103 protein-coding genes, 1 pseudogene and 1 riboswitch (2 of these 105 cut by a window edge) are annotated in these 113,433 nt (G+C 71.4%); of the genes and pseudogenes, 43 read left to right on the top strand and 61 right to left on the bottom strand.

Annotated features, from left to right (window positions below; all coding sequences use genetic code 11):
* On the top strand, window positions 1-183 hold the 3' portion of the coding sequence (locus J3P44_RS21395; protein WP_255892503.1) for a DUF4328 domain-containing protein. Its footprint begins 582 nt before the window's first position; the window shows 183 of its 765 coding nt (coding positions 583-765); the start codon falls outside the window, past its left edge; the stop codon is at window positions 181-183.
* 10 nt (window positions 184-193) lie between these two features.
* Here the strand turns inward: J3P44_RS21395 and J3P44_RS21390 are convergent, their stop codons facing one another.
* Genes J3P44_RS21390 through sdhC form a run of 4 tightly spaced genes read right to left on the bottom strand, consistent with a single transcriptional unit; the run spans window position 194 to window position 4,414 of the window.
* The gene (locus J3P44_RS21390; protein WP_255892502.1) at window positions 194-949 is read right to left on the bottom strand and encodes a glycoside hydrolase family 16 protein; all 756 of its coding nucleotides are present in this window, start codon (window positions 947-949) and stop codon (window positions 194-196) included.
* A 3-nt stretch (window positions 950-952) separates the two neighbouring features.
* Window positions 953-1,729, bottom strand: a complete 777-nt coding sequence (locus J3P44_RS21385; RefSeq protein WP_255892501.1) for a succinate dehydrogenase/fumarate reductase iron-sulfur subunit — start codon at window positions 1,727-1,729, stop codon at window positions 953-955.
* A gap of 1 nt (window position 1,730) precedes the next feature.
* Window positions 1,731-3,575 carry a fumarate reductase/succinate dehydrogenase flavoprotein subunit gene (locus tag J3P44_RS21380; RefSeq protein ID WP_255892499.1) on the bottom strand — a complete coding sequence of 615 codons (1,845 nt, stop codon included), beginning with the start codon at window positions 3,573-3,575 and terminating at the stop codon, window positions 1,731-1,733.
* A 17-nt stretch (window positions 3,576-3,592) separates the two neighbouring features.
* Window positions 3,593-4,414 (bottom strand): succinate dehydrogenase subunit SdhC, encoded by an 822-nt coding sequence (sdhC, locus tag J3P44_RS21375; protein ID WP_255892497.1) that lies wholly within the window; start codon window positions 4,412-4,414, stop codon window positions 3,593-3,595.
* 145 nt (window positions 4,415-4,559) lie between these two features.
* Between sdhC and J3P44_RS21370 the strand changes: the two genes are divergently transcribed.
* From J3P44_RS21370 to J3P44_RS21360, 3 genes are all read left to right on the top strand, one after another.
* Complete coding sequence (locus tag J3P44_RS21370) at window positions 4,560-5,273, top strand: succinate dehydrogenase cytochrome b subunit (protein WP_255892496.1); 714 nt, start codon at window positions 4,560-4,562, stop codon at window positions 5,271-5,273.
* A 31-nt stretch (window positions 5,274-5,304) separates the two neighbouring features.
* On the top strand, window positions 5,305-7,326 hold the full coding sequence (locus J3P44_RS21365; RefSeq protein WP_255892589.1) for a fumarate reductase/succinate dehydrogenase flavoprotein subunit: 2,022 nt from the start codon (window positions 5,305-5,307) through the stop codon (window positions 7,324-7,326).
* An 88-nt stretch (window positions 7,327-7,414) separates the two neighbouring features.
* Window positions 7,415-8,158, top strand: a complete 744-nt coding sequence (locus J3P44_RS21360) for a succinate dehydrogenase/fumarate reductase iron-sulfur subunit (RefSeq protein WP_255892495.1) — start codon at window positions 7,415-7,417, stop codon at window positions 8,156-8,158.
* 172 nt (window positions 8,159-8,330) lie between these two features.
* On the opposite strand, the gene J3P44_RS21355 is transcribed toward J3P44_RS21360, so the two are convergent.
* The 3 genes from J3P44_RS21355 to J3P44_RS21345 form a co-directional block, all read right to left on the bottom strand.
* The gene (locus J3P44_RS21355; RefSeq protein WP_255892494.1) at window positions 8,331-9,263 is read right to left on the bottom strand and encodes a hypothetical protein; all 933 of its coding nucleotides are present in this window, start codon (window positions 9,261-9,263) and stop codon (window positions 8,331-8,333) included.
* A gap of 307 nt (window positions 9,264-9,570) precedes the next feature.
* Complete coding sequence (locus J3P44_RS21350) at window positions 9,571-10,629, bottom strand: YihY/virulence factor BrkB family protein (RefSeq protein ID WP_255892493.1); 1,059 nt, start codon at window positions 10,627-10,629, stop codon at window positions 9,571-9,573.
* The gene (locus J3P44_RS21345; RefSeq protein ID WP_255892492.1) at window positions 10,629-11,138 is read right to left on the bottom strand and encodes a 2'-5' RNA ligase family protein; all 510 of its coding nucleotides are present in this window, start codon (window positions 11,136-11,138) and stop codon (window positions 10,629-10,631) included. The genes J3P44_RS21350 and J3P44_RS21345 overlap by 1 nt, the downstream gene beginning before the upstream one ends.
* 60 nt (window positions 11,139-11,198) lie before the next feature.
* On the opposite strand from J3P44_RS21345, the gene trpS reads away from it, so the two are divergent.
* The 4 genes from trpS to J3P44_RS21325 all read left to right on the top strand — a co-directional run bounded on the left by trpS (window position 11,199) and on the right by J3P44_RS21325 (window position 15,616).
* A complete protein-coding gene (gene trpS / locus J3P44_RS21340) occupies window positions 11,199-12,248 on the top strand; it encodes a tryptophan--tRNA ligase (protein WP_255892490.1) in 1,050 nt (349 codons plus the stop codon).
* A gap of 79 nt (window positions 12,249-12,327) precedes the next feature.
* Window positions 12,328-13,023 (top strand): DUF4328 domain-containing protein, encoded by a 696-nt coding sequence (locus J3P44_RS21335; protein ID WP_255892489.1) that lies wholly within the window; start codon window positions 12,328-12,330, stop codon window positions 13,021-13,023.
* A gap of 60 nt (window positions 13,024-13,083) precedes the next feature.
* Window positions 13,084-14,364 carry a lipase family protein gene (locus J3P44_RS21330; protein WP_255892488.1) on the top strand — a complete coding sequence of 427 codons (1,281 nt, stop codon included), beginning with the start codon at window positions 13,084-13,086 and terminating at the stop codon, window positions 14,362-14,364.
* A gap of 79 nt (window positions 14,365-14,443) precedes the next feature.
* Window positions 14,444-15,616 (top strand): beta propeller repeat protein, encoded by a 1,173-nt coding sequence (locus tag J3P44_RS21325; RefSeq protein WP_255892487.1) that lies wholly within the window; start codon window positions 14,444-14,446, stop codon window positions 15,614-15,616.
* 25 nt (window positions 15,617-15,641) lie between these two features.
* Here the strand turns inward: J3P44_RS21325 and J3P44_RS21320 are convergent, their stop codons facing one another.
* From J3P44_RS21320 to J3P44_RS21310, 3 genes are all read right to left on the bottom strand, one after another.
* A complete protein-coding gene (locus J3P44_RS21320) occupies window positions 15,642-15,800 on the bottom strand; it encodes a hypothetical protein (protein WP_255892486.1) in 159 nt (52 codons plus the stop codon).
* 139 nt (window positions 15,801-15,939) lie between these two features.
* Window positions 15,940-17,175: an MFS transporter gene (locus tag J3P44_RS21315; protein ID WP_255892485.1), complete on the bottom strand. Its 1,236-nt coding sequence runs from the start codon at window positions 17,173-17,175 to the stop codon at window positions 15,940-15,942.
* Between the two features lie 65 nt (window positions 17,176-17,240).
* Window positions 17,241-19,454 carry an NADP-dependent isocitrate dehydrogenase gene (locus J3P44_RS21310; protein WP_255892484.1) on the bottom strand — a complete coding sequence of 738 codons (2,214 nt, stop codon included), beginning with the start codon at window positions 19,452-19,454 and terminating at the stop codon, window positions 17,241-17,243.
* A 176-nt stretch (window positions 19,455-19,630) separates the two neighbouring features.
* Here J3P44_RS21310 and J3P44_RS21305 point away from each other — a divergent pair, with 176 nt between their 5' ends.
* Window positions 19,631-20,737: an aquaporin gene (locus tag J3P44_RS21305; RefSeq protein WP_255892483.1), complete on the top strand. Its 1,107-nt coding sequence runs from the start codon at window positions 19,631-19,633 to the stop codon at window positions 20,735-20,737.
* Here J3P44_RS21305 and J3P44_RS21300 read toward each other — a convergent pair.
* Window positions 20,734-21,420: a hypothetical protein gene (locus tag J3P44_RS21300; RefSeq protein ID WP_255892482.1), complete on the bottom strand. Its 687-nt coding sequence runs from the start codon at window positions 21,418-21,420 to the stop codon at window positions 20,734-20,736. The two genes, J3P44_RS21305 and J3P44_RS21300, sit on opposite strands and share 4 nt — an antisense overlap.
* 76 nt (window positions 21,421-21,496) lie before the next feature.
* Between J3P44_RS21300 and J3P44_RS21295 the strand changes: the two genes are divergently transcribed.
* Window positions 21,497-22,486 (top strand): malate dehydrogenase, encoded by a 990-nt coding sequence (locus J3P44_RS21295; protein ID WP_255892481.1) that lies wholly within the window; start codon window positions 21,497-21,499, stop codon window positions 22,484-22,486.
* Window positions 22,487-22,546: 60 nt separating this feature from the next.
* Here J3P44_RS21295 and J3P44_RS21290 read toward each other — a convergent pair whose 3' ends face one another.
* The 7 genes from J3P44_RS21290 to J3P44_RS21260 form a co-directional block, all read right to left on the bottom strand.
* Window positions 22,547-22,936: a DUF3017 domain-containing protein gene (locus tag J3P44_RS21290; RefSeq protein WP_255892480.1), complete on the bottom strand. Its 390-nt coding sequence runs from the start codon at window positions 22,934-22,936 to the stop codon at window positions 22,547-22,549.
* Between the two features lies 1 nt (window position 22,937).
* Window positions 22,938-23,786 (bottom strand): bifunctional methylenetetrahydrofolate dehydrogenase/methenyltetrahydrofolate cyclohydrolase, encoded by an 849-nt coding sequence (locus J3P44_RS21285; protein WP_255892479.1) that lies wholly within the window; start codon window positions 23,784-23,786, stop codon window positions 22,938-22,940.
* Between the two features lie 24 nt (window positions 23,787-23,810).
* Window positions 23,811-25,055: an MFS transporter gene (locus J3P44_RS21280; protein ID WP_255892478.1), complete on the bottom strand. Its 1,245-nt coding sequence runs from the start codon at window positions 25,053-25,055 to the stop codon at window positions 23,811-23,813.
* Window positions 25,056-25,110: 55 nt separating this feature from the next.
* Complete coding sequence (gene purH / locus J3P44_RS21275; RefSeq protein ID WP_255892477.1) at window positions 25,111-26,718, bottom strand: bifunctional phosphoribosylaminoimidazolecarboxamide formyltransferase/IMP cyclohydrolase; 1,608 nt, start codon at window positions 26,716-26,718, stop codon at window positions 25,111-25,113.
* Window positions 26,719-26,740: 22 nt separating this feature from the next.
* A riboswitch (ZMP/ZTP riboswitch) is annotated at window positions 26,741-26,817 on the bottom strand.
* A gap of 2 nt (window positions 26,818-26,819) precedes the next feature.
* Complete coding sequence (purN, locus tag J3P44_RS21270; RefSeq protein ID WP_255892476.1) at window positions 26,820-27,443, bottom strand: phosphoribosylglycinamide formyltransferase; 624 nt, start codon at window positions 27,441-27,443, stop codon at window positions 26,820-26,822.
* A 170-nt stretch (window positions 27,444-27,613) separates the two neighbouring features.
* The gene (locus J3P44_RS25640; protein WP_255892475.1) at window positions 27,614-28,819 is read right to left on the bottom strand and encodes a YibE/F family protein; all 1,206 of its coding nucleotides are present in this window, start codon (window positions 28,817-28,819) and stop codon (window positions 27,614-27,616) included.
* Window positions 28,820-28,821: 2 nt separating this feature from the next.
* Window positions 28,822-30,087, bottom strand: a complete 1,266-nt coding sequence (locus J3P44_RS21260; RefSeq protein ID WP_255892474.1) for a cell division protein PerM — start codon at window positions 30,085-30,087, stop codon at window positions 28,822-28,824.
* A 112-nt stretch (window positions 30,088-30,199) separates the two neighbouring features.
* Between J3P44_RS21260 and J3P44_RS21255 the strand changes: the two genes are divergently transcribed.
* From J3P44_RS21255 to J3P44_RS21245, 3 genes are read left to right on the top strand one after another with little or no spacing between them, the layout of a single operon-like run.
* Window positions 30,200-32,095 (top strand): SigE family RNA polymerase sigma factor, encoded by a 1,896-nt coding sequence (locus tag J3P44_RS21255; RefSeq protein ID WP_255892473.1) that lies wholly within the window; start codon window positions 30,200-30,202, stop codon window positions 32,093-32,095.
* 36 nt (window positions 32,096-32,131) lie between these two features.
* On the top strand, window positions 32,132-33,457 hold the full coding sequence (locus J3P44_RS21250; RefSeq protein ID WP_255892472.1) for a hypothetical protein: 1,326 nt from the start codon (window positions 32,132-32,134) through the stop codon (window positions 33,455-33,457).
* Window positions 33,458-33,461: 4 nt separating this feature from the next.
* Window positions 33,462-33,650: a hypothetical protein gene (locus J3P44_RS21245; RefSeq protein WP_255892471.1), complete on the top strand. Its 189-nt coding sequence runs from the start codon at window positions 33,462-33,464 to the stop codon at window positions 33,648-33,650.
* A gap of 35 nt (window positions 33,651-33,685) precedes the next feature.
* Here the strand turns inward: J3P44_RS21245 and sucD are convergent, their stop codons facing one another.
* Complete coding sequence (gene sucD / locus J3P44_RS21240; RefSeq protein WP_255892470.1) at window positions 33,686-34,567, bottom strand: succinate--CoA ligase subunit alpha; 882 nt, start codon at window positions 34,565-34,567, stop codon at window positions 33,686-33,688.
* 13 nt (window positions 34,568-34,580) lie between these two features.
* Entirely contained in the window at window positions 34,581-35,750 is a 1,170-nt protein-coding gene (sucC, locus tag J3P44_RS21235; protein WP_255892469.1) for an ADP-forming succinate--CoA ligase subunit beta, read from the bottom strand.
* 164 nt (window positions 35,751-35,914) lie between these two features.
* On the opposite strand from sucC, the gene J3P44_RS21230 reads away from it, so the two are divergent.
* Both J3P44_RS21230 and J3P44_RS21225 read left to right on the top strand, forming a co-directional pair.
* Window positions 35,915-37,246: a cryptochrome/photolyase family protein gene (locus tag J3P44_RS21230; protein ID WP_255892468.1), complete on the top strand. Its 1,332-nt coding sequence runs from the start codon at window positions 35,915-35,917 to the stop codon at window positions 37,244-37,246.
* Between the two features lie 250 nt (window positions 37,247-37,496).
* On the top strand, window positions 37,497-38,213 hold the full coding sequence (locus J3P44_RS21225) for a M23 family metallopeptidase (RefSeq protein ID WP_255892467.1): 717 nt from the start codon (window positions 37,497-37,499) through the stop codon (window positions 38,211-38,213).
* Between the two features lie 15 nt (window positions 38,214-38,228).
* Here the strand turns inward: J3P44_RS21225 and pcrA are convergent, their stop codons facing one another.
* The 4 genes from pcrA to J3P44_RS21205 are packed head-to-tail and all read right to left on the bottom strand — an operon-like array spanning window position 38,229 to window position 43,040.
* Window positions 38,229-40,610 (bottom strand): DNA helicase PcrA, encoded by a 2,382-nt coding sequence (gene pcrA / locus J3P44_RS21220; RefSeq protein ID WP_255892466.1) that lies wholly within the window; start codon window positions 40,608-40,610, stop codon window positions 38,229-38,231.
* A gap of 52 nt (window positions 40,611-40,662) precedes the next feature.
* Entirely contained in the window at window positions 40,663-41,016 is a 354-nt protein-coding gene (locus J3P44_RS21215; protein WP_255892464.1) for a hypothetical protein, read from the bottom strand.
* Between the two features lie 45 nt (window positions 41,017-41,061).
* Complete coding sequence (locus J3P44_RS21210; protein WP_255892463.1) at window positions 41,062-41,730, bottom strand: LuxR C-terminal-related transcriptional regulator; 669 nt, start codon at window positions 41,728-41,730, stop codon at window positions 41,062-41,064.
* Window positions 41,727-43,040: an ATP-binding protein gene (locus tag J3P44_RS21205; RefSeq protein WP_255892462.1), complete on the bottom strand. Its 1,314-nt coding sequence runs from the start codon at window positions 43,038-43,040 to the stop codon at window positions 41,727-41,729. The genes J3P44_RS21210 and J3P44_RS21205 overlap by 4 nt, the downstream gene beginning before the upstream one ends.
* Window positions 43,041-43,183: 143 nt before the next feature.
* Here J3P44_RS21205 and J3P44_RS21200 point away from each other — a divergent pair, with 143 nt between their 5' ends.
* Together J3P44_RS21200 and J3P44_RS21195 are read left to right on the top strand one after the other, a co-directional pair.
* A complete protein-coding gene (locus J3P44_RS21200; protein ID WP_255892461.1) occupies window positions 43,184-44,407 on the top strand; it encodes a PspC domain-containing protein in 1,224 nt (407 codons plus the stop codon).
* A gap of 10 nt (window positions 44,408-44,417) precedes the next feature.
* Window positions 44,418-44,717: a hypothetical protein gene (locus tag J3P44_RS21195; protein ID WP_255892460.1), complete on the top strand. Its 300-nt coding sequence runs from the start codon at window positions 44,418-44,420 to the stop codon at window positions 44,715-44,717.
* On the opposite strand, the gene J3P44_RS21190 is transcribed toward J3P44_RS21195, so the two are convergent.
* From J3P44_RS21190 to J3P44_RS21180, 3 genes are all read right to left on the bottom strand, one after another.
* Entirely contained in the window at window positions 44,714-46,411 is a 1,698-nt protein-coding gene (locus J3P44_RS21190) for an aminotransferase class V-fold PLP-dependent enzyme (protein ID WP_255892459.1), read from the bottom strand. The genes J3P44_RS21195 and J3P44_RS21190 overlap by 4 nt on opposite strands.
* A gap of 26 nt (window positions 46,412-46,437) precedes the next feature.
* Window positions 46,438-47,547, bottom strand: a complete 1,110-nt coding sequence (locus tag J3P44_RS21185) for a glycerophosphodiester phosphodiesterase (protein ID WP_255892458.1) — start codon at window positions 47,545-47,547, stop codon at window positions 46,438-46,440.
* 63 nt (window positions 47,548-47,610) lie between these two features.
* Entirely contained in the window at window positions 47,611-48,672 is a 1,062-nt protein-coding gene (locus J3P44_RS21180) for a glycerophosphodiester phosphodiesterase family protein (protein WP_255892457.1), read from the bottom strand.
* A gap of 66 nt (window positions 48,673-48,738) precedes the next feature.
* Here J3P44_RS21180 and J3P44_RS21175 point away from each other — a divergent pair, with 66 nt between their 5' ends.
* From J3P44_RS21175 to J3P44_RS21160, 4 genes are all read left to right on the top strand, one after another.
* Window positions 48,739-49,281 carry a YbaK/EbsC family protein gene (locus J3P44_RS21175; RefSeq protein WP_255892456.1) on the top strand — a complete coding sequence of 181 codons (543 nt, stop codon included), beginning with the start codon at window positions 48,739-48,741 and terminating at the stop codon, window positions 49,279-49,281.
* Window positions 49,282-49,346: 65 nt separating this feature from the next.
* Window positions 49,347-49,904: a hypothetical protein gene (locus tag J3P44_RS21170; RefSeq protein ID WP_255892455.1), complete on the top strand. Its 558-nt coding sequence runs from the start codon at window positions 49,347-49,349 to the stop codon at window positions 49,902-49,904.
* 72 nt (window positions 49,905-49,976) lie between these two features.
* Window positions 49,977-51,689: an ABC transporter ATP-binding protein gene (locus J3P44_RS21165; RefSeq protein ID WP_255892454.1), complete on the top strand. Its 1,713-nt coding sequence runs from the start codon at window positions 49,977-49,979 to the stop codon at window positions 51,687-51,689.
* On the top strand, window positions 51,686-53,434 hold the full coding sequence (locus J3P44_RS21160; protein ID WP_255892453.1) for an ABC transporter ATP-binding protein: 1,749 nt from the start codon (window positions 51,686-51,688) through the stop codon (window positions 53,432-53,434). Before J3P44_RS21165 ends, J3P44_RS21160 begins: the two co-directional genes overlap by 4 nt.
* 17 nt (window positions 53,435-53,451) lie before the next feature.
* On the opposite strand, the gene J3P44_RS21155 is transcribed toward J3P44_RS21160, so the two are convergent.
* Window positions 53,452-53,715: a hypothetical protein gene (locus J3P44_RS21155; RefSeq protein ID WP_255892452.1), complete on the bottom strand. Its 264-nt coding sequence runs from the start codon at window positions 53,713-53,715 to the stop codon at window positions 53,452-53,454.
* A gap of 157 nt (window positions 53,716-53,872) precedes the next feature.
* On the opposite strand from J3P44_RS21155, the gene J3P44_RS21150 reads away from it, so the two are divergent.
* The gene (locus tag J3P44_RS21150) at window positions 53,873-58,108 is read left to right on the top strand and encodes an nSTAND1 domain-containing NTPase (RefSeq protein ID WP_255892450.1); all 4,236 of its coding nucleotides are present in this window, start codon (window positions 53,873-53,875) and stop codon (window positions 58,106-58,108) included.
* 15 nt (window positions 58,109-58,123) lie between these two features.
* Here J3P44_RS21150 and J3P44_RS21145 read toward each other — a convergent pair whose 3' ends face one another.
* The gene (locus J3P44_RS21145) at window positions 58,124-58,315 is read right to left on the bottom strand and encodes a hypothetical protein (protein WP_255892449.1); all 192 of its coding nucleotides are present in this window, start codon (window positions 58,313-58,315) and stop codon (window positions 58,124-58,126) included.
* Window positions 58,316-58,516: 201 nt separating this feature from the next.
* On the opposite strand from J3P44_RS21145, the gene J3P44_RS21140 reads away from it, so the two are divergent.
* Window positions 58,517-62,740, top strand: coding sequence for an nSTAND1 domain-containing NTPase (locus J3P44_RS21140; protein WP_255892448.1), 4,224 nt, complete (start codon window positions 58,517-58,519; stop codon window positions 62,738-62,740).
* 3 nt (window positions 62,741-62,743) lie between these two features.
* Here the strand turns inward: J3P44_RS21140 and J3P44_RS21135 are convergent, their stop codons facing one another.
* Both J3P44_RS21135 and J3P44_RS21130 read right to left on the bottom strand, forming a co-directional pair.
* Window positions 62,744-63,067 carry a hypothetical protein gene (locus J3P44_RS21135; protein WP_255892447.1) on the bottom strand — a complete coding sequence of 108 codons (324 nt, stop codon included), beginning with the start codon at window positions 63,065-63,067 and terminating at the stop codon, window positions 62,744-62,746.
* 24 nt (window positions 63,068-63,091) lie between these two features.
* Window positions 63,092-63,364 carry a hypothetical protein gene (locus tag J3P44_RS21130; RefSeq protein ID WP_255892446.1) on the bottom strand — a complete coding sequence of 91 codons (273 nt, stop codon included), beginning with the start codon at window positions 63,362-63,364 and terminating at the stop codon, window positions 63,092-63,094.
* Between the two features lie 238 nt (window positions 63,365-63,602).
* On the opposite strand from J3P44_RS21130, the gene J3P44_RS21125 reads away from it, so the two are divergent.
* The 7 genes from J3P44_RS21125 (at window position 63,603) to J3P44_RS21095 (ending at window position 69,192) form a co-directional block, all read left to right on the top strand.
* Window positions 63,603-64,643, top strand: coding sequence for an LLM class F420-dependent oxidoreductase (locus tag J3P44_RS21125; RefSeq protein ID WP_255892445.1), 1,041 nt, complete (start codon window positions 63,603-63,605; stop codon window positions 64,641-64,643).
* Window positions 64,631-65,530: an oxygenase MpaB family protein gene (locus J3P44_RS21120; protein ID WP_255892444.1), complete on the top strand. Its 900-nt coding sequence runs from the start codon at window positions 64,631-64,633 to the stop codon at window positions 65,528-65,530. Before J3P44_RS21125 ends, J3P44_RS21120 begins: the two co-directional genes overlap by 13 nt.
* Window positions 65,531-65,538: 8 nt before the next feature.
* Window positions 65,539-66,282, top strand: coding sequence for a hypothetical protein (locus tag J3P44_RS21115; protein WP_255892443.1), 744 nt, complete (start codon window positions 65,539-65,541; stop codon window positions 66,280-66,282).
* Window positions 66,275-67,423 carry an acyl-CoA dehydrogenase family protein gene (locus J3P44_RS21110; protein WP_255892442.1) on the top strand — a complete coding sequence of 383 codons (1,149 nt, stop codon included), beginning with the start codon at window positions 66,275-66,277 and terminating at the stop codon, window positions 67,421-67,423. The genes J3P44_RS21115 and J3P44_RS21110 overlap by 8 nt, the downstream gene beginning before the upstream one ends.
* Window positions 67,424-67,443: 20 nt before the next feature.
* Window positions 67,444-67,659, top strand: a complete 216-nt coding sequence (locus tag J3P44_RS21105; protein WP_255892441.1) for an amphi-Trp domain-containing protein — start codon at window positions 67,444-67,446, stop codon at window positions 67,657-67,659.
* A gap of 149 nt (window positions 67,660-67,808) precedes the next feature.
* Window positions 67,809-68,345, top strand: coding sequence for a VOC family protein (locus J3P44_RS21100; protein WP_255892588.1), 537 nt, complete (start codon window positions 67,809-67,811; stop codon window positions 68,343-68,345).
* Between the two features lie 55 nt (window positions 68,346-68,400).
* Entirely contained in the window at window positions 68,401-69,192 is a 792-nt protein-coding gene (locus J3P44_RS21095; protein ID WP_255892440.1) for a DinB family protein, read from the top strand.
* A 10-nt stretch (window positions 69,193-69,202) separates the two neighbouring features.
* On the opposite strand, the gene J3P44_RS21090 is transcribed toward J3P44_RS21095, so the two are convergent.
* The 3 genes and pseudogenes from J3P44_RS21090 to J3P44_RS25845 form a co-directional block, all read right to left on the bottom strand.
* The gene (locus J3P44_RS21090; RefSeq protein WP_255892439.1) at window positions 69,203-69,403 is read right to left on the bottom strand and encodes a hypothetical protein; all 201 of its coding nucleotides are present in this window, start codon (window positions 69,401-69,403) and stop codon (window positions 69,203-69,205) included.
* Complete coding sequence (locus tag J3P44_RS21085) at window positions 69,400-70,011, bottom strand: hypothetical protein (RefSeq protein WP_255892438.1); 612 nt, start codon at window positions 70,009-70,011, stop codon at window positions 69,400-69,402. Before J3P44_RS21085 ends, J3P44_RS21090 begins: the two co-directional genes overlap by 4 nt.
* 40 nt (window positions 70,012-70,051) lie before the next feature.
* Window positions 70,052-70,597 (bottom strand): annotated as a pseudogene (locus J3P44_RS25845) (DUF222 domain-containing protein); the annotation flags it as partial.
* A gap of 83 nt (window positions 70,598-70,680) precedes the next feature.
* Here J3P44_RS25845 and J3P44_RS21080 point away from each other — a divergent pair.
* From J3P44_RS21080 to J3P44_RS21070, 3 genes are all read left to right on the top strand, one after another.
* A complete protein-coding gene (locus J3P44_RS21080; protein ID WP_255892437.1) occupies window positions 70,681-70,866 on the top strand; it encodes a PspC domain-containing protein in 186 nt (61 codons plus the stop codon).
* Window positions 70,867-70,968: 102 nt separating this feature from the next.
* Window positions 70,969-71,442 carry a hypothetical protein gene (locus J3P44_RS21075; protein ID WP_255892436.1) on the top strand — a complete coding sequence of 158 codons (474 nt, stop codon included), beginning with the start codon at window positions 70,969-70,971 and terminating at the stop codon, window positions 71,440-71,442.
* Between the two features lie 66 nt (window positions 71,443-71,508).
* Window positions 71,509-71,985, top strand: a complete 477-nt coding sequence (locus J3P44_RS21070; RefSeq protein WP_255892587.1) for an NUDIX hydrolase — start codon at window positions 71,509-71,511, stop codon at window positions 71,983-71,985.
* A 47-nt stretch (window positions 71,986-72,032) separates the two neighbouring features.
* Here the strand turns inward: J3P44_RS21070 and J3P44_RS21065 are convergent, their stop codons facing one another.
* Window positions 72,033-73,079: a saccharopine dehydrogenase family protein gene (locus J3P44_RS21065; RefSeq protein WP_255892435.1), complete on the bottom strand. Its 1,047-nt coding sequence runs from the start codon at window positions 73,077-73,079 to the stop codon at window positions 72,033-72,035.
* Window positions 73,080-73,149: 70 nt separating this feature from the next.
* Here J3P44_RS21065 and J3P44_RS21060 point away from each other — a divergent pair, with 70 nt between their 5' ends.
* Window positions 73,150-74,094, top strand: coding sequence for a GlxA family transcriptional regulator (locus J3P44_RS21060; protein ID WP_255892434.1), 945 nt, complete (start codon window positions 73,150-73,152; stop codon window positions 74,092-74,094).
* Between the two features lie 11 nt (window positions 74,095-74,105).
* Here the strand turns inward: J3P44_RS21060 and J3P44_RS21055 are convergent, their stop codons facing one another.
* Window positions 74,106-74,408 carry a hypothetical protein gene (locus J3P44_RS21055; protein WP_255892433.1) on the bottom strand — a complete coding sequence of 101 codons (303 nt, stop codon included), beginning with the start codon at window positions 74,406-74,408 and terminating at the stop codon, window positions 74,106-74,108.
* 16 nt (window positions 74,409-74,424) lie between these two features.
* Window positions 74,425-74,715, bottom strand: a complete 291-nt coding sequence (locus J3P44_RS21050) for a hypothetical protein (protein ID WP_255892432.1) — start codon at window positions 74,713-74,715, stop codon at window positions 74,425-74,427.
* 38 nt (window positions 74,716-74,753) lie between these two features.
* Here J3P44_RS21050 and J3P44_RS21045 point away from each other — a divergent pair, with 38 nt between their 5' ends.
* From J3P44_RS21045 to J3P44_RS21030, 4 genes are all read left to right on the top strand, one after another.
* On the top strand, window positions 74,754-75,287 hold the full coding sequence (locus J3P44_RS21045) for a metallophosphoesterase family protein (RefSeq protein WP_255892431.1): 534 nt from the start codon (window positions 74,754-74,756) through the stop codon (window positions 75,285-75,287).
* A complete protein-coding gene (locus tag J3P44_RS21040; protein WP_255892430.1) occupies window positions 75,284-76,156 on the top strand; it encodes a glycerophosphodiester phosphodiesterase family protein in 873 nt (290 codons plus the stop codon). The genes J3P44_RS21045 and J3P44_RS21040 overlap by 4 nt, the downstream gene beginning before the upstream one ends.
* A gap of 50 nt (window positions 76,157-76,206) precedes the next feature.
* The gene (locus J3P44_RS21035; RefSeq protein WP_255892429.1) at window positions 76,207-77,283 is read left to right on the top strand and encodes a hypothetical protein; all 1,077 of its coding nucleotides are present in this window, start codon (window positions 76,207-76,209) and stop codon (window positions 77,281-77,283) included.
* 76 nt (window positions 77,284-77,359) lie between these two features.
* The gene (locus tag J3P44_RS21030) at window positions 77,360-79,510 is read left to right on the top strand and encodes an MMPL family transporter (RefSeq protein ID WP_255892428.1); all 2,151 of its coding nucleotides are present in this window, start codon (window positions 77,360-77,362) and stop codon (window positions 79,508-79,510) included.
* Here the strand turns inward: J3P44_RS21030 and map are convergent.
* Genes map through J3P44_RS21005 form a run of 5 tightly spaced genes read right to left on the bottom strand, consistent with a single transcriptional unit; the run spans window position 79,507 to window position 84,207 of the window.
* Window positions 79,507-80,301 (bottom strand): type I methionyl aminopeptidase, encoded by a 795-nt coding sequence (map, locus tag J3P44_RS21025; RefSeq protein ID WP_255892427.1) that lies wholly within the window; start codon window positions 80,299-80,301, stop codon window positions 79,507-79,509. The genes J3P44_RS21030 and map overlap by 4 nt on opposite strands.
* Complete coding sequence (locus J3P44_RS21020) at window positions 80,298-80,990, bottom strand: type 1 periplasmic-binding domain-containing protein (RefSeq protein WP_255892426.1); 693 nt, start codon at window positions 80,988-80,990, stop codon at window positions 80,298-80,300. The genes map and J3P44_RS21020 overlap by 4 nt, the downstream gene beginning before the upstream one ends.
* A gap of 22 nt (window positions 80,991-81,012) precedes the next feature.
* Window positions 81,013-82,266: a sugar ABC transporter permease gene (locus tag J3P44_RS21015; protein ID WP_255892425.1), complete on the bottom strand. Its 1,254-nt coding sequence runs from the start codon at window positions 82,264-82,266 to the stop codon at window positions 81,013-81,015.
* A complete protein-coding gene (locus J3P44_RS21010) occupies window positions 82,259-83,101 on the bottom strand; it encodes an ATP-binding cassette domain-containing protein (protein ID WP_255892424.1) in 843 nt (280 codons plus the stop codon). The genes J3P44_RS21015 and J3P44_RS21010 overlap by 8 nt, the downstream gene beginning before the upstream one ends.
* On the bottom strand, window positions 83,101-84,207 hold the full coding sequence (locus J3P44_RS21005) for a substrate-binding domain-containing protein (protein ID WP_255892423.1): 1,107 nt from the start codon (window positions 84,205-84,207) through the stop codon (window positions 83,101-83,103). Before J3P44_RS21005 ends, J3P44_RS21010 begins: the two co-directional genes overlap by 1 nt.
* 171 nt (window positions 84,208-84,378) lie before the next feature.
* Between J3P44_RS21005 and J3P44_RS21000 the strand changes: the two genes are divergently transcribed.
* Window positions 84,379-85,536 carry an ROK family transcriptional regulator gene (locus J3P44_RS21000; RefSeq protein WP_255892422.1) on the top strand — a complete coding sequence of 386 codons (1,158 nt, stop codon included), beginning with the start codon at window positions 84,379-84,381 and terminating at the stop codon, window positions 85,534-85,536.
* A gap of 22 nt (window positions 85,537-85,558) precedes the next feature.
* Window positions 85,559-87,139, top strand: a complete 1,581-nt coding sequence (aceB, locus tag J3P44_RS20995) for a malate synthase A (RefSeq protein WP_255892421.1) — start codon at window positions 85,559-85,561, stop codon at window positions 87,137-87,139.
* A 186-nt stretch (window positions 87,140-87,325) separates the two neighbouring features.
* On the opposite strand, the gene J3P44_RS20990 is transcribed toward aceB, so the two are convergent.
* The 13 genes from J3P44_RS20990 to J3P44_RS20930 all read right to left on the bottom strand — a co-directional run bounded on the left by J3P44_RS20990 (window position 87,326) and on the right by J3P44_RS20930 (window position 101,526).
* A complete protein-coding gene (locus J3P44_RS20990; protein ID WP_255892420.1) occupies window positions 87,326-88,075 on the bottom strand; it encodes a class I SAM-dependent methyltransferase in 750 nt (249 codons plus the stop codon).
* Between the two features lie 110 nt (window positions 88,076-88,185).
* Window positions 88,186-89,562 (bottom strand): guanine deaminase, encoded by a 1,377-nt coding sequence (locus tag J3P44_RS20985; protein WP_255892419.1) that lies wholly within the window; start codon window positions 89,560-89,562, stop codon window positions 88,186-88,188.
* Window positions 89,559-90,374, bottom strand: coding sequence for a xanthine dehydrogenase accessory protein XdhC (gene xdhC, locus J3P44_RS20980; protein WP_255892418.1), 816 nt, complete (start codon window positions 90,372-90,374; stop codon window positions 89,559-89,561). The genes J3P44_RS20985 and xdhC overlap by 4 nt, the downstream gene beginning before the upstream one ends.
* Window position 90,375: 1 nt before the next feature.
* Entirely contained in the window at window positions 90,376-92,763 is a 2,388-nt protein-coding gene (gene xdhB / locus J3P44_RS20975) for a xanthine dehydrogenase molybdopterin binding subunit (protein WP_255892417.1), read from the bottom strand.
* Window positions 92,760-94,133, bottom strand: coding sequence for a xanthine dehydrogenase small subunit (locus J3P44_RS20970; RefSeq protein ID WP_255892416.1), 1,374 nt, complete (start codon window positions 94,131-94,133; stop codon window positions 92,760-92,762). The genes xdhB and J3P44_RS20970 overlap by 4 nt, the downstream gene beginning before the upstream one ends.
* Before the next feature lie 112 nt (window positions 94,134-94,245).
* Complete coding sequence (locus J3P44_RS20965; RefSeq protein ID WP_255892415.1) at window positions 94,246-95,070, bottom strand: bifunctional allantoicase/(S)-ureidoglycine aminohydrolase; 825 nt, start codon at window positions 95,068-95,070, stop codon at window positions 94,246-94,248.
* A 76-nt stretch (window positions 95,071-95,146) separates the two neighbouring features.
* Window positions 95,147-96,478 carry an allantoinase AllB gene (allB, locus tag J3P44_RS20960; RefSeq protein ID WP_255892414.1) on the bottom strand — a complete coding sequence of 444 codons (1,332 nt, stop codon included), beginning with the start codon at window positions 96,476-96,478 and terminating at the stop codon, window positions 95,147-95,149.
* A 2-nt stretch (window positions 96,479-96,480) separates the two neighbouring features.
* On the bottom strand, window positions 96,481-96,807 hold the full coding sequence (uraH, locus tag J3P44_RS20955) for a hydroxyisourate hydrolase (protein WP_255892413.1): 327 nt from the start codon (window positions 96,805-96,807) through the stop codon (window positions 96,481-96,483).
* A complete protein-coding gene (uraD, locus tag J3P44_RS20950; RefSeq protein ID WP_255892412.1) occupies window positions 96,807-97,316 on the bottom strand; it encodes a 2-oxo-4-hydroxy-4-carboxy-5-ureidoimidazoline decarboxylase in 510 nt (169 codons plus the stop codon). The genes uraH and uraD overlap by 1 nt, the downstream gene beginning before the upstream one ends.
* Window positions 97,313-98,185 carry a factor-independent urate hydroxylase gene (gene pucL, locus J3P44_RS20945; RefSeq protein WP_255892411.1) on the bottom strand — a complete coding sequence of 291 codons (873 nt, stop codon included), beginning with the start codon at window positions 98,183-98,185 and terminating at the stop codon, window positions 97,313-97,315. The genes uraD and pucL overlap by 4 nt, the downstream gene beginning before the upstream one ends.
* A gap of 3 nt (window positions 98,186-98,188) precedes the next feature.
* Window positions 98,189-99,457 (bottom strand): DUF6986 family protein, encoded by a 1,269-nt coding sequence (locus tag J3P44_RS20940; protein ID WP_255892410.1) that lies wholly within the window; start codon window positions 99,455-99,457, stop codon window positions 98,189-98,191.
* A gap of 20 nt (window positions 99,458-99,477) precedes the next feature.
* Window positions 99,478-99,798, bottom strand: a complete 321-nt coding sequence (locus J3P44_RS20935; protein WP_255892409.1) for a hypothetical protein — start codon at window positions 99,796-99,798, stop codon at window positions 99,478-99,480.
* Window positions 99,799-99,810: 12 nt separating this feature from the next.
* A complete protein-coding gene (locus J3P44_RS20930) occupies window positions 99,811-101,526 on the bottom strand; it encodes a sodium:solute symporter family protein (RefSeq protein WP_255892408.1) in 1,716 nt (571 codons plus the stop codon).
* Window positions 101,527-101,682: 156 nt separating this feature from the next.
* On the opposite strand from J3P44_RS20930, the gene J3P44_RS20925 reads away from it, so the two are divergent.
* Entirely contained in the window at window positions 101,683-102,300 is a 618-nt protein-coding gene (locus J3P44_RS20925; protein ID WP_255892407.1) for a pyridoxamine 5'-phosphate oxidase family protein, read from the top strand.
* A gap of 7 nt (window positions 102,301-102,307) precedes the next feature.
* Here J3P44_RS20925 and J3P44_RS20920 read toward each other — a convergent pair whose 3' ends face one another.
* The gene (locus J3P44_RS20920) at window positions 102,308-103,723 is read right to left on the bottom strand and encodes a phosphatase domain-containing protein (protein ID WP_255892406.1); all 1,416 of its coding nucleotides are present in this window, start codon (window positions 103,721-103,723) and stop codon (window positions 102,308-102,310) included.
* A gap of 10 nt (window positions 103,724-103,733) precedes the next feature.
* Window positions 103,734-106,562: an AfsR/SARP family transcriptional regulator gene (locus tag J3P44_RS20915; RefSeq protein ID WP_255892405.1), complete on the bottom strand. Its 2,829-nt coding sequence runs from the start codon at window positions 106,560-106,562 to the stop codon at window positions 103,734-103,736.
* Window positions 106,563-106,668: 106 nt separating this feature from the next.
* Here J3P44_RS20915 and J3P44_RS20910 point away from each other — a divergent pair, with 106 nt between their 5' ends.
* The gene (locus J3P44_RS20910) at window positions 106,669-107,439 is read left to right on the top strand and encodes a hypothetical protein (RefSeq protein WP_255892404.1); all 771 of its coding nucleotides are present in this window, start codon (window positions 106,669-106,671) and stop codon (window positions 107,437-107,439) included.
* A 28-nt stretch (window positions 107,440-107,467) separates the two neighbouring features.
* Here J3P44_RS20910 and guaA read toward each other — a convergent pair whose 3' ends face one another.
* The 3 genes from guaA to J3P44_RS20895 form a co-directional block, all read right to left on the bottom strand.
* Window positions 107,468-109,045 (bottom strand): glutamine-hydrolyzing GMP synthase, encoded by a 1,578-nt coding sequence (gene guaA, locus J3P44_RS20905; protein WP_255892403.1) that lies wholly within the window; start codon window positions 109,043-109,045, stop codon window positions 107,468-107,470.
* Between the two features lie 257 nt (window positions 109,046-109,302).
* The gene (locus J3P44_RS20900) at window positions 109,303-111,009 is read right to left on the bottom strand and encodes a GMC oxidoreductase (RefSeq protein WP_255892586.1); all 1,707 of its coding nucleotides are present in this window, start codon (window positions 111,007-111,009) and stop codon (window positions 109,303-109,305) included.
* 11 nt (window positions 111,010-111,020) lie between these two features.
* Window positions 111,021-112,649: a succinic semialdehyde dehydrogenase gene (locus J3P44_RS20895; protein WP_255892402.1), complete on the bottom strand. Its 1,629-nt coding sequence runs from the start codon at window positions 112,647-112,649 to the stop codon at window positions 111,021-111,023.
* A 124-nt stretch (window positions 112,650-112,773) separates the two neighbouring features.
* On the opposite strand from J3P44_RS20895, the gene J3P44_RS20890 reads away from it, so the two are divergent.
* Window positions 112,774-113,295 carry a hypothetical protein gene (locus J3P44_RS20890; RefSeq protein ID WP_255892400.1) on the top strand — a complete coding sequence of 174 codons (522 nt, stop codon included), beginning with the start codon at window positions 112,774-112,776 and terminating at the stop codon, window positions 113,293-113,295.
* A 13-nt stretch (window positions 113,296-113,308) separates the two neighbouring features.
* On the opposite strand, the gene J3P44_RS20885 is transcribed toward J3P44_RS20890, so the two are convergent.
* Window positions 113,309-113,433: the end of a glycerol-3-phosphate dehydrogenase/oxidase gene (locus tag J3P44_RS20885; protein WP_255892399.1), read on the bottom strand. It continues 1,600 nt past the right edge of the window; only the last 125 of its 1,725 coding nucleotides appear in the window; the start codon falls outside the window, past its right edge; it ends in the stop codon at window positions 113,309-113,311.

The raw sequence follows: 113,433 nt of genomic DNA, 5'->3' as shown, positions 1-113,433 counted from the left end.
AACCTTCTCTACAGCCGCAGCGACGCGGCACCCGACGGCATCGAGTACGCCGAGGCGCTGGGCGCCGCCGCGTCGTGGGAGCGCTACTCGTGTGCGGCCAGCATGCTCGCGGCGGTCCTGGCGATCCTCGTGGTCCGCGAGATCCGCGCGCTGGTGCTCGCCGAGCCTGCCGCCGAGGCCTGACCCGCGCCGGTCAGCCGCCTGCGATGTGGTCGACGACCAGCCTCGGCACCAGGTGGTCGTCGTCGCCGGTGGACCACTGAGGGAAGTCGAAGACCGCGACCATGAGCTGCATCGGGTACGTCGGCGGGGCGGGGCACGTGCGTACCTCGACGTCGTCGACGCTGAAGGTCGCCGCCTCCTCGTCCCAGTCCACGGCATAGGTGTGGAGGTCGGTCACGTCGAGGTCCAGCCGCGGGGCTGCGAAGTCCTGGACCAGGGCCGGGTCGCGGAACGCCTTGATGCCCATGCCGACCTCGGCCGAGCCCTCGGCGAGCGCGTTGCCGAAGACCTCCACGACGCAGAGCTCGCCGCACTGCAGCTGCTCGTCGTCGTCCTCGAACCCGGCCAGCCAGAGCGCAGCCATCGAGCGGTGCGAGATCTCCATCGCACAGCGGATCTCGACCCGACCCGACGACGGCAGCCAGCCGTCGAAGCGGGGCTGCTCCTCGCGGACCTGGTGCCCTTCGCGGAACCGCTGCTGACCGCGCGTGCTGCCGACCGGTCCTGACCAGCTGCCCGATTGGATGCCCGAGACCCTCAGCGGCGGGTCGTGGTCCTCGGGGCACCACAGCGGGTGGTCGACCGGGACGTCGAGGACGAGCCGGCCGTCCTCGACCCGATGGCTGGCCCGGGTGGCCTCACGTGAGCTCCACGCCGGCAGGTAGTGCGGCAGCCAGACCGCTCTGTCGAGTCCGTCACCGGTGAAGTCGTCGCGGAACCACGGCACGGCTCACACCTCGGTGCGGCCGTCGTTGTCCTTGGGGCGCAGGCCGATCTTGTTGCCGAGCCACACCAGCGGGTCGTACTTGCGGTCGACCACCCGCTCCTTCATGGGGATGATCGCGTTGTCGGTGATCTTGATGCCCTCCGGGCAGACCTCGGTGCAGCACTTGGTGATGTTGCACAGGCCGAGGCCCGCGGCTCCCTGGGCCAGCTCGCGCCGGTCGTGCGTATCGAGCGGGTGCATGTCCAGCTCGGCGTAGCGCAGGAAGAAGCGGGGTCCCGCGAAGGCCTCCTTGTTGTCCTCGTGGTCGCGCACGACGTGGCACACGTCCTGGCACAGGAAGCACTCGATGCACTTGCGGAACTCCTGGCCGCGCTCCACGTCGATCTGCGCCATCCGCCGCTTGCCGTCGGCGTCGCGAGGACCGAGCTGTACGCCGGGGAGCTGGCGCGCCTTGCGGTAGTTGAACGAGACGTCGGTGACCAGGTCGCGGATCACCGGGAAGGTGCGCATCGGCGTCACCGTGATGGTCTCCTCCGGCTCGAAGTCGGAGAGCCGGGTCATGCACAGCAGGCGCGGCCTGCCGTTGATCTCGGCGCTGCACGAGCCGCACTTGCCCGCCTTGCAGTTCCAGCGGATGGCCAGGTCGCCGGTCTGGGTGGCCTGGAGCCGGTGCAGCGCGTCGAGCACGACCTCGCCCTCCGACACCTCGACGGTGTAGTCGGCGAGGTCGCCGCCGTGCTCGTCGCCGCGCCAGACGCGCATCTTCAGGTCGTATCCCATGTCAGCTCTCCTCGAAGTACTTCTTGAGCTCCGGGGGCATCTCCGGCAGTGGTTGCTCCACGAGATCGACCCCCGCGCCGCTGTCGTCGAGCCGGACGACGAGGTTCTTGCTGCCCCACTCCGGGCTCGGCGTGGGGAAGTCGTCGCGGGTGTGCCCACCGCGTGACTCCTCGCGCGCGAGCGCCGCCTTCGCGATCGCCTCCGAGACCAGCAGCATGTTGTGCAGGTCGAGGGCGAGGTGCCAGCCGGGGTTGTACTGACGGTGGCCCTCCACCCCCATGCCGGCCGCGCGCTCCTTCAGCTCCTCGATCCGGGTCAGCGCGTCCTTGAGCTCCGAGGCCGTACGGATGATGCCGACCAGGTCGTTCATCGCCTGCTGGAGCTCCTGCTGGATCGTGTAAGGGTTGTCGCCTCCCTCGACCTGGAACGGCGCCAGCGCCGACCACTCGCCCGCCCGGACCGCCTCCTCGGACACCGCGGGCCGCTCGGCCAGACCGGAGGCGTAGGCCGCTGCCGCCTCCCCCGCCCGTCTCCCGAAGACCAGGAGGTCGGAGAGGCTGTTGCCGCCGAGCCGGTTGGAGCCGTGCATGCCGCCGGAGCACTCACCCACGGCGTACAGGCCCGTGACGGAGCTGACCTCGGTGTCGGGGTCGACCTCGATGCCACCCATGACGTAGTGGCACGTCGGGCCGATCTCCATCGGCTCCGCGGTGATGTCTACGTCGGCCAGCTCCTTGAACTGGTGGTACATCGAGGGCAGCCGCTTGCGGATGAACTCGGCGTCGCGCCGGGACGCGATGTCGAGGAAGATCCCTCCGTGCGGTGACCCCCGCCCGGCCTTGATCTCGGAGTTGATGGCGCGGGCCACCTCGTCACGGGGCAGCAGCTCGGGTGGTCGCCGGTTGTTCTTCTTGTCCTCGTACCACCGGTCGGCTTCCTCCTCCGTGTCGGCGGTCTCGGCCTTGAAGTAGTCGGGGATGTAGTCGAACATGAACCGCTTGCCCTCGGAGTTGCGCAGCACCCCGCCGTCGCCGCGCACCGACTCGGTGACCAGCAGACCCTTCACCGACGGCGGCCAGACCATGCCGGTGGGGTGGAACTGGACGAACTCCATGTTGATGAGCGAGGCCCCGGCCCTCAGAGCGAGCGCGTGCCCGTCGCCGGTGTACTCCCAGGAGTTGGATGTGACCTTGAAGGACTTGCCGATCCCACCGGTGGCGAGGATGACGGCGGGCGCCTCGATCGTCACGAAGCGGCCCGTCTCGCGCCAGTAGCCGAAGACGCCGGAGACCACGTCCTCCCCCTGAGCAGAGGGAGCCTTGAGGAGCTCGGTGACCGTGCACTCCATGAAGACGTCGATCCCGATCTGCACGGCCCGCTGCTGGAGGGTGCGGATCATCTCCAGCCCGGTGCGGTCGCCGACGTGGGCGAGCCGGGCGTACCTGTGGCCGCCGAAGTCGCGCTGGCTGATCAGCCCGTCCTCGGTGCGATCGAAGAGTGCGCCCCAGTCCTCGAGCTCCTGCACCCGCTCGGGTGCCTCCTGCGCGTGGAGCTGGGCCATCCGCCAGTTGTTGAGCATCTTGCCGCCGCGCATGGTGTCGCGGAAGTGGACCTCCCAGTTGTCCTCCGGCCAGCGGTTGCCCAGCGCGGCCGCGATGCCTCCCTCGGCCATCACCGTGTGCGCCTTGCCCAGCAGGGACTTGCACACGATCGCCGTCTCGGCGCCGGCCTCGTGCGCCGCGATCGCTGCCCGGAGCCCGGCACCGCCGGCACCCACGACCACGACGTCGTACTGGTGGCGCTCGATGCCCCCCTCGGCGTAGTAGGCCATCTCGTTGCCCGTCATCGGGTGTCGCGTCGAGCTCAAAAGAACCTCACGTCCTGGATCGTGCCGGTGGCGAGCAGGTAGATGTAGAGGTCGACGATGGCGACCGAGAAGAGCGAGTACCACGCCCACCTGCCGTGGCTCGTGTTGAGCCTCGACACCCAGGTCCACAGCCGGTAGCGGATCGGGTGCTGGGAGAAGTGGCGCAGCCGCCCGCCGACGACGTGGCGGCAGGAGTGGCACGAGAGCGTGTAGAGCCAGATGAACACGACGTTGACGGCCATCAGCAGCGTGCCCAGGCCCATGTGGATGCCGCTGGTCTCGCCGTCGCCGACGGCGTACTCGGCCGGCATCGGCCGGAAGGCGAGGATCACGTCGAAGGTGAGGACCGCGCCGACCAGCACCGCGGCGTACCAGAAGTAGCGGTGCACGTTCTGCAGGATCAGCGGCAGCCGCGTCTCACCGGAGTAGGCCTGGTGCGGCTCGGCGACGCCGCACGCCGGCGGGCTCAGCCAGAAGGCCCGGTAGTAGGCCTTGCGGTAGTAGTAGCAGGTCATCCGGAAGCCCAGCGGGAAGATCAGGATAATCAGCGCCGCGGACAGCGGCCACCATGCGAACGGCTGGCCGAAGTCGGACGCGCCCTCCACGCAGTCGCCGAGGCACGGCGAGTAGAACGGCGAGAGGTAGGGCGAGGCGTAGTAGTCGCGGCCCATGAATGCGCGGACGGTGGCGTAGACGACGAAGGCCGAGAAGACCACGAACGTGGTGAGCGGTGCGAGCCACCAGCGGTCCTGGCGCAGCGTGCGGGGCTCGATGCGCGCACGGGTGGGACTCGTCACGCCTCGGTCGGTCGATGCCATGCAGTCCTCCAAGCGGTCCGGAAGGGGTCCCGGCAACGGCACCGACTATGGCGTGAGTCACACCCCAGCGGAAGTGGGCGCGCCCAGACAAACCTCACACTGCCTCGGCGCGTCGGGCACCCGGACGGGGCGATACGGTGCGGGGGTGGCAACCCAACTCACTCCCCCCTCTCTGGTGAAGGGCGCGCGGGCCTCGCGCACCACCATCGCCCTCAAGCTGCTGATGGCGCTGAGCGGCGCGGTGTTCATCGGCTTCGTGCTCGTGCACATGTACGGCAACCTCAAGGCCTTCGCGGGTCACGACGCGTTCAACGAGTACGCCCACCACCTGCGCGAGCTCGGCGAGCCGATGCTCCCCCACGAGGGTGCCCTCTGGATCATCCGTGTCGGCCTGATCCTCGCGCTCGTCGTGCACGTCTACTGCGCCGTCGTGCTCTGGCGGCGGGCAGCCCAGGCACGCACCACCAAGTACGTGATGAAGAAGCACACCGGCGCGATCTTCGCCAGCCGCCTCATGCGCTGGGGCGGCGTGACGCTGCTCCTCTTCATCATCTGGCACCTGCTCAACTTCACCATCGGCAAGGTCAACGTGCAGGGCGGGGCGACCAACGACCCCTACAACCTGATGGTCGACACGTTCGACGTCTGGTGGATGACCATCCTCTACATCGTCGCGATGCTCGCGCTCGGCGCCCACCTGCACCACGGCATCTGGAGCGCCGCGCAGACGCTCGGCTGGACCGGCACGGCGGCCAAGCGCCAGCGCGCCAAGACGGTCGCCTTCGTCACCGCGCTGATCATCTCGGTCGGCTTCTCCCTCGTCCCCCTCGCCGTCCTCGCCGGCATCATCACCAAGTAAGGGGTCACCACTCGTGAGCCACGACATGGACATGCCCGACACCGTCACCGCGGCGGAGGCCTCGCACTCCGAGGCGCTGGACGGCGACTACGACGACGCGGTCGGCTACTACACGCCCGGTGAGCCGCTGGTCGACACCAAGGCTCCGGACGGACCGGTCGCCGACCGCTGGCAGACCCGCAAGTTCGAGGCGCGGCTGGTCAACCCGGCCAACCGCCGCAAGCTCTCGATCATCATCGTCGGCACCGGGCTCGCCGGGGCCTCGGCGGCCGCGACGCTCGGCGAGGCCGGCTACAACGTCAAGACCTTCTGCTACCAGGACTCCCCGCGTCGCGCGCACTCCATCGCCGCGCAGGGTGGCATCAACGCCGCGAAGAACTACAAGGAGGACGGCGACTCCGTCCACCGGCTGTTCTACGACACGGTCAAAGGCGGCGACTACCGCTCCCGCGAGTCCAACGTCTACCGGCTGGCGGAGGTCAGCGCCAACATCATCGACCAGTGCGTCGCCCAAGGCGTCCCGTTCGCCCGCGAGTACGGCGGCCTGCTGGACAACCGGTCCTTCGGTGGCGTCCAGGTCTCCCGCACGTTCTACGCCCGCGGCCAGACCGGCCAGCAGCTCCTGATCGGCGCCTACCAGGCCCTCGAGCGACAGATCTCCGCCGGCACGGTCTCGATGTTCACCCGCCACGAGATGCTCGAGCTGATCGTGGCGGACGGCAAGGCGCGCGGCATCATCGCGCGCGACATGGTCACCGGTGAGGTCCAGACGCACCTGGCCGACGTCGTGGTCCTCGCGTCCGGTGGCTACGGCAACGTGTTCTACCTGTCCACCAACGCGATGGGGTCCAACGTGACCGCCGCGTGGCGGGCGCACCGCAAGGGCGCCTACATGGCCAACCCCTGCTACACGCAGATCCACCCGACGTGCATCCCGGTCTCCGGGTCGCACCAGTCCAAGCTGACCCTGATGTCGGAGTCGCTGCGCAACGACGGCCGGATCTGGGTGCCGAAGAGCCAAGCCGACTGCGAGAAGGACCCGCGCGACATCCCCGAGGAGGACCGCGACTACTACCTGGAGCGGATCTACCCCTCGTTCGGCAACCTGGTCCCCCGCGACATCGCCTCGCGCGCCGCCAAGAACGTCTGCGACGAGGGCCGCGGCGTCGGCCCCGAGGTGGACGGCGTACGCCGCGGGGTCTACCTCGACTTCGCCGAGGCGATCGAGCGGCTCGGCCGCGACGCCGTCGAGAGCAAGTACGGCAACCTCTTCGACATGTACGCCCGGATCACGGGCGAGGACCCCTACTCGGTGCCGATGCGCATCTACCCCGCGGTCCACTACGTGATGGGCGGGCTGTGGGTCGACTACGACCTGCAGTCGACGATCCCCGGGCTCTTCGTGACCGGTGAGGCGAACTTCTCCGACCACGGCGCCAACCGGCTCGGCGCCTCGGCGCTGATGCAGGGCCTCGCCGACGGCTACTTCGTGCTGCCGCACACCATCCGTGACTACCTCGCGGACGGCCCGTTCGAGGCCATCGCTGACGACCACCCCGCCGTCGTGGAGGCACACGAGTCGGTCCACCAGCGGATCGAGCACTTCCTCACCGTCAACGGCACCCGCAGCGTCGACTCCTACCACCGCGAGCTCGGCAACATCATGTGGGAGTACTGCGGCATGGAGCGCACCGAGGACGGGCTCAGGAAGGCGATCGACCTGATCCGGGGGCTGCGCGACGACTTCTACCGCAACGTGAAGGTCCTCGGCGCGTCCGAGTCCCTCAACCAGTCGCTCGAGAAGGCCGGCCGCGTGGCCGACTTCATCGAGCTCGGCGAGCTCATGTGCATCGACGCCCTCAACCGGCGCGAGTCCTGCGGTGGCCACTTCCGGGCCGAGTCGCAGACCGAGGACGGCGAGGCGCTGCGCCACGACGAGGAGTACGCCTACGTGGCCGCGTGGGAGTGGGGCGGCGACGACAGTGCCCCCGTCCTGCACAAGGAAGACCTGGTCTACACCGCCATCGAGATGAAGCAGCGGAGCTACAAGTGAAGTCACCCCACGACGTTCTCTCCCTCCCCCGCTTCGCTCCTCCGGTCGACAACACCGCGGGGACCCCGACACTCACGAGGATCAGCCGATGAACTTGACGTTGAAGATCTGGCGCCAGCCCGACGCGACGACCGCGGGTGCCATGCACACCTACGAGCTCGCGGACGTCTCTCCCGACATGTCGTTCCTGGAGATGCTCGACGTGCTCAACGAGCAGCTCAACGAGCAGGGCGAGGAGCCCATCGCCTTCGACTCCGACTGCCGCGAGGGCATCTGCGGCATGTGCGGGCTGATGATCAACGGCGACGCCCACGGGCCGGAGGTCACCACCACCTGCCAGCTGCACATGCGGTCCTTCGTCGACGGGGAGACCATCACCGTCGAGCCGTGGCGCTCCGACGCCTTCCCGGTCCTCAAGGACCTCGTCGTGGACCGCGGCGCCTTCGACCGAATCATCCAGCAGGGTGGCTACATCTCGGTCAACACGGGCTCGGCCCCGGAGGCGCACTCGGTGCCCGTGCCCAAGGACGACGCCGACCGCGCGTTCAACGTCGCGACCTGCATCGGCTGTGGCGCCTGCGTCGCTGCCTGCCCCAACGGCTCGGCCTCGCTCTTCATGGGCGCCAAGGTGACCCACCTCGGACTGCTGCCCCAGGGCCAGCCCGAGCGCGACGAGCGCGTGGTCAACATGGTCGCCCAGCACGACCACGAGGGCTTCGGTGGCTGCACCAACATCGGCGAGTGCACCGCGGCCTGCCCCAAGGAGATCCCGCTCGACGTGATCTCCCAGCTCAACAAGGACCTCCGCACCGCCATCAAGCATGGCCACTGAGCTGAGGGCCTGCAAACGCCGACCCGCCGAGCGGTGTGTGAGGGGGATTCTGATCCAAGAGAGTCCCCCTGAGCCACTGCGTGTCGGTGGGCCTCGTCGAACCCGGGGGCGGACGGTGCTCCAGGGGCATTCTTGCGATGGCGTTTCCTCCTGACGCACCGCTCCGGGACGATCATGCGGCGCGCGGAGGGCGTACGACATCCGCCAGCCGCCGGAACAGCGTGAGCCACAGTCCCTCGAAGTCCGGCGCCGGGCCGTCGTACCCACGCTCCACGAGTGCGCGGTGCACGTGACGCACCGTGGCCTTGGGTGAGCGCATCCGCTCCCGGGTGACCTGCTCGTAGGCCACGCCGTGGCGGCGGTATAGGGCGTACCGGTCGATGTCGGCGTTGTACTGCGCCCTGTCCTCCTGGTGCTGGCTGCCCTCGTACTCGATCGCCAGCTCGTAGGGGTCGTACCACTGGTCCGGGGTGAGCTCGATCCCGGGCGCGACCTCGATCGGGTGATTCACCTCAGGCAGCGGCAGGCCGGCGGCCACGACGTACGCCAGCAGCTCGGCCTCGGGCAGGGAGCGACAGCGGCCGTCGAGGAAGGGCAGGACGTACGTCGTCTCCGCGACGCCGCGGCGCCACTTCTCCTCGACCAGCAGCCGGTCGAGCAGGTGCAGGTCGAGCTGCTCCAGGTGGAGCAGCAGGCAACCGACCTTGATCGCGTCGATCGTCGGCGCCTCGGCGCAGTGGGCGACGAATGCTGCCTCCGGGCTCACCCCGTCCTCGTCACCACCAGGCATCTTCACCGTGCGGTGGAGGAACACGCCGTCCAATGTGAGGTGGAGATCGCCCTCGACCACGAAGTGGAGCGGCCACCTCGGTCCGGTGTCGAGGCCGAGCTGCTGGATGCGGGTGACACCCGTCGTACGCGCCGAGGCCGGCAGCGCGAGCCGAGCGGCCTGCACGTGGTCCTCCCACGTCATCTGGTGGTCCCGGTGGCAGTAGATCCCCTGGTGGAGGCGTCGGAACTGGACACCTTCGAGCACGTCCCGACTCACGCCGTTGGCCAATGCCTGGCGGCGGTGAATGGGACCCTTGCGGAGGACTTCGGGCACGTCGCGCATGGTCCGATTTCGACACTTCTGCCGCCGCGCTCGCGAGCGCCGGCTGCTCACGTGTGCAGAACTACTGCGCTCTCATGGCTGTGGACGAGTCCTGGCCCGGGACCAGGACAGCGACGGCCCAACCACACCACTCCAGCCCGTTGTGGCGGTGCGTGAGGGGCATTCCCCCGCCACAGAATCCACGTGTCTCACCGCCCTCACGCGCGTCGGCCCAGGCCACCCCGGCGAGCGGTGCGACAGGAGGACTTCCGCGCGCCGGAATCCCCCTCACGCACCGCTCAGGGGTGGGCAGCGTGCCTCAGGGCCGTCGACGGCGCAGCAGGGCGACCAGCGCCAGCGTGGTCGCCGCACCCCCGGCGAAGGCAGCCTTGACGGCGCCCGAGCCGCGGTTCGCGTCGCGTACGACGTCCGCCGCCGCGAGGTCGATCTGCGGGCCCTCGGGCATGTGCTCCGCCACCATCAGTGCCTCGCGCGCGGCCCGGGCCTCGGGCGAGGTGTGCGCCCAGGCGGCGGCGTACACGACCACACGGGAGAAGTAGTTGATCCAGATGAGCAGGACCAGCGCGATCCCGAACACCGCGAACGCCGGCTGCCCCTTGGTCGCGCCGATCAGGAAGGTGGCCGCCTGCTTGAGCACCTCGAACCCGACGGCCCCCAGCAGTGCGCCGCTCCACAGAGACCGGTTGGGCGTGTCGTGCTCGGCGAGGATCTTGAAGATCGCGAAGAAGAGCAACGAGTTGGCGGCCAGGCCCACCAGGATCGCGAGGACGGTGAGCAGGGGTGAGAGCGCCTCGTCGAGCCCCAGCCACTCGAGCACCTGGTCGGAGATCGCGGTCACGACGCCCGAGACGGCCACGCTGAGCATCAGCACCACTCCGACGAGCACCAGGGAGACGAGGTCCTTGACCTTGCCGACCACGAAGCTGGGTCGCTCGCGCGGCGGGGTCTCGAAGACCACCTGGAGCGCATCGCGCAGGCCCGAGATCCAGCCGAGCCCGGAGTAGAGCACGCCGACGAGACCGATGCCGGCCGCGGCGCCCGCGCCCTCCTGGAAGGCGTCGATGGAGATCTCGCCCGAGCCCGCGTCGCCCTCGACCACCATCGGCAGCACCGAGCGGATGGCCTTCACCATCTGCGTCGTGGCGTCCTCGTAGACGCCGGTGACCCAGCCGACGACGGCGAAGGCGAGCGCCAGGATCGGGAAGAAGGAGAGGAAGCCGAAGAACGTCACCGCGCCGGCGAGGGCGTTGCCCTTGACGTTGCCGTAGTGCTCGACCATCCGGACCACGTGGTCGACGAAGGGACGCCGCTCCCGCACCTCCGCCAGGCGCGCCTTGGCCGACGTGAGCGCCGACATCAGCCGAGCCCGAACTCGCGCGTGGGGACCCACCCGTTGACGGGGTCGTGGACGTAGAGGCTGAACGCGTCGGCGCCGAACGAGCACTCGAAGTGGGCGAGCTCCTCGAACGCGCGGTCCAGTGTTGCGTCGTCGAGGTGGTGGGCGATCGTGACGTGCGGGTGGTAGGGGAAGTGCAGCTCGATGTCCAGGGGCCCGCTGCGTACGGCGCCGGCGAGCAGCTCGCACGACGAGATCCCCTCCGCCACCATCACGAAGACCACCGGGGAGACGGGCCGGAAGGTGCCGGTGCCCCGCAGGCGGATGTCGAAGGGCTCCACGGTCGCGGCTGCCTTGGAGAGGTGGTCGGAGACCGCGGCGATCTCGGCGTCCTCGAGCTCCGTGGGCGGCAGCAGGGTGATGTGCGTCGGGATCTGCGCGGCGGTGGTGTCTCCGATGGAGGTGCGGTAGTCCTGCAGCTCGCTCGCCCATGGCTCCGGGATCGCGATGGCTACTCCGATGGTGGGCACCCAGAGACCCTACAGAACCCGTTCGCGACGCCGATCAGCCCCGTGAGAGGATCGGCCGTCGTGAGTGACACCTTCCGCGCCGCCCAGGCCCGCAGCGACGCCATCGAGCAGCAGATGGCCGAGAACCCGGCCTCCCTCCGGATGCTGACCGGGGACCGTCCCACGGGCGCTCTGCACATCGGCCACTACTTCGGGTCGATCCGCAACCGCCTCCGGCTGCAGGACAGCGGAGCGGAGATCTGGCAGCTGATCGCGGACTACCAGGTGATCACCGACCGCGAGGTGGGTGGCGACATCGCCGGCAACGTGCGCAACCTGCTGCTCGACAACATCGCCGCGGGACTCGACCCGGACCGGGCGACGATCTTCACCCACTCCTCGGTGCCTGCCCTCAACCAGCTGATGCTGCCCTTCCTGAGCCTGGTCAGCGTCGCCGAGCTCCAGCGCAACCCGACCGTCAAGGACGAGGCCAAGTCGGCCGGCATCACCTCGATCGGTGGACTGCTGCTGACCTACCCCGTCCACCAGGCCGCCGACATCCTGTTCTGCAAGGCCAACGTGGTGCCGGTGGGCCGCGACCAGCTCCCGCACCTCGAGCAGACGCGGGTGGTCGCGCGCCGCTTCAACGACCGCTACTCCCCCGTCTTCCCCGAGCCTGGCGCGCTGCTGTCGGAGGCCCCGCTGATCCTCGGCACCGACGGCACCAAGATGAGCAAGTCGAAGGGCAACGTGGTCGAGCTGCGGATGAGCGCTGACGAGACCGCCAAGAAGCTCAAGGGCGCCAAGACCGACAGCGACCGGGTGATCACCTACGACCCCGACACCCGCCCCGAGGTCGCCAACCTGCTGACCCTGATCGCGCTGTGCGAGGGCATCGAGCCGACCGTCGTGGCCGAGGAGATCGGCGACGGCGGCGGAGGCGCCCTCAAGAGTCGCCTCACGGAGGCGATCAACACCGAGCTCGCCCCGCTGCGCGCTCGCCGCGCCGAGCTGGAGGCAGATCCCAGCTATCTCACTGACGTCCTCAAGCGAGGCAACGCCCGTGCCAACGAGGTCGCCGAAGCCACGCTCGACGAGGTGCGGGCAGCCATGGGCATGGTCTACCTCTGAACCGCCCACCGCGGGCGCCCGCGCGAGGTACTGTCCCGCGGAGCGACGAGCCGTCGTCGCACGATCGGGGGATCCAGACGTGAGCCAGCATGCAGCACAGCCGTACGCCGTCGGAGGGCCGCACGCCGTCGCGCCCCGGGTCCCGGAGGGCCTGGCGGTGGCCGCCCTCGTGCTGGCGTCGGTCTACACGGTCGTCGAGGTGCTGCTCCTCCTGACGTCGTTCGGCGCCGCCGAGACCTACGGCGAAGCCGCCCGACAGGGCACCGACGTCGCGGGTGTCATCACCGCCTACGACGTGCTGGGCATGGGCTACGTCGTGCTCCTGCCGCTGTGGATCGTGACGTGCCTGTTCCTCCAGCGGGCACGCCGCCGCGCGGTCGCGTTGGCGCCCCGCTTCCACCACCAGCGCAGTCCGGTCTGGACGTGGCTCGGCTGGCCCGTGCCGATCGTGGGCCTGTGGTTCCCCTACCAGGTCGTGCGCGACATCGTCCGCAACGCCTGGCGGGACCCGTGGGGCGACCAGCGTCAGCGCCTGCACCTCGGGCTGTGGTGGGCCACCTGGGTCGTCGCCATCGTGGCCGGCCAAGTCACCTCGCGCCTGATTCCGTGGTCGGGGACGCCCGACGCCGATGCGGTGGCACGGCTCCCGCTGTTCCAGGGCATCACCGCCGTCGCGACCGTGGCCGGCCTCGTGCTCTGGGTGCGCATCGTGAACTCGCTCCTCCACGCACTGAGGACGCCGCCCGACGTGAGCGACGTCACACTCCCCTACTGATGTGACTCGCCAGTAGGTTTCCTGCCATCGGCCGGGCGGTCCGGCCGGGGAGGGAACCCCATGGGAGCACCATCACGTCGTCGGGCTCGGACGGCCGGCGCGATAGCCAGACCCATCAGTCTGATCATCACCCTGCTCACCACCACGATCGCCGCGGCGATCCCCGTCACCGCACTCGGCACGACCTCGGCCCACGCCGTTGTCCCCGAGCCGCCGCGACCGGCCTTCTACGAGGCCCCCGCCACGCTGCCCGGCGCCAACGGTGCGGTGATCCGCAGCGAGCACGTCACCTTCCTGCTCGACCCGCTCGACGCCACCAGCCTCGTGCGCAACGCCGACCGGATCCTCTACCGGACCACCAACCGCACCGGGACGGCCATCGCTGTCTCCGGCACGGTGCTGGTTCCCAGCGCCCCGTGGGTGGGGGTGGGCTCGCGTCCCGTCATCGGCTACGCGCCCGGGACACAGGGCATGGCCGACCGCTGCGCCCCGTCGCGGCTGTTCTCCGAGGGCATCGAGTACGAGGGCCTCGGGATCGAGGGCCTGCTCCAACGCGGCTACGCCGTCGCCATGCCCGACTACGAGGGACTCGGCACCACCGGCGTCCACACCTACATGGACCGGGTCTCGCAGGGTCGCGCCACGCTCGACGCCGTACGCGCCGCGCAGCGACTCCCCGGCACCGGCCTGAGCGCGACCAGCCCGGTGGGCCTGATGGGCTACTCGCAGGGCGGTGGCGCCGCGGCGTCCGCCGTCGAGCTCGCTGCGACCTACGCGCCGGAGCTGCGCCTCAAGGGTGCCGTGGTCGGTGCGGTCCCGGCCGACCTCGCGAAGGTCGCGAGCAACCTCGACGGTGGGCTGTTCTCGGCGTTCGCGTTCTTCGCCCTGCGCGGGCTGTCGGCCAGCTACGACCTCGACCTGTCGCCCTACCTCAACGCGACCGGGCGGGCCGCGATGGACAGCGTCGAGCAGGACTGCGTCTTCGACCTGTTCGACCACGCCTTCACGCGGTCCAGGGACCTCAGCGTCGACGGCCAGCCGATGTCGGAGCTGATGAAGCGGGAGCCCTTCGCCGCGATCATCGAGGCGCAGCGCATCGGGACCATCAGGCCGACCGTGCCGGTGCTCGTCACGCACTCGGCACTCGACGACACGATCCCCTACGGCGTGGGCAGGGCGATGGCGAGGTCGTGGTGCGGCAAGGGCGCCAACGTCTCCTTCTCCACCAACGTGGCGCCGCTGCACGTGGGCGGCATGGCGCCGCACATCGCCGAGGCGCTGCCGTTCTTCGAGGCCCGCTTCGCCGGCCTCCCCCAGGTGGGCAACTGCTGGCTGCTCTGAACCTCGCCCGGATGCAACCGGATCGGCCCCCCAAAGGTCGTGAGGGTGAGACAGCAGACCAACAGTGGGAAGGTGGACCATGCCTCGGGGGAATGCGGTGGACCGCGTGCAGCAGCCCGGCTTCGAGGTCGTCCTCGACCGTGCCCGCCAGGGCCTCCGGCGCCGCCGTACGACGATCGCCGCAGGCCTCGCGACGGCTGTCGTGATCGTCGGGGTCGTCGCAGCCACGCAGCTCGCGCCCCGCACCCCCATCGAGCCGGCACCGGCTCCGACGCCCACCCCGCCCTCCGGCGAGGTCGACGAGCAGCTTCCCGACGACATCCAGGCGTTCCTGTCGGGCGACGACATCCATCCCGCCGCGGTCCTGGGTTCTGGTGACGCGACAGGTGTGGTGTGGACGGCCTGCTCGTCCGTGGCAGGCACCTGCCGGTCAGCTCTCGTCACCAAGCATGACGATCAGGTCGCTGGCCGCTTCGTCGACTCGGGCTACGGCATTCCCCAGTCGGTCCCGGGAGGTTGGCTCATTCCGGACGGGCGTGACTGGATCCTGGTGACGCCCACCGGGGAGACCCAGCGCATCCACGGCCCCGGGCCCGGGAGCGCGGACGTGATGGCGGGCGACACCGCCGTGTTCACCACGACGGACGTGCGCCTGCTGCGCGGCACCAAGCTGGTGCCGATGCCGGGCGTCGGGGCGGGCGGCTGGAACCCTTCGAGCGCCTACGTGACGCCCGAGGGACGTCTCGTCATGACCCCGACCATCGAGGGCCCCACGCGCGTCATCGTCAGCGACGACGGAGGTCAGCTGTGGCGGATGACCCACGCAGTGGATGAGGGTTCGGGTACCCCTGCGACCGGACTGCTGGCGGGCCACGGCGACTCCGTCGCCTACGTCGCCTACGACGAAGCGGACGGCTCGGTACCGGTGCTCGAGATCGCCGTGTCGAGCGACGCGGGCGAGTCGTGGCAGGTGGCGCGCGGGGACTTCGGCGGGGAGGGGCTGCGCAACCCGTCCAGCCTGGCCGTGTCCCCGAGTGGGACGGCATACCTCACCACTGGCTCGCACGGCGTCGTCCGGATCGACGCGGATGGCAACGCGACGGCGACGCGGCTCTCCTCCGACGACCACTCGGCCTTCGTCCTCGGCGAGGACGTCTGCGTGGTCGCCGAGGACGGACGCGCGGACGAGCTCCGGTGCTCCGCGGACGACGGGGCGACCTGGACGCCCCGGCCTCTCCCGGGCTTCCAGTGACTCGGGACCCGGCTGCCCCGTCGGCTCAGACGACCCAGCCCACGTTGTCGGCGACCAGGTCGGCTGCCGGGTAGATCCCGCGCAGCTCCTGTCGCCGCTGCAGCAGGCTCACCACGGCCCCCAGGTTGCGGTCCGCGAGCTGCCGGCGGCGCTCCATCTGGAGCTCGATCGTGTAGTCGTCCATGACTCCCCCTCCGGAAGATTTCGGGTGGCATCCCCACCCCTCATGGATTTGATCGTTACAACTCCGCGCTACGCAAGAGTTCCGCCCGTGTTAACTCCGCGCAACATGAACGGAAAATTCGGGCACGGGAGGCCGGCCGTCAGGTGGGTACGACCTCGCGCTGGCGCACGTGGAGGCGCGCCGAGACCAGCAGGATCGCCACGCCGGCCAAGGACAGGGCGAGGCCGACGAGGGCGGGGGCGCGCAGGCCCCATCCCGCGGCGATGACCAGTCCGCCGAGCCAGGCGCCGAGCGCGTTGGCGATGTTGAGGGAGGCGTGGTTCAACGCCGCACCGAGCGTCTGGGCATCGCCGGCGACGTCCATCAGCCGGAGCTGCAGGTTGACGACGAGCACGGACCCCAGCGTGGTGATGAGGAAGACGACCGGCAGCGCGGCCCAGCCGTGCGGCGCCGCGACCCAGAAGGCCAGCATCGTGGCCGCCATCCCCACCCCGCCGATGATGAGCGAGCGGAAGATCGACCAGTCGGCCATGATCCCGGCGAGCCACGTCCCGACCACCATGCCGAGACCGAAGGACACCAGGTAGATCGCGACCGCCCGCTCCCCCAGCCCGGCCACGTCGGTGACCACCGGGGCGATGTAGGAGTAGACGGCGAACATGCCGCCGAACCCCACGGCGCCCGCCAGCAGGGTCAGCCAGACCTGCGAGACGGCGAAGGCGCCGAGCTCGCGGCGACCTGTGGCGTCGGCGTCGCCCGGGCACGACGGGACGAACCAGACGACCATCGCGAGCGTCAGCACGGCCAGGCCGGCGGCGGCCCAGAAGGCTGCGCGCCAGCCGAGCTCCTGGCCCAGGACGGTCGCGGCCGGGACGCCGAGCACGTTGGCGACCGACAGCCCGAGCATGATCTGCGACACCGCCCGGCCCTTGCGGGACGGTCGCGCCATGCTGGCCGCGACGAGTGAGGCGACGCCGAAGTAGGCGCCGTGCGGGAGGCCGGCGGCGAAGCGGGCGACCATCAGCTGCTCGTACGACGTGGCGAGCGCGCTCACGCCGTTGCCGACGGTGAACGCGGCCATCAGCGCCACCAGCAGGGCCCGGCGCGGTAGCCGGGCGCCGAGGAAGGCCAGCACCGGGGCACCGACGACGACACCCACGGCGTACGCCGCGATCACGTGGCCGCCGGTGGGGATCGAGACGTCGACGCCGGCGGAGATCTGCGGCAGCAGGCCCATCGTGACGAACTCGGTGGTGCCGATCGCGAAGCCGCCCATCGCGAGCGAGAGGACCGCGAGGGCGTAGTGCCGGGCGGTCACCGACGGGACGTCGAGCGGGTCGGCGGGAGCGTCGGTCGGCGCGGCAGTGGTTGTCATGACCCTGGGCCAAGGCGCGACCCCCGGGGTGATATTCCCCAGGGGTCGCGCACGTGGTGGAGGTCTCAGCTGACCGTGGCCAGCGCCTCGTTGAAGGTCGCGGAGGGGCGCATCACGGCGGCGGCCTTCTCCGGGTCGGGACGGAAGTAGCCGCCGATGTCGGCCGGCTGGCCCTGGACCGCGAGCAGCTCGTCGACGATCTTCTGCTCGTTGTCGCGCAGCGTGCCGGCGAGCGCGGCGAACGCAGCCGCCAGGTCGGCGTCCTCGGTCTGCCGCGCCAGCTCCTCGGCCCAGTAGAGGGCGAGGTAGAAGTGCGAGCCCCGGTTGTCGATGGTGCCGAGCTTGCGCCCCGGGGAACGGTCCTCGTTGAGGAACGTCTCGGTGGCCCGGTCGAGGGCGTCGCCCAGCAGCTTGGCGCGCACGTTGTCGTCGTAGGACGCCAGGTGCTCGAGCGAGGCCGCCAGGGCGAAGAACTCACCCAGGCTGTCCCAGCGGAGGTAGTTCTCCTTGACGAGCTGCTGCACGTGCTTGGGCGCCGAGCCGCCGGCGCCGGTCTCGAAGAGCCCGCCGCCGTTCATCAGCGGGACGATCGAGAGCATCTTGGCGCTGGTGCCGAGCTCGAGGATCGGGAAGAGGTCGGTGTTGTAGTCGCGCAGCACGTTGCCGGTCACCGAGATGGTGTCCTCACCCCTGCGGATCCGCTCCAGCGAGTACGTCGTGGCCTCGGCCGGCGCCATGATCTCGATCGTCAGCCCCTCGGTGTCGTGCTCCCCGAGGTAGTCGGTGACCTTGGCGATCAGGTTGGCGTCGTGGGCGCGGGAGGCGTCGAGCCAGAACACCGCGGGCGTCCCGCTGGCGCGGGCCCGGGTGACGGCGAGCTTGACCCAGTCGCGGATCGGCTCGTCCTTGGTCTGGCAGGCGCGCCAGATGTCACCGGGCTCGACGGTGTGCGACATCAGCACGTCGCCGGCCGCGTTGCGGACCTCGACGGTCCCGGCGGCGGGGATCTCGAACGTCTTGTCGTGCGAGCCGTACTCCTCGGCGGCCTTGGCCATCAGGCCGACGTTGGGCACCGAGCCCATCGTCGAGGGGTCCAGCGCGCCGTTGGTCCGGCAGTCGTCGATCGTGGCCTGGTAGATGCCGGCGTAGGACGAGTCGGGGATCACCGCGAGGGTGTCCTGCTGCTCGCCCTCGGCGTTCCACATCTGTCCGGAGGTGCGGATCATGGCGGGCATCGACGCGTCGATGATGACGTCGGAGGGCACGTGCAGGTTGGTGATCCCCTTGTCGGAGTCGACCATCGCGAGGGCCGGTCCGGAGGAGAGGGCAGCCTCGAAGGCGGCCTTGATCTCGGCCCCGTTGTCGAGCGCGTCGAGCCCACCGAGGATGCCGCCCAGGCCGTCGTTGGCCGAGAGGCCCGCCGCGGCCAGGTCCTCGCCGTACTTCGCGAAGACGTCGGCGAAGTAGGCGCGCACGACGTGGCCGAAGATGATCGGGTCGGAGACCTTCATCATCGTGGCCTTGAGGTGGGCGGAGAACAGGACGCCGTCGGCCTTGGCTCGAGCGACCTGCTCCTCGAGGAAGGCGTCGAGCGCGGCGGCGCTCATGAACGTGGCGTCGACGACCTCGCCGGCGAGGACCGCCAGGCCCTCCTTGAGGACCGTCTCCTCACCGCCAACCCCGACGTGCACGATCGAGAGGGTGTCGTCGGAGTCGAGGACGACCGACTGCTCGTTGCTGCGGAAGTCGTCGTGACCCATCGTGGCGACCGACGTCTTGGAGTCCCTGCTCCAGGTACCCATCGAGTGCGGGTGCGACCTGGCGTAGTTCTTCACCGACGCGGGCGCCCGGCGGTCGGAGTTGCCCTCGCGCAGGACGGGGTTGACCGCCGAGCCCTTGACCTTGTCGTAGCGGGCGCGCGTCTCGCGCTCCTCGTCGGTCTGCGGGTTCTCGGGGTAGGCCGGCAGGTCGTAGCCCTGCGACAGCAGCTCGGCGATGGTCGCCTTGAGCTGGGGGATGGAGGCGGAGATGTTGGGCAGCTTGATGATGTTGGCCTCGGGCAACGTGGCGAGCTCGCCCAGCTCGGCCAGGGCGTCGTCGAGGCGCTGCTCCTCGGTGAGGCGGTCGGGGAACTGCGCGATCACCCGGCCGGCGAGGGAGATGTCACGGGTCTCGACGTCGACACCCGCGGTCTTCGCGTAGGCGGCGATGATCGGCAGGAACGAGTACGTCGCCAGCAGCGGTGCCTCGTCGGTGTGCGTGTAGATGATCTTGGCCATGGGTAGGACAGCTCCTGGGTGCTGATGGTGCGAGGTTGGCATAACTCTTGACGTCAAGATACCTGACGCGGGGAAGGGTGGCGACTCGGCTACCCTCGCACCCCCCGCGGGCACGCCGCTAGGCTTCCGATCGGCCTACGCGGGGTACGGCCACACGACTGGGAGGACAGCTCGCGATGAGCGACACCATCGACACACCGACCACCGGCCAGAAGTTCACTGCCGAGGCGATGGGCACCTTCGTGCTCGTCTTCTTCGGCTGCGGAGCCGCGATGCGCAGCGGGGGTGACTACGTCGCCACCGGGCTCACCTTCGGACTCACCGTGGTCGTCATGGCGTACGCCGTCGGCCGCATCTCGGGCGGACACTTCAACCCGGCCGTCACGCTCGGCGCCGTGCTCGGCGGACGCCTCCCCTGGAGCCAGGTCGGCATCTACCTGGCCGCCCAGCTCCTCGGCGGCCTGCTCGCCGGTGCCGTGCTCTTCGGCCTCAACCACGGCTTCGAGGGCTTCAGCGCCGAGGGCAACATGGCGCAGAACTTCTTCGGCGACCAAGGCACCGGCTACGCCTGGTGGGCCGCGCTGCTCCTCGAGACCGTGATGACGATGGTCTTCCTCTGGGTCATCCTCGCGGTGACCGATGAGCGCAACGAGGTCAACGTCGCCATGGGCCCGCTCGCGATCGGGCTCGCGCTCGCCATGATCCACTTCGCGTCGATGAGCGCCACCGGCACCTCGGTCAACCCGGCCCGCTCGATCGGCGTGGGCGTCTTCGCCGGCACCGACTCCATCATCCAGCTCTGGCTCTTCGTCGTGGCGCCGTTCCTCGGTGCCGCGATCGCCGGCCTCACCTATCCCGTCCTGTTCGGCCACGCCTCGGAGCCGGTCCCGGGCTCGGGCCTCAGCTTCGGCGGCGGCCGAAAGGGAGACCAGTTCGTGCCGGGCAGCTACGAGGCCCAGTGGAACCAGGGCCAGCAGGGCGGCAACTGGGGCCAGCCCGGCGCCGCGTGGGGCGCTCCCCCGCAGCAGCAGTGGGGCCAGCCCGTGCCGCAGCAGCCCGTGCCGCAGCAGCAGCCCGACCCCTACTCCACGCCACAGGCCGCGCCTGCCCCGTGGGGCCAGCCCCAGCCTCCGCAGCAGCAGCCCCCGCAGCAGCAGCCCCCGGCCCAGCCCGGCCAGTGGGGCGCACCGCCCGCCCAGCCCGGCCCGCCGAGCGCGCCCGGCCACTGGGGCAACCCCGACGGCGACGACGACGGCCGCACCCAGGTGCGTCGCCCCGACTAGCTCGGCCGGTTGGAGGTCAGCTCGGCCGCCCAGCCCGCATCGAGGTCCTCGAACCCAGCGAGGCCGACACCCTTCTCGTACACGCTGCGCGTCGAGGTGTCGGCCTCGTCGAGCATCTCGACCATGGTGCTCGACAGGTCCACCACCCGCCTGCTCGCCTCGGGCAGCGACGGCACGGCGTAGGCGAGCCAACCGTCGCCGAGGCGTGGCTGGGCAGGCATGGCGAGCCCAGCCTCGGCGCCGTCGGTGCCCGCTCGCCATGACGCGTCCTCGACGGACTCGACGCCGACCAGCCACACGTTGCCGTCGTCGTCCTGGGCGTAGAGCCGGGTCTCGACGGTGACGGGGCCCCCGAGGTCCGTGGCGAGCTCCACGGCCGTGGCATCGAGGCCGGCCACCGGGATGATGTCGTCACGCACGACGACCACGACGGTGCCGAGCGGGCTTCCGTCCCGGGCCACGTCGTACGTCCATCGCGTCCCGGGCTCGAGCGGCAGCCACGGGTTGTCCACGACGTCGACGAAGTCGTCCGGGTCCGGCGACGGCGTCGGGACGACGAGCCCGTTGATGCCCGGCTGGTCGTAGGCCGCGGGCTGGCCGACGCCTCCGCACCCGGAGAGGCCCAGGACGAGGCCGGCGGCCAGCACTCCCGCCGCACGCGGACGGCGTACGGGTCGAGGCATGGGCGCCAGCATGCCAGCCGAGTCCCGCTGCTAGCGTCAGCGGGACCGACCACCTCATCTCGCGAGGAGTACCCCTGTGACCTCCCCAGCCCCCCTCAAGGTCGCCGTCACCGGCGCCGCCGGTCAGATCGGCTACAGCCTGCTCTTCCGCCTCGCCAGCGGGGCGCTGGCCGCGGACCGGCCCATCGAGCTGCGACTGCTCGAGATCGAGCCTGCCCTCAAGGCGCTCGAGGGCGTCGTGATGGAGCTCGACGACTGTGCCTTCCCGCAGCTCGCCGGCGTCGAGATCGGCGCCGACGCCGAGAAGATCTTCGACGGCGTCAACCTCGCCCTCCTGGTGGGCGCCCGTCCGCGCGGCCCCGGCATGGAGCGCGGCGACCTGCTCTCCGCCAACGGCGCGATCTTCACCGCGCAGGGCAAGGCCCTCAACGCGGTCGCGGCCGACGACGTACGCATCGGGGTGACCGGCAACCCGGCCAACACCAACGCCCTCATCGCGATGAGCAACGCCCCCGACATCCCGCGCGAGCGGTTCTCCGCACTGACCCGCCTCGACCACAACCGCGCGATCTCGCAGCTCGCGGCCAAGACCGGGGCGAAGGTCACCGACATCAAGAAGATGACGATCTGGGGCAACCACTCGGCCACGCAGTACCCCGACCTGTTCCACGCCGAGGTGGGCGGCCGCAACGCCGCCGAGGTGGTGGGCGACCAGGCCTGGCTGGAGAACGACTTCATCCCGACCGTCGCCAAGCGCGGCGCCGCGATCATCGACGCCCGCGGCTCGTCCTCGGCGGCCTCGGCCGCGTCGGCCACGATCGATGCTGCCCGCGACTGGCTGTTCGGCTCGGCGCAGGACGACTGGGTCTCGATGGCCGTCGTGTCCAGCGGGGAGTACGACGTCCCCGAGGGCCTGATCTCCTCGTTCCCGGTGACCACCTCGGGTGGCGACTGGTCCATCGTCGAGGGCCTGGAGATCGATGACTTCTCCCGCGCCCGGATCGACGTCTCGACCGCGGAGCTCGCGGACGAGCGTGCCGCGGTGACCGAGCTCGGCCTCATCTGATCCCGAGCGACGGCCGGGCCCTCACGGGGGCCCGGCCGTCGTGGTCTCCCGGCCGTTGTCCTAGAAGCCGGGCTGGTCGGGGATCGAGCCGGCCAGGAAGATCAGTGCCCCGCCCAGGACGGCGAGGATCAGCGCGTCGAGCACCTTGTGGCGCACCGCCAGCATCCCGGCGTCACGCCTCCTGAGCACCAGCCGCACGGCGGCGGCGAAGACCAGCGCCCCGCCCATCAGCCGGATGCCGGTGCGCCACTCGTCGAGCGCCACGATCAGCATCGCGACCGCGACGACGCCCAGCACCAGGAGGTAGAACATGCCGCCGATGGTCGAGGGATAGCGACGCGGGTCCTCCGGGTCGACCGGCTCGGCCGACGTGGGCTCGACCGACTCGGGCGGCTTGGTCTCGGACGGCTCGGGCGACTCGGGATGCTCGGACGGCTCGGGCACGGTCATGTCAGGTACGGGCGGACTTCTCGGCGATGTCGACGATGTTGGTCAGCAGCATCGCGCGGGTCATCGGACCGACGCCCTTGGGGTTGGGCGAGACCCAGCCGGCCACGCCCCATACGTCGGGGTGCACGTCGCCGGTGACCTTGCCGTCCACCCGGGAGACGCCCACGTCGAGGACGGCGGCACCGGGCTTGACCATGTCGGCGGTGATGATCCCCGGCACGCCGGCCGCAGCGACGACGATGTCGGCGCGGCGCACGTGGGCGGCCAGGTCGACGGTGCCGGTGTGGCAGAGCGTCACGGTGGCGTTCTCGGAGCGGCGGGTCAGCAGCAGGCCGAGCGGACGGCCGACCGTGAGGCCGCGACCGACCACCACGACCTCGGCCCCGGCGATCTGCACACCGTGGCGACGCAGCAGCTCGATGGCGCCGACCGGGGTGCACGGCAGCGGGCCGGACTCGCCGAGCACCAGCTTGCCGAGGTTGGTCGGGTGCAGCCCGTCGACGTCCTTGTCGGGGTCGACCCGTGAGAGCAGCGCGAACTCGTCGAGCCCGGTCGGCTGCTGCACGATGAAGCCGGAGACCGCCGGGTCGGCGTTGAGGCGGTCGATCAGCTCCTCGGCCTCGCCCTGCGTGGCGGTGCCCGGGAGGTCGTGCCGGAACGACGCGATGCCAATCTCGGCGCAGTCCTTGTGCTTCGCCCCGACGTACCAGTGCGAGCCGGGGTCGTCACCGACCAGGACAGTGCCGAGCCCGGGGGTGACCCCCTGCTCCTTGAGGGCGGCGACGCGCTGGGCGAGCTCTGCCTTGATGGTCCGCAGCGTGGCTGCGCCGTCCAGGATCTGTGCCGTCACGCGGGTCAGTGTAGGGGCACGACCTCAGGCACCGACCGGTGCGCCGATCCTGACCAGGTGCCGCTCGGCGGCCCGCGCCGCGGGGTGCGCCACCACCGCCGCCGTCACGCCGATCAGCGCGATCACGATCCAGCCCGCGGTGCCCACCTGGAGGGCGAGGAACGTGTAGAGCGCGGGGAAGACGATGGGCTCGATCTGGTAGCCGAGCCCCCACACGCCCTGGTAGTCACCGAGCCGGCGGTGGTCGGACAGCTCGCTCGTGAGGCACCAGTCGGCGGCCGACTGCCACAGCTCGGCGCCGGTGATGGTGACGTGCCCCACCCAGATCAGCACGATCGACACCCAGCCGACGGTCTCGTGCGTCCACGCGATCAGCGCGCAGGAGACGATGAAGGCGTAGCCCGACCAGCGCACGGCCCGCAGCGAGCCGTCGACGGAGTCCGCGACCCGGCTGGCGCGGACCTGCAGTGCCACAGCGAGGACCGTGTTGGTGCCGAACAGCCAGGCCAGCAGCGCCGGCGGCGCATCGGTGCGCTCGACGAGCCACAGCGGCACGACGACGTTGAGCAGCACCTGGTTGGAGGACAGCACCCCGTTGCAGATGCTCAGCGCGACGAAGCCCGGGTTGCGCCAGGCGGGTGAGCCGGCCGCAGCCGGGTCGTCGGTGTCGACCACTGGCACCTTGCGGGCGATGACCGGCAGCACGCTCGCGATGAGCACCGCGTTGAGCACCAGCAGTCCGCCGGTCACGAACGGGATGAGGCGCACGGCGTCGAGGCCGATGCCGAGCGCGACACCGCTCGCGCCCGCGCCGAGGGTGTAGCCGACGTTGCGGGCCGCTCGCATGTAGGCCAGCGCCCGCACCCTGACCTCGCGCGGGAAGACGGCGATCCGGTAGACGTTGCGCGCGTTGCGTCCGGCCGTCTCGAAGATCGCGAGCACGCTGAGCATCAGGACGAAGGTGGCCATCCCGCCGATCAGCGGCCACGCGAAGTAGAGCGCGGCCTCCACCGCGCTCGCCGTGGCCCACAGCGGCTTGGCGCCGACCCGGTCCGCGAGCCGCCCCATCGGCAGCTGGAGCAGGAGCGTGATGCCCGCCGCGACCGACATGCCCAGGCCGACCTCGGCACCGGACAGGCCGACGACCTTCGTGAAGTAGACCGCCGTCCCGGTGAGGAACGTGCCCGTCGCGAACGCCGACAGCACGCACTGCCAGACCAGGTCCCGCTCGAGCTTCGTCGGCGGGAGGATGCCACGCCACCAGCGCACGTCGTACCTCCGAGGTTGATATCTCGACGTCAAGATATCACCGCTCGAGGACTGCTCAGTGGAAGAAGTGGCGAGTCCCGGTGAAGTACATCGTCACGCCCGCCGCCTCGCAGGCCGCGACGACCTCGGCGTCGCGGACCGATCCCCCGGGCTGCACGATCGCCTTCACGCCGGCGTCGATGAGGATCTGCGGTCCGTCGGCGAAGGGGAAGAACGCGTCGGAGGCGGCGACGGCGTGCGCGGCCCGCTCCCCCGCACGCTCGACCGCCAGCCGGCACGAGTCGACCCGGTTGACCTGGCCCATGCCGACGCCGACCGACGCACCTCCGGAGGCGAGCAGGATCGCGTTGGACTTCACCGCGCGGCAGGCCCGCCACGCGAAGGCCAGGTCGGCCAGCACCGCCTCGGAGGCAGCCTCACCTGTGGCGAGCGTCCAGGCGGAGGGGTCGTCGCCTCCGCCCTCGACGTCGGCGTCGATGACGTCACGCGCCTGAAGCAGCAGGCCGCCGGAGATGGCGCGCATCTCGCCGCCGCCGCGCGCCAGGGGCGGGCACTCGAGGATCCGGATGTTCTTCTTGGCCTGCAGCGCCTCGATCGCACCGTCCTCGTAGCCGGGCGCGACGATGACCTCGGTGAAGATCTCCGCGACCTGCTCGGCCATCGCCAGGGAGACCGGGACGTTGGTGGCGATCACGCCACCGAAGGCACTGACGGGGTCGCACTCGTGCGCCCTGCGGTGGGCGACGGAGACGGGGTCGGGCACGTCGTCCGAGCAGATGGCGATGCCGCACGGGTTGGCGTGCTTGATGATCGCGACGGCGGGGTCGTCGAAGTCGTACGCCGCCCGGCGGGCCGCGTCGGCGTCGACGTAGTTGTTGTAGGACATCTCCTTGCCGTGGTGCTGCGTGGCCTGGGCGAGCCCGGGACCGCCGGGCAGGAACCCGTTGCTGTAGAGCGCGGCGCCCTGGTGCGGGTTCTCGCCGTAGCGCAGCACGGCCGACTTGTCCCACGTCGCGCCCATCCAGGCCGGGAAGCCGGTGCCCTCGCTCGTGTCGGTGAGCACGTTGCCCATCCACGACGCCACGTGGACGTCGTAGGTCGCCGTGTGCACGAACGCCTCCGCGGCCAGGCGCTGGCGCTGCGCCAGCGTGAACCCGCCGGCGGCGACCGCGGCCAGCACGTCGTCGTACGACGCGGGCGAGGTCACGATCGCAACGCTGGGGTGGTTCTTGGCGGCCGCGCGGACCATCGAGGGTCCGCCGATGTCGATCTGCTCGACGCACTCGTCCGGACCGGCGCCCGAGGCCACGGTCTGGGTGAAGGGATAGAGGTTGCTGACGACGAGGTCGAACGGCTCGACCCCCAGCTCCTCGAGCTGCGCGACGTGGGACTCGAGGCGGCGGTCGGCGAGGATGCCGGCGTGGACCCGCGGGTGCAGCGTCTTCACGCGGCCGTCGAGGCACTCGGGGAAGCCGGTGAGGTCCTCGACCTTGGTGACCGGGAGACCCAGCGACTCGATGAGCGCGGCGGACCCACCGGTGGAGACGAGCTCGACCCCGGCCTGGTGCAGGCCGTGGACCAGGTCGTCGAGACCGGCCTTGTCGTAGACGGAGACGAGCGCCCGCTTGATCGGGATGCGCACGTCGGAGGTGGGTGATGACACGGGACTCCTCGGATGGTCGAGTCGAGGGCACCCAGGCGTTCGATGCTCTCGCGCGTCACTCCCTGGTGGTGGCCCACCTGCGCCAGTCGTGTGGGTGCAGCCTATCGATCCGGGCCGCCGATGCGAACCCGGCGCCCCTCCACCGAGATGCCCTCGCGGGCGATGCGCCCGACCGTGTCCACCAGCATCGCGCGCTCGGCGACCTTGATCCGCTCGTGGAGCGAGGCGACGTCGTCGTCCTCCGCCACCTCGACCGGCACCTGCGCCACGATCGGACCCGTGTCGACGCCCGCGTCGACGACGAACAGAGTCGCCCCGGTGACCTTGACGCCGTGCTCGAGCGCGTCGCGGGGGCCGTGCATCCCGGGAAAGGCCGGGCACAGTGCCGGGTGGGTGTTGAGGGTGAGGAACCGCTCGAGGAAGTCGGCCGAGACCAGCTTCATGAAGCCCGCCGAGACCACCAGGTCCGGCTCGAAGGCCGCGACCTTGTCGGCCAGAGCGCGGTCCCAGTGCTCGCGCGAGGTGTAGTCGGACAGCTGGGAGACGAACGTGGGCACCCCGGCGCGGTCGGCCCGGGCCAGGCCCTCGATGCCGTCGCGGTCGGCGCCGACCGCGACCACCCGCGCGCCGTACGACGGCTCGGCACAGGCGTCGAGCAGCGCCTGGAGGTTGGTGCCGGAACCCGACACCAGGACGACGATGCGGGCAGGGCTCGGCTGTGGCACGCGGTGAGTCTAGGCGCCTCGCTCGATCCCGCGGCCGTCGCGAGCGATGTCCGGTGCGTGCGATGGCAAGGCGGAGGAGGGAGACATGGCGGAGCCATGGCGACTGACGACAACGCAGCCAGCGTGCGTGCCGGGCGGCGCGCAGCAGGCCGAGGGTCGAGCGAGGCGCCTCAGGCGCGGTGGGAGGGGCCGGCCGCCGATGCCCGCCGCTCGCGGACCAGCCGGCCCGCCACGAGGGCAGCGATGCCTGTGGTGACCGGGACGGCGGCGATGATGCCGAGCCCGCCGACCAGGCCACGCACGACCTCCTGCGCCACGATCTCCTGGCTGACAGCGATGCCGAACGGCAGCTCGAGGGCGGAGAAGACGAGCATCAGCGGCAGCGTCGCGCCGACGTAGGCCAGGACCAGGGTGTTGACGGTCGAGGCGGCGTGCGAGCGGCCGATGCGCATCGCGCGTACGAACAGGGTCCGGGTGCTGGCGTCGGGGTCCACGTCCGCGAGCTCCCAGACCGCCCACGTCTGGGTGACCGTCACGTCGTCCAGCACGCCGAGGGCACCGATGACGAGCCCGGCCAGCAGCAGGCCGCGGAGGTCGACCTGTGCGGCGATGCCGGAGATGTACTGGCTGCCCTCGTCGACCAGCCCCGTGAAGTGGCCGGCCCGGGTGAAGAACCAGCCGATCCCGCCGATCACCACGAGGGAGACCAGCGTGCCGAGCATCGCCACGGTCGAGCGGATGTCGAAGCCGTGGGACAGGTAGAGCGTCACCAGCATGATCGCCGCGGCCGTGACCACCGCGACCGCGAGCGGCGGGCTCCCCTCCATGATGGCCGGGAGCGTGAAGAGTGCGATCAGCACGAGTGAGTACGCCAGGCTGGCGAGCGCGCCGATGCCGCGCCACCGCGAGAGGGCCAGCACGGCCACCGCGAACAGGATCGTCAACGTGAGCAGGGGCGGTCCGCGGTCGAAGTCCTGGAAGGCGTACTGCTCCCCCTCCGGCGCCTCCTCGGTGAAGGACACGATGATCCGGTCGCCCGCCTCCACCTCCGGCGCCGCGGGACCGTAGGGCAGGAGCGCCTCGGCCTCCCCGGGAGCCCCCGGCCCGCTCAGCAGCTCCACCCGGGCCAGGCTGCAGCCCTCGACGTCCCGGCGGCCGGGACACGGCCCGATGTCCTGCACCTCGGCGGTGCCACGGCGTACGTCGACGCCCGGACCGGCGACCTCGAGGTCACCGTCGGGCCAGAGCACGGCCAGGCCGACCACGGTCGCCAGCACCAGGGGACCGATCAGGAGCCCGATGACCACCTTGAGGTGCCGCGGGACGGGTCCGAGGGATCCTCGCGCGGTCCCGCCGTGGCCGTGGCCAGCGCCCACGCTCAGTCCTCCGCGGACGTGAGGTCGTCGGGCTCGCCGGCCCACGCACGGGCGGAGCGCCACACCAGCAGAGCCGGCACGGCGGCCCCGAGCAGGGCGCCGATGCCACAGGCGGTCACGGCGTGCACGAGCACGTCGGGCACGAACGGGCCGACGAAGCGCATCCGGCCCGGGCCCGCGGACCCGCCGGACACGGCGGCGAGCAGGCTGAACCCGAGTCCGGCCACCAGGCCGCCGCCGCACCCGGCGAGGGCGACCTGGTCCCAGGTGAGCACGCGCCCGCGCAGCGCCCGGAAGGCGGCCGTGGCAGCCACCAGCGGCGGCAGCAGCATGAGGCCCCCGAACCAGCCCGCCGGCGTACCGACAGCGGGCAGGGCCGCGAGCAGGGGCACGACCGGCAGCGGACCGAGCACCACGGCGCTCGGCGAGACGACGGTGGCGCCACCGACCGCGAATCCGGGTCCGAGCAGCCACGAGCCGGTGAAGAGCGCGGCGTTGGGCGCGAACCCCGCGTTGACGAGGGCATAGAGACCGGCCTCGGACGGGCTCGGGTGCAGCCGGGAGGTCATCGTCGCCGCGTCGTCGAAGGAGACGGCCAGCGCCACGAGGAAGACCGCGGAGGACACCACGAGCAGGGTGCCCAGCACCGCACCCGCCACGGCCGCACCGGCCCGCACGGTCACCGGCATGAACGCGGCCCAGATCGCGGCGCGGCCGGACCCGACCGCGATCGCGGGGGCAGCGACCAGCGCCGTCATCACGAACGTCCAGGCCAGCACCCGCGGCACCGACGGGTCGGCGCTCGACCCTGCCGCGAGCGTGGCGACCACGACGGCGACCACGGCGTAGCCGGCGAAGAACGTCATGATCGCGATCGGCACGGTGAAGTCGCGCTCGCCGTCGGAGATCCGGTCGGCGTCGGGGCCGTGGCCCGAGACCGCGTCGCCGACGCGGTGGCCGAGCCGCCACATCGACCACACGGTGATCGCGGTGATGCCGAGCGGCACGATCGTCACGCGGGCGCCCAGGACGGTGAAGCCCGAGCCGTGGCCGGCGAGCCACGCGAGGGCCCCCATCCGCATGCCGTCGCGCGGGGCGCCGTGCACACCGGCGTCGGTGACGAACCAGCCCACCACGCCGACGGCGAGCAGCACGACCAGCGGTCCGAGCGCCGCGAGCACGCCGCCGAGGGTCGCGATCAGCACCAGCGGACGCGGGCGGGCGGCGTCGGCCCGGGCGCTGTCGGGTCGGGCGAGGAGCGACGTCATGGCCGACCCATCATCACTCGACGGGCGGCGCGGATCGCGCTGCCACGCCGCCCACCCCCGGGTCGTGGGCGATGTGCGCGCCGGGTGCCTCTCCCGTACCGTGGAACGCCTCATGAGGAGCCCGGAGACCTTCGACGCCTACTACGTCGAGACACGCACGCGACTCCTGCACGAGGCCTATGCCCTGACCGGTGACGCCCCGGCCGCGCGGGCGGCTGTGCGGGACGCCTTCGTCGTCGCCTGGCACCACTGGCGCAAGGTCGCGCTCCTCGACGACCGGGACGACTACGTGCGCCCCCTCGCCTTCCGCCGGGCCCGGCGTCGGCACACCGCCCGCATCTGGCACCGCGACAAGTCGCTGGATCCCGAGGCTCGCCACACGCTGGACGCGCTCTCCAAGCTCAGCAGCCGCCAGCGCGAGCTGCTGGTCCTCAACGGCCTGTCGGCGATCTCGCTGTCCGGCATCTCCCGCACCGTGGGCCTGCCCCGCTCCGACGCCGAGCGTGAGCTGCAGACCGCGACCTCGCAGTTCGCCCTGCACCGCGACGTGCCCACCACCGAGGTCCGCCGGTTGCTCGGGGACCTCGCCGGGCCGCTGGAGTCGATCCGCTGGCCCCGTGCGACCGTGATCCGGCGCGCCGGCGCCGCCCGCCGTCGTACGCACACTGTGGTCGGCGCGGGCCTGGCCACCGCCGCCCTGGTGGTCACCGGCTCGCTGGTGGCCGCAGGCGCCGACGCCGAGCCCACCAGCCTCAGCGAGGAGAAGGTCACCGCGGGGGTCACCGTCCACGCCGCCGACTCCGCCACGGGCGAGCCGATCATCGACGAGACCGCCCTCCTCTCCGCGGACCAGATGTCCCGCTTCGGCGGCGGCCTGGACTGGGCCGAGACCGCGACCACCGACAACCTCGCCGGGGACGGGCTGCTGGCACCGTGCCAGCGCGAGCGCTTCTCCGACCCTGACGGCGTGACCGCGATGGCCCGCGCCTGGGAGGGGTCCGCCACCCGGGTGGTGCGCACCCAGGTCGGCAAGGGCGCCAGGGAGCGCACCCGCAAGCGTCGGGTGACGCGCGTGGAGTCCACCGCCGTCCAGCTCGTCGAGATGTCCCGCGACGCGGACCAGGCCGCCCAGAGCTTCGAGACCGCCTCGGTCTGGTACGCCGGCTGCACCGACCCTCGCACCCAGCTGCTCTCCACCCGGGCCGTCAAGCGCGTCGGCGACGCGGCGCGGACCTTCCGGCTGCGCTCGTGGGGCAGGACGCCGGCGACGATCACGGTCGGCGTGGCCCGCACCGGCAGCCTCGTGGTGACCAACGTCGTACGCAGCCAGGGCCGGCCGGTCAGCGACAAGGCCACCCTCACCGGCCTCGCTGCGGCCGTCAACGCGCTCTGCGGGTCGGAGGGTGCCGCCGAGTGCGCCGGACGCGCCCGGGCGCGGACGACGTTCCCGCTCGACATCGGTACGCCGCGAGGGCTGCTGGCGGTCGTCGACCTGCCGCCCGTCTCCGCGGTCCGCGGCCCCTGGGTGGGCCTCGCCCCCGAGCGGGCCCGCAACAACTACGCCTCCACGCGCTGCGACCGCACCACGTTCGTCGGCAAGGGCATCAAGCGTGCACGGACCCGGACCTTCCTGTTCCCCGAGACCCCCAACGCCTCCCAGCTGGGCCTCACCCAGGCTGTCGGTTCGATGAAGCCCGCCGCCGCCCGCAGGTTCGTGGAGGTCGTCCGGACCCGGATCCGCCAGTGCGGGCAGGCCAACCTCGGCACCAGCGTCACGACCCTGACGTCCTCGTCGTCGCGGGCCAGTGACCTCACCGTGTGGGCACTGTCCTTCGAGCTCAACGACAGCCAGTCCTTCCCGTTCCTGATGGCGATCGTGCGCGACGGGACCGAGGTCTCGCAGCTCGGATTCGCCCCGGTCCGCAACATGACGATGTCGCGGACCGACTTCGTCGCCCTCGCGCGCCGCGTCGTCGAGCGGCTCGCCGCAGAGCGCACCCGTTCCTGACGCAACCTTTTCGCCCCTCGCGGGGTCTTAGGTGGCATGAGGTTCAGCGCGCGGCTGTCTGGCGTCGCCCTCGTGTGCGCGCTGGCGCTCGCGGGATGCGGGGACCGGCCGTCGGACGACGCCGGGTCCGATGCCGGGCCAGGGCACGGCACGGAGAGCGACCAGACCTCCGGCGAGGCCTCCGACGAAGCCACTGCCGGCACCGAGATCCCCGACGGATTCCCCCTCACCGCAGGCATGGGTGGGCCCGATGACACCATCGCGACCTCGCGGTCCGGCACCGGACTCCGCGACCTGCGGGTCTGCGACACCGCCCCGCTGCGTGGCCTGGGCATCCGCGACCGGATGGTCGCCGACAACAGCGGCGGCGAGTCCGCCGACACCCGTGAGCTGGTGCTGCTGGGCAACCCGGACGAGGCGACCGTCGTCGCCGAGGCCTTCGCCGACCTGTCGGCCTGCGCCACCTCGAGCAGCGGCGGGGCCGGTAAGGGAGACCTGGAGACCGTGACCGAGGTCCGTGAGTCGCCCTTCGGTCCTGCCCCGGCGGCCACCCTCGTCCAGACCTACAGGTTCGACGGCGAGCCCGGCCCCGGCGCCACCGTCGTCCACGTCGTACCCGTCGGAGCCGCGCTGCTGGTCACGTCGACGTACGGCGAGTGGAGGGGCGCCGGCCTCGAGGAGGGCGTCGCGGAGACGGTCGACACCCTGGACGAGACCGTCGCGGCACTCGACATGTTCGACGACGGGTCGCCACCGAGCCCCGAGGCGAGCGAGGAGACCAGCCCGGACACGGGACCCACCGAGTCGGAGACGGTCTCCGCCGACGTGCCCGCCATCCCCGAGGACTTCCCACTGGCGGTCCGGCTCCCCGACGCCGGAGGCGACTTCGAGGTCGCCGAGCCGTCGGCGGACGGCGACGGCATCGGCGACGTCGAGATGTGCGGCCGTCTCGCGTGGCCGATCGATGGCAGCGCCGGCGGCACCCGGCGGCTGGTCACCGGGGCACACGGCCCCGAGTACTCCGACGGGCGCGAGCTGATCGTCCACGCCGACGCGGAGGTGGCCGCCAACGCGATGGCCGCGATCCGCCAGGCCGCGACGGACTGCCGCAGCGTCGAGAACCAGGTGTGGACCGTCCTCGACCGAGACACCGGCCACGACACCGTCACGATGGGCCTCACCTATCGCGACGGCCTCGGCAGCTCGGTGTTCCAGGTCACCCGGGTCGGCTCCGCGCGCCTGATGGTGCACACCTACGGCGAGGGGTCGCTCGAGTCGCTGCCCGACCAGGCCGACGACGTCACCCGGACCACCGAGAAGATCCTTCCAGCGATGTGCGTGTTCACGAAGACGGGGTGCTAGAGAGATGTCCATACCTTCGACACTGGCCAGCTCGGCCTGCCCGACCCTCCCCTCGCCCCCGCGCCTCAACGCGGTCGCGCCCGTACGCCTGCTCGGGGCGCACGTCGTGTGGCGGATGCTCTGGGAGGCCAAGCGCCCCGAACGACGCCAGCCGGCCCCGCAGGTCGTGGACCTGCGGGACCGGCTGGAGTGAGCTCTGGACCGAGCGGGCTCAGGGGTGCACGAGGGCTAGAGCGAGTTCAGGATCTCTCGCATCAGCTCAGCAGTCTCCGACGGCGTCTTGCCGACCTTGACCCCGGCGGCCTCGAGGGCCTCCTTCTTGGCCTGGGCGGTGCCCGAGGAGCCCGAGACGATGGCGCCGGCGTGGCCCATGGTCTTGCCCTCAGGAGCGGTGAAGCCTGCGACGTAGCCGACGACCGGCTTGGTCACGTGGTCCTTGATGTAGGCCGCGGCGCGCTCCTCGGCGTCTCCACCGATCTCGCCGATCATCACGATCGCCTTGGTCTCCGGGTCGTTCTCGAAGGCCTCGAGCGCGTCGATGTGGGTGGTGCCGATGATCGGGTCACCGCCGATGCCGATCGCGGTGGTGAAGCCGAAGTCCTTGAGCTCGAACATCATCTGGTAGGTCAGCGTGCCCGACTTGGACACGAGGCCGACCGGGCCCTTGCCCGCGATCGTGTGCGGGGTGATGCCGGCCAGGGACTCGTCCGGGGTGATGATGCCGGGGCAGTTGGGGCCGATCATCCGGGTGGACTTGCCCTCGAGGTAGGCGACCACCTCGGCGGTGTCGAGCACCGGCACGCCCTCGGTGATCACGACGAGCAGCGGGATCTCGGCGTCGATGGCCTCGATGCAGGCGTCCTTGGTGAACGCGGGCGGCACGAAGGCCACCGACACGTCGGCGCCGGTCTCCTTCATCGCCTCCTCGACCGTGCCGAAGACGGGCAGCTCCTTGCCGCCGAGCTCGACCGTGGTGCCGGCCTTGCGGGCGTTGACACCGCCCACGATGTTGGCGCCGGACTCGACCATCAGGGTGGTGTGCTTGGCACCCATCCCGCCGGTCATGCCCTGCACGATGATCTTGGAGTCCTTGTTGAGGTAGATAGACATCTGTTTCTCTCTCTCAGGCCTGGTGGGCGAGCTCGGCGGCCTTGTCGGCCGCGCCGTCCATCGTGTCGACCTGGGTGACCAGCGGGTGGTTGAGCTCGTCGAGGATCGCGCGACCCTTGTCGACGTTGTTGCCGTCGAGGCGTACGACGAGCGGCTTGGTGGCCTCGTCGCCGAGGATCTCCAGGGCGCCCTTGATGCCGTTGGCGACCTCGTCGCACGCGGTGATGCCGCCGAAGACGTTGACGAACACGCTCTTGACCTGCTCGTCGTGGATGATCACGTCGAGGCCGTCGGCCATCACCTGGGCGTTGGCGCCGCCGCCGATGTCGAGGAAGTTGGCGGGCTTGACGCCGCCGTGCGCCTCACCGGCGTAGGCGACCACGTCGAGCGTGCTCATGACCAGGCCCGCGCCGTTGCCGATGATGCCGACCTGGCCGTCGAGCTTGACGTAGTTGAGGCCCTTGTCCTTGGCCTTCGCCTCGAGCGGGTCGGCCTCCTCGCGGATCTCGAACTGGGCGTGCTCGGGGTGGCGCACCTCGGAGGCGTTCTCGTCGAGGGAGACCTTGCCGTCCAGCGCCTCGAGCTTGTCGCCCTCGAGGCGGGCCAGCGGGTTGACCTCCACCAGGGTGGCGTCCTCCTCGACGTAGACCTGCCACAGCTTCTGGACCATCTCGATGGCCTGGTCGCGCAGCTCGGCCGGGAACTTGGCCTCGTCGACGATGGCGGCGGCCTTCTCCGGGGTCACGCCCTCCAGGGCGTCGACCGGGATCTTCTTGACCGCGTCGGGGTTGGTCTTGGCGACCTCCTCGATCTCCACGCCGCCCTCGACCGATGCGATGCACAGGTGGGAGCGGTTGGACCGGTCGAGCAGGAAGGAGAAGTAGTACTCCTCCACCGGCGGGGTCGCCGGCGTGACCAGCACGCGGTTGACGCGCAGGCCCTTGATCTCCATCCCGATGATGTCGCGGGCGTAGGACTCGGCCTCGTCGGCGGTCTTGGCGATCTTCACGCCACCGGCCTTGCCGCGGCCGCCGGCCTTGACCTGCGCCTTGATGACCGTGACTCCGCCCATCTCCTCGGCGGCGGCACGCGCGGCCTCCGGTGTCTCGGCGACCACACCCAGTGTGGTGACCACTCCATGCTTGGCGAAGAGCTCCTTCGCCTGAAACTCCATCAGGTCCACGACGTACCCAGTCCTTCTCGTATGCAACAGTTCCCGGGATTTTCCTCTCGGCACACTAGTCCTGTCGGGTGGGTCGCACGAGATCGGGTGCGAGTGGCGGTGGTCACCCCGGTCGCCACCCGCTGGTCGGGCGGATGGTCCACCGTCGGGCTACGTTGACGTGCGTGGCCACCTCGAGCTCAGCGGTGATGTGGTTCCGGCGCGACCTGCGGGTGCGGGACAACCCGGCGCTCCTCGCGGCCCTCGCGGACGGATCGGTGACGGCCCTGTTCGTCGTCGACCCGGCCGTCTGGAGCGGAGCCGGCCCGGCGCGCCGGGCCTGGCTGGCCGCCAACGTCCTCGCTCTCGCCGAGCGCATCCCGCTGACCGTCCACCACGGCGACCCCGCGGACGTCGTGCCCCGGGTCGCCCACGGCCGTCGCGTCCACGTGTCGGCGGAGACCACCCCCTACGGACGCCGCCGCGACGAGGCGGTCGGCGCCCAGGTCGAGCTGGTGGCGACCGGGTCGCCGTACGCCGTCGGGCCGGGGGTGGTGCGCAACGGCAGCGGCGACCCCTATCAGGTCTTCACCGCCTTCGCCCGCGCCTGGCGCGACCGCGGCTGGTCCGAGCCCGCCCCCACGCCGCGCTCCCCCGACCTCGAGGCGCCGGAGCCGGACGGCCGGGCGCTCGCCCTGCTGGAGGAGGCGATCGCCGACGCCCCCGTCGCCCTGCCCGCGGCCGGGGAGGACGCCGCCTGGCGCCGCTGGCACGACTTCCGGCGCGACGGGCTCGACTCCTACGCGACCGAGCGCGACCGGCCCGACCACGACGGCACCTCGCGGCTCTCGCCCTACCTCCACCTCGGGGTGCTCCACCCGCGCTCCCTGCTGGCCGACATCGACCCCGCGTCGACGTACGCGACCGAGCTCTGCTGGCGCGACTTCTACGCCGACGTGCTGTGGCACCACCCCGCCTCGGCGTGGGCCGACCTCAGGCCCGCGCTGAAGGGCATGAGGTACGACGACCCCGAGGACGCCGTCGAGGCCTGGCGCACCGGCACCACCGGCTACCCGATCGTCGACGCCGGGATGCGGCAGCTGCTGGACACGGGCTGGATGCACAACCGGGTCCGGATGATCACCGCGTCGTTCCTCACCAAGGACCTGCACGTGTGGTGGCCCGTCGGCGCGCGGCACTTCCTCGACCTCCTCATCGACGGTGACGTCGCGTCCAACAACCACGGCTGGCAGTGGGTGGCCGGCACCGGCACCGACGCGTCCCCCTACTTCCGGGTCTTCAACCCGGTCAGCCAGGGCAAGAGGTTCGACCCCCAGGGTGACTACGTGCGCCGCTGGGTGCCCGAGCTGGACCACCTCCCCGGCGCGACGGTGCACGAGCCCTGGACCTCCCACCTGGGCTACGAGCGGGACTACCCGCTGCGCATCGTGGACCACGGCGACGAGCGACGAGAGGCCCTCGAGCGCTACCGGGCCGCCCGCACAGTCCACCCCTGAGGATGAAGACAGGCGCCTGACCTGCGATTTTCAACTAGTTGCCTCGCGGGTTGCACTTTCCCGTGATCTTTCCGTTACAGTCATGCGCGGTCTTGCCGACCCACCCCCCTGACCCGGCAGATTGGTAACCACCCCTATGGGCAACCACCGAGCGGAGCGTGCTCCCAAGCGACGCACCTCGGCATCGGCTGCACCCGTGACCGGCAAGCGACGTGCCGCTACGCCGCCTCGCCGCTCCATGGTCCGCAGCGTGCCTTCCCTGCCCCTCGTGGCAGGCGTCGCCGTGCTCGCCATCTCCGCAGGTGGGGCCGTCACGGCCTCGGGCGCAGGCGCTACTGCGCTGACGTCCACCGGGGGGTCTCTCGACGCAGCCGGGTCCATAGGCACCACCGCCGGTCAGGCCCTGTCGCGCCGCGGCGCCGTCGTCAGCCGCGACCACACCCGCGACTCCGGTGGCGAGGAGACCGACCCCGAGCTCATCGCCCTGGCTGAGAAGCAGGTGGCCGAGCGTGAGGCGAAGCTCTCCGAGATGCGCCAGGCCGCCGAGAAGCAGGCCGCGAAGATCAAGGAGAACAAGTGGGTTCTCCCCCTCGGCAGCTACCAGATCACCGCGACCTTCGGTCAGTACGGCCTCTGGGCCAGCTATCACACCGGCCTGGACTTCAACGCCAACTCCGGTGACAAGATCATCGCGGTCGCCAACGGCACCGTCACCCAGACCGGCTACGACGGCGCCTACGGCAACAAGACCGTGGTGACGCTGGATGACGGCACCGAGATCTGGTACTGCCACCAGACCGCGATCTACGTCGCCGTCGGTGACCGCGTCAACGGCGGCGAGGTCATCGGCACCGTCGGCGCGACCGGCAACGTGACCGGCTCCCACCTGCACCTCGAGGTCCGCCCGGGTGGCGGCGGCCCCGTCGACCCGTTCCAGGCCTTCGTGGAGCACGGGATCGTTCCCTGATCCACCGCTTCTCCGCTACAGCTTCTCCACCGGGGCGTAGCGCAGCAGCAGTCGCTTGACGCCCTCGGACCCGAAGTCGATCGACGCCACGGACTTCTCCGCGACCCCGTCGACGGCCACGACGGTGCCCATGCCGAAGGAGTCGTGCACGACGCGGTCCCCCGGCGCCAGGCTCGGGATCTCCCGCGCCGGCTTGGCCTTCGCCGCTGCATCGGCCCGCATCGCCGCGGTGGAGAAGTTGCGGCGACCGGCGTCGGTCGGCGTACCGAGGCGGGAGGAGCCACCCCCGGTCAGGTCGGGGCGACCCCAGCGCGTCTGCTCGGCTGCGGTGCGGCGCCAGTCCACGAGGTCGACCGGCAGCTCGTCGAGGAATCGGCTGGCGGGGTTGTGGCTCGGGGCGCCCCACGCGGAGCGGACCAGCGCCCGTGAGATGTAGAGGCGCTTCTGGGCGCGCGTCAGTCCGACGTAGGCCAGCCGGCGCTCCTCCTCCAGCTCGGGCTGGTCGCCCAGCGAGCGCTGGTGCGGGAAGACGCCGTCCTCCAACCCGGTGAGGAACACGACCGGGAACTCGAGGCCCTTGGCGGTGTGGAGGGTCATGAGGGTGACCACTCCGGAGTCGTCGCCGTCCGGGGTGTCGGGGATCGAGTCGGCGTCGGCCACCAGTGCCACCCGCTCGAGGAAGTCGCCGAGGCCCACCGCGACCGTGCCGGCCTCGACGTCGGCGGGATCGGCGCTGGGCCCGGGCTGGGGGTCCTCGGCGAACTCGCGCGCGACGGCGACGAGCTCGGCGAGGTTCTCCACGCGGGTGCCGTCCTGCGGGTCGTCGCTGGCCTCCAGCTCGGTGAGGTAGCCCGAGCGCTCCAGCACCGACTCGAGGATGACGTCGGGCCGCTCGTCGGCCTCGACCATCGACTGCAGCTCCTGCACCATCGCCACGAAGGCCTCGATGTTCTTGAGGCTGCGGGTGGCCAGGCCCGGGGCGTCGGCGGCGCGGGTCAGCGCCTCCCAGAACGTGACCCGGTCGCGCTCGGCCAGCGCGGCGATGCAGGCCTCGGCGCGCTCGCCGATGCCGCGCTTGGGGGTGTTGAGCACACGGCGCAGCGAGATCTCGTCGGCGGTGTTGACCAGCATCCGGAGGTAGGCCAGCGCGTCGCGGACCTCCTTGCGCTCGTAGAAGCGCACCCCTCCGACGACCTTGTAGGGCTGGCCGGTGCGGATGAACACCTCCTCGAAGACGCGGGACTGCGCATTGGTGCGGTAGAAGACCGCGACGTCGGCGGGACGGAGACTGCTCTCGTCGACGAGCCGGTCGATCTCCTCGCTGACGAACCGCGCCTCGTCGTGCTCGTCGTCGGAGACGTAGCCGACGATCCGCTCTCCCGCCCCCGCGTCGGTCCACAACCGCTTGGGCTTGCGGCCGCGGTTGTTGCCGATGACCGAGTTGGCCGCGGTCAGGATGGTCTGGGTGGAGCGGTAGTTCTGCTCCAGCAGGATCGTCGTGGCGTTGGGGAAGTCCTTCTCGAAGTCGAGGATGTTGCGGATGTCGGCGCCACGGAAGGCGTAGATCGACTGGTCGGCGTCACCGACGACCATCAGCTCGCTCGGCTCGACGCGCTCCGCCTCCGCCCCGAGCTCCTCGAAGGACTCCCCGCACAGCTGCTGGATCAGGCTGTACTGGGCGTGGTTGGTGTCCTGGTATTCATCCACCAGCACGTGGCGGAACCGGCGGCGATAGTTCTCGCGCACATCGGGGAACGCCTGGAGCAGGTGGACCGTCGTCATGATCAGGTCGTCGAAGTCGAGCGCGTGGGCCTCGCGCAGCCGGCGTTGGTAGTGGGTGTAGGCCGAGGCGTAGGCCTCCTCGAAGCCGTTGCGCGCCTCCTTGGCGGCGTCCTCAGCGTCGCGGAGCTCGTTCTTCTGGTCGGAGACCCAGTTGAGGACGGCGTTGGGCTGGTAGCGCTTGGGGTCGAGCTCGAGGTCGCGCAGCACCAGCGTCATCAGTCGCTTGGAGTCCGCGGCGTCGTAGATGGAGAAGCTGGACTTGAAGCCGACCCGGTCGATCTCCTTGCGCAGGATGCGCACGCAGGCGGAGTGGAAGGTCGAGACCCACATGATCCTGGCCCGCTTGCCGACCAGCTCCTCGACCCGCTCCTTCATCTCGGCCGCGGCCTTGTTGGTGAAGGTGATCGCCAGGATGGAGCCGGGGTGCGCCTTGCGCTCGTTGATCAGCCAGGCGATGCGCCGGGTCAGCACGCGTGTCTTGCCCGAGCCGGCGCCGGCGACCACCAGCAGCGGGGCACCGGAGTGCGTCACGGCCGCCCGCTGGGGGTCGTTGAGGCCCTCGAGGAGGGGGTGGTCGATCAGGGCTCGATCGGCGGGGGCATCAGTGGGACTCATCGCGTCCCAACCCTATGCGGGAGGTGTGACAGGCCAGGGATCAGGCGTGGGATCAGGCGTGGACGGGCGACCAGAACACGGCCACCGCGATGTTGGCGATCGTCAGCACCAGCAGGCCGAAGTAGAGCCCCTGGGGGATGCTCGGCTTGCGCATGTTGGCCATCACCAGCACCAGGATGACCAGGCCGATGGCGAACTTCACGCCGATCTTGGCGTGGTCGGGGCTCCCCAGGCTCTCCAGCACCCCCACCAGCAGCAGCCCGGCGAGGAACGCCGTACCGATGCCGTCGCGCATCACCGGGTTGACCACCTTGGTGTCCTCGCGCACCTGCACCAGGAGACCGCCGAGCAGGGCCGCGAATCCGAGGACGTGCACGAACAGCAACACCAGCCGCAGGGTCTCCATGCGGACACCCTAGCCAGCGGCGGACGGTGGCCCGGCCCCCCCGAGCTAGAGCAGCCGTCGGTCGTTGGCCCACTTCGTGAGCTCGTGGCGACTGGACAGCTGCAGCTTGCGCAGCACCGAGGACATGTGGGTCTCCACGGTCTTCACCGAGATGAAGAGCTCCTTGGCGACCTCCTTGTAGGCGTAGCCGCGGGCGATCAGGCGCATCACCTCGCGCTCGCGCTCGGTCAGCCGGTCCAGGTCCTCGTCGACCGCCGACACGTCGATCGAGCCGGCGAAGGCGTCGAGCACGAACCCCGCCAGTCGCGGCGAGAAGACCGCGTCTCCCCCGGCGACCCGGGTGATCGCGTCGACCAGCTCGGGACCGGTGATGGTCTTGGTGACGTAGCCGCGCGCGCCGCCGCGGATCGTGCCGATGACGTCCTCGGCTGCGTCGGAGACGGACAGCGCGAGGTAGAGCGTGTCGGGCGAGGGCTGGCGACGCATCACCTCCACGCCGCCACCTCCGGGCAGGTGCACGTCGAGCAGCACGACCTGGGGCTGCAGCTCGTGGACGACCCCGATCGCCGCGTCGGCGTCGGCCGCCTCACCGACGACCTCGACCTTTCCCGCCCCGGCGGCGGCCAGCTCGGCACGGACCCCGGCGCGGAACATCGCGTGGTCGTCCACCAGGACGACGCGCACGGGTCCCTCGGAGGCGGGGGGCTGGTTCATCGGTTCTCCTCGTCGTGCTCACGGGTACTGGTGCGGGGCATGTGCAGTCGGACCTCGGTGCCCTCGCCGGGGGCCGAGCGTACGTCCGCGCTCCCGCCGTGCCGGGACATCCGGTCCACGATGCTGTTGCGGACGCCCTGGCGGTCCGTCGCCACCGCGTCGACGTCGAAGCCGGCTCCGCGGTCGCGGACGAAGACGTCCACGGCGGTGGGAGAGGTCTCGGCGTAGACGTCGGCGCGCTGGGTGCCGGCGTGCTTGGCGACGTTGACCACCGCCTCACGGGCGGCGTGCACGACAGGTCGCAGCGACTCGGTCAGGTCACAGTCGCCGACCGTGACCACGTCGACCACCACGGGGTGCTGGGTCTCCACGTCGGCGGCCATCTCCTTGAGGGCGCCGGCGAGCGTGGTCGCGTCGGTGGTGTCCTCCTCGAACAGCCACCGGCGCAGGTCACGCTCCTGCGATCGGGCGAGGCGGGCGACGGTGGTGGCGTCATGGGCGTTCTTCTGGATCAGGGCGAGGGTCTGGAGCACCGAGTCGTGCAGGTGGGCCGCCATGTCGGCCCGCTCCTGGGTGCGGACCCGCTCGGCACGCTCGGCACCGAGGTCGTTGATGAGCCGCACGGCCCACGGCCCGACCACGATCGCCAGGCCGAGCAGGCCGAGCAGGCCGGCCACCAGCACCGGCACGGCGAAGGTCGCCTGCCCGGCAGCCACGGCGAAGACGAGGAGGGCGGTGACGATCAGGCCGAGGCCGGCGGCGATACGTCCGTACGCCGCCCAGCCGCCGTTGCCGAAGACGGCGCGGAACGGGTCGATGCGACCGGACGAGTCGATCCAGCGCTCGCGCTGGGCCTCGTCGGCCTGCCGCCAGAGCAGCGCGATGCCCGCGACGCCGAGCACGACCGGCCAGAACAGCGCGCCCTGGCCGAAGATCCCCTCGAAGCCGAGCACGACGCCGAAGAACAGCGCGCCCAGCGCGATCGCCGGCCCGGCGTCGCGCAGCCGCGACCGCCGGCCCGGGCGCTTGCCGGTGCGGGTGGCGCTCTCCAGGCCGGGAGCGCTCACCTCGAATCCCTGGTCGGCGGGCAGGAACACCCAGAGCCCGGCGTAGAGCATCAGGCCGAAGCCGCCGAGGAAGGCGGTCGCGACGAAGAAGCCCCGCACCCACAGCACCGGCACCGCGAGGTGGACCGCCAGGCCTGCTGCGACCCCGCCCGCGATCGGTGCGGAGGTGTCGCGGTAGGCGCGCCGCGAAGCGCCCGGTCGCCTGGTGGGCGGCGGGTGGTGAGGGGAGCTGAGGTGGGCCATCGTGACTCCATCGTCGCAGGCACGGACGTGCGCGACCATGAGGACTGACCCCGGCCCGACCCTGAGCCGGTCCCCCGCGAATGTCCCGCGAATCAGGGCTCTCCCCGATGGTGCGTCCCGACCCTGGCGGCGAGAGTTGAGCCATGGACAACGCCAGCCCCACCTCCGAGCACCCCACACCGCCGAGCGGCCAGCCGCCGGCGTCCGGGCCCCGTGTCAGCCGCGAGGAGATGAAGGACCTCTCCCGCCTGCGCCGCAGCGTCACCGACCGCCGCATCGCGGGGGTCGCCGGCGGGATCGCCCGCCACCTCGACATCGACGCGATCATCGTCCGCGTCGCGCTGGTGGTGGCGGTGTTCTTCGGAGGTGCCGGCCTGCTCGCCTACATCGGCGCCTGGATCCTCGTGCCAGAGGAGGGCACCGACGACGAGCCGCTCGGCCTGGACCAGCGGAGCCGTTCGCTGGCGCTGGCCGGAGTCGGCGTCCTGGCGCTCCTGTGCGCGGTCGGCGACTGGGCCGGCGCCTTCTGGTTCCCGTGGCCGCTGGCGATCGTCGCCGCGGTCGTCGTCTGGTTCCTCAACCGCAAGGACAAGCCATCGTCGGGCCCTGGCAACGGATATGGCTACGGCTACGACAGCGGCTACGGCCACGAGTCGCCCACGTACGCCGGCGAGGCGGCCGCGGGACAGCCCGGAGCCGAGGGCACCTGGATGCCGCCGACGTCGTACGCCCGGGAGCCGCGTGGGGTCCGCCAGCCGCGCAACCCGCGCCGCCGCGGACCGATCCTGTTCTTCTTCACGCTGGCGCTCATCGCGCTCGCCGAGGGCGTCCTGGGCGTCGTCGACCTGGCGGGGGCACCGGTGGCCGACAGCGCCTACCCGGCGCTCGCGCTCGGGATCATCGCGACGATGCTGGTCGTCGGGGCGTTCTGGGGCCGAGCCGGGGGACTCATCGCCCTGGGAGTCGTCGCCGCGCTCGTGACCGCCGGCGCGACCGCCGGCAGCCACTTCCCCGACGACCACTACAACTACCGGCCCGCCAGCGCCGGCGAGGTGCGGGACGCCTACGACTTCGGCGGCGGCGAGTTCGTGCTGGACATGTCCGGCATCTCCGACGTGGACGGCCTCGACGGCCGCGACATCACCATCGACGGTGTGGGCGGCAAGGTCGAGGTCCTGGTGCCCGACGGCGTGGACGTGGCGGTCAGGACCGAGGTCGTGGCCGGCGACAGCCGGGTCTTCGACCTGCGCAACGACGGCTTCGACATCAGCGTCGACGGCTTCCGCGACGGCGGCGCCGAGGCACCCGCCATGACCATCACCATCGACCTGGGCGTCGGCGAGATCCTCGTCCGCGAAGTCCACTGAGGAGCCTGAGATGACCGAGAACAGCAGCCCCGACAGCTCGTACGACAGCTCGTACGACACGGACGTGTACGGCTATGACGAGCCGATGACCGGTCCGCTGGACGCGCCCGACAAGCCGTCCGGCCGGCACCCGGTCAACATCACCCACCTCGTGATGGGCGTGGCCTTCGCCGGGATGGTGCTGGTGTGGGCCCTCGTCCAGGGGGACGTGGTGGAGACCGACGAGCTGCGGTGGCTGATGCCGATCCCGTGGATCGCCGCCGGTGCCGCCGGGCTCGCGGCCACGGTGTGGCCCTCACGCAAGCCCTAAGCGAGCGAGCAGGCCGGCAGGGCGAACCACCGCAGGTCGTCGAAGTCGGCACTCAGGTGGGCGGTGTCCGACCAGTCCGGAGGAGACGCGGCAGCCATGATCGCGCGGCCCTCGTCGAGGTGCTCCCGGAGCACCGAGACGGGGGCCGTCGTCGTGTGCGAGGGCCAGGTCATCGTGCCGTCGTCGGCGTAGGACACGTCGGCCAGGCGCAGCGGCGGCTCCACGGCGCCGGTGCGGTGGTGCCACAGTCCCGTCAGGGGGTCGAAGCGGTAGTCGCCCAGGAGCCGCCAGCCCTCCCGCGCCACGAGCCGGACGGCCTCCACGACGTAGGTGAAGACCTCCTCGTCGACGAAGTAGTTGAAGTTCACCCGCACCCAGCCGGGCTTGATGCCCTCGCAGCCGGTCGCGATCTGGGCCTCGAACTGGTGGCTGGTGGCGAGGTCGATGTGGAGCAGCCGGTGGCCGTAGGGGCCGGCGCACGAGCAGCCGCCGCGGGTCTGGATGCCGAAGAGGTCGTTGAGCAGCGCGACGACGAAGTTGTGGTGGAGGTAGGAGCCGTCGGGCGCCTTCACCACGAAGGAGACGATCGAGAGCCGCTGTGAGGCCAGGTTGCCGAGGATCTGGAGCGTCGGCTCCGCCCTCCAGGCCTCGACGGCCCGGCTCAGCATCTCCTCCTCGTGGGCCTGGATCGTCTCCACCCCGACCGCGTGCTTGAGCTGGAAGACCAGGCCGGCGCGGATCGACTCCACGATGGCGGGTGTGCCGCCCTCCTCGCGATGGGCCTTGTCGTCGAGGTAGCGGTGCTCGGTCGGGTTGACGTACATGACGGTGCCGCCGCCGGGCACGACCGGCACCCGGTTGGTCATCAGCTCACGCCGCACGACCAGCACGCCGGGGGTGCCGGGGCCCCCGATGAACTTGTGCGGGCTGATGAAGATCGCGTCCTTGTAGGAGCTGCCCGGTCCGTACATCTCGATGTCGACGTAGGGGGCGCAGGCCGCGAAGTCCCAGAAGCTGAGGGCGCCGTGCCGGTGGAGCAGGTCGGCGACACCCTCGGTGTCGGTGACGATGCCGGTCACGTTGGAGGCGGCGGAGAACGACCCGATCTTCAGGGGCCGGTCGGCGTGGCGGTCGAGCTCCTCGGCCAGGTGCTCGAGAGAGACTCGGCCGTCGGCGTCCTCGTGGATGGTGACGACGTCGGCGATCGTCTCGCGCCACGGGATCTCGTTGGAGTGGTGCTCGAACGGACCGATGAAGACCACCGGGCGCTGGTCTGCCGGGATCGCCGCGCTGAGGTCGTACTGGTCGTCGAGGCCGGCGGGGATGCGCAGGCCGAGGATGCCGATCAGCTTGTCGATGGCCGCGGTGCTGCCCGACCCGCAGAAGACCACGACCGTCTCCTCGTCGCCGCCGACGCCCTCGCGGATGATGCGTCGCGCGTCCTCCCGGAGCCGGGTCGTCTGCAGCCCGGTGCCGCTCGCCTCGGTGTGGGTGTTGGCGTAGGCCGGCAGCACCTCCTCGCGGATGAAGTCCTCGATGAAGGTCAGGCTGCGACCCGAGGCGGTGTAGTCGGCGTAGGTGACCCGGCGCGGACCGTAGGGGCCGTGCATCACCTGGTCGTCGCCGATCACGGACTCGCGGATCCGCTGCAGCAGGGCGGCTGAGGTGGCCGTGTCGGGCAGGGTGTGCGTCACGGTCCGAGAGTACGCCGGTGATCGGGTCAGCCGGCCTCCTGCTGCTCCACGAGCACCGCCGCCACGACGTCGGGGTTGTCGGTGAAGATCCCGTCGACGCCGGCCTCGAGGAAGGCGCGCGCCTCGGCCGCCAGGTCACCGGGCGCGTTGGGGTCGGTGCCGACCCGGAAGTTCGTGGCCATGAACTGGTTCTCGCGGCGCAGGGTCCAGACGTGGACGACCATGCCCTGCTCGTGGGCGTCGCCGACGACGGCGCTCGGCGCGGTCGTGGCGCCCGCGGTCCGCGGCAGCACCCGGTCCTTGTGGACGCCCACGCCGTCGGCGTACGACGCGATCCAGGCCAGCCCGGCAGGCGTGACGAGGTCGGAGTAGGTGCGCGGGTCGCCGGCGACGACCAGGTCGTAGGGACTCCCGGTGCCGTCGACCAGCTGCGCCAGCGGCACGTCGACCATGCCGTCGAGGTCCCGCAGGTTGGCGGTCTCGAACGACTGGATGATCACCGGGTCGTCGGCGTCGTCCCAGTGCCGCTTCTCCAGCGCCGCCACCAGCGGCTCCTCGAGCGAGAGCCCGATGGAGTCGAAGTAGGTCGGGTGCTTGGTCTCGGGATAGATCCCGACACCCTCGCGCCGCGCCAGCTTGATCACCTGGTCGAGGGACGGGATCGGCTCCTGGCCGTCGTACGCGGTGTTGTCGGGGCGCACCTGCGGCAGCCGCTCCTTGGCGCGCAGCGTCCGCAGCTCCTGGAAGGTGAAGTCCTCGGTGAACCAGCCGGTGACCGCGCGGCCGTCGATGACCTTCGTGGTCCTCCGGTCGGCGAACTCGGGGTGGTCGGCGACGTCCGTGGTGCCGCCGATCTCGTTCTCGTGGCGCGCGACGAGGACGCCGTCCTTCGTCGAGACGAGGTCGGGCTCGATGTAGTCGGCGCCCTGGGCGATGGCGAGCTCGTAGGCGGCCAGCGTGTGCTCGGGGCGGTAGCCCGACGCGCCGCGGTGGCCGATGAGGACCGGCTCCACGAGGGAGGGCTCGGTCGCCTCGGCAGGAGCGGCGACGGCAGGTGCCGAGATCGAGGCGACGGTGGCGGTCACCGACAGGGCGACGGCGGCCAGGGGAACGGAGAGTGTCGTCCGAGGTGTCATGCCTCGAGCCAACCCAGCCGAGGAGTCACCCGGCGCACGTCCCGGTGAACGCTCCGTGTCGGCTCAGCGACCGACCGTGGCGACCGACTCCCGAAGGGCTGCCAGTGCCATCTCGGGATGGTCGGTGATGACCCCGTCGACGCCTGCCGCGAGCAGCGCCCTCACCTCGCCCGCCATGTCACCGAGGGCGTCGGGCGCCGCACCGCTGCGCAGGTTGGTCGGCAGGAACCGGTTCTCCCCGCGCACCGTCCAGGCGTGCACCGTGAGTCCGCGCCGGTGCGCGTCGCGGACCACCGTCGAGGGAGCGTCGATCGCGCCCCGGCCGTCGCGGGGCAGCACGAGGGAGGTGTGCGGGCCGATGCCGTCGGCGTAGTCGTCGACCCACGCCAGGCCGTCCGGGGTGAGCAGGTCGCCGTAGGTGCGGGGATCGCCGGCCGCCACGAGGTCGGCCGGATGCCGTTGCCGGGTCTCGATGAGCTGCACGATCGGCAGCCGCGTCCGGCCCGCGAGGCGGCGCAGGATCCGGGTCTCGAACGACATCAGCGTGACCCGCGCCCACGGATGGTCGAGCCCGTGGCGCGACAGCTCGCGCAGCAGCGGCACGTCGAGCGGCAGCCCGATCCGGTCGTGGTGGGTGGCGTGCTTGAGCTCGAGCAGCACCCCGACCGGGCGTCCTCGGCGGGCCGACTCCGCGCCGACCATGGCCAGCACCTCGGTCAGCGTGGGCACGCCCTCGGCACCGTCGTACGCCGTGTTGCCGGGACGGGTCCCGGGCATCCGCTCGCGCGTCGCGAGCGTCTTGAGCTCGGCCAGCGTGAAGTCCTGCACGAACCAGCCGCGCTGTGCCACTCCGTCGACGGTCAGGGTGCGGCGCAGGTGGGCGAGCTCGGCACGACGCGCGACGTCGGTCGTCGTGCTGAGCTCCAGGTCGTGGCGGGCGACCAGCACCCCGTCGCGGGTGGCGACGAGGTCCAGCTCGATGTCGTCGACGCCCATCCGGATGGCGGTCCGGTAGGCCTCGAGGGTGTGCTCGGGACGGTGCCCGCTGGCGCCGCGGTGCGCAACCACGGCGGGCGTGAGGACCAACGACGGGGCCGAGCTCAGCGCCTCGCGGGTCACCGTCATGCCGTGAGCGTGCACGCCCCACGGGGCCTCCCGGTGACGGCCGGGTGAATGCCGCATGATGACCGCGTGACCCTCCCGAGCTTCCCGACCCTGACCTCGCTGCCCGCGACGGCGCACCCGGAGCTGGTGGCCGCACCCGTCGCCGCCGCGCTCGCCACGTGGCCGGGTGCCGCCGACGTCGCCGTGGTGGACATCGATCCGGACCTCGCGGACACCGCGGCCATGAGCGAGGCGTACGACATCCCGATGACCGCCGGCGGCAACTGCGTGGTCGTCGCGGGCGTGCGGGCCGGTGACGAGCGGATCGCCGCCTGCGTGGTCCGTGCCGACACCCGTGCCGACGTCAACACGCTCGTGCGCAAGCTGCTGGACGTGCGCAAGGCGTCGTTCCTGCCGATGGAGCGGGCCGTGGCGGACACCGGCATGGAGTACGGCGGCATCACCCCGCTCGGGCTCCCCGACGGCTGGCGGGTCCTGGTGCACGACGCGCTGCTCGAGGAGCCGGTCGTCGTGATCGGCAGTGGCGTACGCCGCTCCAAGCTCCTCGTCCCCGGCCGGCTGCTGGCCGACCTGCCCGGCGCGGAGGTGGTGCCCGACCTCGGCCGCTAGAGGGCATGACGCCGGACGCACGGGGTACGGAGCGCGGTCAGCAGACCCGTTCCCCCGGAGGATCCATGTCCACGAACACCCTGTCCCGCTCGCTCCACGACGTCGGCCTGGCCGCCTGGTTCGGCGGCACGCTTGCCAACGCGATCGCCCTCAACCCGGCCGCGGCGGAGGCCGACTCGCCGAGCCGCACCGGTGCCGTCGCCAACGTCGGCTGGGACCGGTGGACACCGGTGAACGCAGCCGCCATCGGCGCACACGTCCTCGGCAGCCTCGGGATGCTCGGCTCCGACGCAGGTCGCGTCGCTGCCCAGAAGGGCGCCCTGCGCACCACGATGGTCAAGACCGGCCTGACTGCGGCCGCGCTCGGCGTGACGGCGTACAGCCGGGTCCTGGGCCGACGCGTGTCCGAACAGACCGACGTGCCCGCCGATTCGGGCACCGAGCCCACCACCGGCACCCCCGCCGACGTCGCCGCGGCACAACGCCAGCTCCGCATGCTGCAGTGGGCCGTCCCGGCACTGACGGGCGCCCTCGTCGTGGTGAGCGCCCAAGCCGGCGAGGAGCAGCGCCCGTCCAGCGTCCTCGACGGCATCACGTCCAGGATCCCGGGGCTCTCCGGGTGACCGACGTGGCGACCTGAACGACGGCCGTAAAGGATTCGTGCGCACCGGCCTGCGAAATCTAGGATCGGACCGGTGCGCACTCTCCCCGTCCCCGACCCTGGCGTCGCGGACGACCGCTCTCCCGGCCGGCTGCTGTGGTGGCTGGCCAGGCATCAGTGGCACACGATGCTCGGGGGCATGGCGTTCGGGATCGTCTGGATGTCGTGCCAGGCGGTGATGCCCGCCGTGCTCGGCCGCGCCATCGATCGCGGCGTCGCCGACAAGGACCAGCAGCAGCTGCTGCTCTGGGCCGGCGCAATGCTCGCGATCGGCCTGCTCCAGGCGGTCACCGGGATCATGCGGCACCGCTTCGCCGTCACCAACTGGCTGACCGCGTCCTACCGGATCGTGCAGCTCACGACCCGCCAGTCCGTGCGGCTGGGCGGCTCGCTGCCACGCAAGGTCAGCACCGGCGAGGTCATCGCGATCGGCACCACCGACCTCGACCACATCGGCAACGTGATGGACGTGACCGCCCGTTTCGCCGGCGCGATCGTCTCGTTCTTCCTCGTCTCCTCGATCCTGCTCAGCACCTCGGTCCAGCTGGGGCTGGTCGTGCTGCTCGGCGTGCCGCTCCTGATGCTGGTGATGGGGCCGATCCTCAAGCCGCTCCAGGCGCGCAGCGCCACCGAGCGACAGATGCGCTCCGACCTCTCCAACACCGGCACCGACATCGTCGGAGGGCTCCGCGTGCTGCGCGGGATCGGCGGCGAGGGCGTGTTCCTCGACCGCTACCGGCGCGAGTCCCAGGCGACCCGGACCGCGGCGGTCAACGTCGCGAAGCTGCAGTCCGTCCTCGACGCCCTGCAGGTCTTCCTGCCCGGCATCTTCGTCGTGCTCGTGGTCTGGCTGGGCGCGCGCCAGGCGGTCACCGGTGCGATCACGGCGGGTGAGCTCGTCGCGTTCTACGGCTACTCCGCGTTCCTGATGCTGCCGCTGCGCACCGCGACCGAGTTCGCCAACAAGCTGATCCGCGGCCGGGTCGCCGCCTCGCGCGTGTGCCGCGTGCTGTCGCTGGAGCCGGACGTCGTCGAGCCCGTCTCGCCGGCCACCCCGCCCCCCGCCGGTGCCGAGCTGGTGGACGCCCGCTCGGGCCTGCGGGTCCGGTCGGGGCTGCTGACCGCGATCGTGTGCGAGCAGCCCGACGACTCGGCCCTGCTCGCCGACCGCCTCGGACTCTGCGCGGCCGAGCAGGACGACGAGGTCTCGCTCGGCGGCGTGTCCCTCACGTCGATGCGCCACGCGGACGTCCGCGAGCGGATCATGGTGTCCGACACCGGGGCCGCGCTGTTCGCCGGCCGCTTGGCCGACCGGATCGACGAGCGTGGCAACGGCGACGTCGAGAAGGCCCTGTTCACCGCGTCGGCCGAGGACATCCTCGAAGCGCTGCCCGATGGCCTCGACTCCGTCGTCACCGAGAAGGGCCGCTCCTTCTCCGGGGGCCAGCGCCAGCGCCTCGTGCTGGCCCGTGCGCTCGCCGCCGACCCCGAGATCCTGGTCCTGGTGGAGCCGACCAGCGCGGTGGACGCCCACACCGAGGCCCGGATCGCCGACCGTCTGCGTGCCCACCGCGCCGGTCGCACCACGGTCGTCACCACGGTGAGCCCGCTGCTGCTGGACGCCGTCGACGAGGTGGCGTTCCTGGTGGACGGGCGGGTCGTCGCCGTGGGCACCCACGCGGAGCTGCTCGGCGACCTGCCGGCCTACCGCCGCGTCGTCGTACGAGACGTGGAGGCGGTCCTGTGAGTGTGACGACCCGGCTCCCGATCGCCGACGGTAGGGCCGTACGCCGCTATGTCGGCCAGGTCGCGCACCGCCACCCCCGCCTCCTGTGGACAGCCTTGGGGTTGCACGTGCTCGCGGCACTCACCGCGCTCGCTGCCCCGCGGCTGCTCGGCGGCCTCGTCGAGGCGGTCGAGGAAGGGACGACCCGCGCCCACGTCGACGAGATCGTCATCTGGCTCGCGGTCTTCCTCGTGCTGCAGTCGGTGCTGACCCGCTTCGCCCGCTACCGCTCCCAGGTGATGGGTGAGCTGGTGCTGGCCGAGCTCCGCGAGGACTTCGTCGCCAACACTCTCGCGCTCCCGGTCGGCACCGTCGAGGCCGCGGGCTCCGGCGACCTGCTGACCCGTACGGGATCCGACATCGACCGGCTGGGATGGTCGGTGCGGTGGGCGCTGCCCGAGTGGACCATCGCGGTCGTCTCCGCCGTGCTGACCTTCGCCGCGGCGCTCAGCGTGGGCTGGTGGGTCGCGCTGCCCTGCCTGCTCGCGCTGCCGCCGCTCGTGATCGGCCTGCGGTGGTACCTCGCCCGCGCCAAGGACGGCTACCTCGCCGAGACCGCGTCCTACTCCCAGATCACGACCACGATGTCCGAGACCGTCGAGGGGGCACGCACCGTCGAGGCGCTCGGGCTCGGCCCGAAGCGCGTGCAGATGTGCGACGAGGACTGCGCCGCGTCGTTCACCGCGGAGAAGTACACCCTCCGCCTGCGGACGGTCTTCTTCCCGAGCATGGAGCTGAGCTACCTCCTGCCGGTGGTCGGCACGTTGCTCTTCGGCGGCTGGCTCTACACGCGCGGCGAGGTCTCGCTCGCCGAGGTCACGACCGCGACGCTCTACGTCCAGATGCTCATCGACCCCGTCGACCGGATCGTGTCCATCCTCGACGAGCTCCAGCTCGGCGCTGCCGCCCTCTCCCGCCTGCTGGGCGTCGCGCAGGTGCCCGACGACCGCTCGGTCTCCGGTCGCGTCCCGTCCTCGGAGAAGCTCGACGCCGAGGACGTGAGGTTCTCCTACGTCGAGGGCCGCGACGTGCTGCACGGCGTCGACCTCGACGTCGGCGTGGGTGAGCGGATCGCGATGGTGGGCCCGTCCGGGGCGGGCAAGTCCACGCTGGGCCGGCTGCTCGCCGGCATCCACCCGCCGCGCACCGGGGCGGTGACCGTCGGCGACGTCGGCCTGGTCGAGCTGCCCCTCGGCGACCTGCGCGGCCACGTCGCGCTGGTGACGCAGGAGCACCACGTCTTCGTCGGCACGCTGCGCGAGAACGTCATCCTGGCGCGACCGGACGCGACCGACGAGGAGGTCCACGCCGCGCTCGAGGCGGTGGACGCGCACGAGTGGGTGGCCACGCTGCCCGCCGGGCTGGAGACGGTCATCGGCTCCGGCGGGCGCAGCGTGACGGCTGCCCACGCGCAGCAGATCGCCCTCGCGCGGCTGGTGCTCGCCGACCCGCACACCCTCGTGCTCGACGAGGCCACCTCGCTCATCGACCCTCGCGCGGCCCGGCACCTCGAACGCTCGCTCGCAGCAGTGCTGGAGGGACGTACGGTCATCGCGATCGCCCACCGCCTCTTCTCCGCCCACGACGCCGACCGGGTCGCGGTGGTCGAGGACGGGCTGATCTCGGAGTTCGGTTCACACGACGACCTCGTCGCCGCCGGCGGGTCGTACGCCGCGCTCTGGGACTCCTGGCACGGGAAGGGGTGAGGTCCGGATCCCGGGCCTCACCTGCCGAGGACGAACTCGTCCTCGAACTCCATCCGGTTGCGGGTGCCGGTGCCGGACCGGGACTTCTTCTCGGGGCACGGCCTGACCGCGGCCCGGGTGTTGCAGGCCGGCTCGTAGTGCTTGGTCTCCGGCTCCGGCAGCACGACACCGATCTCCTGCTCGGGCGGCTGCACCTCCTCCCCGCACGAGCTCAACGCCAGGCTCGCGGCACCGAAGGTGGCTGCCACCACACAGGTGCGCACAGTCGTGATGATGTTCATGGTCTGGTCCTTCCAAGCGATGGTTGTTGTCGGGTGCCGGACGGGAATGCCCGACCACCCGACGTTGATCCGGGCCGGTATCCGACTCGCTCCGCGGCGGTATCCGTCCGGTATCCGCATCGTTGACGCACTCCGCTGTCAGGCGCACCGTTGACCTGTGGGCATCCAGGTCCTCGGTCCGCTGGCCGTGGACGGCTCGGGACGTCTCGGCCCACGCGACCGAGTCGTACTCCAGGCCCTGGCAGTCCGCCAGGGACGATCCGTCACGGCCGACGAGCTGGCGGACGCCCTGTGGGGAGACACTCCCCCGGCCTCCGCCCACAAGAACCTCCAGTCCTGCATCGTCCGGCTGCGCAAGGCCCTCGGGGCCGATGCCATCGAGACCACCGCTGACGGCTACCGGCTCGGTGCTCGCGCCGACGACCTCGACGCCCAGCGGTTCGAGTCCCAGGTGGCGAGGGCCCGCGAGCTCCTCGAGCTCGGCGAGGCGGACCGCGTCTCGTTCCTGCTGGAGCGGGCGCTCGGCCTGTGGCGGGGGCCGGCCTTCACCGACCTGCCTGAATGGCCGCCCGCCCGCCGTGAGGCCGGCCGCCTCGAGGAGCTGCGCCGCGACGCGGAGGAGCTGCTGCTCGACGCGCAGCTGCGCGGCGGCCGTGCCCGCGAGGCCCTTCCTCGGGCGCACGAGATGGTCCGCGCCGCCCCGTTGCGCGAGCGCCGCTGGGAGCTGCTCGCCCTCGCTCAGTACCGCACCGGCGCACAGGGCGAGGCGCTGCGCACCATCCGGCAGCTCCGGGCCGTCCTGGCCCGCGAGCTCGGCATCGACCCCGCGCCCGACGTCGTGGCCCTCGAGCAGTCCATCCTCCGGCAGGACCCCGCGCTCCAGCACGACGAGGCGACCGTGGCGCCCCCGACCTGTCCGTGGCAGGGCCTCCAGGCGTACGACGTCACCGAGGCCGACCGGTTCTTCGGCCGCGAGTCGGAGATCGAGGCCGGGCTGGCGATCCTCGATCGTCAGCGGCTGCTCGCCCTCGTCGGCCCGTCGGGCTCGGGCAAGTCGTCACTGATGCGGGCCGGGATCGGTGCCCGCCTCCGTCAGCGCGGCTCCCGGGTCGTGACGATCACGCCCGGCCGATACCCGGTGCAGGCACTCTCGACGCTCACTGCCCTGGGCACCAGCGACGCCCTCCTGGTCGACCAGGCCGAAGAGCTCTTCACCCTCTGCGAGGACCCTGACGAGACCCGCGCCTTCCTCGACCGCCTCGTGGAGGAGGTGGCGATCCGCCCCATCGTGGTGGCCCTGCGCGCAGACCGCCTTGCGGACCTCACCGCGTACACCGCCTTCAGCCGGCTCGTCGAGCGCGGCCTCTTCCTCGTCGGCGGACTGGACGAGGACGGGATGCGCCTGGCGGTGGTCGGACCCGCCCGTCAGGCCGGGTTGATCCTCGAGCCCGGCCTGGTCGACCTCCTCGTCACCGAGGTCCGCGACGATCCGGGAGCGCTGCCGCTCCTCTCCCACGCGCTGCTCGAGACGTGGACGCGGCGCGAGGGCAACACCCTCACCGTCGACGGCTATCGCGCCAGCGGTGGCATCCACGGCGCCGTGGCGCAGTCGGCCGAGCGGCTCTACGCGCAGGTCGAGCCGGACCTGCGCGAGGCGCTGCGGGACCTCGTGCTGCGACTGCTGTCTCCGGGGGCCGAGGGCGAACCGGTGCGCACCCGTGTGCCCCGCCGGCTGATCGGCACCGACGTCGATCACGACCGGTTGATCGAGATGCTGGTCTCGGCCCGCCTCGTGACCAGCGACGACGGTGTCCTCGAGATCACGCACGAATCCTTGGCCAGGGCCTGGCCCCGGCTGCGTGGGTGGCTGGAGGACGACGTCGACGGGCGTCGGATCCTGCACCACCTGAGCGCGACCGCCGACGCCTGGGACACCTTGGGCCGTCCTGACAGCGAGCTCTACCGCGGGGTCCGGCTCACCCGCGCGCTGGACTGGTGGACCAGCACGGGCGCGACGCTCACGAGCGTCGAGCGCGACTTCCTGGAGGCCGCACAGGTGCAGGCGGAGGTCGAGGAGCAGAGCGCGGTCGAGCGAGCCAGGGAACAGGGCCGGCTGATCTCCCGTCTGCGCCTGGTGCTCGCCGTCGCCACCGTGCTCCTCCTGCTCGCCGTCGCCGGAGGCGGTGTGGCACTCACCCAGTGGGATCGGGCGGGCGACAACGCGGACGCTGCCGCTGCGGCTGAGATCGAGGCCGTCGCCCGGCGCGCCGGTGCCAGCGCGCTCGTCACCGGCGACATCGACACTTCGTTGCTGCTCGCCGTCGCAGGCGTGCGGCTCGACCCTGCCCCCGGCACGCACAACAGCCTGCTGGCCGCGATCACGAAACGGCCCGAGCTCGTCTCCTCCACACCTATCGAGGGCGACCTTCCCCTCTCCGTGGACGCCAGCGCCGACGGGCGGTTCGTCGCGATCCTGGACGAGTCGCACCACCTGCGTCTCTACGATGCAGAGACCGGCGACCTCGCCGGCGACCGCCAGCTGGGCGACCCTCTGGTCTCCTTCTCTCCTGCGTTCGGCGAGCAGGTGAAGTTCAGCCCCGACGGCCGGTGGCTCGCGGTCGCTCGAGCTCCGAACGGGCGTCGGCCGCTGGACCTGCTCACGGTGCCCGGCCTCGTCCCTTCCACGGCGCTGCGCGGCCTGCCACGTCGTGGGTGGCAGGCCACCGACCTCTCGTTCAGTGGCGACGGGAGCCACCTCGCCGCCGGGTTGCAGGGCCCGTCGGAGGCGGATCCTTCGACACTCGTCAGCGCAGCCCTGGTGTGGGACCTCGAGCGCGACGGGACGCCGCGGCGGTTCCGGTTCGGCGCCGACGCCCATCCCCAGGTCGCGCTTGACGAGCGGGGAGAGGTGCTCTTCACCTCCCACCCCCTGACCAGGCGCTCCCTGGTCACCGGGCGCTCGCGCTCGCTGGACCCGAACGACCGCCACTTCGTCTGGTCACTCGAGGTCCTCCCCGGTGGCGATGAGGTCATCGGCATCGACAACAACACGGCGCGGGTCTTCGACAGCACCAGCGGCCGGGTGCGTGCCAGCTATCCGACTGACGGGTACGTCGCCTCGTTGCGGGTCGCACCGAACGGGCGCAGGTTCGTCGTGACCACGTTGAACGATCGCGAGGTGCAGGAGTGGCGCCTCGGCCACCCGAGCCGCCCGCGCCGTGCGTTCGCGCTGGACCGCGGCAACGCCAACGCCGTCGACTACTCCTCGGACGGGACCTACCTGCTCGCAGCCGGCCGCGGGGGCGTCACGCTCCGGAGCTGGGACCTCACCGGCGAGCGGGGCTACATACGATCGGTGCCGACGTCATCGCGCCACGGCGGCGTCTTCGGCGTGATGGCGGCGGACGGCCAGCGCTCGGTCGTGCTGTCCGACAACGCCTGGACGGTCGCCGACTACCGCGACGGCACCGTCGCCACGATCCCGCCTCTCCTGGGCTATCGCCACACCTATGGCGCCTTCCACCCCAACGGCCGCCACTTCGCGACGGCCGCGGACGACGAGATCAGGGTCTGGGACGAGAACGGGAAGCCCACCGGGCAGCGCAGCGTCCTTCTCGGACAGCGGATCACCGAGATCGACTACACGGCCGACGGCAGCCGGATCGCCGTATCCGAGCTCGATGGGACCATCACGCTCCTGGACGGTGCCACCCTGCAGCAGGTGGGTACGCCTCTGGAGCTGGGCGAGCCCGTGAACTGGGTCGTCGCACGGCCGGACCGACGTACCGCGGTCGTGCTGCTCGGCGGGATCGAGGAGACCGGCCGCTTCGTGGTCCCGAGCAGCGGCTGGGCGGTCGTCGACCTCGTCGACGGCGTCGTGGTCCAACGAGGCGCGCTGGAGATGCGCTACCACCAGTGGCTCGACGTGTCACCTGACGGCCGGTACGCCGTCGTCGGCGGAGGCGACAACGGCGACGGCGCCCTCTCCGGAGCACGGGGCAAGGTGGAGGTCCTCGACCTGTCGACCGGGCGGCCCGTCGCGCCGCCGCGGGAATGGGCAGGCGACCAGCGGTCGCAGGTCGTCTTCTCCCCCGACGGGACCCAGCTGCTGTCCTCGAGCCCCAACGGCCTCGTCGCGGCGTGGGACGCCGCCACAGTCACGCCCACCGCGACCCTGGTCGTGCCCGAGTCGTCGTCACTGACGAGCGCCTTCCTCCCGGACGGTCGGACGGCGCGGATCCTCGACTGGGCCACAGGGCTTGCCTACGACTGGGACCTGTCGAGGGGCAGCGCCGTGGAGTTCGCCTGTCGCGCTGTGGGCCGCGACCTCACGCGTCAGGAGTGGACCGAGCAGTTCGGCGACCTGCCGTTCCGCGCGACGTGCCCCCAGTAGCCCAGCGCCTTCGTCTCAGGGCCTGGGGTCGGGGAACGGTGTAGGTCCGCCAGTGAGAGGTTCGGTCGCCGGCCCGACGTTGTGCTCGTAGCCGACGTCGCGGACGGGCGGGCCGACGACCAGGTCACACGCGGCGGCCATGCCCGCGGTGGCGAGGAGGAAGCCGGTGGCCAGGACACGGCGGGCGCGCGCGGTGGTGGTCTTCATGACGGCTCCGAGCGGTCACGGTCGCGAGTTGAGCCCGGGACGCGGTGGTTCATGGCGATCTCCTGGGCTGTGTGGTCCCCGGGGCCGTTCGGCTCGGGGTGTCCAGTTCGCCACCAGCCGGTACCGATCCAGCGCTGGAGCGGTATAGCCCGGGCACATATTCCGTTGACCAGACCCACGACGTCGAGGACATTGGGCGGGATGGGGATCCACGTCCTCGGTCCCCTGACCGTCGACGGATCGGGTCGTCTCGGCACCCACGACCGAGTAGTGCTGCAGGCCCTGGCCACGCGGTTGGGGGCTCCGGTGAGCGCGGACGAGCTGATGGATGTCCTGTGGGGCGACACCCCACCGGCCTCCGCCGCCAAGAACGTGCAGTCGTGCATCGTCCGGCTCCGCAAGATCCTGGGTCCGGGGGCGATCGAGACCTCGCCCCACGGCTACGTCCTGATGGTGCCGCCCGATCGCGTCGACGCGTACGACTTCGAGGCGCGGGTGGCCCGCGCCCGCGGGCTCCTGACGGTGGGCGAGAGCGACCGGGTGGTCTACCAGCTGGAGCAGGCCCTCGCCCTGTGGCGTGGTCCCGCGTTCCCCGACCTCCCCGAGTGGCCGCCCGCCCGCCGAGAGGCCGAGCGGCTCGACGAGCTGCGCCTCGAGGCGCAGGAGATGCATGTCGACGCGATGTTGCGCAGCGGGCGACCCCGGGAGGTGCTGGCACAGGCTCAGGCGCTGGTGAGTGCCGCGCCGTTGCGTGAGCACCGCTGGGAGCTCCTCGTCCTCGCCCAGTACCAGACAGGCGCGCAGGCCGAGGCGCTGCGCTCGATGCGCCAGCTCCGCACGGTCCTCGTCCGTGAGCTCGGGATCGACCCGGCCCCCGAGGTGTTGGCCCTGGAGCAGTCGATCCTCGAGCGCGATCCAGGCCTCCTCGTCCCCCAGCCGCGGGTCGGGGCGGGACAGTGCCCGTGGCAGGGCCTCAAGGCCTACGACGTCGACGACACCGAGCGGTTCTTCGGCCGTGACCCCGACATCCAGGCGTGCCTCGACCTCCTCACGTGGGGATCCTTCGCGGCTCTGGTCGGCCCCTCCGGCTCCGGCAAGTCATCGATCATGCGTGCGGGGGTGCTGGCGGCTCTCCGCGAGCGCGGCCACAGGATCGTGCTGATCACTCCGGGACGGCGACCCCTCGAGGCGCTGAGCGCGCTCCGGGAGAACGCCGATGCGCGCACCGTGCTGGCCGTCGACCAGACAGAGGAGGTCTTCGCGCTCTGCGAGGACCTGGAGGAGCAGCGCGACTTCCTCGGGCGCCTCGCCCACGAGGCCACCAGGCGTCCCGTCATCCTGACCCTGCGCGGCGACCGCCTGTCGCAGGTCACGGAGCACCCGGGCCTCAGCCGTCTGGTGGAGCGCGGCCTGCACCTCGTCGGATCACTGGACGAGGAAGCCCTGCGTGCCGCGGTCACCGGCCCGGCCCAGCAGGCTGGGCTGATCCTCGAACCGGGCCTGGTCGACCTCCTCGTCCGGGAGGTGCGCGACGACCCGGGGGCACTGCCACTGATGTCGCACGCCCTCCTGGAGACGTGGCGACGCCGGGAGGGAAGCACCTTGACGGTGGAGGGCTACCACTCCACCGGGGGGATCCAGGGCGCGGTCGCACAGTCTGCGGAGCAGCTGTACGGCAGCATCGGGGCCGACGAGAGACACGTGCTGCGCGACCTCGTCCTGCGACTGGTCTCACCCGGAATCGACGGTGAAGCCGTCCGCACCCGGGTCCCGCGCCGCCTGATCGCCTCCGATGCCCACCACGAGCGCCTGATCGGGATGCTCGTCGATGCGCGCCTGGTGACCAGTCACGAGGAGGTCCTCGAGATCACCCACGAGGCACTGGCCAATGCCTGGCCTCGACTACGCGGCTGGCTCGACGACGACGTCGAGGGCCAACGCATTCGTCATCACCTGAGCGGCGCGGCCGACGCGTGGGACACCCTCGAACGGCCTGACAGTGAGCTCTACCGCGGTGTCCGGCTCGCGCGTGCGCTGGAGTGGCAGTCCGGCACCAGGTCCACCCTGACGGACACGGAGCGCGAGTTCCTGGACGCTGCCCGCGAAGCCTCCGACGCCGAGGAGCGGAGCGCAGAAGAGCATGCTCGCGACCAGGCGCGGCTCATCCGTCGGCTGCGCATGGTGCTCGGTGGAGCCGTGGCCCTCCTCGCCCTCGCTCTGGCCGCCGGCGGTCTCGCCGCGGTCCAGTCGGACCGGGCCAACGACAACGCAGCCCGGGCGCGGCAGCTGGCGGTCCACGCGGATGCACGACGGGTCGGAGTCCGATCCCAGCTCACCGACGACATCAGCCTCTCGCTCCTGCTCGCAGTCGCTGGCGCACGGCTGGACGACTCCCCGGAGACAAGGGTGAACCTGGTGACCGCCTTGGCGAAACGTCCGACGCTGGTCCGGTCGGAGCCGCCCGGCGGCGGCTACCTGGAGGGGTTCGATGTCAGTCACGACGGTCGCTTCATCGCCTCCTCGGACGATCAGAACCGGATGCACCTCTACGACGCCTCCACCAACCGGCTGCTGCGCAGCTACGACGCCGGCCGGCCGACCGAGGCGGGCCAGGCGTACATGTACCCCGCCTTCAGCCCGGACGGCAGGCAGCTCGCCGTCGTCCTGGAGCAAGCGCGGTCCCTGGAGCCAGTGCGCCTCCTGGACTCGGAGACCATGCAGCCAACGAGGCAGCTCGACTTCCCGGGTGGCAAGCCGCTGTGGGGCAACGACGTCCAGTTCAGCGCCAACGGTCGCTACCTCGCTGCCACCCTGAGCACAGGGCCGGTGGAGGAGGCGCTTGAGAAGCGTGGCTACGCCTTGGTCTGGGACCTGCGCTCCCCGTCCACGCCGCCCGTCCGGGTGCCGACCGGAACCGGTTTGCAAGGGCTGGCGCTCAGCCCGGACGGCCGGACCCTTTACACCAACTGGCCGCTGACGGCGTACGACGTGGCGTCGGGCGAACGACTCTGGCGCCGCGAAGCCCTGACCGCATGGATCACCCTGGACGTGAACCGGGCGGGAACTCTGCTTGCTCTCGAGGACTACACCCGCGGGCACGGGTTGCTGGTGGACGCAGCCACCGGCGAGACGGTCCACACGCTGCGCGGACACCGAGACCAGGTCTTCGACATCCAGTTCTCACCCGACGGCACGGTGGTGGGGTCGGTCTCCCAGGACGGCGAGCTCATCGTCTGGGACACCGCCACCGGTCGGCCCGTGGAACGGTGGAACACCTTCGATCCGTGGGGCGTCGGCTTCAGCCCGGACAACGACCTGGTCTATGGGGGCGGCGGGGACTCGATGCTTCGTACATGGGACCTGTCCGGGCGCGATACCTACCTGCAGCAGACCACCCAGGTCGGAGACAGTGAGCTCTTCGCACAGGCCGACATCTCCCCGGACGGGCGGCAGGTGGCCTATCGCTGGCTCGACGACCGGGGCGAGGGATGGGTCAGGTTCGTCGACACCCGGACCGGCGAAGCGACGCCGGCGACCCGCCTTCCGGTGAACGAAAGCCAGTTCGTCCTCGGCACGTGGCATCCCCGGGGCGGGCAGTACGCCGCATACTGCGAGGCGCAGCAATGCGCGAAGACGATCGTCAGTGTCCTTGACTCCGTCACGGGCAAAGAACTGCGGAGATCTCGGGACATGGTCGACAGAGACGCCAGCGTCTGGACACTGGCGTATGTCGACGACGGTCGCAGCCTGCTGGTGACTGACTCGGTCCGCCGGACTCTGACGGTTGACGCCGAGACCTTGCGCCCTCGCGGCGAGCTCTTCAACATCCCCGGCGACGTCATCGCCCCGATCGGTGACGGGAGCACCGCCATGCTCTACGAGGCCGCAGGCGACGGCTTGAGCGCGCGCTGGCGAGTCATCGACGTCAACAGCGGCGCGGTCCAGTCCGAGGGCGACCTGGGTCTGGCCCCTTACACGTCGGTCGCCTCTCCGGACGGCTCCACGGTTGCGGCAGCCGGGAGCTCTGGCGAGATCGTCACCGTTGACGTCTCGACTGGGGACCAACGGCGATCCACCGGTCTCGGAGCGGCGGTGCGCTGGCTCAACTACTCCGACGACGGACGACGTCTGGTCTCCGGCGCCGCCGACGGCGGAGTCAGCCTGTGGGACGCTACGACGCTCGACCTGCTCGGCACCGTTCACCCGCCTGACCGGGGCACACCGGTCCCGGCCGGTGCGCAGTTCATCGGCGACACCCACGACGTGGCGATCGCCTCCTACGACGGCAGGATCTACCAGTGGGAGACCGACGTCGACCGAGCCATGGACTTCGCCTGCCAGATGGCCGGGCGAACCCTGACCGAGGACGAGTGGGAGCAGGTCCTGCCCGCGCAGCCCTATCAGTCGGTCTGTCCGGACGAGTGAGGCTCAGGGTCGCGAGTCGAGGCCGGGGCGGCGTCCCTCGGACCAGGGCTCGATGACCGATCGCTGCCCGCAGCGCGGGTCATGACCGAGTGCGTTCGGCCGCGCAGGCAGCGCGAAGCACGGACGGTCCACCGCTGGGTCGACCCTGGAGAACCAGGTGTCGCTGGCCGGAGCCGGCCGGTCCTGCGGTGTCGTATCGCCGAGCGGCGTGGAGCTGCTGGCGGGGAGGACGAGGATCGCGGCGATGGCGGCGGCGCCCATCGCGCCGGCGGCGGCCGACGGCCACCACCAGCGCGGCGAGTCCGAGCCGATCGAGTAGGCGTTCATCACGACCTCCTGTGGGTGAGTCCCTCAGGAGCGACCGGTGTCGCCGAAGTCGAGTCGCGACGGGTTGGTGTCCTTCGAGGGCTTCGGCTTCGGGGGAAGCTTCGCCTCGCCGTCCCCGAAGTCCATCCGGCCGGTGTGGTCGCGAACCGGCATCTTGGGGGCCGGGCTCTTGCTCTTCTTCTCGACCGTGTTGCCGATGTCGTTGGCGGGCGGCTCGAGGTCCTCGCCGCAGGCGGCGACGAGGCTGAGGGCGGCTGCGGCGGCCACGGCGACGACGGTGTTCTTGATGCGATGCATGTCGATCTCCTGAGCTGGTGGATCCCGGGCCGATCGGCTCGAGGTGTCCCAGTTCGCCACCAGCCGGTACACAGCGGGCGCAGGGGCGGTATCGCGCGGGTACATCCACCGCCGATTCGGCGGCGATGCCGCGTGGGGAGACCCTCCTTGGCGGACTAGACCTGACCGAGCCGGAGTGGGAGCAGGTCCCGCCCAAGAGCGCTTGCCATCGTGACAGTTTCACTGTCACGATTGCGGCATGCGCCTCGCCACCCTGCTGATGTACGACGGCAACCCCCGCAGCGCGGCCGACCAGGTCGTCGCCCTGGAGAAGGCGGGCCTCGACAGCGTGTGGGTCGCGGAGGCGTACGGCTTCGACTCGCCCACACTGATGGGCTACCTCGCCGCGAAGACCGAGACCGTGAAGATCGGCTCCGGCATCCTCAACATCTACTCGCGCACGCCGGGCGCCCTCCTGCAGACGGCTGCCGGTCTCGACAACGTGAGCGGCGGCCGCGCGATCCTCGGCATCGGGGTCAGCGGACCGCAGGTGATCGAGGGGTTCCACGGCGTGCCCTACTCCAAGCCGATGGCGCGGACCGCGGAGGTCGTCGAGATCATCCGTCGCGGCCTCAAGCGGGAGCCGCTGACCTCGGCCGGCGAGTTCCACCTTCCCCTGACCAAGGAGGACGGTGGGGTCACCGGACTGGGCAAGCCGCTCAAGCTGCTGACCAAGCCCGAGCGCGACACCATCCCGATCTGGATCGCGGCCCTCGGCCCCAAGAACGTCGAGCAGACCGCCGAGATCGCCGACGGCTGGATCCCCCACCTCTTCCACCCCGAGCGCGCCCACCTGGTCTGGGGCGACGCCCTGGCCGCGGGCAACGCCAAGCGGCAGGAGGGCCTCGCCCCGTTGCAGGTGATGGCCGGCGGCATGGTCGCGATCGGCGAGGGACCGGACACCAAGACGCTGCTCGACTTCGCCCGCCCGATCTTCGCGCTCTACGTCGGCGGCATGGGCGCGAAGGGCAAGAACTTCTACAACGACGTCGCCCAGGCCTACGGCTACGAGAAGGAGGCCGAGGAGATCCAGGACCTCTACCTCTCGGGCAAGAAGAGGGAGGCCGAGGCGCTCGTCCCGACCGAGTGGCTCGAGGCCGCCAACCTCGTCGGGCCGGAGTCCTACATCAAGGAGCGGATCGCCGCCTTCCGCGAGGCCGGGGTCACCGACCTCAACGTCACGCCCGTCTCCGACGACCCCGCCGCCACCGTCGCGCAGCTGAAGGAATGGGTGTCCTGAGCGCCGTGCACGCGCCCGGCCGCTACGCCAACCTGCGACGGATCCAGCAGCTGGATCCGGAGGTCGACTACGACGAGATCGTCCGGCTGACCGCCCGCCACGAGTTCCCGTGGGACTACGTCCAGGGCACCGGCATCGCGTTCATGCGCGACTACGGCGTCCCGTCGATCGCCGCGCTGCTCGACCGGACCCGCGAGTTCGAGGACCACGGCGTCAAGCGCTACGACGACACCATCCTGATCGGCGACGAGGCCACCCTCGACGGCATCGACTCCCCGCGGTCGCACGCAGCCCTGCGGCGGCTCAACCGGATCCACGGCCACTACGACATCCCCGACGAGGAGCTCGCCTACGTCCTGGCCACGACGATCGTCGGTCCGGTCCGCTGGATCTCCGCCTACGGCTGGCGCCCCCTCGACCCCCACGAGCTGGTGGCGCTGGCGAAGGTGACCACGCGCTTCGGCGAGCTGATGGGGATCAAGGACCTGCCCACGACGTACGACGGCTACCTCGCCCTGCTCGTCGACTACGAGCGGCAGCACTTCGCCCACACCCCGGCAAGCACCCGTCTGGCCGAGGCGTCGATCCGGATCGCCCGGACGGTGGCCCCGGCCCCGCTCAAGCCCCTGACGCGTCGGGTGATGATCGCGGTGATGGACGAGCCGCTCCGCGAGGCGCTCGGCCTGCCGCGCCAGCCGCGGTGGTTCGTCCGCGCGGTGCACGCCGGCCTGCGGCTGCGTGGTCGGGTGCTGCGCTTCGCGCCCCCGCGCCGTACGCCGTACCGGCACCGCCCGACGACCTACCCTGGCGGCTACCGGCTGGCCGACCTCGGCCCGATCGCCATGCTCGACGACCTCAACCGAGTGGCCGGGGCGGCGAACGGGTAATGGGGCAGATGACACTGATCTCCCGCTCCCGCCCCGCCACCTCGCTCATGCCCGGGGTCCTGCCCGGTGCCGTGCTCGGCTCCGGCCTCGCCGCCGCGGCCGCGATCACCGGCCTGCTGCGGCGCGACAAGCCGCTCCATCCCGTCGGCCACCACGGGACGGGCCACCTCACGGTCACCGATCCCGCCCCCGACCTCGGCATCGAGGCGATCGCCCGGACCGGCACCCGGCCGTGCCGCGCGCGGTGGTCGCGGGCGATGGGACTGCCCCAGGGCTGGCCCGACATCGAGGGCCTCGCCCTCCGGCTGGAGGGTGCCGCGCCCGACGGTGGTGACGCCGACCTGCTCTTCGCCAGCACCGGCTCCCGGGCGTGGAACCGCTACCTGCTGACCATGCGGGGGCCAGGCCACTTCGGCCGGGTGACCACGCTCCTGCCCGTGCGCGCCGGCGGCCGGGCCGTGACCTTCCGCCTCAGCCCGCAGCCAGAGCTGCCCGACGTCCTTCCCGACCAACTGCCCCCGTCGTCGTACGCACTCGAGGTCGCCCGCGGCACGGGCGGCTGGGAGCGGGTCGGGCACGTGGACGTGGCCTGGGCGGAGGACGACACCTCCGACCGGTTCGACCCGGTCACCCACCCTCTGGCCGGGCTCGAGCAGTACGCGTTCGTCACGGGCCTGCGCGAGCCCGCCTACGTCGCGGCGCGGGCAGTGGCCCGCGCCCGTCCCACCACCGGAGGACACCACCATGCCTGACCGCCCCAGCATCCTCGAGCAGGAGCACGAGGACTTCCGAGCTGTCGCGCGGGCCTTCTTCGCCAAGGAGGTGGTGCCGTTCCACGCGCAGTGGGAGCGCGACGGCATCGTAGACCGGGAGGTGTGGCGCAAGGCTGGTGAGCGCGGGCTGCTGTGCTTCGACGTGGCGGAGGCCTACGGCGGCGCAGGGATCAGCGACTTCCGCTACAACATGGTGCTCGCCGAGGAGTCGGCCCGCGCGGGCGCCACGGGCCCGGGCTTCGCCGTGCACAGCGACATCATCGTCCCCTACATCTCCAGCCTGGGGACCGAGGAGCAGAAGCAGCGGTGGCTGCCCGGCTGCGTGTCCGGCGACCTCGTCACCGCGATCGCGATGACCGAGCCCGGCGCCGGCTCGGACCTTCAGGGGATCCGGACGACGGCGGTCGACGCCGGCGACCACTACGTCCTCAACGGGTCGAAGACCTTCATCTCCAACGGCATCCTGTCCGACCTCGTCATCGTCGTGTGCCGCACCGATCCCGAGGCCGGCCACCAGGGCATCTCGCTGCTGGTCGTGGAGCGTGGCATGGAGGGCTTCGAGCGCGGCCGCAACCTCGACAAGATGGGCCTGCACGCCCAGGACACCGCCGAGCTGTCGTTCACCGACGTACGCGTGCCGAAGGCGAACCTGCTCGGCGCCGAGGGCTCGGGATTCGTCTCGCTGATGGAGAACCTGCCCCAGGAGCGCATCTCGATCGGCTGCATCGCGGTCGCGGCCGTCGAGCACGTGCTCGACCTGTGCCTGGCGTACGCCAAGGAGCGCGAGGCCTTCGGCAGGCCGATCGGGACGTTCCAGCACAACCGCTTCGTGCTGGCCGAGATGGCGACAGAGGCCCACATCGCGCGGGTCTTCATCAACGACTGCGTGCTGCGGCTCAACGCCGGTGAGGTCGACACCGCGCTCGCCTCGATGGCGAAGTGGTGGACCACCGAGCTGCAGAAGCGCGTCGTCGACGCGGGCGTGCAGCTCCACGGCGGCTACGGCTACATGAACGAGTACCCGATCTCCCGGGCCTACACCGACTCGCGGATCCAGACGATCTACGGCGGGACGACCGAGATCCAGAAGGAGATCATCGGGCGGATGCTGGGCTTGTAGCTCGTGAGTAGGTTCGGTGCATGGACCTCTTCGAGATGGACGAGACCCGCACGATGAGCCGCGAGGAGGCCGCGACCAAGCTGCGCGCCCTCGCCGACTCGCTCTCCAAGCACAACTCCGTCGAGTTCGCGCGGGACAGCGGCCGGATCACTGTCGCCGTGCCCGAGAAGGTGCACCTCAAGGTCGAGGTCGAGCTCGGCGACTCCAACGAGGTGGAGATCGAGCTCACCTGGTAGCCGCCTCTGGCGCCCCACCTACCCTCGATCGCATGGCCTGGCTGCACGCCGTGATCGACGTCCCCGAGCCGCTGCTGCCCGACGCGGCCGCGTTCTGGGGAGGGGCCCTCGGCTGACCGCCCGGCGAGCCCTGGACCGGCCATCCCGAGCTGCGGAGCTTCGAGCCCGCCACCGGATCGGCGTACGTCCACCTCCAGCAGGTCGACGGACCCCCGCGCGTGCACCTCGACGTCGAGGTCGAGGACGCGGCGGCGGGCGTCGGCAGGGCCGTCGCCCTGGGCGCGACGCATGTCGCCGCGCACGACCGCTGGCAGACGATGCACTCCCCCGGCGGGCTGCCCTTCTGCTTCGTGCCGGCCACTGGCAGTGAGGTGCCGGCACCCGTCACCTGGCCCGACGGCCACCGCAGCCGGATGGCCGGCGCCGGAGTTCGCCGGGAAGTGGCACGACGCGAGTCGCCGCTCCAGCTGCTCTTCCAGCGTCTCGAGGACGAGGAGGGACGGGTCCGCGCCCACCTGGACCACGGCACCGACGACCGCGACGCCGAGGTGCGGCGGCTCGTCGGCCTCGGCGCGGAGGCCGGCGCCACCGGAGGCGGTTGGCAGGTGCTGCGCGACCCGGCTGACCTGGCCTTCTGCGTCACCGACAACAGCCCGTCGATCGAGGTCCCACGCGACCTCTCCTGACCGCGGCCACCGTCAACGGACGCCGATCGTCCTGAATCCTCTCTAGCGTGGACCCATGACCGACTTCACCGGGCAGGACCTCGCGGGCTCCCTCTTCCACCGCGTACACCTCGGCGGATCGACCTTCCGGGAGGTGCACCTCACCGACGCGCTGCTCCACGACGTCGACCTCAGCCGGACCCGGGTCCGGGCGGCCTACCTCGACGGCGTACGGATGACCGGCGTCGAGGTCCCGGACCTGGAGATCTACGGCGAGCTCGGTCGGCTCGTGGTCAACGGGGTCGACGTGGTTCCCCTCGTCGAGGCGGAGCTGGACCGTCGTACGCCCGAGCGCGTGCTGATGCGTCCGACCGACGTCGAGGGGTTCCGCGAGGCGTTCACGGTGCTTGACCGGCTGTGGTCGGACACGGTCGACCGCGCACGGGCACTGCCGCCGGACCACCTCCACGAGCAGGTCGACGAGGAGTGGTCGTTCACCGAGACCCTGCGCCACCTCGGCTTCGCGCACGCCTGCTGGGTGAGTGGCGTGATCCTGGCGGACCCGTCTCCGTGGCACCCGCTCGACCTGCCCTGGGACGAGGCGCCACAGATCGAGGGCGTGCCGTGGGACCGCGACGTGCGCCCGTCCCTCGACGACGTGCTCGAGCTGCGCTCCCGGCGCCGCGCCACCGTGCAGGCGGTGCTCGACGACCTCGACGACGAGGGCCTGGCCCGGCCTGTCATCTCCGCGACCCCGTTCATGGCCGACGCCGAGGGCCTCACCGTCGCGACGTGCTTGCGGGTCGTGATCAACGAGGAGTGGGAGCACCGGCTCTACGCCGAGCGCGACCTGGCGGTGCTGTCCTGACGATCGGGCTTCAGGCCGCGAGATCGAACAACGCCCGCCTGAGGCGCGCTTCGGCCGGACTGAGCCGCTCGCTCGGCGCAAGCCGCCGGGTGCCGCTGTGGTCGACGACGTACGTCGCTCCGTGCGGGTCGCGCCACACGTAGATGCCCGGGAAGGGCTGCCGCACCTGCCAGACGGTGTGGGTCTTGATGCGGTGGTGGAACGCTGTCATCGGCCCGTAGTTGCCCACCCTCGACTGACCTGGTGGCCCTCCGCGACGGAAGGGTCGGTGTGGTCGATCTGCTGGGTGCGAGCAGTGCTCACTCCCCACGGGAAGGTGTCGGCCGGCGTCATGAGTTGCACGGCCTGCCGATGTCGGTCCGGGATCTCGTAGGAGTCGACGGACGCCTGGCCCTCGATGTCCAGGACCGGCTTGACCGTGAAGCGTGCGAGGGGGCCGAGGTGCTCGCGCACCCATCCCTCCGTCACGGGGCCGTGCCCCTCGACCCGGGCGACGTCGGTGGTCTCCTGGCCGGCGTAGGTGTGCACGTGGAGCGTGACGGTGGGCATGATCGAGGGCCAGTCGAGCTCGGGGCGCTCACCGGTGCGCATTCCTTCGTCGTCCTCCACCGGGCACTCGGCACGGTCCCGCCACTGGATGAAGGCCTCGATCAGAGCGACGGCCTGGTGGGGGTTGGCCAGCACGGCGATCGCCTTGACCCGCCTGGCGTCCTGGTCCTCGGCGTCGCCGAGGCTGGCGAGGATGTCGGCGATCCACTGGACGCGAGCGTCGAGCAGCGCCACGACAGGGAACGGCGCCCGGACGAAGAAGCCGCGCATCCCGCCTCGGTGGAGCGAGTGGGCTGGCCACCTGGCGAGCAGCATTCTCGCGCTCACGCTCGGCCGCCGCTTCCGGGTCGCTCGCGACGATGAGGCCGGTGACGAGGTCCTCGAAGCGGGACCAGGGGATGCGGCCGTCGGCCGACTCGGCGCTGCGCTCGTCGACGTAGGCCGCGTGGTCGATCGTGAGGTCGCGGGTGCGCCGGGCGACGAAACGCGCGTAGGACGCCTTGACCTCGAGCGCCTCCACGCGACGCCACAGCTGCGGCAGCCGGATCGCCAGATCGAGGGCGTCGGCCACCAGCGAGTGGGCCGACCCGGACGAGATGCCCAGCCGGGCACCGAGCGCGGCTGCTGCGAACTCCGCGACCTCGGGCGTGCCCACGCCGCCGAAGCGCCTGGCCCGCTCGCGGCCTGGCAGCTTGCTGATCTCGGGGTCGAGGGTCTCGGGGTTGTTGAGGATCGCGTGCTGCAGCGCGATCCGCAGGACCTGTGCCTCGCACTCGCGCTGCGTGCGCGAGACCTCGTCGGCGTGATCGAGGAGCTCGGCCTCGGTCAGCTCGTCGAGCGCGGTCACCAGGTGCATGCATCCACTCAACCAGGAGGCACCGACAGTCGCCCTGCCCTCCGACCCGAGCATGTGGACAGCACTGCGGGGTACGGTGCGTCATGTCCACTTCGCAGCTGGTGCGCCCCCGTCAAGGCAGATGGATCGCCGGAGTCTGCGCCGGTCTCGCAGACCGGTTCGGGGTCTCGCGGGGGATGGTCCGCCTCGGCTTCGTGATCTTCGGGCTCGTGGGGGCCGGCGAGATCGCCTACATCGTCGCCTGGGTCGTCATGCCCAAGGAGGACTGACCTGCCGCACGTCGCGTCGGAGTCTTCGTAGCCCAAGTGGCACTGGGCGGTTGAGTACACGTGCACGGGTGCAAGCCGGTGGCGGCGGGCACCGTGAGCGGTATGAGCTCGACGATCGTTCCTACGCCGCCGCCCCGGCGATCCTGGGCCACCACAGCCGGGGTCGTGGTCGTGACTCTGCCCACCATCGGCGCGGCGACGCTGCTCTGTGGCTTCTTCTCGGGATGGCCGGGACTCGTTCTTCCCCCACCGCTGATCCTCACCGTCCTCTACCTGTATCGGGCCACGACCCGCTCGGCGCACTCGCCCGAGACCCGCACCGTCACACGCGAGGTCGGCGCCATCGCGCTCGCGCTGACACTCGGCACGGGAACATGGATCTCCGCGCTGATAGCCGGCATCTGGTTCGGCGTGGTGCCGCTGCTCGACTCGCACGTCGTGGACTACCCACATGAAGCCGCGTGGATGACAGGGTCCACCGTGCTGGCACTGGCGAACGTGCCCGCCGCCTGGTGGCTACTGCGCCGATTCGCCGATGACCGTCTCGGCGACTCGTCGCCGACCGCCCGGGTCTGACCAAGGAACGCACTCGTCTGCCGCGCAGGTGGGACGTGCGGCACCTACACTCCGGGCGTGCCTCGGATGACCGTCAAGCTGTTGCTGCTGGACGAGGAGGACCGGGTTCTCCTGATCCACGCGACGGATCCTCGTACTGGGCATCACTGCTGGTATCCCGTCGGCGGAGGTGTCGAGTCAGGCGAGTCTCTCCAACAAGCCGCCATCCGTGAGGCTCATGAGGAAACGGGGCTCGCGGCCTTGCCGACCGGGATTCCCGTCTGGACCCGCGATCACTTGTATCGCTACGACGGACGAACCGTCGAAGTCCACGAAGACTGGCTCCTTCACTCGGTGCCGCACTTCGAACCCGCCCCAACCGGCTTCAGCGACTACGAGACCACGAGCGTTCTGGGCTTTCGTTGGTGGCGAGCCGAGGAGTTGTCTCAGACGACCGACACGGTCCTCCCACCAGCACTGGGAGATCTGCTGTCGGCACTGCTGCGCGACGGACCCCCTGGCGTCCCGGTCGACATCACCGATCCCGATCCCTCCCCGTGCTGACCGGCCAGCGCCCGCGCGGAGAACCACAGCGAGGGCAGGCACCAGTTCTAGCGCTGCGCCGCACCCACCGATCGGTCGGCCCCCAGAGCGACGGCACCGTGGTCCCGCTCGAGGGTGGCGAGGACGTCGGCGGCGTCGAAGGCCTGGCCCGGCGCCACGGCCCCCGGGCCCCGGTGGCGTCCGTCGAGGAGCCGGACGGCGCCCTCGACGATGATCGGTGCGCTGACGGCGTAGATGTCGCGTCCGGTCGCACTGGTCCGCCAGGTGTCCGTGCCGCGGCGCACCACGACGTCCACGACGAACCGCTGTGCCGATCGTCCGTGCTCGTCGGTCGAGGCCGGTGCCGGCGTATCGGCGTCGCGGAGGTCCTCGAGCGAGGCGGTGTTGAGGTAGGAGCGAAGCTCGCCCACGTCGAGGTGGCGATCGATCGTGATCACCTCGGAGAACGGCATCTGCACGACCGACTGGTCGCCCAACGGCGACGGGTAGGACCAGGTGCCGGAGGGCGCGGAGGCGTTGAGCGCGGTCAGCGCGCCGTCGCGGATCACCAGGCGGGTCGCCGTGTTGCGCGCTCCGGTGGCTCGGGTGCCGGCTGTCGGCCACCAGCGGTCCAGGCCGATCGCGACCTCGACCTCGTCGGCCCGCGAGCCGCCGTCGAGGGCGGCCGTGAGCAGCAGGTCGGCGAGTCCGCCGTAGAAGGCCATGGCGGGGACGACGGCGACGCCGGCGGCGCGAGCCGGTTCGTCGAGGTCGCGGTAGAGCGCCTGCACGACCGGCTGCTCGGCGGTGACGTCGAGGTAGTGGGCGCCGGAGTCGACCGCGGCGCGGGCGAGAGGGAGGGCGGTGTCGAGGAACGGCCCGGCGCAGTTGATGACGGCGCCGGTGCCGGCCACCGCCTGCCGCAGCAGGTCGGGATCGTCGATGCCCACCACGCGGCGCTCGAGCCCTGCGTGTCGGGCGGGGACGGCGGCCAGGCGCTCGGCGCTGCGGCCGGCCAGCACGGGGACGAGGCCGCGACGCAGCAGCTCGTCGACGACGAAGCGCCCCGTGTGACCGGTGGCGCCGTAGACAAGGACTCGATCGTTGGAGGTCATGCGACCATCGTGGTGCGCGCCCCGGCGCGGGACGAGCGTCTGAAAAGACGTCGATCGTACAGTTTGCGACATGGTCCGGATCGCCCTCGTCATGCACGGCTCAGCGATGCTCTACGAGGTCGCGATCGCCTCCGAGATCTTCGGCGTGGACCGCTCGGAGCTGTCCCCCACCGGCACGTGGTACGACCTCGTGGTCTGCACCGCCGACGGTGCCCCGCACCCGTGGCTGGCGCACCTGCCGACCACGTCGTACGCCGAGATCGCCGCCGTCGACACCGTCGTCGTGCCGTCGTCCGACGACTTCGACGACAACCCCGACCCGGGACTGCTCGAGGCGTTGGCGGACGCCCATCGCAACGGGACCCGCATCGCCTCCTTGTGCACCGGCGCCTTCGTCCTGGCGGCGTCCGGAGTGCTCGACGGCAAGGCGGCCACGACCCACTGGATGTACGCCGACGACCTCGCCCGCCGCTATCCGCAGGTCGACGTCCGGCCCGACGTCCTCTACATCGACGAGGGCGACGTGCTCACCTCGGCCGGCAAGACCGCGGCGCTCGACCTCTGCCTCCACATGGTGCGTCGCGACCTCGGCGCTGCGGCTGCCAACGGGATCGCGCGGCGACTCGTCGTGCCCGCCCACCGGAAAGGCGGTCAGGCGCAGTTCATCACCCCGCCCGCCGAGCCGCGTACCCCGCACGGTCTCGCACCCACCTTCGAGTGGGCACGCGCCCGCCTCGACCAGCCCCTGACCGTGCGCGACCTCGCGGGACACGCCAACCTCAGCACCCGCCAGCTCGCCCGCCGGATGCAGGCGGAGCTCCAGACCGGGCCGCTGGACTGGCTCCACCACCAGCGGATCGCCCGTGCCCAGGAGCTCCTCGAACGCACCGACGCCTCGGTCGACCAGATCGCCACCAGCTGCGGCATGGGGACCGCCACCACGCTCCGCCGGCACTTCCACCGCGCCCTCGGCGTCACGCCCACGGCCTACCGGGCGACCTTCCGCCCGGACTGACGACTCGCGCCTCAGCCGCCCTCGCGCCTCTCGTGCAGCCGCTGCTGCGCCTCGCCGAGGAAGGCCAGGCAGGGCGCGTCCTCGCCCGGGTGCTTCTCCACCAGGTGGAAGGTCCACCGGTCCATGGCGGCCATGAAGCCGTTGTCCTCGCCGGCCCGGTGCGTCGACCACGCGCGATGCCCGCGTGCGACGCAGGAGGTGCAGCTGATCCGGTAGAGGAACTGCTGCTGCCCGTCGAGGTCGATCGTCACCCGCGCCAGCGGCCCTGCCTGCGCCGCGGCCTTCCGCTCGCGGGCCGAACGGCTCGCCACCATGTCGTCGTCCCCTGTCTCAGAGCGGGGTGTCGGCCGGGATCACCCGGAGCACGCTCAAGCTGCCCGCGTCGCGGCCGACGACGACCTTGACGCCGTCGAGACGACCGAGCGCGGAGCGTACGTCGTCGAGGTCGAGGCGGGCGTCGACGGCGATGTCGGCGTCGCGGACCGGCACCGGGTTGTCCGGCCACTCGTCGGACGGGACCTCGAAGGGGTCGAAGTCGGTCTGGGCCGCCGACCACAGCTGGAGGGCGGACTCGGCGACCATGTCGTCAACGGTGGAGTCTGGATTCTCGTCTGCAGCCATGGGTCGACCGTACGCGCCACTCGGGGTTGACTGGCGCCATGCCCACCCGACCGCCCACCCGACTGCTGCTGCTGGCGGACACCCACGTGCCGAAGCGGGCACGGGACCTGCCCGAGCAGGTGTGGCGTGCCGTGGAGGAGGCTGACGTCGTCGTGCACGCGGGCGACTGGGTCGACGTACGCCTCCTCGACGAGCTCGAGGCCAGGTCCCGCCGGCTCGTCGCGGTCTTCGGCAACAACGACCACGGCGAGCTGCGCGAACGACTGCCCGAGGTGGCGCACGCCGAGATCGAGGGCCTCCGGCTCGGGGTGGTCCACGAGACCGGGCAGGCGCAGGGGCGTGAGCAGCGCGCCAGTGCGCTCTACCCCGACCTCGACGTGCTCGTCTTCGGCCACAGCCACATCCCGTGGGACACCACGAGCGCCACCGGGCTGCGGTTGCTCAACCCCGGCTCCCCCACGGACCGGCGCCGCCAGCCGCACTGCACCTACATGACCGCGACGGCCGAGGACGGCGCGCTGCACGACGTCACTCTGCACCGGCTCGGACTTGGCCGGCCCACCACACCGTGACGCCCTCGCATGGATCCTTCCACCGACCCTTCGACGTCCAGGCCCACCGCGGCGGCGCAGGCCTCTGGCCGGAGAACACGCTCGAGGCCTTCGGTCGCGCGCTCGCGCTCGGCGTCTCGACGCTGGAGCTCGACGTCCACCTGACCGCCCAGGACGACGTCGTGGTCGCGCACGACCCGACGCTGCCCGGAGCGGGACTGGCCGACGCCCGCCGGATCCGTCGGCTCACCCGCGCCGACCTCCCGCCCACGATGCCGCTGCTGCGCCAGGTCGCCGCGCTGCTCGAGGACCGAGGCGCCGACCCGGTGCGCATCAACCTCGAGATCAAGTACGACGCCCTCGACGCCTCCGGGCTGACCAGCCGCGAGGCCTTCGTCGAGAAGGTGGTCGACGCGCTGCGGATCGACCGCCTGGTCGGGCGCACCAGCATCCAGTGCTTCGACTGGGGCGTGCTCGCCCGGGTGGGCGAGGCCGAGCCCGCGCTGGACCGCAACCTGCTGGTCTCCCCCAAGTACTTGAAGGCGACCGCCGACGCGCCCTCCCCCTGGTTCGACGGGCTCGCTGTCGACGCCGACTTCGTGCGGACCGCGGCCGCGGAGGGCTTCACGGCGATCTCTCCCGTCCACGGCTCCCCGTTCGTGTCCGGGGTGGGCGACCCGGCGTACACGCCCTTCGCCACAGACGACCTTGTGGAGCGCGCGCACGGCGAGGGTCTTGCGGTGATCCCCTACGTCGTCGACGACGAGGCCACCATGCGCCACCTGGTCCGGGTCGGCGTCGACGGACTGATCACCAACCGTCCCGACCGGCTGCGCGACGTGCTGGTCGCCGAGGGACGCGGCGTCCCGCCCGGCTTCCCCGGTTCCTGAGGCAACCAGTCCTGAGGCAACCAGTCGTGACGCAACCAATGGAAGACCTGATGCGTCTCCACATCATGAAGCCCAGCTCCGGGACCACGCTCCTGGCCGCGACCACGCTCGCCGTTCTCACGCTCATCGCGCCGCCCGCCGCCCCTGCCGCCCAGCAGTCCCAGGAGCGCTCCCGCTCGGCGCCCACCACGCTCTTCGACGTCTCCGACCTGGGAACCGGTGCGCCCCCGGCGCTCGCGTGGTCCGTGCGCCGCGCCGGTCGGACGGCCATCCGTGGTGCCGGCGGCACCAGGACGCCGGTGCCCAACAGCCTCGATGCCTTTGCCCCCATGGGCTCCGGCTTCGTCATCCAGACCGCCGGCAACCACCCTGTCACCACCCGTTGGATCGGCGCCGACGGCAGCCCCGGCCGAGGCGAGTGGCGTACCGGTCACGGGCTGGCCGTCTCCGCGCGCGGAAAGGCCGTCGCCTTCGCCGGAAGGCGCGGCAGGGTCTGGGCCATCGACAGCGCGGGCGACCGCGTCCTCTCCCTCAACCCCGTGCCGATCACCGGCACGGGCCGGGCCGTCGCCCTCGCCGGGGAGGACTGCAAGGAGAGCGCGACCAGCCACGGGTGCTCGGTCGACGTCAACGGAGCCCGCGCCTGGTACACCACCACCCACGGCATCGTGGAGCGCACTCCCCACCTGCGTCTCGCCTCCGCCGGCCGCGGCGCCTGGCTCGGCGGGATCACCTCGGTCAGCGACACCGGCTCGTGCAGCGCGATGACCTGGGGCCTGCGGGTGCAGTGGCGCACCTGCGACAACCGGTTGTCCGACATCTCGCCCGGCAACGACCACGTTCTGGGCCTGCCGGCGTACGGCGACGGCTTCGGCCCCACGACCCTTGACGTGCTGGCCACCGCCGACGGCTCGGTCGTCCGCACGTTCCGTTCGCCCACCCACGGCGCCGTGACGACGTACTTCGACGAGGTCTGGGAGGACCCCGAGCACGTCCTGGTCGTCACGTTCTCGGACGGAGAGTGGGCGATCGTGCGGCTGGGGATCGACGGGTCGATGGAGTACGCCGTCGCCCCGCGTCGCGGCTCGACGGACACGAAGGCGCCGTTCCAGCTCCAGACGCGATAGCCCTGCCCCGACCCTGACCAGTCCTCAGGGGAAATCCGGATGCGGAGTGTCCCCGGCTTCTGCTGGACTGCTTCCCATGCATCGACAGATCGCCGGATCGCTGACCGGCCGCGTGACCAAGTGGGTCGTCCTCGCCGCCGTCCTGGCGATCACCGCCATCATGGGTGTGTTCTCGACCAAGCTCACCTCGGTCCAGAACAACGAGGCGTCGTCCTGGCTGCCGGCCTCGGCCGAGTCGACCAAGGTGCTCGACGAGCTCTCCGAGTCCGTCGACCCCAACGACATCCCCACGCTCGTGGTCTACCACCGCGACGGCGGGCTGACCGACGACGACCTCGCCGCGATGGAGGCCGACGGCAAGGAGATCGCCGATCTCGAGGGCGTCACCGACGAGGGCGTGCTCACCCCCGCTGCCGCGGAGGCCGCGGCAGCGCAGGGCGCCCCCGTCCCGACACTCGTGTCGGAGGACGGCGAGGTCGCCTACCTCTACCTCGTCCTCAACTTCGGCACCGACGGCTGGAACGCCATCCCCGACGCCGCCGACGAGATCCGCGACATCGCCGAGATCGACGGGGGCGACGTGCACCTGGCGGGCTTCGGTGGGCAGGCCGCCGACTCGGCCGAGGCTTTCGAGGGGATCGACACCAACCTGATCTTCGCCACGCTCGGTGTCGTGATCGTGATCCTGCTCTTCACCTACCGCAGCCCGGTCCTCTGGCTGCTCCCGATCATCTGCGCGGTCGTCGCCAACACGATCGCGACCGGCTTGGTCTACCTCCTGGCCAAGTACGCCGACCTGACCGTCAACGGCCAGAGCCAGGCCATCCTGAGCATCCTGGTCATCGGCGCGGGCACCGACTACGCCCTCCTGCTGGTCGCCCGCTACCGGGAGGAGCTGCGCAGGCACGACGACCGCCACGAAGCCATGGCCTTCGCGCTGCACCGTGCCGCGCCGGCCATCTTCGCCAGCGCGGCCACCGTCGCGCTCGGCATGCTGTGCCTCTCCTTCGCCGAGCTCAACTCCACCGCGGGTCTCGGCCCGGTCGCGGCGATCGGCGTCTCCGTCACCATGCTCGTGATGGTCACCCTGCTCCCGGCACTGCTGGTGATCTGCGGTCGTTGGGTGTTCTGGCCCAAGCGGCCCTCCTTCGGCAGCCCCGAGCCCACCTCCGACGGTCTCTGGGCCCGCGTCGGACGCGCGATCAGCCACCGCCCCCGTCGCGTGTGGGTCGTCACGACCGGCCTGCTGCTCCTGGCCTGCCTCGGGCTGTTCCGGCTCGACACCTCCGGCCTCTCGACCGAGGACACCTACACGAAGGAGTTCGACTCCATCAAGGGCCAGAAGCTGCTCACCGAGCACGGTCTGGCCGACAACTCCAACACCATCCAGGTGGTCACCGACACCGACCAGGCGGCCGACGTCGCCGCGTCCCTCGAGGGCATCGACGGCCTTGGTGCGCCCGGAGAGGTGCAGCCGCTCGCCGACGGAAGGTCCTGGTTCGAGGCGACCATCAACGCCGACATCTCCTCCAGCGCGGCTGCCGGCATCGTCGAGGAGTCCCGCGACGCGGCACACGGCGTGGACGGTGCCGACGCCCTGGTCGGCGGCGGCTCGGCGTTCTACCTCGACACCAAGATCGCCTCCGAGCGCGACAGCTGGGTGATCATGCCGCTCGTCCTGCTGGTCGTGCTGCTGATCCTCATCGGACTGTTGCGCGCACTCCTCGCCCCGCTGATCCTGATGGCCACCGTGGTCCTGTCGTTCGGCGCCGCGCTGGGGATCTCGGCCCTGCTCTTCGAGTACGTCTTCGGCTTCGCCGGGTCCGACCCCGGGTTCCCGCTGTTCACCTTCGTGTTCCTGGTGGCCTTGGGCATCGACTACAACATCTTCCTGATGACCCGGGTCAGGGAGGAGACCGCCACCCATGGCACCCGAAAGGGATCGCTGATCGGGCTCGCCTCGACCGGCGGCGTCATCACCTCGGCCGGCGTCGTGCTCGCGGCGACCTTCCTGGTGCTGGGGTCGTTGCCCCTGGTCTTCCTGGCCGAGCTCGGGGTGGCCGTCGCCCTCGGCGTCATGCTCGACACGCTGATCGTCCGGTCCGTGCTGGTCACGGCGCTCAACCTCGACCTCGGCGGCAAGATCTGGTGGCCGAGCAAGCTCGACTCAGCGGACGCCCCGCTGAGCGCGGCCGAGGCCGAGCGGCCGCTCGAGACGGTGCACTAGGCAGACGGACGCGACGCCGGGGCGCTCGGCAGGGTCAGCACCTCGGCACCGTCCTCGGTGATGGCGACGGTGTGCTCGCTGTGGGCGGTGAGGCAGCCCGTGGAGCTGCGCAGCGTCCAGCCGTCGTCGTCGGTGACGAGCTCGTCGGTGTCGGCCATGACCCATGGCTCGAGCGCCAGCAGCAGGCCCGGCCGGAGCTTGTAGCCCCGGCCGGGTCGGCCGTTGTTGGACACATGGGGGTCCTGGTGCATCGTCGTGCCGATTCCGTGGCCGCCGAACTGCATGTTGATCGGGTAGCCGGCGTCGCCCAGCACCGTCCCGATGGCGTGGGACAGGTCGCCGATCCGCGCACCCGGACGGGCCGCCGCGATGCCCGCCTCCAGCGCGCGCTCGGTGACCTCGATCAGCTCCAGGCTCCCGGCCGGCCTGGCCTCCCCCACCACGAAGCTGACCGCGGAGTCGGCGGCGATGCCGTCGAGGCGCACGGCCAGGTCGAGGGTCAGCAGGTCGCCGTCGGCGAGCGCCTGGTCGCGCGGTCTCCCGTGGAGCACGGCGTCGTTGACCGCGGTGCACACGTAGTGGCCGAAGGGACCGCGGCCGAACGCGGGGGCATAGTCGACGTAGCAGGACTCGGCGCCGGCGTCCCGGATCATCTCCGCCGTCCGGCGGTCGAGGTCGAGAAGGTTGGTGCCGACCACGCTCCTGCCGCGGAGGTCCTGGAGGATGTCGGCCACGAGCGCACCGGTCGCTCGGGCCTTGTCGACCTGGGCGGCCGTGAGGATCTCGATCACCGCAGCCCCAGCCTGGTGCATCGCTTCTCGGTGGCCCCGCTGCACAGGGCGTCGAGCGTGACCACGTCCTGGGCGACCAGCACGGAGGTCAGGGTGTCGACGGTCACGTCCTGCTCCTCGTAGAGCCAGGACTCGACTCCGTCGAGCTCCTCCCCGTCGGGCACAGGATTGCCGGCCAGGAACGCCACGGCCACGTCGGCGGCCTGCTCGCTCATCGCGCGACTGGGCACGTAGGTCATCGACTCCTCCTCGCCGAGGAGGACGTCACGGGCCGCTTCGAGGTCCGACCCCGCCTGGTCCGGGACGTCGCCGCCCTCGAGACCGACGAACCGGTCCGATCCGGGGACGAGCTCGCCGAGCGAGACCACGGGCAGCTCACGACTGGTCACGGTCTCGAGGTCGTCGGGATCGACGGGCACCACGACGATGACGTCGGCCGAGCTCGCCTCGGCCTGGCGGGCCTGGCTCTTCTGGGCGGCGGCGTCGCCCTCGGCGTCGTAGACGGTCACCGTGCACTCGTCGCAGGTGGCCTCGACCCGGTCGGTGAAGTGCTCGACATCGACGGCGCGCGACCCCGGGTCCGTGCCGCCGGCCACGAGGAGGGCGACGGTGGGCTCGTCGCCGACGCACCCGGACAACAGGGGTGCGACGGCGACGAGCACGGTTGAGACGAGTCGGGTGCGGAACATCCCGACGAGGTTATCGCGAGGGCTAGCCTCGTCCGCTGGACGACCGGGCGCGCCTCGACACCGAGTCGATCGCGACGGCCAGGAGGAGCACCCCACCCGTCACCATGAAGCGCACCGAGGAGTCCACCCCGATCAGGTTGAGGCCGGTCTGGATCGCCTGGAGCACGATGATGCCGAGCATGGCGGAGTAGGCCGAGCCGCGCCCACCGAACAGCGACGTCCCACCGATGACCGCGGCCGCGATCGCGGTCAGGTTGGTGTCGTTGGTGCCGCTGGCCTGCGACACGCTGGTCTGCAGCCCGGCGGCCAGCAGGCCACCGAGGGCGGCCAGCGTCGAGCACGCCACGAAGACCGAGAAGTAGACCCGGTCGACCTTGATGCCGGAGCGACGCGCGGCTTCCTCGTTGCCACCCACGGCGTAGACGTGGCGTCCCCACCGCGTACGGCGCAGCACCAGGTCCATCAGCACGACGAGCACGACGAAGAAGACCCAGATGTAGGTCCAGCCGCGGTCGATGTTGACGTACCAGGTGAGCAGGCCCAGCGAGACGAGCAGCAGGGCCGCCTTGACGCCCACGAGGGTGACGGAGGGAGCACTCAGGCCGGCTGCGGTGCGCTGCCGGATCCCCCAGAGCTGGGCGAGGACGAAGACCACCACCGTCGCCCCGACGAGCACGTAGGACATCGTCGGGGTGACGAACTGGAACCGGGTGAAGTCCACCAGGAACGAGTCCGAGGGCAGGTTGCGCGTGCCGTTGGCGCCCAGGACGTAGAGCAGCGCTCCCTGGAAGCCGAGCAGGCCTGCCAGCGAGAACACGAACGATGGCACGCCCAGCTTGGTGTAGAGCACCGCGTATAGCGCACCGATCGCGACGCCGACGAGGATGCCGGCGAGCATCGCGACGACCATCGACTGGCCCTGGTCGAGCAGCGTCACGGCCATCACCGCTGAGGCGAACCCGCTCACCGACCCGACCGAGAGGTCGATCTCGCCGAGCAGCAGCACCAGCACGATGCCCAGGGCGATGATGCCCACCGGCGCCGCGAACTGGGTGATCGAGACGAGGCTGCGCGAGGAGAGGAACCTCGGCTCGGCGGTGTAGAAGCCGATGCTGATGATCGCGAGCCCGACGATGACCGGAAGGCTGCCCAGCTCACCGGACCGCAGACGGTTCCACATGAGATGGCCGTAGCCGCCGATGCCGTGGGTGGCGAGGAGCCGCTCGTCGGCCAGGTCGGCGGCGACGGTCGAGGCGGGGGCTTCCTGGTCAACCATCCTGCTCACCACTCTCGATGTGGGTCTCGGTCTGGGTGGACGCGCTGCGCCGGGAGGCGCGGCTGGCGACCACGTTGTCGGACGCGCCGGTGATCGCCGCGACCAGCTCAGCGGTCGAGGCGTCCTCGACCCGGAACTCGGCCGCGTTCTTGCCCAGGCGGAGCACCACGATGCGGTCGGCCACGGCCTGGACGTCCGCCATGTTGTGGCTGATCAGGATGACGCCGAGACCGGTCTCGCGGAGCCGCTCGATGAGGTTGAGCACCTCGGCGGTCTGGGCGACGCCCAGCGCCGCGGTGGGCTCGTCGAGCATGACGACCTGGGGGCTGCCGACCAGGCTTCGGGCGATCGCGACGGTCTGCCGCTGGCCTCCGGACAGCGCGGCGATCGGGATCCGGACGCTGGGGATCTTGGCGGAGAGCGTCTTGAGCAGGCGCCACGCCTCCTTCTCCATGCCGACCTCGTCGATGAAGGGGCCTGCGAGCTGCTCCTGACCGAGGAAGAGGTTGGCGACCACGTCGAGGTTGTCGCACAGCGCGAGGTCCTGGAACACGGTGGCGATGCCGAGGGCCTGCGCCTCCGAGGGACCACCCACGGTCACCTTGCGGCCGGCGAAGGTGATGTCTCCGCCGTCGGGCTCGTAGACGCCCGAGATGACCTTGACCAGGGTGGACTTGCCGGCGCCGTTGTCGCCGACCAGGGCGACGACCTCGCCCGCCCGGACGTCCATGTGGACGTCCGAGAGGGCCTGGACGGCGCCGAATCGTTTGCTGACGCCGGCCAGGGAGAGTACGACCTCCCCGGCCGGCGCGCGGTCTGCCACGGACGTCGACATCAGGAGATGCCAGCCGCCTCGCACGCCTCGACGTACTCGCCGGTGCAGATGTCCTCGGCGGAGTAGAAGCCGTCGGCGATCACGGTGTCGGCGACGTTGTCGGCGGTGACGACGATCGGGTCGAAGATGTAGGACGGGACGCCCTCGTAGTCGGTCTGCTCGACACCACTGTCGGTGCTCGTGCCGACGTCCTCGCCGTTGGCGAGCTTGACCGCGAGCTCGGCGGCCGTCTCGGCCTCGATCGGGATCGGCTTGTAGATGGTCATCGCCTGCTGACCCGCGAGGATCCGCTGGATCGCGGCGACCTCGGCGTCCTGGCCCGTGATCGGGGGCAGGTCGTCGGGGGAGAACCCACCACCGGTGAGGGCGGCGACGACGCCACCGGCCTGGCCGTCGTTGGCGGCGTAGACGCCCTGGATGTCAGAGGTGTCGTACTTGCTGAGCTGGTCGGTGACGAACTTCTGCGCGTTCTCCGGGCTCCAGTCGGGGTTGTCGTACTCCTCGAGGATCTCGACGCCGCTGCCGTCGAGGACCGAGTGGGCGCCGGCCTTGAACTGGGCGGCGTTGGGGTCGTCGGGCGAGCCGTTGAGCATGAGGATGCCGCCCTCGTCGCCCATCGCCTCGACGAGCGCCTCGGCCTGCATCTTGCCGACGGTCTCGTTGTCGAAGGACATGTAGTAGTCGGCCTCGGCGATGAAGCGGTCGTAGGCGATGACCGTGGCGCCGGCGTCCTGGGCGGAGGTGACCATGCCACCGGCACCGGCACCGTTCACCGGGTCGAGCACGATGACGCTCGCGCCCTCGGAGATGGCGGTGTCGACCTGCTGGGTCTGCTTCGCCTCGTCCTGGTCGGCGTTGTAGTAGACGACCTCGCAGTCGTCGCACAGCTCGGCGACCTTGTCCTCGAACAGGGGCTTGTCGAACGCCTCGTAGCGGGTGGTCTTCGACTCCGGGAGCAGCAGTGCGATGACCTTGCTCTCGCCGCCGCCGTCTCCGGCGTCGTCGTCGCCGCCGGTCTGGGCGTCGTTGGCGCCACAGGCGGTCAGGCCGAGCGCACCGATCAAGATGGCGGCGCCGACGCCGGCGACGCGGTGGGAACGTGACATGGGATCTCCTGGTGGTGATGGCTCGTGGGCGAGCCCGTGGGTTCTCGGAGAGTGTGATGACCGCCACGCCTTGTCGTCAAGAGTCGAACACAAAACCATCCAAATCGTGACCATTTGTGACCTAGCGTGCGTCTCTTGACGGCTACATGCTGCATGCTCCACTCTTTCGCCATGTCCGCCACCGGCTCCCCCGGTTCGAACGCCTCGTTGCGATCGGCCAACCAGCAGCGCGTCGTCGACGTGCTGCGCACCGGCGGCCACGTCACCCAGGCCGACCTGGCGCGCCAGACCGGACTGGCCCCCGCCACCGTGTCGAGCATCGTCCGGGACCTCGCCGCGGCCGGCCTGGTCGCGACCGAGCCGGGCAGCGGGCGGCGCGGGACGACCGTGACGCTCGCGGCGTCGGCGGGCCTGGTCGCGGGGGTCGACTTCGGGCACAGCCACGTCTCGGTGGCCGTGGGCGACCTCACCGGCACCCTGCTGGGCGAGCGTCGTACGCCCCTGGACCCCGGGCACCCGAGCCGTGCGGGCCTCGACGCCGCGGCCGCCCTCCTCGACGAGGTGCTGGCCGACGCCGGGGTCGACGCCGACACCCTGCGCTGCGTCGGGATGGGACTGCCGGCGCCGATGACCGACGGGATCGTGCGCAGCTCCGCGATCCTGCCGGGATGGGTCGGGGTCAACGCCCTCGACGCCGCGCGGGAACGGTTCGGCCTCGAGGTGCACGCCGAGAACGACGCCAACCTCGGCGCCCTCGCCGAGCACCGGCAGGGAGTCGCCCGCGGGCACGCGAACTCCGTCTTCGTGAAGGTCTCCTCCGGTGTCGGTGCCGGCATCGTCCTGGAGGACCGCCTCTTCCACGGCAGCGGCGGCACGGCCGGAGAGATCGGGCACCTGACGCTCGACGAGTCGGGTCCGGTGTGCCGGTGCGGCAGCCGCGGCTGCCTGGAGGCCTACACGTCCACCGGTGCGCTGCAGGCGATGATGCAGACCCAGCTGCCCGGCGCGGGCGTCGACGAGATCGTCGCCGCGGCCCGCGCGGGCAACGTCTCGGCAGTCCGGGCGCTCGAGGACGCCGGGCTGCACCTCGGCTGGGCGCTCGCGAGCGTCGTCAACCTGCTCAACCCTGGGCTGGTCGTCGTCGGCGGCGACATGGCACGCGCGGGCGAGCTGCTCCTGGAGTCGGCGCGGATCGGGCTGCGCCGGCACGCCCTCGACGCCGTGGCGGCCACCCCTGTGGAGGCGTCCGAGCTGGGCGAGCGCGCCTCGCTCGTCGGGGCTGTGCTGCTTGCGGCGGAGCGCACGGAGCTGATCGCTTCCGCCGCCTGAGGCGGACCACTAGCGTGAGCTGATGGACCGTCTCGAGATCTCCGCCCCGCCCGTGCCGAGGTCCGAGGAGGTCCTCACTCCCGAGGCACTCGCCTTCGTCGCCGACCTCGACGCCCGGTTCCACGACCGGCGCGACGAGCTGCTCGCCGCCAGGCGCGAACGGCGCGCTGAGACCGCCCGCACCGGCACCCTCGACTTCCTCCCCGGCACGGCCGACGTGCGCGCCGGTGACTGGACCGTCGCCGCGGTGCCGGCGGACCTGCGAGACCGACGCGTCGAGATCACCGGTCCCACCGACCCGAAGATGGCGATCAACGCGCTCAACTCCGGTGCCCGCGTCTGGCTCGCCGACCTCGAGGACGCCAACACCCCGCACTGGCGCAACGTGGTGGGCGGCCAGCTCACCCTCCGTGACGCCGTACGAGGTCAGCTCTCGTTCACCTCCCCGGAGGGCAAGCACTACGCCGTCGCCGATCCCGCGCGGACGCCCGTGGTCCTGCCGCGCCCCCGCGGCTGGCACTTCGACGAGGCCCACCTGGCCGCCGGCGGGCGGCCGGTGGTGGCGGCGCTCGTCGACTTCGGGCTGCACTTCTTCCACAACGCCCGCGAGCTGCTGGCCGGCGGCAGCGGGCCGTACTACTACCTGCCCAAGCTGGAGTCCCACCTCGAGGCGCGGCTCTGGAACGACGTCTTCACCCATGCCGAGGCGGCGCTGGGGGTGCCGCACGGGTCGGTCCGGGCGACCGTGCTCATCGAGACGATCACCGCGGCCTTCGAGATGGACGAGATCCTCTTCGAGCTCCGCGAGCACGCCGCCGGACTGAACGCGGGCCGGTGGGACTACCTGTTCAGCATCATCAAGAACTTCCGCGACGCGGGCCCCGCCTTCACCCTCCCCGACCGCAACGCGGTGACCATGGCAGCGCCGATGATGAAGGCCTACAGCGACCTGCTGGTCCGCACCTGCCACCGCCGCGGCGCCTTCGCGATCGGCGGCATGGCGGCGTTCATCCCGAGCCGCCGCGATCCCGAGGTCAACGAGCGCGCGTTCGCGAAGGTGCGCGAGGACAAGACCCGCGAGGCCTCGGCCGGGTTCGACGGCTCGTGGGTGGCCCACCCCGACCTCGTCCCGGTCTGCGCGGAGGTCTTCGACGGGGTCCTGGCCGGGCGCGACAATCAGCTCGACGTGCTCCGCGACGACGTAGCGGTCTCCGCCGCCGACCTGCTGGCGATCGACCGGACGCCCGGTGAGCGCACCGAGCAGGGGCTGCGCGGCAACGTCCGCATCGGCATGCAGTACCTCCACGCCTGGCTCTCGGGCAACGGCGCCGCCGGCATCGACAACCTGATGGAGGACGCCGCCACCGCCGAGATCTCGCGGTCCCAGGTCTGGCAGTGGGTCCACAACGGCGTACGCCTCGACACCGGCGAGGTCGTCACCCACGACCTCGTGGAGCGCATCGTCGCCGAGGAGCACACCGCGCTGGACGGGACGGTGGACGACGACGCGCGCCGGCTCTTCGTCGAGTGCGCCCTCGACGAGGACTACCCCGACTTCCTCACCCTGCAGGCGTACGACGTCCTGCTGGCGCGTGGCGACTGATCTTCACTCAATGGCCGAGATCGGCGATGCAGGCCCAAGCTCGAAGTCTGCTCGTGGATATCACGAGCAACCTTCGACCTAGCTCGTTCGTCCCCACAGGTGACGCGCTGTCATCAGCAGCAGACTCGACGGCTCGGCTTCGAAGGCCCGCTCGTCTGAACGCCTCGACGCGAACGTGGCCCTTGGTCAGATCGTTGCGCGGAGCCTTGTCCACTGCACGCGTGTCTGCCAGGGCAGCACATACTCCGAGGCGCTGAGGTGAGACGTCATGGCGTCGACGAGTGGCTGCCACTTCTCATCTGGAAGGCTGCCAACCCAGCCCATGGAGCCGAAGAAGGCGACGAGCCCCTGCGCGTCGACAGCCTGAGGATTCGCCAGCCGCGCTTCACAGATCGGGTTGAAGGTCCTCTTGGCGATCGGCAGGTCCCAGGCACGGGGTGCCCAGTCGCCACTCGTCATGTCGAGTGGGAACCCTGAGTCTCGAGGCCAGAGGGGGGAAAGAAGCTCCTCGACAGCCGTGATGGAGGGGACGGCGGATCCGGTCGCCACGTTCCACATCACCACGAGCACCCCGCCCGGTCGCAGGACGCGTGCGATCTCCATCAACGCGGGCTCGTTGTCGAACCAGTGGAAGGCCTGGGCCACGAAGACCCCGTCGACCGCGTCGTCCGTGAGGGGAAGCTGTTCCGCGGTGCCGTCTTTCACGTCGACAGCTGGGCAACCTGCAACGAGCAGGCGACGCATGTCAGGGTCCGGCTCGACGGCCACGACGTGCGCGATCCTCGAGACGAGCTGACGGGTGAGCTTGCCCGTCCCGGCAGCCAGATCGAGCGCCGTCGCCGTCGGCGCGAGCTCGGCGAGATCAACGACCTGCTCTGGGTAGCCGGGCCGGCCACGCTCGTAGTCCTCGTACCAGTGCCTCGGCATGTCTGCCATGGATCCATGCTGGCTGGATGACGTCGATCTCCACAGCGCAAATCGCGGGTCGCGGCGGTGTGCGCCTCCTTCTCCGGCGGCTGAGTCACCACGCCCGCGTCCGACGCACGTCAGTGACCCAGGCACGAGGTCGCCTCGCTCGACGGTCGGCGACTGACCGGGCGCACGAACCCGCCCGACGCGACCTGCTCGCCGCCGACCCACACCTCCGCGACGTCGGCATCGCCGGCCAGCGCGAAGACCTTGCCGAGGGCACCCTCCGGCGAGTCCGCGTGCCGGAGGCCGATGTCGAGGGAGGTCCCTGCCGGCGGCCGGACCAGGATCGCGTCGAACTGCTTGCCCTCGGAGAGGTCGCCGACGGTGTCGGCGAGCCCGAGCGCGGCGGCCCCGGCCGCGGTGCTGAGGTGGAGCAGGTGGGCCGCGGTGAGTCGCATGCCCTCCCCACCGAGGAGGTGCTGGAGGAAGTAGGCCTGCAGGCCCTCCTTGAAGATCGAGAATCCGGTGCCCGCCCCCACATCGCTGCCGAGGGCGACGCGGACGCCCGCCGTGACGTGCCGGCGGAGCGGGAACATGCCGGAGCCCAGGGCGGAGTTGCTGGTCGGGCAGTAGGCCACCGCCGTCCCAGTCGCGGCGAGGACGGACAGCTCGGCGTCGGTCGGGTGCACGTCGTGGGCGAGGACCGAGAGCGGGCCGAGCAGCCCGTGGTGGTCGTAGGTGTCGACGTAGTGCGCCCGGTCGGGGAACTGGCCCGACACCGTGGCCACTTCGGCAGGGTTCTCGTTGACGTGCGAGGTGAAGCAGGCGTCCCCGATGTCGGCCATCACCGCCGCGCAGGCGGCGAGCATCGGGTCGGACGCCGACAACGAGAAGCGCGGGGTGACGGCGTAGCGGAGCCGCCCCCGACCGTGCCACCGCGTCGCCAGGTCGAGCGCCTCGGCGTGCGCGCGTTCGGGCGTCGTGAGCAGCGGCGCGGGCAGCACCCGGTCGCTGACGACCAGCCCGCTCGTCACCCGCAGCCCGTAGCGCTCCGCCTCCGCGAAGAGCGCGTCGACGGCGGGCGCGAAGTGCGACCCGAAGACGAGCGACGTGGTCGTCCCCGCGGCGATCAGGCCCGCGACGAACTCACCGGCGATGGTGGCGGCGTACGCGGGGTCGGCGAGGTGCTGCTCCTCGGGCAGCGCGCAGCGCTCGAGCCACTCCAGGAGCGGCATCCCGAGCGCCCCGATGACCCGGACCTGCGGGAAGTGGACGTGGGTGTCCACCAGCCCGGGCAGCAGGATGCCGGCCCGGAGGTCGAGCACGACGGCGTCCGGATGGGCGGCCGCGACGGTCGCGAACGGCCCGCGGGCCACGATCACCCCGTCCCCGGAGACGGCGAGGCCCAGGTCGTCGTCGTAGCGGAACCCGGGCGCGACGGCATCGTCGGCGAAGGGGTCGCCGGGGGTGTCGTACGCGCGGGCGCGGTAGACGACCTCCGCGCTCGTCATCTGCCTGCCCGGACGCCGTGGGTCGCGAACAGCTGAAGCAGCTCGGCGGCGACCGACACGGCGATGGCGGGCGGCTCCTTGCCGGGCAGGCCCGGCAGCCCGATGGGGCAGCGGATGCGGTCGATGGCCGCCGCGTCGTGCCCCTCCACGGCCAGCCCCGACCGGAAGCGCGCCCACTTGGCGGCCGACCCGATCAGCCCGATCGTGCCGAGATGGGTGCAGCGGAGCGCTGCGTCGCACAGCGCGAAGTCCTCGGCATGGTCGTGGGTCATCACCAGCACGTGCGTGCCCTGCGGCACCGACCCGAGCGCGAGCTCGGGGACGGGTGAGTGGTGCACCTGGACCCGCGCCTGCCCGTCCGCGACCACGGCCAGCCGCTCGTCCGCGAGCTGGTCGGCCCGCGAGTCGACCAGGTGCAGGTCGACGTCGTGCCCCGCCAGGATGCGGGCGAGCTCGAGCCCGACGTGACCCACGCCGAAGACGGCGACGGACGGGACCACCGGCAGCGGCTCCAGCAGGAGGGTGACCTCGCCGCCGCAGCACTGCCGTCCGTGCTCGGTGCGGGTCTTGTCGCTGAGCCCGACCATCAGCTGCTCGGGCGAACCGACGTGGGTCGCGAGCATCGCCCGCGCTCGCACCACGGCGGTCTCCTCCAGGTTGCCGCCGCCGACGCTGCCCCACGTGCGTCCGCTCGCGACCACCATCTTGGCGCCTGCGTCGCGCGGCGCGTGCCCGCGCACGTCAGCGACGGTGACGAGGACCCCCGCCTCCCGCTCCTCGCGGAGCCGCGCGACCGCCGCCAGCCAGTGCATGTCAGGTCCCCGCAGGGGTGTCGGCAGCCTGCTCGGCAACCTGCTCGGAGGTCGGATGCAGACGGGGCGCGGTCGGGTCGGGCTGGTCGGGGACGAGGCCGGGCAGGCCCTCGACCAGGCTGGCGGGGCTCGCGCTCCGGGCACGCTCCGTCGCCCAGAACACCGCCTCTGGAGTGGCCGGCGACGCGAGGGCGACGCTGGTGCCGTCGGGTCCGAACGCACCGACCGCGTCGCGCAGCGCCTCGCGTACGGCGAACGCGAGCATCAGCGGCGGCTCGCCGACGGCCTTGGAGCCGTAGACCACGCCGTCCTCGTGGGCACGCTCGAGCAGCGCGACATTGAGCTCGTCGGGCAGCTCGCTGAAGGCCGGGAGCTTGTAGGTGCTGGCGGACTGCGTCGTCAGCCGGCCGCGACCGGGGCCGTCGGACTCGTCCCACCGCAGGTCCTCCAGGGTCAGCCAGCCCATCCCCTGCACGAACCCGCCCTCGACCTGCCCGAGGTCGACGAGCGGTGAGAGGCTGTCGCCGACGTCGTGCACGATGTCGACCCGCCGGGTCCGGTAGGCGCCGGTGAAGCCGTCGACCTCCACCTCGGCGGCCGCGACGCCGTAGGCGAAGTACTTGAACGGGTGGCCGCGCATCACCGTGGAGTCCCAGTGGATGCCCTCGGTCCGGTAGAACCCGGCCGCCCACAGCTGCACCCGGCTGAAGTAGGCCTCGCGGACCAGCTCGTCCCAGGACAGCTCACGTCCCGCGGCGACGTCGGTGAGCCGCGTGAGGATCTGCTCGCAGGCGTCCTTGACCGCGCCGCCGTTGAGGTCGGCGCTCGAGCTGGCCGCGGTGGCGGACGTGTTGGGCACCTTGTCGGTCCGGGTGGGCGCAAGGCGTACGCGCTCGAGGGGGATGCCGAGCGTCGTCGCCGCGACCTGGAGCATCTTCGTGTGCAGCCCCTGGCCCATCTCGGTGCCCCCGTGGTTGATCAGCACGGAGCCGTCCTTGTAGACGTGCACCAGCGCCCCCGCCTGGTTGAACGCCGTGAAGTTGAAGGAGATCCCGAACTTCACCGGGGTCACGGCCAGACCGCGCTTGGTGTGCTCGTGCGCGGCGTTGAACGCGGCGATCTCCTCCCGCCGGCCGGCGACCCGAGCACTTCTGAGCACCTGGTCCCACGCGGCGACCAGGCGTTCGGGGTGGCGCACCCCCTGGCCGTAGGGCGTGGCCTGGCCCTCGACGTAGAAGTTGCTGCTCCGCAGCTCGACCGGGTCGATCCCGAGCAGCGGGGCGCAGCGACCGAGGATGTCCTCGATCACCAGCATCCCCTGCGGTCCCCCGAAGCCGCGGAACGCGGTCTGCGAGGTCTTGTGCGTGCGAGCGACCCGGCCGAGGAGCCGGACGTGCGGGATCCAGTAGGCGTTGTCGACGTGGCACAGCGCCCGCGCGAGCACGGGCTCGCTGAGGTCGAGGCTCCAGCCGCCGTCGGAGGTCAGCGTGGCCTCGAGCGCCGTCAGCCGACCCTCGTCGTCGAAGCCGACCCGCCACTGCGCGTGGAAGCCGTGGCGCTTGCCGGTCATCGTCATGTCGTGGGTCCGGCTGAGCCGCAGCCGGACCGGCCGGCCGGTCAGGGTGGCGCCGAGGGCGGCGACCGCGGCGAAGCCGTGCGGCTGCATCTCCTTGCCACCGAACCCACCGCCCATCCGTAGGCACTGCACGGTGACGTGGTGGCTGTCGAGGCCGAGCACGTGCGCCACGATCTCCTGCGTCTCGGTCGGGTGCTGGGTGCTGCTCTGCACGAACACCTGGCCGCCCTCGTCGACGAGGGCCAGGGAGGCGTGGGTCTCGAGGTAGAAGTGCTCCTGGCCGGCCATCTCGGTGACGCCACTGAAGACGTGGGTCGCGCCGCCCAGGCCCTGCTCGACGTCGCCGCGGGAGAGGACGGGCTGGCCGCCCTGGAAGCTCTCGGCGTCGATGGCCTCGGTGAGCGCGACGATCGCGGGCAGGGGCTCGTAGTCGACCTCGACGGCCTCCGCGCCGAGCCGGGCGGCCTCGAGGGTCTCCCCCAGCACCCAGCAGACCGCGTGCCCGACGAACATCACGATCTCGGGGAACAGCGGCTCGTCGTGCTTCACGCCCGAGTCGTTGGTGCCGGGCACGTCGTCGGCGGTCAGCACGCGTACGACGCCCGCGACGGCCAGTGCGGGCGCGGTGTCGATGCGGGTGACCCGGGCGTGCGGGTGCGGCGAGCAGACCGGGTGCGCGTGCAGGACGCCGAGCGTCCGTTGCACCAGGTCGTCGGTGTAGAGGGCGTGGCCGGTGACGTGCAGGGCCGCGCTCTCGTGGGGCAGCGCGAGCCCGACGACCGCGTCGTCGGGGCGCCGGGACAGGTGGCTCATCGTTCTGCCCACCACGCCCGGAGGGCGTTGCCGAGCATGGCCGACCGATAGGCGGCGCTGGCGCGCTGGTCGTCGATCGGGGTGCCCTCCTGTGCCAGGACCGCGGATGCGGCCTCGACGGTCTCGGACGTCCAGGGCGCCCCCTCGAGGACGGCCTCGGTGGCGTACGCGCGCACGGGCGTCGCGGCGATGCCGCCGAGCCCGATGCGGGCCCGGACGACGCTGCCGTCGACGACGTCGAGGGCGGCGGCGATCGCCACGCTGGAGATGTCGTCGGACCGGCGCTTGGCGATCTTGCGGAAGGTCGTGTGCGCGGCGAGCGGCGCCGGGAGCCGCACGGCCCGGATGAGCTCGCCGGGCCGCAGGACGGTCTCGCGGTAGCCGGCGAAGAACCCGGCCAGAGGCACCTCACGGTCGCCGTCGGCGGAGGCGAGCACCAGGGTCGCGTCGAGGGCGAGCAGGGCGGGGGCCAGGTCGCCGATCGGGGACGCGGTCGCGAGGTTGCCGCCGATGGTGGCGCCGTTGCGGATCAACCGCGAGGCGAACTGCGGCCAGACCTGCGCCAGGAGCGGGACGGTGTCGCCGAGCGCGGTCTCGACCTCGCTCAGGGTGAGGGCCGCACCGATCTCGATCGTGTTGCCGGTCGTGACCTCGCGCAGCTCGGGCAGCCGGTCGACCGCCACGACGTACGCCGCCCGGCTGCCGCGCAGGTTGGCCTCCACGCCCCAGTCGGTGGCCCCGGCGACCACCGTGGCGTCGGGGTGCTCGGCCAGGAGCGAGAGCGCCTCGGCGAGGTCGGTGGGCCGGGCGAAGCCGTCGACCCGCGTCGGCACCACAGCGGGCGCGGGACTGACTTGCCGCTCCGCGAGCGGGTCCCCGGACGGGGGCGGGCCGAGAGCCCACGCGGCGTCGCGGATCGGGCGGTAGCCGGTGCAGCGGCAGAGGTTGCCGCCGATCGCGTGCAGGTCGAAGCCGTCGGGACCCCGCTCCCGACCGGGCCGGTAGTACTCCGCCGCCATCGAGCAGGCGAACCCCGGCGTGCAGTAGCCGCACTGCGAGCCGCCGCGCACGGCCAGCTCGGCCTGGACGGGGTGCAGGTGGTCGGGGTCACCGAGCCCCTCGGCGGTGAGGACCTCCTGGCCGTCGAGCGCGAGGGCCGGCACCAGGCAGGCGTTGACCGGCGTCCACCGGCTGCGAGCCCCGTCGGGCCGCGCGACCAGGACCGCGCAGGCACCGCACTCGCCCTCCGCGCAGCCCTCCTTGGCACCGGTGAGCCCGAGGCCGCGCAGGAAGTCGAGCGCGTTGGTGTGGACGGGCATGCCGACCAGCGGGCGTGGCCGCCCGTTGACGGTGATGTGTGGCTCGGGCACGTCCCTCCCCTTCGTGCATGGTTGAGGGAGTCACGGGCCGCCGGTTTGCCATGCGGAACGACGACCTGCCGCCGTCCATGCTACGTGACGGGGCTCACATCAGGGGTCAACCTCACGCCTGGACCGGGCGCAGCCGGGGGTGCCGGTTGACGTCCTTGTAGAGCAGGTAGCGGAACCGGCCGGGCCCGCCGGCGTAGCACGCCTGCGGGCAGAAGGCGCGCAGCCACATGAAGTCGCCCTCCTGCACCTCGACCCAGTCCTTGTTGAGCAGGTAGACGGCCTTGCCCTCGAGGACGTAGAGGCCGTGCTCCATCACGTGGGTCTCGGGGAAGGGGATGGCTCCCCCGGGCTCGAAGCTGACGATGTTGACGTGCATGTCGTGCCGGACGTCGAGCGGGTCGACGAAGCGCTGGGTGCCCCAGGCACCGTCCGTGTGGGGCATCGGCTCCACGGCGACGTCGTGCTCCTGGACGACGAACGCCTCCGGGACCTCGACGCCGTCCACGCGCTCGTAGGCCTTGCGGATCCAGTGGAAGGTGGCCGGCGCGGACGTCTCGTTGCGCAGCGTCCAGCGCGTGCCCGGCGGGAGGAACGCGTAGCCGCCGGGGCCGACCCGGTGGGCGACGCCCCCGATGGTGAGCTCGACCGTGCCCCCGACGACGAACAGCACCGCCTCGGCGTCCGGGTCGTCGTCGGGGCGCTCCGACCCGCCGCCGGCCGAGACCTCCACGACGTACCAGGAGAAGGTCTCCGCGAATCCCGACAGCGGGCGCGCGATGACCCACAACCGGGTGTCGTCCCAGTGCGGCAGCCGGCTCGTCACGATGTCGCGCATGGTGCCGCGCGGCAGCACGGCGTACGCCTCGGTGAAGACGGCCCGGTCGGTCGTGAGGTCGGTCTGCGCCGGCAGGCCGCCCTTCGGCACCCAGTAGCTCATGCACGTACTCGCTTCGCTCCGTGCGCGCATGAGGCACATGTCGCGCTGCGTTGGATGATGACCTCGCTGCGCTCGCTCATGTGTCTCCCCTTCTCAGCAGCCGCCCGCGCGGCTCGGCGTCGAGGTCGATCGGTGCGCCGCGCAGCCAGGTCCGGCGGACGGTGCCGGTGAGCGTACGCCCGGCGTAGGGCGACACGGGGTTCTTGTGGTGCAGCCGCGCCGGGTCGACCACCCACGACTCGTCGGGCGCGAAGACGCAGAGGTCTGCGTCGGCACCCACCGCGATCTCCCCCTTGCCGGTCAGGCCCACGCGCCGGGCAGGGGCCGTCGCCATCCAGCCGACCACCGCCGCCAGTGGCACGCCGCGCTCGCGGGCCGTGGTCCACACGACCGGCAGGCCGAGCTGGAGGGACGCGATGCCTCCCCACGCCTCGGCGAAGTCGCCGGTGTCCTGCCGCTTGAGGTCGGCAGTGCACGGCGAGTGGTCGCTGACGACCATGTCGATGTCCCCGCCGGCGAGAGCGGCCCAGAGGGCGTCGCGGTTGGCGTCGTCGCGGATCGGCGGGCAGCACTTGAGCTCGGTGGCGCCGTCCGGGATCGAGCCGGACTCGAAGTGGAGGTAGTGGGGACAGGTCTCGACCGACACGTCCACCCCCGCGGCCCGGGCCGCGCGCAGGGCGGGCACCGCGCCGGAGGCGCTGAGGTGGACGACGTGCGCGCGGGCACCGGAGGCCCGCGCGGTGTCGAGGACCAGCCCGATGGCCCGCTCCTCGGCGGCCTCGGGGCGGCTCGCCAGGAACGCGTCGTACGACATCCCGTGGGCGCACTCGCTGACGACCTCGCCGTCCTCGGCGTGCACGATCATCAGTGCCCCGAGCCGGGCGGTCTCGGTCATCGCCGCGGCGAAGTCGGTCGGCGGAAGGTGCGGGAACTCCTCGACGCCGGAGTCCAGCAGGAAGCACTTGAAGCCGAACACCCCCGCCTCGTGGAGCCCGGCCAGGTCGGCGACGTTGCCCGGCACGGAGCCGCCCCAGAACCCGACGTCGACGTAGGCCTGGCCGGCGGCGACCGCGCGCTTCTCCTCCAGCGCGGCCACGGTCGTGGTCGGCGGGATGCTGTTGAGCGGCATGTCGACGATGGTGGTGACACCGCCGGCGGCCGCCGCCCTGGTCGCGCTGGCGAACCCCTCCCACTCGGTGCGACCGGGCTCGTTGACGTGCACGTGGGTGTCGACGAGGCCGGGGAGCAGCACCTCGTCGTCGGCGAGCTCGACGACCTCCGCGCCGCCTGCCGGCTCGTCGTACGCGCCGACGCCGACGACGACCCCGTCGCGGACCCGCACGGCCACCGCCGCCTCCGCACCCCCGACGACGGCTCGCCGAGCACGGACGAGGGTCTCGACCGCCACGCTCAGCTTCCCCGGTAGGTCGAGTAGCCGAACGGGCTCAGCAGCAGCGGCACGTGGAAGTGCTCATCAGCCTCGTCGCCGACGGTGAAGGCGACGACGACCTCCGGGTAGAACGCCGTGAGGCCCTGCCCGGCGAACCAGGCGCCGGTGTCGAAGCGGATCCGGTGGTCGCCGGCCGGCAGGTCGGCAGCGAGGGCGCCGACGCGCCCGTCGTCGTCGGTGACCCCGCTCGCCACGACCGCGCCGTCTGCGGACTCCAGCGTCAGGTGGAGGCCCACGGCCGGCCGACCGGCTGCGGTGTCGAGGACGTGGGTGCTCAGCGACGCCATCAGGACAACGCCTCCTTCATGCGCAGGACCGCGATCTGGGTCAGCTGGTCGATGGTCGTGGCGCGCTCGGCCTCGTCCGTGTTGTCGAGCCGGAGCCGGAGCTGCTCGAGGATCTCGGGGCCGCTGCGGCCGGCGGCCCGGATGATGAAGACCCGGCCGAACCGCTCCTCGTAGGCCCGGTTGCCCTCCTCCAGCCGACGGGCGAGGTCGGCGTCGCCCCGGTCCACCCCGGACTGCTCGCGGGTGGAGTGGGCCGCCTCGTGCCGGGCAGCGTCGGCGCGCTCGCCGATGCGGGGGTGGCGGGCCAGCGCTCGCTCCAGCTCGTCGTCGGTGATCGTCGCCGACGCGGCGACCATGGCCGCCTCGAGCTGGTCGACGTCGTCGTACGGGCGTCCGGCCACCACCTCCTCGGCCCAGCGCGGCACGTCGAGCCAGGTCAGCATCCGGCTGCTCGCCTCGTCGTCGGTCATCGCGTTGAACGCCGCGAGGCCAGGCCCGCTGACGCTCATCGTCCCTCCTCGGACGACCGCGTGACGGTCGCCTCGATCAGGCCGTAGGGGCGGTCCGCGGCGACGAACACCTCGCCCGGGTTGTCCAGCCCGAACGGCTCGAGGTCGACCAGGAAGTGGTGCTTGTTGGGGGCGGCGAAGGAGATCTCCTCGATCTCCTCGTGCGCCTCGAGCACGGCGCTCCCCATGGCGTAGAGCGTCTCCTGAAGGGCCCGGCTGTACGTCGTCGCGAACGTGGCCAGCAGCAGCGCCCGCACCGCGTCGTACGTCGCGTTCCAGTCGACGGGACGCGCGGCCGCGTCGGCTGCGTACTGCCACGTCGCGTGGAGCGCGGTCGCCAGGATCCGGTCGTCGGCGTCGGGAAGCGTGGTGTAGTCGTCGCGCAGGAAGCCCTTGAACTCCGACCCGGTGGACTTGAGCACGACCAGGTCGTGGAGGCCCGACACCACGACGACCTCGTCCGCAGTGACGTCGACCAGCGTGGTCCGCACCTCGCCCCCACGACGCACGAAGGCGTGGTCGTGGCCCGCGTCGTCGACGAGGATCCGGTCCCAGGCGTACTCCTCGACCGAGACCGTTGCGCCGGTCGCCGCCGGCGTCGCCCCGAGCAGCCGACCGCCCAGGGCGAGCGCGTAGTCCTCGGGCGAGGTCACGCCGTGCCGCTTGGCGAAGGCGAATGCCGTGTTCTTCTGGGTGTCGGTGGGCAGCACCTGGGACTGGTCGCCGTCGGTGTGGGCCGCGGCGAAGTCACCGCGCAGCGACGTGGAGACGTTGAGGTCGTGGATCTCGTGGCGCGGGGTGTCGCGCACGATCCGTACGACCCGCGTCTCCGCCTTGCCGTACCTGTTGGGTCCGAGGACGATTCCCATGGCTCAGCCTCCCTCTCCGACTGCGCGGTGTGCCAGCCCTGCCAAGGCGGCGGCGTCGAGCCCGGTCGCGTCGTGCGCCTCCGCGGCGGACAGGGCGCCACAGTCCAGACCACGGAGCAGGAAGTCGGCCAGCGCCCGGGCCGTCGCCGGCTCGTCGAGGATGCCGGAGTCCTGACGGGTCACGTAGGTCCGCAACCGCGCGGCGGTGGACTCGAAACCCTCGCGGTAGAACGCGAAGGTGGCCGCGAAGCGGGTCGGCAGCTGCGCGGGGTGCAGGTCCCAGCCCTGGTAGTAGCCGCGCTCCAGCGAGCGCCGGACGAGCCGCAGGTGCTCGGCCCACGCGGCCCGCACCTCGTCCGGCCCGCCGACGGGCAGGACGTTGGTGGAGCCGTCGGAGAGGCGTACGCCGGTGCCCGCCGCTGCGGCCTGCATGATCGCCTTGGCGTGGTCGGCGACGGGGTGCGCGAGGCTCTGGTGGGCGGCCGCGATGCCGCAGTAGGCGGAGTAGTCGTAGGTGCCGTAGTGCAGACCGGTGCAGCGACCGGACGAGGCGTGGATCATCCGCGCCACCAACGCGGTGCCGTCCGGACCGAGGATCGACTGCGGCGTCTCGATCTGCAGCTCGAAGTGCAGCGCCCCGTCGGCCAGGCCGAGCGCCGCTTCCAGCCGCTGCGTGGTGTGGACCAGGGCCTCGACCTGCTCCACCGCGGTCACCTTCGGCAGCGTGACCACGAAGCCCTCCGGGAGCGGACCGGTCTCGACGAGCCGGCCGAGGAACAGCGCGAGGGTCCGCAGGCCGCGGCGGCGGGTCGGCGCCTCGAAGCCCTTGAAGCGGATGCCGGTGCAGGGCGGCGCACCGCCCGCGTCGATCGCCGCGCGCAGTTCCCCGGCGGCCCGTCGGGCGTCCGCGTCCTCCTCGTCGTCCGAGCGGGTGCCGTAGCCGTCCTCGAGGTCGATGCGCAGGTCCTCGACGGGCTCGCGCCCGAGCTTCTCGCGGACCCGGGCGAGGAGGTCGGCATCGCCGACCAGCTCGAGCAGCAGCGCCTCGTGCTCCTCGGTCGACGCCAGCGCGGCCGCACCGTAGTCGGCGACCAGGCCGGGGTGGAAGCGGTCGGCTGGCACGTAGACGGTGTGCACGGGCTGGCGGCCCGGTCGCTCGCCCGGGTAGTGGGCGGCCAGCGCGGCATCGACCGGGCCGAGCCGCTCGTCGAGCTCACCCTCGAGCTCACCGACGAGCACGCCGAGCTCGGGACCGCGCGCCAGGCTCTCCATGCGGAGACCCTAGACCCGGGTCAGTGGGCGGGCGGGCGCTTGCGCTGCGGTGCCGGACGTGTCGGGTCGTCGTCGGGGCGGTCGAAGTCGCTCGGCACCACGATCGGCCTGAGCCGCGCCCAGCCGATGAAGAAGGCGCCGACCACGAGCAGCGCCAGTCCGGTCCACAGGTTGGCGTTCACCCCACCGGTCTTCTCGGGCTCGTGCTCACCGAGCAGCCCGGCCAGCGTGAGGATCACGCCGTAGACCGCCATGAGGGCACCGATGATGTTGCGGACGTCGAACAGTCCCGCCTTGTGGGGCGTGGCGGTGGTCGCGTTGGTGTCGGTCGTGTCGGACATGGTGGCCCCTAGTCAGAAGGCGAAGTTGAGGACGATGACCATCGCGAGCGCGATGCTGGCGAGCGGGATCGTGCGGCGCCACCACGGCATGGCTGCCTCGTCCGGGTCGACGAGGTCCTCGCGTGGCGTCTCGGAGTAGACCAGGCCCCTGAGCTCGGAGGCGGGCTTGGGCTTCGTGACCAGCGAGACGATGACGCTGAGCACGATGTCGACGACGAAGGCCGTCGAGGCGGCGAGGAACGCGGCACCCTGCCCGGGCAGGTCGATTACGCCGGCCGCGGCCAGCCGGTCGACGGCGATGGCCGACAGGGTGCCGAAGACCAGTCCGACCCAGCCTGCGGTCGGGGTCATCCGCTTCCAGAACATGCCCAGGATGAACGTCGCGAACAGCGGCGCGTTGAAGAACCCGAACAGGGTCTGGAGGTAGTTCATGATGTTGTCGTAGCCGAGCGCGATCTGCGCGGTGAAGATCGCGATGACCGTCGCCCCGACGGTCGCGAGCCGGCCGATCCGCAGGTAGTAGTCGTCCGAGTGGTCCTTGCGGATGTAGCGCTGCCACAGGTCGTAGGAGAAAACCGTGTTGAAAGCGGAGATGTTGGCGGCCATGCCGGCCATGAAGGCGGCGAGGAGGCCCGCGATGGCGAGGCCGAGGAGGCCGTTGGGCAACACGTCGCGCATCAGCAGGAGCAGCGCGTCGTTGTAGGCGACCCCCTCCCCCGAGGCGCCGCCCTCGGGACTGCCGCCGCTCTTGAGGTCGATCATCTCCTGCACCAGGACGGCCGAGACCATGCCGGGCACGATCACGATGAACGGGACGAACATCTTGGGGAACGCGCCGATGATGGGGGTCTTGCGGGCCGCCGAGATCGAGTCGGAGGCCATCGCGCGCTGGACCTCGACGAAGTTCGTCGTCCAGTAGCCGAACGACAGCACGAAGCCGAGGCCGAAGACGATGCCGATGACCGAGAGCAACGGCGAGTCGAACCCGGACAGGGCCTGGCCGGGCCAGGACTCCAGCTGCTGCGAGCCGGGTGCCACGGCGGCGTCGGCAGGAGCGTTCGCGGCGGCCGCGTCGACCTTGTCGGTGAGGCCGTCCCAGCCGCCGACGCGATGCAGGCCGATGAGGGTGAGCGGCAGCAGCGAGGCCACGATGACGAAGAACTGGAGCACCTCGTTGTAGATCGCCGCGCTCAGGCCACCGAGCGTGATGTACGACAGCACGACCGCGCCGGCGACGACGAGCGCGATCCAGATCGGCCACCCGAGCAGGGCGTGCACGATGCCGGCCAGCAGCGCCAGGTTGATGCCGGCGATGAGCAGCTGTGCGACCGCGAAGCTGATCGCGTTGACGAGGTGGGCACCGGTGCCGAACCGCCGGAACATGAACTCCGGGACCGACCTGACCTTGGAGCCGTAGTAGAACGGCATCATCACGACGCCGAGGAACAGCATCGCCGGGACCGCGCCGACCCAGAAGTAGTGGACCGTCGGCAGGCCGATCTCCGCGCCGTTGGCCGACATGCCCATGATCTCGACCGCGCCGAGGTTGGCCGAGATGAACGCCAGGCCCGTCACCCATGCGGGCAGCGAGCGGCCGGAGAGGAAGAAGTCGATCGAGTCGGACACCGACCGCCGGGCCATCACCCCGATGCCGAGGACGAATCCGAAGTAGATCGCGACGAGCAGGTAGTCCAGCCAGGACGCGTCGATCAGGGTGTCTGAGCTCACTGTGCCTCCCGAGAAGAAGTTCAGCCATGGTCAACCTAGACCGGAGCGGCCCCCCGCGCGACCACCCCAAGGTGCGCGAGCTGCCACGGTCGCCGTGCCCCAGACCCTTCAAGGTCCGTCAGGTCGGTGCCATGCTTGACCGGGAGAGGTGGCGACATGGAGTACAGAGACTCGCACCGTGAGCTGCAGGACCGCTTCGACACGCGGCGGCTCGCCGACCGCCTGGCCAGCGTCGCGGGCGACGACGTGTCGTCGTTCCGTGACTTCATCGAGGCGCGCGACATGTTCTTCCTCGCCACCGCGGACGCCACCGGGCAGCCGCAGTGCTCCTACAAGGGCGGCGATCCGGGATTCGTCCGGGTCGTCGACTCCACGACGATCGCGTTCCCGGTCTACGACGGCAACGGGATGTTCCTCAGCGTCGGCAACCTCACCGAGAACCCGCAGGTCGGGTTGTTGTTCATCGACTTCTCCCACGGCTCGCGGCTGCGGCTCAACGGCGAGGCCTCCGTCGATCCCGCGGACCCGCTGGTCGACGAGTTCCCTGGAGCCAAGCTCGTCGTACGCGTGCGTGTCCGCGCCGTCTTCCCGAACTGCCGCCGCTACGTCCACACCCACGGTCCGACGCAGCGATCGGTGTTCGTGCCCGTCGCCGGCGAGCGGCCGCCGGTCCCCGACTGGAAGCGCGACGAGTGGTTCGACGGCACCCTTCCGGCCGGCGACCCGGCGCTTGACACCGCCAACCCGAGCGCCCCGTCGATCCCGCGGTTCTGAGACGGCCTCACGGCCCGACGACGACCTCCACCTCGACTCCCTCGGAGTTCTCCAGGTAGAGCGCGACGTGATGGTCCCCACCGGCGTGCGGATAGCGGTCGGCGTACATCTCGTGCCATCCGTGCTCGGTCGACTCGGCCCGCATCCGGTCGAGGTCGGCACGGGACCCGACGATCATCGCGAGGTGGTTGATCCCCGGCCGCAGCCGGTCGTGCTCACCGTGCTGGTCGGGCGAGTGCTCCATGAAGAGGTACGTCCCGTCGTCGTGCAGCCACGACAGCATGCCCTCCTCGCGCTGCCACCCGCACCACGCGAGCAGCCATCCCCACTCCGACTCGGCCGTCGCGACGTCGTCGACCCACAGGTCGAGGTGGTGGACGGCGCGGACCGTGGGAGCAGGCGCGACCTGCAGCAGACCGGTCCCGGCGGCATGGCGGCGTACGGCGTCGCTGTCGGCCGCCAGGACGAAGGGCGTGTCGTGGTCCCACGCGTCCGTGACCCGCTCGACCCGCCCGTCACCGGGGTCGAGGCGCACCTCCCGGATGTAGACGGCGATGATCCGGCCGGGGTGCTCGCGGACGATGTCGGCGTAGATCTCGGGGTCACGCTCGCCGGAGTCACCGATCAGCACGAACCGCAGGTCGGGGTGCAGCTCGAGCACCTCGCGGATGCGGTCGTGCTTCTCCTCCCGGCCGGCCGCCGTGCCGAGCAGGTCGCGCAGCAGCACCGGCCCGAGCGGGAAGCCGCGGTGGCGGAGGAAGCCGTCGATGAAGGCGTGCAGGTTCCACGGGCTCGACGACACGTAGAAGACCGGGTTGGCACCACCCCGCGTCAGGTCGCGGTAGAGCTCGACGACGCCGGGGAACGGGGTGCGGGTGAGGGACGAGCCGGTGAAGGTCTGCGCCACCATCGTGCCGACGCGCTGCACCCCGGTCTCGAGGATGGTGTCGTCGATGTCGGAGATGATCCCGAAGTCCGCCCCCGGCCGCGGGACGTGGACACGGAGGTCCGCGTTGTGGGGGCCGGACACGCCGCGGTAGTCCCCCGCCAGCTCGACGGTCCCCATGGTCCACGGCGTGTCGAGCGGGCCCGGGACGAGGCGGGCGCGGAAGTAGCCGTCCGAGTCGGTCACCACCGACGCCTCGGAGCCGGCGACCTCGATCCGCAGCGGCACGCCGGGCAGCTCGTTGGTCAGGAACGTGCGCACCTGGCGGCGCAGGGCTGCTCGCATCCCCTCGCCCCAGACGGCGCTGGAGAGAGGCGGGTCGTCCACGACCCGGCCGCGCACCACGATCCCCGCGCTCGACCCGTGGCCTTCGTAGGACTGGATCCGGAAGTGCTCCGGCCGGCGCTGCGCGCCGCGCCTGGCGCGCACCGCGTCCCAGGCGTGCTCGGCGGCAACGATCCAGCGCAGGGCTCCCATGGCCCTCACCCTATTCGCGGCCGAGCAGACCGAGCTCGTCAGCGACGCAACGCATCCCGAGGTCGAGGGCCGCGTCGAGGGTGAGCGCCGCACCTGTGGCCCGCGCGGCGTGAAGGCCGGCCGGCGCCAAGGCGGCAAGGGCGGACCCCGTACGACGCTCACGGAACCGCACGTCCGCGGGAACCGCGACGGACTCCTCCTCCGCCAGGGCGGCGTCAGCCGCAGCGAGCAGCGTCGCGGCGAGCGCAGGCTCGGTGCGGTGCACGGCGAGCACGGCCATCGTCTCCAGGCACTCCACGAGCCGGTATCGCTGGCCAGTGCCACGAAGCACCTCGAGAGCGGACCGGAGGTGGTCGGCAGCCTGCCGGTTCTCCCCCTCCGCCAACGCCACGTCGGCGAGGCAGCGCAGCACCAGGGCCCGCTCGACGGGGTCCGTCTCGATCGCAAGGCTCTCCTCGAGGCACACCCGCGCATGTGGGGTGTCGTCGAGGTCGAGGGCGATCATGGCCCGGTTCACGAGGGACAGGGTCAACGGCAACGCCGGATCGGCCAGTCGGCGGCGGAGTGCGATGGCCTCGTCCATCATCGGCGCGGCCTCGTCGGGCCGCCCGAGGTCACGGGTCAGTCCACCGAGGGTGTTGAGCGCGCGGGCCGCCCACGCCGGGTCGTCGGCCTCGTCGATCCGGGCATAGGCCTCCCGGCTGTGCCTCAGGGCCTCGGCGGCGTGGCCCCGCTCGCCCTGGCAGATGGCCATCGCGTGATGGGCCCGGCCCACGGTCAGGGCGGGCGCCTCCGGTGCCAGGCGGATGGCGCGGGGCAACCACGACACGTCCTCGGACCCGGGGCTGGTGTGGTACCAGTAGATCCCTTGGGCGGCCGCGAGCCGCAACAACAGCTCCGGCGCCGCACGGTCGCCGGACTCGGCGCGTCCGGCCCACCACGTCATAGCGGCGCGCATGTTGCCGCGTTCCTCGGCCAGCCTGTCGAACCACTCGGCACGCCGGGGGCCGCGCATCCCCACGAGCGCGTCCTCCGCGGTCCGGAGCTGCCACTCGGCGTGCGCGTCGGCGGTCTCGGCAAGGTCCTCGGCCAGCAGCTCCAAGGCGTACTCGCGCACGGTCTCCAGCATGAGGAACCGCCCCGGACCGCCGACATGGAGAAGGCTGGCGCGGGTCAGGCCCTTCAGCACGCCCACGTCCGCTCCGGCGACCCCAGCCGCGGCGTCAGCATCGAAGCCACCGACGAAGACCCCCAGCCTCCGGAAGGCGGCGGCCTCTGCGGCGGTGAGGAGGTCGACACTCCAGGCGACGGCTCCGCGCAGGCTGCGCTGCCGGGGCGTGCGGTCCCTCAGCTCGTACGACGCCAGCTCCAACCGGGCGAGCAGGCCACTGGCCATGTCGGGCAGGCTGATCTCGTCGGCGCGGGCGGCCGCCAGCTCCAGCGCCAGCGGCATGCGGTCGAGCGTCGCGCACACGTGCGCGATCACGTCCGTGGCCCCGGAGTCGAACCATGGCGCGACCTCGCGCGCCCGGGCCGCGAACAGCGGGACCGCGTCGGCCTCGGCCAGTGGTCCGACGACCCGCACGTGCTCGCCGTACACCTGGAGCCGCTTGCGGCTGGTGACCAGGGCGCAGATGTCCTGGGCCGATGCGAGGACCTCGGAGACCACCGGCGCCGCCTCGTCCACCTGCTCGAAGTTGTCCAGCAGGAGCAGCATCCGCCGCTGCGCCAGGTGCTTCTTCAGCGGCGTCAGGAAGTCGTCGCCGACCTCGTCCACGCCGAGCGTCCCGGCGATCGCCTGAAGCACCAACGCTGGGTCGCGCACGTCCGCAAGCCCCACGAACCAGACCCCGTCGGGGAAGTCGGAGGCCAGCTCATGGGCAACAGCCAGGGCGAGGCGGGTCTTGCCGATGCCCCCCGGACCCGTCAGCGTCACCAGACGCACGTCCGGCTCCCGCAGCAGCGCCACCAGCTCATCGATCTCGGACGCCCTGCCGAAGAACCGGGTGGTGGTGGCCGGCAGCCTGCGACGTCCACGCACAGAGGCGTCGTCCACTCGCAGGGACGGGTCGTCCACGAGCACCCGCTGGTGCAGGTCGAGCAAGCCCCGACCGGGTTCGAGACCCGTCTCATCGACCTTGGCCCGGCGGAGCCGGGCGAGCTCCGCGAGCGCGTCTGCCTGGCGGCCACTGCGGTGCAGCGCCAGCACCAAGGGCGCGACGAGGTCCTCCCGGAGGGGATTGCGCGCCACCACCTCCTCCAGCTCGGGCACCAGGTCACGGTGCCGGCCCTGCTGCAGGAGCGCCTCGGCCCTGAGCGCCACGACCTCCAGGCGCCGTTCGTCGAGGCCGACCGCGACCTGGTCGAGGGCTGGGAGGTGGCGCAGGTCCGCCCACGCCTCGCCCCGCCACAGGCCCAGTGCCTCCTCCGCCGCCGCCGCGACCTCGACGAGGTCGCCCGTCGCGTACGCCGCTCTGACCCGCTCGTGGGCGGAGCCGAAGCGCGCGAGGTCGACCTGATCGGGTGTCACCGTCAGGCGGTAGGCCTTCCCGACGGTCTCGAGCAGCGCCCCGCCACCACCGCCTGGGGCCAGCACCTTGCGGAGCGCCGAGACGTGGACCTGCAGGTTCCGCACGGGCTCGTGGGGCGGGTCAGCCGGCCAGAGCTCGTCGATGAGTCGCTCGACCGTCACGGCGTGCGGTGCCGCCCGAAGCAGCAGCCCCAGCAGCGCGCGGCGCAACGGAGGTCCCAGATCGATGGCCTGCGCTCCGGCACGCACCTCGAGGGGGCCCAGCGCGGCGAAGTACAGCGGCGCGTGGTCGGGCGGCTCCCCGTGCATGGGGTCATTATGCGCAGCCCGCGCCGCCGCTGTTGAGCATCCGTTGAGCGGCGTCCGGAAACCTCACCTCCCTCGGCACCACCCACTCACGACAGGGAGAACCCACATGACCAGGACACGTTGCTCTCGCAGGGCCGCCGGCGTGCTCGCCGGGGCCGCCACCATCGTCGCAGCGACCGTTGCGCCGTCGACAGCCATCGAGGGCGACACCCTCACCGTCGCCGGACCCGCGACCGGGACCGTCGGCCTGCCCGTGGTCCTCACCGCCAACGGCGTGCTCGCGGACCACTACCTCGACCGGTGGCTCGAGGTGTTCGCGCTTCCGACGGCTGTGGTGAGCTCATGCCCGCCGTCGGTGATGAACGCACCGACCGTGGCATCCGGCAGCTCCAGCATCGGCGGCGACCTGGTGGCCACCGCGGTCCACGCAGGCAACGCCGAGCCGTACTCCATCCCGATCGTCTGGAGTCCGCGGGTGGCAGGCACCTACCTGGTCTGCACCTACCTCAACCACCAGATCTACACCGACGTCCTGCACCAGCACACGATCACGATCTCCAACGGCGGTGGCACCGTCACGACTCCCCCGCCGCCCGTCGTCACGCCCCCGAGCACCGGGTCCGCGCCCGCCAGGCTCACCGCGCCTCGCCTGGCGAAGCAGGGTGCTCGGCTCGTGTGCTCCCGGGGCACCTGGTCGGGCAGCCCCACGTCCTACGCGTACAAGTGGAAGGTCGGCAGCAAGGTCAAGGCGGGCGCGACGTCATCGAAGCTGAGGATCACGCGGGCACTACGCGGCAAGACCGTGTCCTGCGGTGTGGTCGCCCGCAACGCCGCAGGCAGCACCACCGCCTGGAGCCGCAGGCTCAGGGTCCGCTGAGCCGTGGCGCCGGCAGGTCAGTCCTTCCTCACTCCCACTCGATGGTGCCCGGGGGCTTCGAGGTGATGTCGAGGGTGACCCGGTTGACCTCGGCGACCTCGTTGGTGATCCGGGTCGAGATCCGCTCCATGACGTCGTAGGGCAGCCGGGCCCAGTCGGCCGTCATCGCGTCCTCGGACGTGACGGGGCGGATCACGACGGGGTGGCCGTAGGTCCGCCCGTCACCCTGTACGCCGACGGAGCGCACGTCGGCGAGCAGCACGACCGGCATCTGCCAGATGTCGCGATCCAGGCCGGCGCGGGTCAGCTCCTGGCGCGCGATGGCGTCGGCCCGGCGGAGGATGTCGAGCCGGTCGGCGGTCACCTCGCCGATGATCCGGATGCCGAGCCCCGGGCCGGGGAAGGGCTGGCGCCACACCATCTCGGCGGGCAGGCCCAGCTGCTCGCCGACGAGGCGGACCTCGTCCTTGAACAGCGTGCGGAGCGGCTCGACCAGCGCGAACTCGAGGTCCTCCGGCAGGCCGCCGACGTTGTGGTGGGACTTGATGTTGGAGGTGCCGGCGCCACCGCCGGACTCGACCACGTCGGGGTAGAGCGTGCCCTGGACGAGGAAGCCGACCTTCTCGCCGTGCTCGGCGGCCTCGCCGAGCACCTGCACCTCGGCGGCCTCGAACGCGCGGATGAACTCGCGGCCGATGATCTTGCGCTTCTCCTCCGGGTCGGTGACCCCGGCGAGGGCGGCGAGGAACGTCTCGCGCGCGTCGTAGACGTGGAGGTTGACGCCGGTCGCGGCGACGAAGTCGCGCTCGACCTGCTCGGCCTCGCCCTCGCGCAGCAGGCCGTGGTCGACGAACACGCAGTGCAGCCGGTCGCCGATCGCCCGCTGCACGATGGCTGCGGCGACGGCGGAGTCCACCCCGCCGGAGAGGCCGCAGATGGCCAGGCCGCTCTCGCCGACCTGCTCGCGCACGCGCTCGATCTGCTCCTCGGCGATGTTGAGCATCGTCCAGGTCTGACGGGCGCCGGCGATGTTGTGGAGGAAGTGCTCGAGCACCTTCTGGCCGTGCTCGGAGTGCAGCACCTCGGGGTGCCACTGCACGCCGGCGAGGCCGCGGTCGACGTCCTCGAAGGCGGCGACGGGGGTGCCGTCGGTGGAGGCGAGGACGGTGAAGCCCGCGGGGGCCTGCGCCACCGAATCGCCGTGGGACATCCAGACCTTGTGCTGGGCGGGGATGCCTTCGAGGAGGGTGCCCGGCTCGGAGACGGTGACCGGCGTACGTCCGTACTCGCGCGCGCCGGTGTGGGCGACCTCGCCGCCGAGGCCGGCGGCCATCAGCTGGAAGCCGTAGCACATGCCGAAGACCGGCACCCCGGCCGTGAAGACCCCGGTGTCGATGCCGGGAGCGCCGTCGGCGTACACGCTGGACGGGCCGCCGGACAGGATGATCGCCTTCGGCTTGCGCGCGAGCATGTCGGCGACCGGCATCGTGTGCGGGACGATCTCGGAGTAGACCCGCGCCTCGCGGACGCGCCGCGCGATGAGCTGGGCGTACTGGGCGCCGAAGTCGACGACGAGGACCAGGTCGTGCTCGGGGGGCTGCGTCACAGACGGAGTCTATCGGCGTGCCATGGCGACAAATCGCACCAGGGCCTGATCGGGGAGGGAGGGTGACCAGGCCCTGGTGCTTGACTCCCAGCGACTGAAAAGACAGCGCCGAGATCGAGGGTTCCGGCCCTTGGGAGGGAGCATGACTGCCGGAGCCCTCACTCGGCCCAACGACCTCTCCGGAGGGTGGTTACGGCCCACTCCCCGGTAAATGGTCCGGGTTCTGGTGCGGGTTCTCGGCGACGTTCGCCTCGGGCTCAGCTCACGTCGACGATCGGCAGGCGCAGCGCCCCGGGGGCGGCCTCCGGCACGACCGGGTTCTTCGGCTCCACCGGGGCGAGCCGGCGGTAGGCCGCCCCCAGCTCCGGGCGCGGGTCCGCCTCGCCCTTGTTGGGCCAGAACGCCATCGCGCGCTCGGCCTGCGCGGTGATCGTCAGCGACGGGTTGACCCCCAGGTTGGCCGAGACCGCCGAGCCGTCGACCACGTGCAGTCCCTCGTGGCCGTACAGGCGCTGCCAGGGGTCCACGACGCCTGTCTCCGGGGAGTCGCCGATCGTGCAGCCTCCGATGAAGTGCGCAGTCAGCGGCCGGTTGAAGACCTCACCCACGTTGCCTCCCGGCGTCCCGCCGAGGACCTCGGCCATCCGGCGGGTCGCTTCGTAGGCGATGGGGATGTAGGTCGGGTTGGGCAGGCCGTGCCCCTGCTCGCTGGTCATCCGCCAGCCGAAGCGGCCCTTGACTCCCTTGGTGGTGATCGAGTTGTCGAGGGTCTGCATCACCAGCGCGATCACGGTGCGCTCAGACCAGTGCTTGAAGTCGTAGAGGTCGAGGGCCGTACGCCGTTGCGCCCAGAGCTCGCGCAGCCACGTCCGCACCCGGGACCGTCCGGGGGTGTCGTCGGCGAGCACGGTCTGCATCAGCGCCATCGCGTTGGAGCCCTTGCCGTAGCGCACCGGCTCGATGTGGGTGACCTCGTCGGGGTGCCACGACGACGTGATCGCGACGCCCTCGGTGAAGTCGGTCGAGGCGTCGGGCGCCAGAGCGCCGAGGATCGCCTCGGAGTTGGTGCGGGTGAGCACCCCGAGCCGGTCGCTGATCCGGGGCAGGTGGCCTTCGCCCTTCAGCTCGTGGAGCAGCTTCTGGGTGCCGAGCGCCGCCGCGGAGAAGACGACCTGGTCGGCGGTGAAGGTCCTGGTGGCCGTGCGTCGCGACAGCTTGGCCTTGGTCCACCGTGTGGTGACCTCGTAGCCGCCGCCGTCCAGGGGGCGTACGCGGGTCGCCGTGGTGAGCGGGTGCACCACCGCACCCGCCCGCTCGGCGAGGTGGAGGTAGTTCTTGACCAGCGTGTTCTTGGCGTTGTGGCGGCACCCGGTCATGCACTCACCGCAGTTGAGGCAGGCGTTGCGCGCCGGCCCGGCCCCACCGAAGTACGGATCGGCGACCTGCTCCCCGCCCCGGGCGTCCGGTCCGCCGAAGAAGACCCCGACCGGGGTGGGGTGGAACGTGTGACCGACGCCCATGTCCTCGGCGACCTGCTTCATCACCACGTCGGACGGCGTGTGCCGCGGGTTGTCCACCACGCCCAGCATCCGCTTGGCCTGGTCGTAGTAGGGCGCGAGCTCGCTCTTCCAGTCGGTGATGTGCGCCCAGGACGGGTCACGGTAGAACGCGTCGAGGGGCTCGTAGAGGGTGTTGGCGTAGACCAGCGAACCGCCGCCGACGCCCGCTCCGGCGAGGATCAGGCAGTCCTTGACCATGTCGATGCGCTGGATGCCGTAGAGGCCCAGCGTGGGGGCGAAGAGGAACCGCCTGGCGTCGAAGGACGTCGCCGGGAAGTCACCGTCGTCGAACCGGGCGCCGGCCTCGAGCACGCCGACCTTGTAGCCCTTCTCGGTCAGGCGAAGGGCGGTGACCGAGCCACCGAAGCCGGAGCCGATGACCAGGACGTCGTAGTGCTGGATCATGGGGGGAGTGCTCACGCACGTCCCAACTTGTTGAGCAGCCGGAGCGACGCGGTCAGCACCTTGGCGTTGACCTCCTCCGACATCCCGAACATCGGCGCGATCGGGACGAGTCGCTGCGTGGCGACCGACTGCGCCTCGGTGTAGCGGTGGATCCCCTCGGCTCCCTGGCGACGACCCATGCCCGACTCGCGCATGCCGCCCATGGGCGCACCGAGCGAGCCGAACGTCGCGCCGAAGGCCTCGTTGACGTTGACCGTGCCGCACTTGATCCGGCGCGCGAGTGCCCGGCCGCGCGCCCCGTCACGGGTGTAGACCGAGGCGTTGAGGCCGTACGACCCGTCGTTGGCGCGCTCGACCGCCTCGTCCTCGCTGTGGAACCGGTAGAGCGCGACGACGGGGCCGAACGTCTCGTGGCCGAAGCACTGCATGTCGGCGGAGACCCCCTCGAGAATCGTCGGCTCGTAGACGAACGGGCCGAGGTCGGGGCGCGCCCGGCCGCCGGTGAGGACCTGCGCGCCCTTGGCGACCGCGTCCTCGACATGGGCGGTCACGGTGTCGAGCTGGGCCTGGGAGATGAGGGACCCCATGTCGACGCTCCAGTCGTGGCCGGCTCCCAGCGTCATGGCCTCCGTCCGGGAGACGAAGGCGTCGACGAACCTGTCGTAGACCTGGTCGGCGACGAAGAGTCGCTCCATCGAGACGCAGAGCTGCCCGGCGTTGGAGAACACGGCGCGGGTGGCGCCCTCCGCCGCGCGCTGGACGTCTGCGTCGCGCAGGACCAGCATCGGGTTCTTGCCGCCGAGCTCCAGCGAGCAGCCGACCAGCCGGTCGGCGCACTGGCGGGCGATCAGCTTGCCGGTCGCGGTGGAGCCGGTGAAGCAGATGTAGTCGGCCGCGGCGACCAAGGCGCCGCCGATCTCCGGACCGGGCCCGGCGACGACCTGCCACACCTCGGGCGGGAAGCCGGCCTCGTCCAGGAGCTGCACGGCGAGCAGCGCGGTGAGCATCGTCTGCGCGTCGGGCTTGGCGACCACCGCGTTGCCGGCGAGCAGGGCCGGGAGGCCGTCGCACAGAGCCATGGTGAGGGGGTAGTTCCAGGGCGAGATGATCCCGACGACGCCCTTGGGCACGCGGTGGACCTCGGCCCGGGTGAGGAGGGGAAACATGCCACCGACGCGCTGCGTGTCGAGGTGCTCGTGCGCGGTGCGGGCGTAGTAGCGCGCGGTCAGCGCGAGGTGGGCCACCTCGAGGTAGGCGTCCTTGCGGGCCTTGCCCGACTCCCACACGACGAGGTCGATCAGCTCGTCCTGGCGGTCGAGGAGCAGGTCGTGCAGGCGGAGCAGGCAGGCGGCGCGCTGGTCGATCGTCGTGGCTGCCCACGACACCTGCGCCTTGCGGGCGCGCGCGAACGCGTCGGCCACGTCGGCCTGGCTCGACTGCGGCACGTGCGCGAGCGGGGTGTGGCCGATCGGCGACGACACGGCGTGCGTCTCGCCGGAGGTGCTCGCCACGCGGCGGGTCAGGCTGGCGACGTACGAGCGGTCGAGGCCGTAGGCCGCGCTGCTGTCGTGCTCGGGGTCGGCCGGGCCGTCGGTGATGTGGCCGGGGCGCCCCGGGGTGGTCGGGCTCTGCTCGCTCATCCCTGCAGAGTAGGACGGCGTCGACGCGGTTGCTACTGGTTGGTCACTTCGTCCCAGCATTTGACACTTCGGGACTATTTGTCCAATGCGGGGGCGGGACCGCGCCACTCGCTAGGGTCGCTCCATGTCGTCCGAGTCGCCCGATCCGTTCCCTTCCCAGCACCGCATCCTGACCGGATCCCTCATGGGCGGGCTGGTCGTCCTCGGCCTGGCGCTGTCCTTCGTGCTGCCGACCGACGAGGCACCCGCGGCCTGGGTCCCGCTCGCGCAGATCGTGGCCGGGGTGGCGGTGCACCTCACGCTGGAGGCGATCGGCTACCGCACGGTCCCTCTCGACCCCTCCGTCGACGACGACCAGGCCGCCGCCCAGGCCAAGGTGCGCTACCAGACCGGGATGATCCTGCGGTTCGCCATCTGTGAGGCCGTCGCCATCGCGTCGATCGGCCTCGCGTTCGTGCTGCCCGAGGGCGGCTTCCTCGTCTACGCGGTCGGTGCGCTGGTCTCGCTGGTCCTCATGGGCGTGCACGTGTGGCCCTGGGCCCGGCCGGTCGGCAAGTCCGCGGACGCGCTCGAGGCCTCGGGCCAGCCGTCCGGCCTGCGCGAGGCCTTCGGCCTGGCGTCGCCCGGGCCGATCCAGCGTCTCTGACGCGCCCGGGCGCTCAGACGATCTCCGGCGCCTGGACCCGCGCCTCGTCCGCCTCCTGGTCGGTCGGCATCAGCTGGCTCTGGCGCTCGGCCTCGACGCGCCGCAGGTAGTGGTCGACCTCGTCGTCGCGCTGGGCGT

It is taken from the genome of Nocardioides astragali (genome assembly GCF_024436375.1).
Classification (GTDB): Bacteria; Actinomycetota; Actinomycetes; order Propionibacteriales; family Nocardioidaceae; genus Nocardioides; species Nocardioides astragali.
The sequence above is the reverse complement of the archived record's forward strand: the minus strand, read 5'-3'. Positions and strand labels throughout refer to the sequence as shown.

Coding starts and splice junctions, on each gene's coding strand:
- J3P44_RS20965 (WP_255892415.1), bottom strand. CDS start 95,070: ATGAGCTACTGGGTGCCGAAGGGCGGCCTGCCGGCGCAGACCGACCTC.
- J3P44_RS21035 (WP_255892429.1), top strand. CDS start 76,207: ATGCGTCTCCACATCATGAAGCCCAGCTCCGGGACCACGCTCCTGGCC.
- J3P44_RS20940 (WP_255892410.1), bottom strand. CDS start 99,457: ATGGAGAGCCTGGCGCGCGGTCCCGAGCTCGGCGTGCTCGTCGGTGAG.
- J3P44_RS21105 (WP_255892441.1), top strand. CDS start 67,444: ATGGACCTCTTCGAGATGGACGAGACCCGCACGATGAGCCGCGAGGAG.
- J3P44_RS20935 (WP_255892409.1), bottom strand. CDS start 99,798: ATGTCCGACACGACCGACACCAACGCGACCACCGCCACGCCCCACAAG.
- J3P44_RS21200 (WP_255892461.1), top strand. CDS start 43,184: ATGGACAACGCCAGCCCCACCTCCGAGCACCCCACACCGCCGAGCGGC.
- J3P44_RS21315 (WP_255892485.1), bottom strand. CDS start 17,175: ATGACAACCACTGCCGCGCCGACCGACGCTCCCGCCGACCCGCTCGAC.
- J3P44_RS20890 (WP_255892400.1), top strand. CDS start 112,774: ATGTCGTCCGAGTCGCCCGATCCGTTCCCTTCCCAGCACCGCATCCTG.
- J3P44_RS21050 (WP_255892432.1), bottom strand. CDS start 74,715: ATGGCTGCAGACGAGAATCCAGACTCCACCGTTGACGACATGGTCGCC.
- J3P44_RS20925 (WP_255892407.1), top strand. CDS start 101,683: ATGGAGTACAGAGACTCGCACCGTGAGCTGCAGGACCGCTTCGACACG.
- J3P44_RS21180 (WP_255892457.1), bottom strand. CDS start 48,672: ATGACGGTGACCCGCGAGGCGCTGAGCTCGGCCCCGTCGTTGGTCCTC.
- aceB (WP_255892421.1), top strand. CDS start 85,559: ATGGACCGTCTCGAGATCTCCGCCCCGCCCGTGCCGAGGTCCGAGGAG.
- J3P44_RS21005 (WP_255892423.1), bottom strand. CDS start 84,207: ATGTCACGTTCCCACCGCGTCGCCGGCGTCGGCGCCGCCATCTTGATC.
- J3P44_RS21135 (WP_255892447.1), bottom strand. CDS start 63,067: ATGAACGCCTACTCGATCGGCTCGGACTCGCCGCGCTGGTGGTGGCCG.
- J3P44_RS21095 (WP_255892440.1), top strand. CDS start 68,401: ATGACCGACTTCACCGGGCAGGACCTCGCGGGCTCCCTCTTCCACCGC.
- J3P44_RS21010 (WP_255892424.1), bottom strand. CDS start 83,101: ATGTCGACGTCCGTGGCAGACCGCGCGCCGGCCGGGGAGGTCGTACTC.
- J3P44_RS21155 (WP_255892452.1), bottom strand. CDS start 53,715: ATGAACATCATCACGACTGTGCGCACCTGTGTGGTGGCAGCCACCTTC.
- J3P44_RS20900 (WP_255892586.1), bottom strand. CDS start 111,009: ATGATCCAGCACTACGACGTCCTGGTCATCGGCTCCGGCTTCGGTGGC.
- J3P44_RS21260 (WP_255892474.1), bottom strand. CDS start 30,087: ATGACGTCGCTCCTCGCCCGACCCGACAGCGCCCGGGCCGACGCCGCC.
- J3P44_RS21215 (WP_255892464.1), bottom strand. CDS start 41,016: ATGGAGACCCTGCGGCTGGTGTTGCTGTTCGTGCACGTCCTCGGATTC.
- J3P44_RS21000 (WP_255892422.1), top strand. CDS start 84,379: ATGTCCGCCACCGGCTCCCCCGGTTCGAACGCCTCGTTGCGATCGGCC.
- J3P44_RS21065 (WP_255892435.1), bottom strand. CDS start 73,079: ATGACCTCCAACGATCGAGTCCTTGTCTACGGCGCCACCGGTCACACG.
- xdhB (WP_255892417.1), bottom strand. CDS start 92,763: ATGAGCCACCTGTCCCGGCGCCCCGACGACGCGGTCGTCGGGCTCGCG.
- J3P44_RS20985 (WP_255892419.1), bottom strand. CDS start 89,562: ATGACGAGCGCGGAGGTCGTCTACCGCGCCCGCGCGTACGACACCCCC.
- J3P44_RS21060 (WP_255892434.1), top strand. CDS start 73,150: ATGGTCCGGATCGCCCTCGTCATGCACGGCTCAGCGATGCTCTACGAG.
- J3P44_RS21140 (WP_255892448.1), top strand. CDS start 58,517: ATGGGGATCCACGTCCTCGGTCCCCTGACCGTCGACGGATCGGGTCGT.
- uraD (WP_255892412.1), bottom strand. CDS start 97,316: ATGAGCGTCAGCGGGCCTGGCCTCGCGGCGTTCAACGCGATGACCGAC.
- J3P44_RS21115 (WP_255892443.1), top strand. CDS start 65,539: ATGACACTGATCTCCCGCTCCCGCCCCGCCACCTCGCTCATGCCCGGG.
- J3P44_RS21385 (WP_255892501.1), bottom strand. CDS start 1,729: ATGGGATACGACCTGAAGATGCGCGTCTGGCGCGGCGACGAGCACGGC.
- J3P44_RS21310 (WP_255892484.1), bottom strand. CDS start 19,454: ATGGCCAAGATCATCTACACGCACACCGACGAGGCACCGCTGCTGGCG.
- pucL (WP_255892411.1), bottom strand. CDS start 98,185: ATGGGAATCGTCCTCGGACCCAACAGGTACGGCAAGGCGGAGACGCGG.
- J3P44_RS21380 (WP_255892499.1), bottom strand. CDS start 3,575: ATGACGGGCAACGAGATGGCCTACTACGCCGAGGGGGGCATCGAGCGC.
- J3P44_RS21210 (WP_255892463.1), bottom strand. CDS start 41,730: ATGAACCAGCCCCCCGCCTCCGAGGGACCCGTGCGCGTCGTCCTGGTG.
- J3P44_RS21070 (WP_255892587.1), top strand. CDS start 71,509: ATGACCGTCAAGCTGTTGCTGCTGGACGAGGAGGACCGGGTTCTCCTG.
- J3P44_RS21110 (WP_255892442.1), top strand. CDS start 66,275: ATGCCTGACCGCCCCAGCATCCTCGAGCAGGAGCACGAGGACTTCCGA.
- J3P44_RS20990 (WP_255892420.1), bottom strand. CDS start 88,075: ATGGCAGACATGCCGAGGCACTGGTACGAGGACTACGAGCGTGGCCGG.
- J3P44_RS21360 (WP_255892495.1), top strand. CDS start 7,415: ATGAACTTGACGTTGAAGATCTGGCGCCAGCCCGACGCGACGACCGCG.
- J3P44_RS20920 (WP_255892406.1), bottom strand. CDS start 103,723: ATGGGAGCCCTGCGCTGGATCGTTGCCGCCGAGCACGCCTGGGACGCG.
- J3P44_RS21075 (WP_255892436.1), top strand. CDS start 70,969: ATGAGCTCGACGATCGTTCCTACGCCGCCGCCCCGGCGATCCTGGGCC.
- J3P44_RS21015 (WP_255892425.1), bottom strand. CDS start 82,266: ATGGTTGACCAGGAAGCCCCCGCCTCGACCGTCGCCGCCGACCTGGCC.
- xdhC (WP_255892418.1), bottom strand. CDS start 90,374: ATGCACTGGCTGGCGGCGGTCGCGCGGCTCCGCGAGGAGCGGGAGGCG.
- J3P44_RS20915 (WP_255892405.1), bottom strand. CDS start 106,562: ATGCACGGGGAGCCGCCCGACCACGCGCCGCTGTACTTCGCCGCGCTG.
- J3P44_RS21120 (WP_255892444.1), top strand. CDS start 64,631: ATGGGTGTCCTGAGCGCCGTGCACGCGCCCGGCCGCTACGCCAACCTG.
- J3P44_RS21305 (WP_255892483.1), top strand. CDS start 19,631: ATGAGCGACACCATCGACACACCGACCACCGGCCAGAAGTTCACTGCC.
- sucD (WP_255892470.1), bottom strand. CDS start 34,567: ATGTCTATCTACCTCAACAAGGACTCCAAGATCATCGTGCAGGGCATG.
- J3P44_RS21320 (WP_255892486.1), bottom strand. CDS start 15,800: ATGGACGACTACACGATCGAGCTCCAGATGGAGCGCCGCCGGCAGCTC.
- J3P44_RS21170 (WP_255892455.1), top strand. CDS start 49,347: ATGTCCACGAACACCCTGTCCCGCTCGCTCCACGACGTCGGCCTGGCC.
- J3P44_RS21030 (WP_255892428.1), top strand. CDS start 77,360: ATGCATCGACAGATCGCCGGATCGCTGACCGGCCGCGTGACCAAGTGG.
- J3P44_RS21245 (WP_255892471.1), top strand. CDS start 33,462: ATGTCCATACCTTCGACACTGGCCAGCTCGGCCTGCCCGACCCTCCCC.
- J3P44_RS21080 (WP_255892437.1), top strand. CDS start 70,681: ATGTCCACTTCGCAGCTGGTGCGCCCCCGTCAAGGCAGATGGATCGCC.
- J3P44_RS21090 (WP_255892439.1), bottom strand. CDS start 69,403: ATGACAGCGTTCCACCACCGCATCAAGACCCACACCGTCTGGCAGGTG.
- J3P44_RS21130 (WP_255892446.1), bottom strand. CDS start 63,364: ATGCATCGCATCAAGAACACCGTCGTCGCCGTGGCCGCCGCAGCCGCC.
- J3P44_RS21330 (WP_255892488.1), top strand. CDS start 13,084: ATGGGAGCACCATCACGTCGTCGGGCTCGGACGGCCGGCGCGATAGCC.
- pcrA (WP_255892466.1), bottom strand. CDS start 40,610: ATGAGTCCCACTGATGCCCCCGCCGATCGAGCCCTGATCGACCACCCC.
- J3P44_RS21145 (WP_255892449.1), bottom strand. CDS start 58,315: ATGAAGACCACCACCGCGCGCGCCCGCCGTGTCCTGGCCACCGGCTTC.
- J3P44_RS21125 (WP_255892445.1), top strand. CDS start 63,603: ATGCGCCTCGCCACCCTGCTGATGTACGACGGCAACCCCCGCAGCGCG.
- J3P44_RS21325 (WP_255892487.1), top strand. CDS start 14,444: ATGCCTCGGGGGAATGCGGTGGACCGCGTGCAGCAGCCCGGCTTCGAG.
- J3P44_RS21205 (WP_255892462.1), bottom strand. CDS start 43,040: ATGGCCCACCTCAGCTCCCCTCACCACCCGCCGCCCACCAGGCGACCG.
- J3P44_RS21300 (WP_255892482.1), bottom strand. CDS start 21,420: ATGCCTCGACCCGTACGCCGTCCGCGTGCGGCGGGAGTGCTGGCCGCC.
- uraH (WP_255892413.1), bottom strand. CDS start 96,807: ATGGCGTCGCTGAGCACCCACGTCCTCGACACCGCAGCCGGTCGGCCG.
- J3P44_RS21185 (WP_255892458.1), bottom strand. CDS start 47,547: ATGACACCTCGGACGACACTCTCCGTTCCCCTGGCCGCCGTCGCCCTG.
- J3P44_RS20910 (WP_255892404.1), top strand. CDS start 106,669: ATGACCAGGACACGTTGCTCTCGCAGGGCCGCCGGCGTGCTCGCCGGG.
- J3P44_RS21255 (WP_255892473.1), top strand. CDS start 30,200: ATGAGGAGCCCGGAGACCTTCGACGCCTACTACGTCGAGACACGCACG.
- J3P44_RS21250 (WP_255892472.1), top strand. CDS start 32,132: ATGAGGTTCAGCGCGCGGCTGTCTGGCGTCGCCCTCGTGTGCGCGCTG.
- sdhC (WP_255892497.1), bottom strand. CDS start 4,414: ATGGCATCGACCGACCGAGGCGTGACGAGTCCCACCCGTGCGCGCATC.
- J3P44_RS21350 (WP_255892493.1), bottom strand. CDS start 10,629: ATGTCGGCGCTCACGTCGGCCAAGGCGCGCCTGGCGGAGGTGCGGGAG.
- J3P44_RS21045 (WP_255892431.1), top strand. CDS start 74,754: ATGCCCACCCGACCGCCCACCCGACTGCTGCTGCTGGCGGACACCCAC.
- J3P44_RS21055 (WP_255892433.1), bottom strand. CDS start 74,408: ATGGTGGCGAGCCGTTCGGCCCGCGAGCGGAAGGCCGCGGCGCAGGCA.
- J3P44_RS21290 (WP_255892480.1), bottom strand. CDS start 22,936: ATGACCGTGCCCGAGCCGTCCGAGCATCCCGAGTCGCCCGAGCCGTCC.
- J3P44_RS21020 (WP_255892426.1), bottom strand. CDS start 80,990: ATGTTCCGCACCCGACTCGTCTCAACCGTGCTCGTCGCCGTCGCACCC.
- J3P44_RS20895 (WP_255892402.1), bottom strand. CDS start 112,649: ATGAGCGAGCAGAGCCCGACCACCCCGGGGCGCCCCGGCCACATCACC.
- J3P44_RS21365 (WP_255892589.1), top strand. CDS start 5,305: ATGCCCGACACCGTCACCGCGGCGGAGGCCTCGCACTCCGAGGCGCTG.
- J3P44_RS21085 (WP_255892438.1), bottom strand. CDS start 70,011: ATGCGCGGCTTCTTCGTCCGGGCGCCGTTCCCTGTCGTGGCGCTGCTC.
- J3P44_RS21195 (WP_255892460.1), top strand. CDS start 44,418: ATGACCGAGAACAGCAGCCCCGACAGCTCGTACGACAGCTCGTACGAC.